This is a genomic window from Mucilaginibacter flavidus, assembly GCF_024055575.1.
GTDB classification, from domain to species: domain Bacteria; phylum Bacteroidota; class Bacteroidia; order Sphingobacteriales; family Sphingobacteriaceae; genus Mucilaginibacter; species Mucilaginibacter flavidus.
In genome coordinates this window covers 1-115,343 of the sequence record NZ_JAMXOE010000010.1, presented here as the reverse complement: position 1 = coordinate 115,343, position 115,343 = coordinate 1, and the positions used below count along the sequence as shown (strand labels likewise).

Sequence of the window (115,343 nt, the reverse complement as noted above, 5' to 3'; positions counted from 1 at the left end):
ACCGCCGTCGAAACCGTGGTTTATACAACCTGCCTGCTGGAGAACTGCGAACTGTTTAACGCTGGTACGGGCTCACAAATACAAAGTGATGGTAAGATACGCTTAAGCGCCTCGCTGATGGATGGCAAAACCATGCGTTTTTCGGGAGTGATAAATATCGAAGATGTAAAAAACCCTATCTGCATTGCCGAGAAACTTTTACCTTATGACGACCGCGTATTGAGCGGCAGGGGCGCCCTTAATTTCGCCCGCGAAAACGGCTTTAAATATTACAACCCCGAAACACCGCAGCGCCGTAAAGAATATGAAAAGAAACTAAGCGATTCCATCCGCCTTGGCACTGTGGGCTGTGTGGCGCTCGATGTTTACGGCAACCTGGCGGCCGCCACCTCAACCGGGGGCAAGGGCTTTGAAATACCCGGCCGCGTGAGCGATTCAGCAACTACGGCTGGTAATTATGCCAATGCTTTTGCAGCAATATCGTGTACTGGCGTAGGCGAGGATATTGTCAGCGGTGCAGTCGCATCAAATATAGTAACCCGCGTTACCGATGCCATGCCATTAGCCCTTGCAACCGAAAAAACCCTCAATGAACTCAAGCCTTACGATGGCTTTGCCGGCATCATCGGCATATCTGCCACCGGTGAGATTTACCACGCGGATACGCACCCTTATATGGTATGGGCGTTGTGTGATGATGGTGTGGAGGTTTTCTCGTAGAGACACAATACTTGCGTCTCCCGCTGACAGGTAACCCGCATTTATATTTCTCGATTTTTTATAGAGACGCAAAGTATTGCGTTTCTACTAAAAACCATTCATCCTATTCCCTATCTTTAAACCCATGAAACTTAAACTCACCTTAGCTTTCGTGCTGCTCGGCGGCTTTGCCTTTGCACAGCAAAACGATATGAAAAACATTGCGGCAACCAACCCGCCTGATGTTGCTTTAGCGCCCTTACGTTATTTAGCGTCCGACGAATTGAAAGGCCGCAACATTGAGCGCCCCGAGATAAACACCGCCGCCCAATATATTGCCGACCAATTTAAAGCGGCCGGCGCAAAGCCGGTAGACGGTGCTACCGGTTATTTTCAACTGTTCAGCCTGAGGTTTGTTACGCCCTCTGCAACCGGTACAGTATCTATTGGTTCGATGACTTTTAAAACGACCATCGACGCATTGCAGCCTGAAGCAAAAGATATTAAGCTTGACGCACCTCTTATTTATGCTGATAAAGATATAGCAGCCGGCCTGCCCGCTGCCGATGTAAAAGGCAAAATGGTACTGGTTGATATGGGAAAGGTTAATCAAAGCAACGGCTCGCAATATTTCCGCGGAATGGCGGCACTGCAGAAAACACTTACCGAAAAAGGCGCGGCTGCATTAATTGAACGCTGGAATACCGACGCAACATTTTGGGGCGAAGTATCAGGTTATCTCGGCGGCAGTAAACCAGCCGGCCCGGCAGATGAAAATCAATTGCCAACACTTATTATTAATGCAGCAAAGCTGGAGGATGGCGTAAAAACTGCCGGCGCCAAAGCCAGCATCAATATTTCGGGCACCGGGGTAAAAGACATCGCTCTGAAAAATGTAATGGCTTATATCCCTGGTACCGATGCGCAGCTTAGCAAACAATACCTGCTGTTGTCCTCGCATTATGACCATTTAGGTGTAGCCGCAGTGCCCAGGATGGAAGAAGGCAAATTGGACAGTATTTATAACGGCGCAAGGGATAATGCCTCGGGCACCACGGCAATAATAGCGGCGGCAAGATATTTCGGTAAACATCCGGCTAAACGTTCCGTTTTGTTTATTGCCTACACCGCTGAAGAAGAGGGCCTGCTGGGTAGCATCTACTACGCGGCACACCCGGTTACGCCTTTAAAACAAACGATTTATAATTTAAATATCGATAACGCCAGTTATAACGATACAACCTTAATATCGCTGGTTGGCATTGGCCGCACCAGCGCCGATCCGCTTATTGTTAAAGCTTGCCAGGCTTACGGGCTGCATGTTGGCGGCGACCCAACCGGTGGCCAGCTTTTTTCGGGCAGCGATAATTACCCGCTTGCCGGCAAAGGCATACCAGCCCCAACATTTAGCCTCGGCATGAAAACATTCGATGCGACCATTACCAACCGCTACCACCAGCTAAGCGACGAAGCCGGCAACATGGACATGAACTATATGATGAAATTCATCGGCTCCTACATCCTTGCCGCCAAATACATTGCTGATGACCCCATACAGCCGCAATGGACAGCGAAGGATGTGTATGAAGGGGCGTGGAAAACGTTGTATGGGAAGTGATTTGTAGACGCGATGCATCGCGTCTCCCGCAGGACAATCCATCAGAAGGGTTTGTGACCTGCATGGTTTGAGGCGCGAAGCATCGCGTCTCTGCGACGGTCAAAATATATATACACAAAAAAGCGCCTTTGCTAAATCAGCAACGGCGCTTTTTTCTTTTATCTTTCGGGCTTTACTGACTTTTCGGTCTTTCGGACTTACTTCAAATCAAAGCTTGTCTTACCCATGGTATATCCATCAGCATACATTAACACGGTGTATGAGCCTTTTTGGAAAGCAACCGGGCTTACCCAGTCAATGGTAAATCCGCTGCCATCATCTTTAAACTCAATTGATGTTTTATAGGTGTATTGCAAGTCCTGGCCATCGGCATTAAAAGTGCCCGCATCGGCGCCGGTTATCAGGTTGCCGGTCGGGTCAATTACGCGCACATAAACGTCGTGCATGTTTTTCTCAGCCACGGCGTTGCTGGCTATAGTAAAGTTTATTTTAATTTTCTTGGCAACGCTCGATCGTTTGGTGTCGACCTCTTTGCCGCTGCCCCTTATTTTGTAGGCAACAACATCCACAGTGGCCACTTTAAGGGCCGATGCTACTTTAACTTTTGTGCCTAAATCCTTGTTTTGTTTGGTAAGGTCACTGTCTTTTTTTGCAGCAGTAGCTAAATTGGTTTTTAGCGTATCCCTTTCTACAGCCAGTGTTGCATTTTGTTTTTTAAGCTCTTCAATTTGGGCTGTATAGCTGGTTACAAAATACCTTAGTTGTTTTACGTCTTCCTGTGCTTTAGCTAGTTCGGCAACAGTCATTTTGCCTTTTGCCAGTTCGGCCCTTAACACCTTTATCTTGGACTTTAGCGAATCATTTTTGGCCATCAGCGTTGACGACATGCGGGTTTTACCTGCATTTACCTGCTCAATTTGGGCCTCGAGGCTGTCGAGCTCGGTTTGCAGCCTGCTTTTTTCGTCGTTTTGGTAAACTATTTTAGTGTCCGATTTGTTTTTTTGCATGTACAAGTACACATCCGTAGCAAGCAAAGCCAATACAACCACTATCAGGAAGTAAATGACATTTGAATTTTTCTTTGGTTGCTGGCTTGTTTGGTTTTCCATAGCAGTTAGATTTTTTAAGTGTTCAATAATAATTAAAGTAAGCCGGTTTTATAATAATAAATGTTACAACTTATTTGTTTTGGCGCTTCAGCATTAATTCCCGGTATAATTATTGATTCTATCCCATTAAAATTTTGTAAATGTGTGAAAAATATAACGCAAATTTTGCCCTAAATGTTACAACACGTGTTTTACGGCTTGTTAAAAGTAAATACAATATGATTAAAACACAAAATACGGGCAATTATTATAAATATACTAAAACGGCTTGGCATTGAGTTTATATCTTTGCAGCTTTTAATAATTTGTTTGATGCGCATCTACCGGCTATTGATTTTCTTTTTGTTAATATTCACTGTTTGTTTAAAGGCACGCGCCCAGCCGGTACAAAATGTCGATTCTATAGTAAACGCAAAAAACGCGGATAACGACACTACCCCGCCAAAACGCGAGTTTAGGGGCGTTTGGATAGCCACCGTTGAAAACATTGACTGGCCAAGCAAACCGGGCCTGCCCGTTAGCGAACAGAAGCAGGAGATGATTGACAGGCTGAATGCCCACCAGCGCCAGGGCATAAATGAAATAATGTTCCAGATACGGCCCGCAGCCGATGCTTTTTACGCAAAAAGCCGCGAACCCTGGTCTAAATGGCTAACCGGCAAACAAGGTAAAGCCCCCGACCCTGCTTACGACCCACTTGAATTTGCTATAAATGAAGCCCATAAACGTGGGATGGAGTTACACGCCTGGTTTAACCCCTACCGGGCTACAAACGATGGCAAATTTTCGCTACTCGCCCCTTCGCACATCACACGGATAAAACCGGAATGGTTTTTTACTTACGGCGGCATTAAGCTGTTTAACCCCGGGATACCAGAGGTACGCGACTATATTGTTAAGGTATTTTTAGATGTGGTAGATAACTACGACATAGATGGCGTACACCTGGATGATTATTTTTACCCATACCAGATTGATGGCCAACACATTGACGACGCGCAGGCATTTGCCACTTATGGCGCTGGTTACCAGGACATAAAGGATTGGAGACGGCACAATGTAGATACGCTGATTGAAATGCTAAGCGACAGCATCCAGTCCCATAAACCGCGCGTAAAATTTGGCATTAGCCCCTTTGGTATTTGGGCGAACGCCCGTCAAAATCCCGATGGTTCGGCAACACATGGTGGTTCATCATATTACGAATTGTTCGCCGACTCGCGCAAATGGGTTAAAGAGGGCTGGGTCGACTATATTAATCCCCAGCTATACTGGCCGATGGACGACCGTAACGCAGCGTTTAACACGCTGCTCGACTGGTGGAGCAATAACACCTACGGCAGGCACTTATACATCGGGATGGCGGCGTACCGAATAAATGAGCGGAAAGTAAACAAGTTCAAAAACCCGGGCCAAATGCCTGATCAAATACGATACCTGCGCAAAAACCCCAGGGTGCAGGGCAGCGTTTATTTTAGTTCAAAATCATTGATAAACAACCCGCTTGGTATTGCCGATTCGTTAAGACAAAATTATTATAAATACCCGGCGCTGCCACCGGTTATGCTTTGGCTGGATTCTGTAGCACCAAAACCTCCGGTAAACTTCAATGCAACGCAAACACCACGGGGTGTTGAACTAAAATGGACCACACCTGAACTTGCACAGGACAAAGAACCGGTGTATGGTTATGTGGTTTACAAATTCGACGGCAATGAAAAGGTGAATTTAAACGACCCCAGGCATATCCTTCATATTCAATATAACAGCAATACTTATTTTATTGATAACGATGTGAAACGTGGCAAAACATATTTGTACGTAGTAACGGCGTTGGACAGGCTGAAGAACGAAAGTGAACCATCGCCAACCGTCGCAGCGGTTTTGAAATAGGGATTGACAGTTCTGAAGCTGGTTGCATGTTTGCTAAATCCCCCGCAACTACCTGCGTTCCCGCTTCGGGTTATACGCAATTACGTAGTTAAGGTGATCTTTTACAACAGTTTTTACGTCGAGGTTTTGTTCAATTGTATTTAATGGCTGGTGCAGCCTCGATTTGATGGTATAGTATACCGGCAAGGCTATTTCGGCAAAAATCTTTGCAGTAACCGCAGGATAATAATCTCTTTGAATTTTTGTTTTTTGGGCCTCGGTACCAAGTACCAGTTCCCAGTTATCATCGGCTTTGAAGCCATTTTCCAGCGCCGTATTTGTTAAATCGAACAAATACATCCTGGTTTCTTTTTCTATGGTTGGGTTTTTCATGTTATTTAATTGAGTTAATACCGGCCGGCTTGTAAAAAGGCCGGTAAGCAGTTGTGGTACTAAATTAATAAGCTTTGCGTAGCTTGATTATCCGCATCCAGTGCATCAGTTTCATAACCGGGTAAACCGGGTCAATTTCAAACCATCGTTTGCCAAAATTGGCGCTGTTGGGGTGTTTGTGGTGATTGTTCTGGAACAATTCGCCAAGCATCAGGAAATCAAACGGCGTGGTATTTTTTGATTTATCTTTATTATCAAAATTTGTGTAGCCATATTTATGTCCGCACCAGTTGACGATAACGCCATGGATAGGGCCCATCATAAAATGAATTGGCAGCAAAAGGAACATCCACCAGTGTGTAGCAAACGCAATATAAAAGCAAGTGTAAGCCACGCTAAAAAGCAGCCTCGAAAGCAATGATGAACCAATCCTGTCTATAAATGGCCATTCCGGGTAATTCCCGGCAAACCTGGCTTCAATATCTTTTGTTCTTTTTAAATGATCACCAAAAGTTAGTATGGTGGCTTTCATCATTTGAAAAATATCGGTAAAAAAATGCGGCGAATGCGGGTCTTTCGCGGTATCGCTATAAGCATGGTGCTCACGATGCATGGTGGCATAAGCCCGGGGGTTTAAAAACGAGGCCCCCTCAAAAAAATAGGCCATTAAATAAAATACCCGCTCCCAGCCCTTGCTTGTAGTAAACATGCGGTGTGAAGCATAACGATGCTGGAAAAAGGTTTGAAAAAACAACGACAAGAACCAGTGCGCGATAAAAAAGACAAGGATAATCATGCTAAACAGCTAAATATAAATGACGCACCTTTTCATCATCATTTTGATGAAGACACGGCCTATTGATCGGGAAAAGACAGAGGATAATGGATATTCTTTGAATTCTGCGAAGAGTATGCTATGGAGTGTTGCCCTTATATAACGACTGAAGGGCTATTTTGTTACGGGAGGCAGCAGTTTATTTAAAGCACGCGGTTACTTTCGGATTTAAAAACAAAAAAGCCCCGGATGTTAGTCCGAAGCTATTGCACGTGTAGTCCTCCCTAATGAACCTACATGCAAAGTTGATTAAAAAGTTCGTTTGCCGGTAACCGTAACCGTTGAGCCGTTTCCGTCAACAAAAGTTGCGGCCAGTACGTCGCCGGTAAGCTTGGCTAGTACTTTGCCGCCGTCAGCATCAACCAGTTCACTGTTCGCATTTATTGAACCGTGAAAAGAGTTGCTTTCTGACGAGCCTGTTTTGCGCGACGCTCCACCAAACAGTTTCAAGCTGCGCGATAACAGCAAATTAAATGTCCCTGTTTCCGGCTTTGTGGTGCTGTACGTTCCTTCAAAACACTCAATCAGCGCGTTTGACGTTTCTTTTGCAAGTGTAAACGTCGCGCTGGCATGGCCGGGAATATTAAACGCGGTAACGGTTGGATTTTGCCCGCCCGCCCCTACCGAAAAGGTAATACTTACCGGCTGACCGCTCCATGTCCCGGTAAATGCCGACACATAAGTATCACCGTTTTGCGTGGTTACGGATGCTGTTAGCGTGGCTGTAACCCCGTCTATCGCCAACGTGGCGGTTAAGGTTGTGCCGCTATTTGCCAGGTCGAACTTAATGGTACCGCTTGAGCCTATTATTATTCCTTTATAAATGCCTTTGTTACTGGCATCATTCGCGGCAACGGCATCGGGCGTGGCTTTGCAGGTAGTACAGGTATAGGCCGGTTTTTTGTTACTGTCCTTACTTTTGGAGCAGCTGAACGTTCCCGCGACAATCAGCGCCAGGGCAACAAAGTAGTAATGCACATTTTTCATTTTTATAGATTTTTGAGGGTTAAGATTTATATTATTTTTTACCGCCTACTGAAAAACATATTTGTTAACCCACAGCTTTTTGTAGTCTTCATCGCTGCCAACAAATACCAGGCTGTTCTCCTGCTTGTTCGATATAGGCTCAAAGTTTTTAGTCATATAAAACTTCTCCTTGCCCAGCACGGTAAAGCTGCCAACATTCGCATTTTGAACATCAAGTTTTGCAATTCGCGGAAAAAAGCGTGGGTAAAAGGTCGAGCGGCCATTAAGGGCATCAAGAAAATCGGCATAGCCTTTAAAGCCTTTAACCTCGAGTACAACCCAATAAAGTGATGAGCCATCTTTTGAGGGAATGAATGATTGCGATACCGGGAATATCTCGCTTTTCTTATCAGTATTCATTTTTTCGACACCGTATTGGGCTTTTAGCTGCCCGGCTTTATCGAAATGGAAGCACACAATATCCTCATAAGTTTTTACGGGATTACCCATGCCAAGGCTGGTTTTGCCATTAAGCTGCCCTGCTATTAAAAACTCGCCGTTAGGTGTAATTAAAAATTGCTGTACATTGAATTTTTTGCCCTTGTATGGGTCAGCCCCCTTATCTGTGGGAGATGTCCGGAATTTCGATTTAAACTCGCTGACCGGGGCGGTTGATGCAAAATCAAGATTGCCGTCAGTAAATTTCAGCAGGTGAAAGCTTTCCATCTTTTCATTAGCTTTTCTCTCCCAGTTACCATCGGTTTTATTGCGGGCATCGGTGTAGCAAGGGTTTGATATTGATGCTGTGTACTCTTCGAACACTGCATCATATGCTTCTTTTGATTTGGTAGATGTGGCGCAGAAAAATACTGACCCATCCTTCTCGGCCATATCAACAATCAGCATGTTGTTCGATGGACTCTTAAACGCTACCTTATTTTTCACCTCGCCGCCGGGTGAATACCGTAAATAAGTATAAGCAGACAAATCAGGCTCCCCCTTTCTAGGAGCAAACACCAATACGATATCACCATCATTCAGTTGTGCTGAGTATACCAGCGACTGCGATCCACTGACATCAACCGGCTTAGAGGTAATTTCCAAATCGGAATTAATCCCCATTATTAAAAAATCGGTGCCGTGTTTGTTAACCTTGCTATCCACGCCGGCCAGCACAAACAGGGTTTGGTCGCTGTTGGTAAATGCGGCGTATCCGTAATATTTGCCGTTCTCGTTTTTGGGTTTGATGGTCTCGGTCGATATGGTTTTTTTGGTTACATATCGTTGTTTTTTGTAATCCCATGCCTGTAGTTCGGTGTACTTGCTAAACTTCAGCTTCATGCTCAAAATCTCGAACGAACTGCAGCCGCCAACACTGGCATAAAAACCGCTAACTGTTCTGTCGGGTTTGTCCTCCTGGGTTTGTTTAGGCTCTGATATTTCCTCGTTCTTTAAAAATTTGATACTATTATCAAAAGTGTAGTTTTCGTAAAATATTTCGTTTGCTTTTTTGTCGCCGGGAATTTTGTAGGTGATGGTGTAGGTCCCGTCGGCGTTTGCTGCTTTGTACAAAAAGCCTTTGGCGGCTTTTTTCGAAAGGTCCTGGATGGTTTCCTGGGCGTGCGTGCCGGCGGCCAGCAGCAGTACAGCCGATAGTAGTAATACTCTTTTCATATACATTAGGGTTTGGGAGTAAAGCTATCCTGCCCCTGCTGTATAAAAAATATGAGATAAGTAGTAATTGGGGAAGAGAGTCAAGAGACAAGAACCAAGAGTCAAGATAAAAATAAGTGGCGGCTAACGATTGTACTCGCTGATACTCAAATAATATCTCGCGTGTTTCTTGGCTCTTGACTCTTGGTTCTTGGTTCTTAGCACACTATCTATACCCCGTTTTCCGCAATGCTTCCTTCTTATTGCGCACGTGTAGTTTTTCGTAGGTGTTGCGGATATGGGTGCGCACGGTATCTATCGATATAAAAAGCTTGTCGGCTATTTCCTGGTAGCTGAATCCTTTGCTTAACCAAAGCAGCACCTCGTTCTCGCGGCTGCTTAAAACATCCTTGGCATCAACATAAGGCGTTTGCTGCTGAAAGGCCATTACCACCTTGCGTGCAATCTGGCTGCTCATAGGGCTACCGCCCTTGCGCAGCTCAATTAACGATTCGATAAGCTTAGTGGCCGGCATATTTTTAAGTACATAGCCGGTGGCACCGGCCTGCAACGCTTTAAACACACGGTCGGCATCATCATAAACGCTTAGTACCATCAATTGCACGTCGGGGCGGTAAGGTTTTAGCCAGGCAATAAGCTCTATGCCCGATTTTCCGGGAAGCTGAATGTCGGTAAGCACCAATTCTATATCATCGCCCAGACCGCATTCAAAATAGTTTATAGCTTCCTCGGCACTTACAAAAGACGCGCGCAAATTGAACTCGCCCGACCCTGCCAGCAAGGCCGACAGGTAGTTGCGGATTTTTTCGTCGTCTTCTATAATTACAATAGGCGTCATAAGTTGTGAAAATAACCTTTTATTACCGGTTTATAAATGTGAAAAAAGTAGTAGGCTTTACCCGGCAGTAAACGTGTAAATTACCGTAACTCCCTGTTTATCACTTAGCCATTTTACATCACCGCCAATATCTTCCATCCTTTTTAGCATATTTTTCAAGCCGTTGCAAGTTACCTTTGCTGCCTTTTCAGGCAGACCTCCGCCGTTGTCTTTTACAGTGAATTCAATTTTGCCACCGTTAACCCTGCAGCCTAGTTCTGCGCTGGTTGCATTTGCGTGCTTCATCACATTATTTAATGCTTCCTTGGTAACCAGGTACAGGTTGCGGCGTTGCTCATTGGTAAGTTTTATGTACGGCACCTCATCAGGAAAGTCAATTTGCAGCTTAAGCGCAAATGGTTGAAAGTGCTGCTGCATTTGTTCGCGGGTGTAGGCAAGCAGGCTCTCCAGCGTATCGTTTTGCGGGTTAAGCGCCCAAATAATTTCATTTATGCTCTCCAGCAAGCGCCTGGCCGCTGCTGATATGCTGTTTACATCCGTTTTGATAGATAGCTCGGCCTCCTGGTGTGTTTGTATCAATTCACTTAACAGGGCAATGTGCGTTAGCCCGCTGCCTATTTCATCGTGCATATCGCGGCTTATCCGGTTGCGTTCCGCATCTATCGCTTGTATTTTTTCGAGCTCAACCAGCCGCCGCTTTATTTTCACCTGCGACAACATATAGGTAATATACACGATGATACCCAGCACCAGCACCACTCCGGCAACATAAAACCAGGCGCGCTGCCAATAAGGCGCCGTTATATGTATAAATACCTTTTCCTCATCACTCCAAACACCATAGGTATTGGCTGCCTTTAATTTAAAAACATAATTACCGGGCAGCAAATGTGAGTACCGTACCGATTTACCGTAGGTAATTACCGGTTTACTGTCCCAGTTCTGCAAAATATATTGAACCTTATTAGCCTCTGGCCGTGTATAATCAAGGGCCGCAAACTGTATGTTAAAATCGTTTTTACTATAGGGCACGGTAATTTCCTGGTTTTTAAAATGGGGGCTGGTTTTCAGGAATGCCTCGCCATTAATTTCGATACGCGTTATCGCGGCGCCAGGCTTCAATAAGTTTTTTAAGCTATTTACAGGCTTAAACCAGTTAAAGCCTTTTATCCCGCCAAAATAAAAAGTGCCCGTTTTGCTTTTGTAAAATGACTGTGTGTTAAACTCATTACTTTGCAGGCCATCCAGAAATGAATAGTTTTCAAAGGTATTATCAGTCCGATTGAAAAAACTCAACCCCTTGTTGGTGCTAATCCAAAGATTATGATTTTCATCTTCCAGCGAGCCGTATACATAAGTGTTTGGCAGCTTGCTTTTTTCGCCCCAAATCTGGTATTTGTTGGTGGCAGTGTTGAAATGTATTAAGCCCATCCCGCTACCGATCCAAAGCCAGCCGGCATCTTTTTCATCATGCCTGACACTCCGCAAGTCAATCCCGGGTAGCAGCGTTTCAAAAGGCCTATACATTTCGCCATCGGGTTTTGCGTGAAACAGCCCAATACTTGATATGGCCGCGTAAATACTTTTATCAGGCATTTCAACCACATCTATAATATTGCTCTGCAAATACGGGTACTTGTCAAGATACCTTGCCGTGAAATTGCCTTGCCCATCCTTGTGTAATCTTACTAAACCTAAAAGTGTAGCTGCCAAAATATCTCCGTCATGCAGTTGTATCAGTTTAAAAATAAAAACATTAAGCTTTGGGAATATTTTAGGCTGATGTATAATAGGTATGGTTCTAAAAGTTTGCTTTTTCATATCGAACAAGCTGATGCCTCCGCTGCTGCCCACCCACATGTTGCCATCTTTATCCTTTAAAAAACTGCTTACAATATTACCGGGCAAAGTGGTATCATCTCCGTCTTTATGCTGAAAGTTTTTTAGGGCACCTGTAAGCTGGTTATAAATGTTAAGACCGCTGTTGTGCGTGCCAAACCAAATATTGCCTGCATCGTCCTCAAAAAAGCATTTGGTAAAATAGTCCTTCAATATGGGGTAATCACCTTCAGACAACGGGAACAAATTAAACTTGGGCTCCTTTAAATCAAGCCGCGAAACCCCGCCACCGTCAATTCCTATCCACAGGTTATCGCCCCTATCAATATACAAACATGTTGATATATCAAATGGCAACGATTTCAGCTTCGAGTTATCGTGGTGGTAGTTATAAAACTGCCCGGTTTTTTCATTATAATAAAACAGGCCGTTGCCCCTTGATGTAAACCATTCCCGACCGTACTTGTCCCTGGTATTTTGAACTGAATAAAAAGGCGCAGGCTTTCCATCTATCGTTTTAAAAATGGTTGTATCGCGCCCGGTTTTTAAATCACGAAAAATTATGCGGTCATCAAAAGCTAAGATGTGGCGGTTTTTCTCAAAGAACACACTTTGTGGCGGATATTTTTGAAGCCGATAGGCATAGCGATGTGTTTTACGGTTAAAAAAAATATAAGGGTCGTTTTTGCCAACCAGCCGCACCCAAACATTCCCTTCATCATCGGCACTGTTTTGAGCAAATGACACCTGCGAAAAGTCTATTTTATAAGGAAGCGGGTACAGTTTTAGTTTATAGGTATGGGTGTCGAATTCAAAAACACCTTTAATTATATTTAATATGATAAGATTGTCGTGCTCATCCATAAACTGGCAAATGAAATTACTATTGCCAAAATCGTTCTTGCCGAAGGCCTTCACCCTGTCAACATTCTCGGTAAATACATTCCACTTAAAAATGCCGCTCTCGTTACTGTACCAAATGTTGCCTTGTTTGTCTTCAAAAAAACTGCCGCGGATAAAATTATTCACTGCATCGGTATCGCTTTTTGCCTGGTACCTAAAAGTGTGCAGTGAACTGCCATCGTAGCGGCAAAGGCCATCGGGCGTGCCAAACCACATAAAGCCTTTCTTATCCTGGCGAATCCCGTAAACCGAGCTATGAGGCAGGCCATCATTACTGCTAAGCGTTTCGAAACGGGGAATAGTACGCTGCGACCAGCCAGACTGACTGATCAACATGCAGATGAGTGCGAGTTTAAAACGCATTACTTTACAAGGATTATCATGCGTACCTGAATAGTTTAAATTAAAAGGTTGCTGCCGTGAGGGTTACGCCAACAAATTAGCTTACTTGCTAAAGGTAACAGAAAAGATACAGATTTACAAAGGGGATAATAGTTATTGGGAGGTAACGATTAAATTTTCGAAGCAAATGCTGTAACTTCGGGCAAAGCCTTATTAATGATTATTAAACATTGCCCGGAATGCAAAAGCGCTAACATCAAATTCAGCAGCAGGCGCAGGTATTTCTTTAAATCAGCCGGATGTTTATTGATCGTTGTGTTATTCTGCCTGATAATTTACGGATTAAAAGACGAAGACCCTGACAGGGTTGTGCTTTTAGGAGTGTGTTTAAGCATGGTTTTGATTTGCCTGTTTTTAAGCATGAGCATTTATTATTTAATAAAAGGCATATTGACTAAAGAGACGGGCTACCGGTGTAAATTCTGTAATAATAGCTTTCAAAATCCAATTTTGTCAGATAAAAGCACTACGCTCCTTTTAAAGGAAATTGCTCGTCGTGGGGATGGGTAATTCCCAACGGTCTATTTTACCGTTAGAATTTATAACGCGAGTTTTTTAATACTTATTACAACCTCGAAAGTTGCGGTTATTCCTTCACCCACTTACTCTTAAATCCTAACCGTTTCAGCCCCTTTTGTATATCCGGATTACTCATAAACAGCTTCCATATCAAACCGCTGCGGTAATTTTCAATCATGACTACAATCGGCCCCTGGTCAATCGCCAAATGGGTTTTGGCGTACCAGTTATGGGTTTCGCTAAAGCCATCGGCAAAACCGTATGGACCCCATATCTTATCTCCCAAATCATAATAAAAATGTTTAAGCGCTTTCATGGAGTATTCTGGCGTGTATGGAAACGATGATAGCGCGGCCGTAGGTTGTATTACGCCCCGGTCGTCTTGCGGACAATGGGCTACATAGCCCTTCCAGCTGTCGCCGGCTGTAAGTCCCCAGCAGTTTTCGCCGTAGCCTTTAAAATGTTTAGGGTTGGCTATACAATATGCTCTGTTGATAAGGGTATGATTTTTTGTTTGTTCGGCATAATCAATGCCGTTATCGTCAGTTAGTCCGGCAGGATCAATGCCCATGTAGGTGTATTGTTCAAAAAACAGCGGCCCGCCCATATCAAAATCACCCAGCGGTAGTTTGTAGCCAAAATACGATTTGCCATTTTTCCAGGGTGTGCTTTTTACCCAGCTGTTTTCATAAAGTTCCTTCGATATAGGGTGTACCGGCGATGATGCCGAAATAATATAGGTAATCAGTGCCTCATCATACCCGAATACCGGGAAATTCATGTCAAAATCGTTACGGGGGCTCCAATGCCAAAACAAAGTTTTATTGCCACCCGCGCTGTGCCAGTTCCAGTCGGCAGCGTCCCACATTTGCTGTACCCGTTTTTGGAAATATCTTTCGGGCAGCGTGTTGCCATTGAAGTAGGCCTTAGCAGTAAGCAGCCCCATCATCAGGTACGATGTTTCAACTATATCTGCGCCATCGTCCAGCCTGCCAAACGGGATCGTCTTGCCGGTTACACCATTCATAAAATGCGGGTAAATACCATGGTAACAATCGGCCTTTATTAAAAAGTCAACAATCTTTATCAATCGCCTTAAGGCGGTATCTCTGCCAATCCAACCACGATTTACGGCTACCACGGTTGATAGTACGCCCATCCCCGTACCGCCAATGGCGCAGGCTTCGGGGCCGAAGGTGTGTTTGCTCAGGTTCGGCTCATCGTCGGCTTCGTTAATATAATCCCAGTAGTATTCGGCTTTTACAGTATTGTCGCGCTCACGGGCCAGCCCGCTAACCGGGTGGGCAAAATGCCAGAAGTACCTGAAAGTTTGCCGTTGTACAATTTCAAGCAGCGCTGAATCGCTGATATTTTTGATGATTCCTACAGGCGCTATCGAGTTGCCGGGGTTTGGTTTATGCCCAACGGTATTTTTTTGTGCAGATGCCATGAAAGCAAATAACAAGGCGATAAGCATGCAGATTAATCCTTTTTTCATGAATGTTTTGTAACAGGAAAACCGATTTATAATTGACGGTCAAGTTAGGGTTTTTATAAGCTATGCAAAAGCAGTTCGCTTATTCTTTCTTTTTGACCTTTGTGCTTGGTTTAGGTTTTAATGTTGTTGCATAATCGTAGCTGTCAAAAAACCAGGTTTTCAATTCTTCAGTTTTCTGCAAAAGAGAATTGGGTACTTGCACGTACTCCTTTTGTACAATACCATACTGAAATACGAGGCCTGTATCGTATTTCAGTATGAATTCCCCGCGCTTTTGTGCCGGTAGCTTTAGTGCTAAATAGTCGTCTTTTGTAAAATAGCTGTACATATTGCCGTTTAGCGAAGTATAAGGCATGGTGTCTCCTTTTCTAACGGCATCGGGATGCATGGCAAATAATTTATCGTACAATACAATTTTCTCGCTTCTGCTATTAGGTGTTTCCATCTTTTTGTCGGCTTTATGTAATTGGTTAGTCCAAATTAATCATCGTTTAACGCGATTAAAATCCGTTTTATAAACTTGTAAAATAATAAACCAACATGAACTCAACACATTATATCTGTACCACCTGTGGTGTTCAATATGCTCCGTCAAATACACCGCCAGCCCATTGCAAAATTTGCGAAGACGACCGCCAATATGTAAATCCCGCCGGCCAAAGCTGGACAACACTTAGCGAATTACAACAAGAGCATAAAAATAAAATTGAGCAGGTTGCCCCTAATTTATACGCCATTTATACAGAGCCTACTTTTGGAATTGGTCAGCGCGCACACCTGTTAATAAGCCCTGGCGGTAACATTTTATGGGATTGTATCAGCCTGATTGACACCGAAACTATTGAAGCTATCAGTGCGTTAGGCGGCGTTCAGGCTATGGCAATTTCGCACCCTCATTATTTCTCCGCAATTGTGGTATGGGGCCGGGTTTTCGGCAATGTACCCATATACATAAACGCGTTTGACAAAAAATGGCTCGCACGCGCCGACGCCAATATTAAATTGTGGGACCAGGCCACGCTCAACTTATGGGACGACATACAACTGATTCGCTGCGGCGGACATTTTCCCGGAGCAAGTGTTTTATTTAGCCCGCAAAACAAAGGCATGTTGCTGGTTGGCGATACCATACAGGTTAGCCCCGACCAAAAAACAGTTTCGTTTATGTATAGCTACCCCAATTTGGTGCCACTGCCCAAAAAGGAGATATTGCAAATAAAGGCATCAGTAATTGATAAACCGTTTGATGCTATGTATGGCGCATTTGGGCGTTATATTTTAAATGATGCTAAAAAATGTATGGAATTTTCGGTGGAAAGGTATTTGAAAATATTTGAATAGGCCTTGTGCCTACTGCTAATACTACAGAATTTGTCCCGCAAGTTGCTCCCAGTTAACCACAGTTTCTTTTATACCCAACATTCCGGCAATCAGCACAAATATATCGGCCGGTTTTTTGCCCTGTGCGCGCAGGTAATTTATTGATGTCGAGCCTGCAGATTTCGATAGTTTTTTGCCCGGCGCCTCCATTAGCAACGGGTGATGATAAAAAGCAATTTCAGCAAATATCTCCTCTCCTAATGCAAGCGACAGTTGGTGTTGCGCAAGCGTGGACGGCCAGAGGTCTTCACCACGTACTACCAGGTCGACGCCATAAAAAAGGTCATCAATTACCGATGTGAGCTGGTAGGCGGGTAAGCCATCTTTGCGTTTTATCACAAAGTTTTCCATTTCTGCGGGCGAAGCCGCCGTTACTGTTTCCCCGTTATAGCTTTTTACCGATAGTGGCAGGTTGCCACTTGTATCCAAACGCCAGCTGGCATTAATTATATCGTCCGTTAATACCTTATTTTTGCAATTGCACACTGAAGTGTTCAGTTGACTGCGCGAACACGTGCAAGCGTACACAGCGCCGTTACCACGTAATCTTTCAAATGCTTCATTGTAAAGACCGAGGCGATGCACCTGCGAGTAACTATCCTCAAATTCTTTAACATTGCGAGGACCCTCGTCCCAGGGTATCTCTAAAAAATTAAGCGTATCAAAAATATCTTGTATGTATTGTTTGTTGGCCCGGGCCTGGTCAATATCATCAATCCGTAATAAAATTTTAGCCCCTGTTTTCCGGGCCACCGCTGCCGTAATGCTAAATGACAATATATTACCAACATGCAGAAAACCACTTGGTGTTGGTGCAATGCGGGCTTTGTTAAAATACTTGTCGTGGGTTATCATTTCTTGGCGCGACGGGATGTAATCAACCAAAATACAATATGTGTTTTAGCTTCTAAAATATAAGGTTGTTATTTTTTCAAATAGCCGCTTAATTATGTAAATCTTTCCCCAAATAATGTAACGGTCGCCGGTCATCGCCAGGCTACATTTGTATCATTAAATAATTAAAAAAATAAAATCATGAAAACATTATTCAAATTGATTAATACAATCAAAAACAAATCTCAAAAATGCAGCAACCCAAATTGTACCTGTCAAAACTGCACATGTGGCGACAATTGCACCTGCTCAAATTGCCTGTAATAATTCCATTTTTCAAAACAAGATAGCCATTTAATTTAAGTGGCTATCTTTGTTTGGTAAGCCGGGGGCTAATAATACCCCAAACCCGCTTTTAAATTCATCTTCATTATAATCACTTTGAAGTACTTCATAAAAAATATGGTTTGCATGCGCTGTGTTAAGGCAGTCGCGCTTTTGTTGGAAAACATGAATGCTGAGGTAGTTTATGTGCACCTGGGTGAAGTCGTATTGAAAAACCCACTCGCGGCAGAAGAAGTCGAACAATTTAAAACAGGTTTAAAAAGTGCTGGATTTGAATTGCTGGATGATCAGCGCGGACGGCAAATTGAGAAAATAAAAGCCATAATTATTGATCACATTCATTACAAGGAAGATGAGAAGTTCAATTTTTCGAAAGTACTTTCAAACGAACTTGCCAAAGAATACTCCCAGTTAAGCAAGTTATTTTCGGAAACAGAAGGCGTAACGATTGAACACTATGTAATCCAGCAAAAGATAGAACGGGTTAAGGAACTGCTTGCCTATAACGAAATGAACCTTAACGAGATTTCTTATAAGTTAGGCTACAGCAGTGTTGCACATCTATCGGCTCAATTTAAAAAAGTCACCGGGCTTACACCCACACAATTTAAAGCGCAGGACATCCATTTACGAAAACCGTTAGACGTTGTTTAGCTTTTGCGAAAGCTGAAATACATTACCCTCCGGATCTTCCCCATCGCAAAGCAAATAATTAAATCCAGGGAAAGATTTTATATCCCTTAACACCACGCCCTGCTGCATTAAACCGGCGCAAAATGCGGTCAAATCGCTGTCGACATTAAAAACTAATTTGGAGTTGCTGTCCACCCTGAACGGCTCATCGCTTTCTGTTATAAAGTCGCTGCCAATTTTATGAAATGCCATTTCTATTGCCCCGGCGTTTAGCACCACCCACTCGCCGCTAATTTCTTCAAGCAACTTAAAATTAAAATGCTGCATGTAAAAGTCCTTAAGTCCTTCTACGTCTTTGCCGAAAAGTATTATCCTGTTTAGCGAAATATTCATTTTCCCTATTTAAATAAATATCATTCATCTGCGAGCTCAATCCAAACCGGGCAATGATCGCTTGATTTTTCCCAGCCGCGTACGTTGTGGTCAACGGCTCCGGCTTTAAGTCGACCGGCAAGATTAGGGCTCAACAAAAAATGGTCAATACGCAACCCTGCGTTACGGCCATAAGCATCGCGGAAGTAATCGAAAAAAGTATAGATAACCTGGTTAGGGTATAAGGTGCGGATGGCGTCCGTCCAGCCCTGGTCCACCAGCGTTTTAAAAGCCAGCCGTGTTTCGGGGCGAAACAGCGCATCGTCAACCCAACGTTCCGCTTTGTAAGCGTCAATCTCAGTGGGCATAACATTGTAATCGCCTGTCAATACTACAGGCACACCCGATGCAAGTAATTCGGCCGCATGCAGCCTCAGCCTTTCAAACCAGCGCAGTTTATAGTCAAACTTAGGGCCGGGTGCCGGGTTGCCATTTGGCAGGTAAAGGCAGCCTATGGTAACACCATTTATAACAGCCTCAATATAGCGGCTATGCTCATCGTCAGGATCGCCGGGCAAAGCACGGCGGACTTCAGTAATATCCATCCCGCGCGCCAGTATGGCCACGCCGTTCCAGCTTTTTTGGCCATGCCATATAACATTGTAGCCGGCGTCAAGGATAGCCTGCTCCGGGAATTTTTCCTGCGGCGCTTTCAGTTCCTGCAGACAAACAACATCAGGCGTTGTTTCTTCCAGCCAGCGCAGTAATACAGGCAAGCGCCCGTTTACACCATTTACGTTATAGGTTGCTATTTTCATAACATTGCTTTATTAGTTATTACCCGAAAGATTTAAGACTATTGAATCGCCGGACGGTGAAATCCTGAACACCGCGCCGTCTGCCGGTTTCGTAAATCTTCCCTTAACAGCTTTTACGGCATAGTTCATTCCTTCAAATTTACAATTGATACGGTTATTATTTACACTGATAAATGGCAATTTTATACCGTCCGCGGTTGTCAAATCAAGGTACCAGCTACCGGGGATATCACCATTTATTTTGATTTTTAAGGTTCGCTCGTCCATATCCATCACAAGGGTTCCCCGTGTGGTTGTCAGAGGCCAGGTTATGTGTAACTTCCCCGGGGCCGGATTTGATATGCTGGGTTTGCCGCCTGCTAAGCTAACCGATTTTCCGTCGACAGCAGTCATAAACCTTAAGCCTGCCAGTTTTTGGGCTTTGCTCCAAATGTAACCATCAACAACAGGCAATGTGAAAAACGTACACTCGTTCGATGTTGCCACTTTTGTTTCGTAAACCGAAGGCAGCTTCTCATTAAATAAATGAATATCGCGGAAACGTAGCGTGCTATTTTCCCACAACAGGTTCACCCGGTAAAAGCGGCTATTGAACCAAACGGTTTTGAGGTCACTACCAGGTATATCTTCATTAACGGTAACCGATGTCGCTGGCGTAACCTTGTATTTCGCCTTAAACCACGCGCCCGATTCGGCCAGGGTTTCCACCTTTATTTTGTGCTCGTTACGCAGTTTTGCTATCAACGGCATTTGTATATCAAATCCTTTGGCCATGGCATCCCAGGTAAATGAGTTTTCCTGCCCGGCCTGTGTGTAGGCAAATTCCATGTCCTGCCCTTCAACAAACTGCTTAAAATACCAGTTTACCCAGGTAGAATCGCCGCCGCCAAATTTATAAACAGGCTCAAGGGTTACAACGCCCTGCCTGTTTGTGCCGAGGCCGTTGTCATACTGCCTTACCGGGTCGCTGCCCAGCATCCTGAAAATGGGTACGGGCACCTGGTTTGCTTCGTGCTGCGCGGGCATGTATGAGTTTATTTTGCTGGGATAATAAGCCTGGTTCCAATAGCCTCCCCAAAGCGTATAACCATCGGTGCCATATTGATCTTTACAATTAGCCGATGCCACAATGTGGTACTTTTGGTACATATAATTTAGCGTATGCGCATCAATAAACCACGATGCAACCGACTTTGGATAGTAGCCGAATATCTTCTTAAAATCCTTCATGTAAACATCGGTTAACAACTCACGTTCATGAGGCGTATACCCGGTTGCGAAGCCTATGTTTGCCCGCCAGTCCCAGGGATAACGGCCACGCCATTTTAACCCTGCCTTTTCAACCAGCGGCTGCGGTATTTCCCACCAGCCCCCAATTTCGAACGAGTTGCGCGGCAGATTTTTGAGCAACATTTGATAGCGAGCATCCATCAGGGCATCATACTGTAATAAAAAAGTGCCGGCCAGCTTATATTTTTTCATTATTTCCACCTGTTTTACCACGGTCTGGTAAAGCACATCTTCGGTAATTGCAGGGTCACGCGGTTCCAGCAGGCGGATAAAATTTACAATATTTACAATTTTGGGGTGACTGCTTTTTATTATCGGTACAATAGGTTTACTACCGTAATTGAACGAACAAAGCAAACTTGTAACCGCAATTCCAAATGCTGCAAGGGCCAACAGCTTTTTATTCATGGCGTTTTATTAAGTAGTGTTGAATGATATGACGTTGGGCAAATTACAAATATTTTGGTGCTTGTGGATGAGAATTATATCAGTTAACCGCCGCGTTCAGTAATGGCCGCTCCACAAACTTCCGACTGGAATACGCGGTAAATTTAACCTGGCAGAATTAAATCTTTAAAACAAAACAAACTGATTAGTCCTATGTTTTTATATATATTATTGTCTTCAGTCTGCTGTTGTCAAATACTTCATCCACATATCTATTGAACTAACACTTACTTACCAACCCAATGTTAACAGATACCTCGTTCCACGTAAAAGTTATAAACGATGAAATAATAACTTATTACGAGGCAGTGCCTGGTGATGCGTGTTTCAATTTGGCCTATAATAGCGTTATTTTTGCCAGTGTAATGCTGCAGGGCCACTGGCAACAAACATCCGGAATAAAGTTACCCGCTCAGCAACTTTTAACAATAGGAAAACAAATCAGCAGAATAACACGCCGCCAGACATTTACCAACACAAAAACACCACAGGCAACAGCGTTGTAAACACGCGCCAACATTTCAATAACACAACGGTTGGGGTTGTGGAAATGGTAACGTTATTTTTTAGATTTTTTGTTTAAGTCGTCAGCTACCCATTGCACCCAGTCCTTTTCTTGCGCAGGAATATAGATATCAGGCTTTATACCGGTAGGATTAATGGGTTTTGTTTTTATATCTGTCGAGAAAAATACAGGGTACCCCCAGTAATACCATTTACAACTTTTGTCCCCAATTGGCAGCGCATTAACACTGCTGTAGTCAATCATCCCATAAGTGTTATCCCCGTACAAAGTAACTTTCGAGCTGGTTTCCTTTAAGCCATTAATAAATGCTTCGCCGGCGCTTGCCACTGCTTTGTCGGTAATAACAGCAATATGTGCGGGGTATTTGTATACCACCCTTTTGCCGGTATCTGGCCACGCGCGATAAAACGAGAATCCGATTATTTTACCTGGATTGGCCCTGATTTTGCCGATAATATCATCGTAATATTTGATTGCCAGGCTATCTTTCTTTTGCCGGTAATACGTGCTCTGGTTGTACAGGTAAGCGGCATCGTCTTCAGAAGCCATCAGCAGCAGGTCGTCGGTGCCCGGCTTTTTCGGCTCGGGGTGTACAATAGTATTGGCTATTTTGTAAATACTGCCCCATATGTAATTGCCGCCGCCATTGCCGCGTACATCAATTATCAAGTTAGGGGTTGATGTAATCAGTGCCTCGTTTTTTTTCAGCACGCTATCCAGGTAGCGGCCATCAATTAATGCCGAGGGGACTGTAAGCAGCACATTATTTTTATCAATAACCTTTAATATTGGCAGCTGTGGGTCAACTGAATTTATGTAGCTATACTCGGCATTTATCGGCCACGATTTTGCGAAACGATAAAACCCCATCGCAAAAAAAACATTTTTAAAAATATGCACGTTCTCGAAACGCAACCGGGCAAAATCGCCCCGGTAAATGGCTACTTTATAGGTGTTTTTTGCTGTTTTTTCAATTTCCATTTTCACCATACCCGGCGCCCATTTAGGGGTCGATGTTTGCTGTACCACCCCCGAAAAGGTATTTTTCCCTGTTTTTACAATGCCTAATTGCAGGTTTCCGGCCGCCCGCCAAATACCCTCTATCGAATCCCTGTCGGTTTTTTTAGCAATTAGTTCTTTGTAATTTGCCGGCAGGGGATGTGTTTTAACAGTGGCTGCTAAACTGTCGGGTTGTTTTGGTGGCGACTCAAAAATATCCAGGTGCCCATCGTGAAAAAAGCCGACATATTGCTGCAGCACGCCATAGCAATCTATAAACGAGGTTTTAACCGCCTTTTCCATTAGCATTCCTTTTAACTTCACATATTGCGAGCTATCCTTTTCCTTCACCTTATGGATATAGCCGGCATAATTGCTTTCGGTTTTTGTAATAACCTGGTTTAAAAGGGATGAACAGGAGCACGTTTGTGCAAACATGTTGTAGCCGCTGACAAGGCCACACATTAATAAAAATAGTTTCTTCATCATCAAATATTTCCCGCCAAATAAAAGCAATCGGACTTTAAAATTTCCCGGCGTATACATTAAACAGCTATTGGTATACCAACTGCATGTTTATGCATCTAAATAAAGCTTTTTGTCGTAAAGATTATATGCGGCGAACAGTATTTGATTGATTAAAAACTTATGAATCCCAACCGACATATATCGTATGAATTATTAATCGCCAAACGTTTGTTGCCACATCGTTGGTTTTACGTCCTGATAGTTAGATATTTGTTTATTAAACCATTCCAACTATGTATACAACTCAATTCCTCCTTCGCCTTACTAAAACAATTTCGGTAGCGGCAATTGGTTTAATGGCTTTGCTGGTAGTTATCGGCAATACAACCGACTATTTTACAAACTACCATTTTGTTGAGCATGTACTAAAGATGGATACAACTTTTCCTGATAGCAACATCCATTACCGCAGTGTCCATAGCACATTCCTGTATCATACAGGTTATATTTTCATCATAGCAATGGAAGCCTTTATGGCGTTTTGCTGCAATAAAGGCAGCTGGCTTTTATTTAACAACTTAAAAAGCAGCGGTGCTGTGTTTCATGCGTCAAAAAACTGGGGCGTAGCTGGCATACTTACCGGTATAATAATCTGGTTTCTTGGCTTTGAAGTAATTGGCGGCGAATGGTTTGCCATGTGGCAGAGCCGCATTTGGAACGGGCTGGGCAGCGCCGAACGGATTGTCACCTTTTTAGTTATGGTGCTTATATTATTGCAGTTTAAAGAGGAGGATTAACCATAAAAGTGGGTTTACATGGTTTACACTTTTTAATGTAAATACATAACTAAGTATATGTAAATCAATTATTTATGTATATTTTTTAAAATAAACGGATTTACATTTTTAGTCGTCCCTGCAGACAAAGGCTTAATGATAGTTTATAGGTGGCAATACATCAACAATAAACCTTCAGTTTAATAGCAGCAAACTTGTGCTTAAAAATTATTTTTTTAAGCACAGAGGTAATATTTATAAATATATATTTTTATATTTATAACATAATAAGCCTTCCCCGGGCAATTACGCAGCTAACCTCCACCGCACATCTTATGGAAGTACAATCACATGATCAGGAACCTTTTTTCATTCGGCCGTAACCGGGGTGTAATTTTTGCAACTCTTTTGGTAATAATAACGCTTGGCGCAGCGTATTTTTTTGTTTACGTACCCAACAATCAACGGGCGCTGGAAGAAAAGCAATTCAGGTGCCTGCAAAACGCAGCGCAAAACATATCTGATAAAATCGACAATTCGTTGGCCACACTCAATAATTTAATGAGCAATTATCAGCCATTCTCAAAAGCTCATAACAATGCCAAATTGCTGGCCTACATCAAAAATTATCCCACCAAAAACTTTACCTTAACCATCGATACCAATTATGTGCGGGTAAAAACCAACCCCGAACCGGCTCCCGGAACAATCAGTGATACATCCATCATTTTTAATGAGCGCACCCTCTCCATCCACATCGTCAAAAAAAATGCGTGTATAGGAATTACCTATACATTCAAACAGTTCATTGAGCCTTTACTGCCACAAAAAACTTTTGATGAATACATTGTGTTTCGCGAATCTGATTTGATTTACCAGAGTTTTTAAAGCGGCATCACGCAATTAGTATCCGACTCGCTGAAAAAAGACAAAAGCGCTTTTAATGCCGAACAGGTAAAAGACATTTCGCTTAGCGGCACTACCTATAAGTTTTTTTCGCAACAGCTGAACCTTAAGGCTGCAGCACCGATTACAATAGTTGGTTTGCTTACTAAAGACCATTATGGCGAAGAAAAGAACAAATTACCGGAGCAGGCGGTATTGTTTTTATTGATGTTGGCCATCGCGGGTATACTGGCACTGCCATGGATTAAACTATACCAAATGGGAAGCAACGACCGGATGACTGCTGCCGACGGCCTGTTCTCGCTCACGGTGCCCATGCTATTGATGTCTATCCTCTTCTTTGCGTTCTTTTCATATAATGCATCGTTCCGGTCGGGCACGCCGGCTTCTGAATTTATGACCAGGAACCTGGCAGACAGTATCAAAAGCAGGTTCAGTTCTGAAATAGAAAACACCTACCGGGTACTTACCCGCGCAGCGGCAGCCTGTAGTCAGCAAAACATCCCGGCAAAGCCATTGTCACGCAGAGCGGCCAACCCCGGCAAAACAGTCAGCGGCTGGGATACTACCAAACTAAAGTCAATAACAAACGGGCTTAGCGTAAACCAGGTATACCAACTTGACGAAAAAGGCTGGGAGATTGAAAACTGGACGCCGGGTGCAGAACCACCGCCCCGGGGCAATTACCATACCCGCGATTATTTTACCCGGTTAAAAACCCAAAAACCATTTTATATGCACGGCGACCGCGGGCAGCCTTTTTACCTTGAGCCCGTAACTTCGCGTACAACCAACACATTTACTACCGTGTTGTCCATACCATCTGCCAGTAGGGGTGCACCTTATACCGCTATATCATTTAATATTAAAGCTTTATATCACCCTATACTTACACCCGGCTTTTTATACAGCATTATTGACGGGCAGGGAAGAGTGCTTTATCATTCTGATACTACGAAACAACTGAACGAAAACCTTTTTGTTGAATTTTCGGAAAGCGAAACGCTTAAAGCCGCTATTGATGCCCATACCGATCAGCTTTTTGAAACCAACTACTCAGGTAAAAAATATACCGCCTTTGTATCTCCGTTTTCAATTTTGCCATACCAGGTTCTGATAATGGAGGATGAATCCTTTACCAGCGCGCGGGCAATCAACAATTTCGTTTTTAGCTTCTCCATGCTTTTTGCATTTTTTGTTGCACTTGCTATCGAGTTATTGATTGTTTTTATGGTGTCGATAAAAAGGCAATCGTATAAAAAACATTATTTTGATCTTTCGTGGATAGGGCCGAATAAAAAATTCAATAATGAATATAACCTGGCGCTGTTTGCCAACCTGGTAACAATATTACTGCTCAGCCTGTTCCTGGGTTTTGGCAGTTTATCGTTCTTCGAGGCATTGTTTATGCTTTTTGCAGCATCAAGCCTGTCGTACCTGCTGCTTAATTTGCTGTATGCAAGGGCCTATAAAAACGCAAACAGCGATCAATACATCCCTAAGCGCAATGCCATTATAGCTTTAGGCGTAATTGTTATTGTTATAAATATTGTAGCGGCTGTTGTAACAAGTGCGCTTCGGCTCGGGCTTTTCCAGGTAATTTTAGTTATTCTTATCGGAATATTGTGGAGCTGTTATGAGCGGCGCATCTTGTTTAAAGAATGGATAGACCGACGCTGCGCCAGCGAATTTTGCACGAGTTTTTCAATAATGACATTTACCCGGCTAATTATTACCAGCGGCTTGCCGGTGCTCCTGTTTTATATATCCAGTTTTAACTACGAGGCAAGGCTGGGCGCCCGTTACCGGCATTCGTTATTTACTAAAGCTATCAAACAGCAATATGCGCTCACTCCTGATAGCATTAATGCAGCAAATATTTACCGCGATGGCGTTTGAGTTAACCGGTATTCCTTTATTTCGGCGAAACCTAAAATCACACTGGGTGGGGATGAACACCGTGCCACAGTTTTATTTGGTTTGCTAACGGTAGACAACAACAAACGCCTTACCGGCATTAACGAACTTGACCATACACCGAAGGATGAAACGTGGCTATACAGCAGTTTGTTTAATTCCGGGGGTACATCAGACAGCCCTGGGGTAACTTATCACCGGCTGGCAGATCAACAATATTTCAAAGTGCAATCATTACCGCTTAGGTATAACCTGCCGGTTTTTACTACAGATAGCAACTGGTACAAAGGCGTGGCCTATTGGGGGCTATTTATTGGGGCTCTTGTCGGTTTTTGGTACTTACTGCAAAATGTATTAAGGCGACTTTTTGCCTTAAACCTGCCATCTGACAGCTATTGGGAAAAAATTGACGAATTGCTGCTCCGCAACGGCAAACTGAACAAGCTTGTTTTTTTGATTGGCCCCCCGGGCTCGGGTAAATTAACCAAGGTGATTGACCTTGTGGAGCATAGTAAAATTAAAGGCATAAACGAGACCGATCTTATTTCATATCAAAGTCCGCCGGATGCACCCAATTATTTTGTTGCCGATATGATTCTTATCCCGAACGAGCCTTCAGACGTCAATAGTAAAACCGATTGGGATAACATGAAAAGCGAGGCCCAAAAAGACAAATACAAGCTTGTTATTGTTAACCATTTTGAGTACGACATAAAGAACCCGGCATCCAACCGTTTAAAGCTTACATTCCTGGAAGATATGTTGCAGAAAAATTTAAGCAAGGTTATCATTATATCGACAGTACATCCTATAAATTTCCTCGACTCGCTTAATCAGCTGCAAGCAGCTCAGGCCGCGGCCACGTCAGACCGTTCGCCTGAGCACGATTTGGAACGGTGGCATGTTTTGCTTGGCCACTTTAAAATAGCCGTCGAAAAACTTGACAGCAGTAACCCGCCGGTTAATATAGATACTCCCGACTGGGAAAAAACACTGCTGTATGAAACCCGGAACGGGCATTTCCTGAAGGATATGAAGGAGCCGCTGGAAAACCGCCTTAAACAACCGGATGTGGATCAATCTACAATTGGCCCGGACGGATTAGCGCTAAAATTAGGCATCACGTCGCATTACTTTTATATGTACATGTGGCAATCATTAACCAAAGAAGAAAAATTCCTGCTATACGACCTTGCTGAAGACGGGCTTGTAAACCCTTTCGACGACTATAACCTTATCCTGCTGATCAGCAAAGGGCTGGTGATACGTGAAGACGGCATATTGAAAATATTTAATAACGGGTTCAGAAATTTTATTCTAACCGCAATAGGCAGTTCGGAAGCTAACCAGATACAGCAACAGATAAAGGATAACGGCAACTGGAGCAAATTAAAAATGCCGCTTATTATATTAATTATTGCATTGCTGGCCTTTCTTTTCACCTCGCAGAAGGAAGCCTATACCACGCTTATTAAATATTTAACAGTTATTACGGTTGGCGTACCGATGGTCTTAAAGCTCTCGACGTTTTTTGGGAGCGAAGGCGGTAAGGCGACTTAAAACATTATACTGTGCAGCCGGGTGTGCCCACTTATTGCACAATGCGGCAAACCTGGCTGATAGTATTTTACCCTGCAGTTATTTGGTCAAAAACTCTTCAACAAGCGTCGCGGTTACACCGGTTAACTTATCACCCTTTTTTGCCCCCGATTCTAACGCGCCAAAGAAACCACCATGCACACCTGGCAAAACTATTAGCTGCCCGGTCTGCACCAGGCGCGACATTTGCTGGGTATGTTCAACGGTTAATGAAAATGCTGACCCTCTCCGCAACGAGTACATCAGGATGGGGCTTACGGTCGACTCCGTGGCAAAAGACTCTGCGTATGCGCTTTCTGCAAAGTTTGATTATGTAAGATGGAAGAACGGCGGAATGATGGCCAGCGACCAGTTTTCGTCAGACCAGGACGAAGCAGAGATGAGCCCATCGGAACGGAGGATTAATCAGGTTGTAAAACCGGTACTTGATTCCACCTTTAAATTGGCTTTCAATAACAGGGGACAACTGGTTAAACCATTTTCATATAAAAGCGGCCGCAAAATCCCCACAATGTTTTCTCCGGTCAACTGGGAAGTCTATCAAATCGTTTTTCCTGTGGAAAAGGTTTCTATCGGCGACGAATGGACTAATGAAAGGGAAATTCCGATCGTAGGAGGTAAGCGGGTATCTACATATTATATCGAGAGCATTTTTAATTCTATGATAAAAATAAAAGTTGACGGCAAATTAATTATCAATCCGCAAGTCACTAAGAAATTTTCGGGACGTTATAAAATCGACGAAAAAACAAAGCGGCTCATATCAGCAAAAATTGAAATGGAAGAGAATAGCTTTTTGCAGGGTAGCTTAAAAGCGGTGGTCGATATCCAATCCCAATAAATTTATTCCAACCCATACTCCGCCACGTTGACAACGTAGCTCAAATCAATAGTGTTATCATCCACCCAAATCTGAACAAAACCCGAGCCGGGCGCCTGACTGTATTTTTTCACCCAGGCCGATGCAAGCCCATTCTCATCTTTGCCTAACACAACGTCAACCTGTTTAAAATCAAGGCTTAGCGCGCTGGCCCAGGATATCTTCAACCCCCATAGTTCACCGGTTTTACTGGGGAATGCCGGCTGGTTGCCTTTGTAGGAACGCAGGTCCTCCGGCCCGTATTTTATTCCCAATACAGTATCCGCATAAAAGAAACTGCGGATATCCAGCTGACCATCTTTGTCCTTTTTGAAGATAACCGGGTTATTGGTGGTTACCACAACCTTGCCGCCCTCGTTAAGGTATTTGCGCAGCAGGCTGTTTGCACCATTATCGATAATTTCGGCCGGGAAAACGCTGGTGGCAATAACTACTACCGAGTTAGCCTTAGCGTCACCGTCATTTATCAATTTTACAAATTTGTCTTTATTTAAGAGCGTGTAGCCGTTATCTACCAGAAACGATTTTACCCTCAAATCGGCGCCATACCTCGAACCTGTATTGCCAGGTTCCCAGTAAACGTATTTCCTGGCTTTCTCATGCAATTCGTGGGCCTTACCCGAAGACCGCAATGCATAAAGGGTTCCCTCATCATTACCAAAAAACAACAGGTTACCGGTAATAACCGGCGACGAAAAAATTATACTATAGGTTTGATAAGCGTTTATTTTTCTGCCTGTTTTTAGGTCCAGGCAAAGCAATGCACCCTGGTGGCTGCCTACGTAAATTTTGTCACCGTCAATTACCGGCGACGACCACACCAGCGAGGTATGAAATTTCCATATCTGCTCGCCTGTATTCAGGTTTACTGCCTGCACAAATCGCCCGTCAGAAGTGCCGGTTACTACAAACGAATCTTTAACTGCCACGTGCGATATCACCCACGATACTTCATGATCAACCACCCAAAGCTGCTTACCTGTTTGCTTATCAACTCCGTATAAAAAGCCATCCCGCGCACCTACAATAATTTTGTTGCCTGCAACAACTGGCGCAGCAATAATTGCCCGCCTGTCGAACCCGAAATTTTCATTTTTTAATGCATGACCTTTTATATAAAAGTGCCATAGCTCGGTACCGGTTTGCAGGTTAATGGCAAATAGTGTGCCGTCAGTATCGCCAACATAAACTACCGAACCCGATATCGCCGGCGAACTGCGCACCACCCCACCTGTTTTAAATTTCCAGTTTATGTTACCATTGGTTTTATTGACGTTGTAAACATATCCGTCATTACTGCCTACTACTACCTGGTTGTTTAAAACAGCCGGCGATGAATAGTAATAATCAAAAGCCCAATCGTAAGCCTTTCTTTGCCCCAATGAAGTTTTCCAGGCTAATTTGCCTGTCGTGCCCGCAAGGCAGTACAGGTTTTGACCGTTATCACTAAAAAACACTTGCCCGTTATTATAAACGGCAGATGAATTAATAGCAGCACCTGCCTTAAATGTCCAGTTTGTTTTCCCGGTTTTTTTATCGAGGCTATAAAATATGCCCTTGCTACTGCCGAAATAGACCGCCTGCGGCGAATAAGTGATACTCGACCGGATTGGCGCATTGGCCGAAAACTTCCATGCTAATTCATCAAAAACGTTTGTGGCAGGTGTGCTGGCACGGCAGGCAAAATTATTAAACAGGCAGCCCAGGCATAGCAGCATGAACGCAGACGAAAATTTATTACGCATATCTGGTTGTGATTAATACAAGCCAAGTTATGCTTTAAGTTAGTGGTATGTATCACCCTTGAAGGGGGGATTTTTTAATAGAATTATTCTACCTTTAGCGATACAGTTATACTTTGTCCGAAAACTATCTTTTGATTCGGATCCGCTGGCATAGTATTCCACAAGCACTCACGTACAGTAATATTTTGCGCTTGCGGGTCGAGTGTTATCAATTGAAAAGAAAGTTGCTTTTCATCCTTTGCAGAGAATTTGCCCTTCATTGGGGAGTCTACCCGAAAAACAGGTAATTTAACGTCTTTATCCGGCCCTGTGTAAGTGTAGTATTCGTTCCAGTTGCTGTTGCCATGAAAATACGCTTTTATGTTTGGGTAAATTTTTAAAAACGCCGCAAATCCACGCTGCTCCATGTCGGTAGCGCCATCATCCTTTGCAGCAGTGTACCCATCCTTATAATGTTCTGATACAAGGTCTTCGAATGTATTGTCAGCAGTTATTTTGTATGGCAATTTTGGGTTGGTAAAGTGTTTGGCTTCGCTCGTTGGCTGGTCGTGCGTAAAGACGATTACCGGAGTTTTTCCATTTACCGAATCCAGGTCTTTTGTCATCCAAATGCGCTCCGCAGAGTCGGGCCAAAGCGTGATAAACATTATATGTATGCCTTTTAAATTAAAGGAGTAGTTTACCTTATCCCTGGCATAATCAAAAGTCTGGTTGGTTAGCAGGACAGCCGGCTTCATCATCAGGTTGTATATACTAACCATTGAAGTAGGATCAGTTAGTGGCTGCATTGGCCGTGGAAAACCTATAGCATTTGATATATCATGATTGCCCGGAGCGAGCAATAATTTTGCCGGCAAACCATTATGTCCTTTAACTTTTAGACCTCTGATATAATCATTTTCAAATTGCGTCCATGATGCCGTTGCGGATTGAACCGGTGGCTCCATGCGGTTTGCTATATCACCGGTTTGAACCATAAAATCAATCGGGCCCACAGTGTTTCCGCCATTAACGCCGCCATCTTTCGGAACTTGAACATTAGGCAGGCTGTTAACTTCCTTAATCATAGCTGCATTAACAACAGTACCGGTAACATTGCTATCGCCCCTAAAGGTTTTGCGGCTTATGCCGTAATGGGCGTCGGACGAGAAGACCATATTGATTACTTCCGGTGCAGCAGTTTGGCTGTAACCTGTTTGCAGAGATAAAAAGAAGTTAATACTTATAACTAAACAACATACTATCCTGTGCTTATACATAACCGGGCTTATTAATTATTTTCTTTTATAAAATGAAATCGTAGTCGGGTTTCCGGGGTAGTCTCTTACCTCAGTGGTTGTAAAATAACCGGAACCATCGGCAGCAAAGCCAATACCTTCGCCCTGCGGCTCATTGTTAGCGTAAGGTGCGTGATGTGGCTTCGTTAATAGCCCGGCACTAATGCTTGTTCCGGCCGAAAGTTTCCAGTACCATACAATTTCTTTACTTCTCAGCAGTATTTCCGTCCCATCCGGCGAAATATCCCCACCGGTGGCTTTATTGAATAGTAGTTTCACAACTGGCGTCATTACTGTAACTGCGGAGGTATTTTGTGGGTAACTGGCCACATATATTTTTGATGTGTTGCTTTCTTTACTCGCGATATAAATATCCTTAGTCTGCGGGTCAACCATCAGGGTTTCGGCATTGCGCGGCCCCTCCGGATATTTTAGTTCAATTTTATCAACGGTATCAATGTTTACCACAGGCTTTATCTTACCAGCCAGATCAGGTTCCACGAAACGGTAAATAAATATTGATTTGTATTTTGAATCATTATCGCCGATATCAGCCACGTATACATAACTTTTGCCGGCAACAGGGCCGGGGCCTACAGCAATGTCTTCCCAATCGCGGTTGCTTACCGGTGTTAAGTTTAATGTGCCTTTGTCGGCGCCTGTAACGTCGGTAAGGTAAACCTGGTTTAGGTTGCCACTATCGTTATGAATATACAATATACCGGGATTAAGACGGCTTGCCGCAACACCCGAAATTTCTACAAGGTCAGTACGTGACAGGTTCTTAACTGCCGGTGTACTATTAAATACCGTTATTGTATCAAGCGATAAAGGATCGTAGGTGGGGGTTAAAAATACTACAGGCTGCGTTTTCGCAGGAATGGTATCGGAAGCGTTGTTGCCGACAATACTGCCCTTTTTGCATGAAAATAAGAATAATAGCAAAAAACACAACAACCCGCTTTTAATAAAACTTGCGGTGATATTTTTATAAAAACGGGTTGTCATGTTAATTATGTTTGATTATTGATTAGTGGTGATTACCGGTACCATCTAATTGGAAGCAACCGATGTCTTTTCCCGGAGGGGTTATACCGCTTGAACCGAAGTTATCGCTGAGCGGAATCCCGCTGGTAATAGGTAAAAAGGCGGTAGTTGTACCTTTACCCGCTGCAGGCGAACCTGGTTGCAGGTGAAAATTAAAGCCATCAACAGATGCCTGGTTTGCAAAATTCAGGTTTGGAAGCGGGTAATTAACAAACATAGGATTGTTTTTGCCCACCAGCGAGGTACCGTCATATTTAAAACCAAAAGTATAAGTTGCGCCCAGGAACGATGCCATATTAGGGATATCGGTTGATTGCGGATGAGTAACAACAGCTTGGGCTACGTTAGTCGGCACGATCTGGTTAGCCTGCGCCGTGTTGTCAGCATAAAAGAAATTGTAACCGTACGAAGTTTTGTTGATAGGGCCGTCGGCATGGTTTAATGTGTCAGCAAGGTATACCTTAGCTGTTACGTTATTACCACCGGCTATCCTTACACCAAAGTTACAGTCAACAATAAGGTTATTGTACGCATAAGCGCGTGAGTTGTTTTCTACCTCGATAGAGCCGCTGCGTGCGCCATAAGTACCGGTGTTCCTGAAACCGTCATTCACATAGGTATTATTGTACATGGCTATCTGGGTTTGAATTGAGCCTTTAGCACCATCGTTTGCTGATTTAGTTCCATTGGTTGCGCCACCAATAATTAGGTTGTAAGCCATGTTGCCCTGGGTTCCGCCTTTAGCGTTAAAACCATCACCACCTGTGCCGCCACATTTCTCAAGTGTGTTCCTCATCATATTGATATGGCCACCGTAGAAACGTACGGCATCATCCGGTGAGCCGTATAACCATGAATCCTCAAGAACAAACACGCCGTTAGGATTTTGCCAGTACACAATATACTGATCGCCGGTTGATGGGCCGGTAAAGGGCGGAGCAGCAAGTCCGGCGCCGCCAAAATCAAGATGCGTCCACTTAATTACCAGCAGCGGGCAGGTTACATCGCAATAAATTCCACCCCATCCACCTACGTAAGCAGGGTCGGTAGCGGCCGAAGAATTGCCGGTGGTTTTTGTTTTAGTAGGATCGGAAATTGTTATCGGCGCATCTTTTGTCCCAAGGCTTATAAGCGTTCCTTTAACGATAAAATTTGCAGCATTGGTCATATTAACCTTTACACCTTTTTGTATTAAAAGTGTATCGCCTGCATTGATAATTACGTCGCCCGATACCGTATAAGTTTGGCTGGCAAGCATTGTGCCTTTAATGGCGCCCGATAGTGGCGCAGCGTTACTAACCGGCTTGCCTACTTGCAAAAGGGGCACCGAAATTACTGCTTTATCTTTCTTGCTGCATGACGCAAATGCAAGCAAAGAAAGCAGATAAAAAGCATTTCTTAAGTTTTTCATGTTTAGTGGGGTTGTTAAATTTTAATTGATGTATTATTTGTTGTTTATTGATTGTTTATTAGAACTTGAACCTGAAGCCAAGCAGGTACCTTGAGTAAAATTTATCGTTTTCGATAGTTGCATAGTTAGGGCTATCCTGGATGGGCAGTTTATTATCGCCGCTATAGGCTTTATTTTGTTGCTTTACAACTAACCGGTAGGGTGTATTCAGCAGGTTGTTTACTTTTATGTAGATGATATAATGCTGGCTAAACTCTTTTTGGGCCGAAAGGTCGAGATTGAGTGTGGGGCGTTCCCAGTTATCGAGGTCTTTATAAAGCGAAAGTGTGTTGATCCGTTCACCAGTATAAACAAAGGCAAGTTGGGCATCCAATCCGTTTTTGGTGTTTTTATATAAAAGCGATACGTTGCCTATATGGGCAGCCTGCCCTTGCAGCGGCCTGGGCTGGTTCACAAACGTTTTGTGAAATGTGTTATCTGCCGGGTCGTTGTAATCAAATTCTTTGGTCGAATTGATGAGCGAATGGGTGTAGGTATAATTACCGGATACACCAACGTCGCCAAAAAATTTCCTGAAAACCATTTCCACCCCATAATTATGCGCGGTACCAAAATTGTATGGGCTAAGCGTCAAATCGGCCGAAAAATTTGTCTGCACCAGGGCGTACTCGATAGGGTTCGCTATGTTTTTGTAAAATGCCCCAACCATAAATTGATCAAGCCCACTCGGGAATACCTCGTACCTGAAATCAAAATTGTCGATCACCGAATGCTGCAGCGCGGGGTTACCTTGGGTAGGGAAATTATCCTGCCCAAAGCCGGTGTTATCAAGATAAGGTATCAGATCAGAAAACCCCGGGCGCAGTATCGACCGGAAATAAGACAGGCGCAGCGCCTGGTTTTTGCTCAAACCATATTTAGCATTCAGGCTCGGTAAAAAATCCAGGTAACTGATGTTCGCTGTTTTTCCTGCAATGGTAGCCGGCAGCGACGAATCGTAAACCTGGCTGGTACTCTCTGCCCTCAGGCCAAACAATACATCAAACCTGTCGTTAACAAAATACTTTGCGCCCGCATAACCAGCTTCCACATTTTCGGTAAACGTGTATACGCCAGCGTTGCTCGCTGCATTACCCACAGCATCCGAAGTTGGAATAAATGCAAATTTTGAAGCGGGTATCGAAATATATTTCTGGTAGGTCGAATCCTGGTCGGGCGGAGCGTTCAAATGATAGGTATTGTCAAAATTGTCGCGCGTTTTATGCCTGATCATTCCCCCTAAAAGAAATAAGGTTTTATGGTCGTTTATTTTAGTATCATATTTCAGATTCAGGTAGCCTGATATATCCTTATCTGTATTGTGCGACCATTGGCGACTTTCCGGCCTTACTGCCAGGGGGCCATAAGTAAGCGAGGTAGCTGTTCCTGATGTATTGGGGCTAATTTGCTGCGTAGTTTCAAAAGTTGCCATGTCGGGCAACTCCTGTTTAGCCTGCGAAAAAGCCACCGACCAATTTGCAGTAAATGAATCAGCCAGCTTATTATCGCCATGTAGTATGGCACTATAAATGCTTTGCAGTTGCTTCCTGGTTTGTGTTTGGTAACTTTCCTGGAAGCCCCCGGTATATCCATGGTACGAATAATTGCCTAAAAGCAAATCATCGGTAATCCTCACCCTGTTTTCGTTCAGTTGGGCGTATATACCAAACAAGCTTATCGAGTTATCCTTATTAAATTTATAGTCGATATTTGAAACCAGCCCCAGCCTGTTAGTTAACGACGAGTACTGCCGGTTCAGATAATCCGGAAAAACCTGTGTCATTTCCGCATCCGGGCCATGTGCAGGGCCCAACGTTGCGTTTTCAACCAGCCGGGATGTGTTGTTCCCGGCATAAGTATTTTGATAGCTGCCCGAGAAAATAACACCAAGCTTTTTATTTAAAAACCTGTCGCCTACTGTTAAACTAAAATTGCTGTTGACTGGCGTTTTTGTTGATGAAGTGATCAGGTTTTGATACGGAAAATCGCTAATTGCAGCCGGTACACCGATCCCCAATATCTCCGCAGGAGATTTCGAGTTAACCGTTGAGTTGTTAAAACCCTGGAACGGCCGCATTGAAAACAGCTGGCTGTAACCGGCACCCAAATTTCCCTCAATACGTAATTGGTCGGGCGCGGTTTTCATTACCATATTTATTACCCCGCCCGAAGCATCACCTTCCATATCCGGTGTCAGTGATTTTGATACCTCAATACGCTCTATTAAATCCGAAGGGAATATATCCAGGGGCACATACCGTTGCTTGTTATCCGGGCTCGGTATTTTTACTCCATTTATCAGGGTGGTATTATAGCGTGGGTCCATGCCCCGTATAATGGCAAATTGCCCATCGCCGGTATTGCCGCGTTCCACAGAAACACCCGAAACACGGGCCATTACATTAGCTACTGTAATATCAGGCGAAATAGCAATTGAGTTGGCCGAAACAATGTTCATCACATTATTTGCGCGCTGCTCCGCCCGTTTTGAATACTGGTCAGATTCCTTATTGCTTTTTGCCGTTACCACAACTTCGTTCAAGCTTGAATTTGCAGAAACCATGTAAAAGTTAAGCCTGATATCTGAGCCGGCGCTAACCACCAATGTGGTATCAATAGTCCGGTAACCTATAAAAGAAACCTTAATTCTATAGCTGCCGGGCGTAACATTATTTACCTGGTATTTGCCATTAAGCATGGATGATGCTTTGAAGTTGCCAGGCGACAGGGTTACTGTAGCCCCCACCAGTTGTTCATTAGCGTTTTTATCAAAAATATAGCCTGAAATGGTAGATGCGAAAGAAAAAGAAACGGAAAAGAGGACGAATAAGCAAGTATACGTTAGTTTCATTAAGGGTATTTTCCCCAAAGAAACCGCCCTAATTCTGTGTAAATTCTGAATTAGCGCGCCCCCAATAATTCCTTAACGCAATAATAATCTACCGATAATATTTAGTGGGGACAGGTCTTTAATTGTTAATACCGGCCCATTTAATATTAACATTAAATTAATGGCGATACGGCGAAAAGCACCAAAGTTGACAGCCGATTAATTTTTTAAATTTTCTCTTGCATTTTAAAAAACTATTGGTAAGTTTTCACTAACGGTAAGTTTATACTTACTTTAATTTTTAGTATATGAATAACAGTGAGAGCGCATTTAACGCACTGGGCGACCCTACCCGGAGAATGATTTTTGAAAAACTTCGCGACCGGCCGCTGGCAGTGGTACATATAGCCGAAGGATTACAAGTTAGCCGGCCTGCGGTGTCACAACATTTAAAAGTGTTGCGCGAGGCAAAGCTGATAAGCATAAATCAACAAGGCACAAAAAACATTTATCAAATTAACCAGGAAGGGATTTTAGCCATGCGTAACTATTTAAACAAGTTTTGGGATACAGCGCTGGCCGCATTCAAATTAGCAGCAGAACAAACTGAAAAAGAAAATGAATAATGTAGAAATCGCAACAATAAAAAAGGAGGTTATTGTTGAAGCCTCGCAAGCCACGGCTTTTAAAGTTTTTAGCGAAAAGATGGATTTATGGTGGCCGCGCACACATCATATCGGCAAAGCACCGATGATTGAAATGGTGGTGGAGTCCGGCTTGAACGGTCGCTGGTACACCGGCCATGAAGACGGTAGCGAAGCCAATATTGGCTATGTGTTGAGCTGGGACCCGAATAGCTTTCTCGGTTTGGCCTGGCAAATAAATAGTGAATTTCAGTTCGACCCGGAACTAATGACCGAAGTTGAGGTAAATTTCATTGCTGACGGCCCTAAAAAGACGACGGTAAAATTTGAGCACAGAAACCTCGACAGGCTCGGCAGCGGCGGCAAAACTTTCGAGAGTATGGACGAGGGCTGGGGACTAATTATAAATCTGTATAAAAACGTTACTGAACAAGCCAACACTTTGTAAAATGAAACCAAAAATATTATTGCGTATTGCATCAATACTAATGCTTTTACATACCGCAGGGCACACAATGGGTGCACTTACCTGGAACGATACCCCCAACGCGGCCGTTGCACAAGTTGTTAAAGGAATGGAAACGGTGCATTTTGCATTTATGGGCAGGCAGGTAACGCTGGCTTTGTTTTTTAATGGTTATGGCTTTATAATGATTGGTGTACTATTGCTGATTAGCGCATTGCTATGGTTTTTGTCCGGGGATGCCGCGAACAACTTATTTGGCAGATTTGCAGGGTTACTGAGCGTGTTTTTACTGGCAATGGCCGTTTTAGAATATGTTTACTTTTTTGCGTTTGCTGCGGCATTTTCTGCCCTTGCGGGGGTGTGTACGTTGGCGGCATTATATTTTAGGGACAAGATTTAGTCTCCCGCGCATAGGTTATCATTATTCCCAGTAAACAATTGTTAATTACATATCTGTGGGAGACGAAAAATATTGCGTCTCTACATTGAAAAATTTGTCAATACCACGGCTCCAACCGTTTCAAATCGCGGCTGCTTATCTCCAAAACATCGCGGTCGACATACAACGGTATCCGGGTTATACAACTTATGTTGGTTTCGAGGCTGTTTGAAGAAATATCAAAATCAAACCTGGGATGAACAGCCGACAAAAATTTCACCTCTTTGATATTTTCTGCAAAGCTGAACAAAATGTTTACCATACCGCCAATGCGGTTAGTAACAATATAACGCAGCAGCACCGGGGTGGCGTCATATACATAATTGTACCCACGCGGATCAGTCATATCACGCCCCAATTCCTTTTTCGCTACTTCAATATCATAGTTTTTAATTTGTTCTATTGAGTCGAACTGCCTAAAATCAAGATATGTTTCCGTATCAAAACCCGGGTAAACCGATTTGTTTTCATCTTCCTCATCATCGTTATAAAGCCTGCGGTATTGTGTATAGTGCACTTTGGCCTGCCGTGGGTGTTCGTAAATAAACACAAACTCGGCAAAAAGATGGTCGGTTTTGGTGTAGATCTTTAGGGTTCTGTCCATTGGTAAGGTTTAGAATTGGGTAATTAAATTATGCCCTAAGGTAACAATTGGCAACGTAATTGCAAACGACCAGGCTCCATCAAAACATCTCAATAAACCGGCCCAGCTCTGTCTCGCGTTCCTTTAACCAGAAAAGAATCATCTCCGCCTTTTGCGGCACGTTTCTTAATTCGATCAGTCTTACATTCATATCCATACCTTTCACCGAAGATAAAGGCTCAATAGAAATACCAAGACCGGCCTCAACCAACCGCAATACTCCTGTTGAGTGCGCCGACTCGTGCGCCACATTTGGCTTGAAGCCAAAACCCTGGCACAACTGCAATATGGTAGCCATATAGTTAACACAGGTGGTTGCCTGCGGTAAAATAAACGGTTCGTCTCTTAATATGGATAAGTCTGTTAACTCCTTACCAGCCAGCGGGTGGTTAACAGGCAAAATCAATGCAAAATTTTCGCGGTATAAAACCCTGGAGTTTACCTCAGCCGGGAGGCCGATATTTGGCGCTACACCCATGTCTGATTTCCGTGCCAGCAACATCTCCATTTGCTGGTGGTTAGAGGTTTCCTGGGCAATGGTTTTAAGTTGCGGCCATTTTTGTTTCACCTTAACCAAAAATCCGGGTACCACGGTGTTCATAGCTGAGCTTGAATGTGTAACCCTCACCTCGCCCGCCTCGCCATTATGTAGCCGTGCAGTATGCGTAATTGTTTTGTTCAAATCCTGCAAAATCCTGTCGGCTTCCTTTTTGAAAAACACACCGGCATCTGTTAAAGTAACCGCCCGGTTACTACGGTTAAACAACAGGGCGCCAATCTCGATCTCCAGCAGTTGTATTTGCCTGCTCAGTGCGGGCTGTACAATATTTATTTGTTCAGCAGCTTTCCTGTAATTGAGGGTATCACACAAAATAAGAAAATTTTTCAGCTGCTGAATATCCATATTCAAATCAAAATAAGTTATTAATCAATCAAAATTAAGTATTTTATTTTATCAATAAAAGGGTGTTGCTTTGTTTAAACAAACGGCGAAAGAAATCTATGGCAAATCGGGATAATTTCATTTGGACTTTCGAACGCCGCCCTTAATAACGTTACAAAGAATGGAAAATACAGATAGCAATAAACCAAAAGAATCAACCATCATAACTAAAGCAGCCCGCCCGGCATTAATCCTCGTCGACATTCAACAGGCATTTGACGATATTGAATACTGGGGCGGTCAGCGAAACAACCCGGACGCTGTGTTACGCGCAAGTGAACTTCTACAATTATGGCGGGAGCATGGGCTGCCACTCTTTCACATACAGCACTGCTCATCAACATTAACTTCTCCGCTGCATGAAACAAATCCCGGCAACCGGTTTAATGAAATGGTTACTCCAGCCGAAGGCGAGCCGGTAATACAAAAAAATGTAAACAGTGCCTTCATCGGCACCGATTTAAAAGCCAGGCTTGATGATGCTAAAATAACGACGCTGGTAATTGTTGGGCTAACTACCGACCATTGCGTTTCAACAACTACACGCATGGCAGGCAATTTAGGTTATAAGACCTTTTTGGTCGCCGATGCTACTGCCACCTTCAATAAAAAAGGAATAAACGGGCAAAACTACTCCGCCGAACTCATCCACGAAACTGCACTGGCAAGCCTTAACGATGAGTTTGCCACTGTGGTAAGCAGCGATTTTATAAAACAAAGCATACTGGCAACCTGATAATGAATCATTTAAAATTACTTTTTTAAACCAGACAGACCAACATAAAAGCAATGAACGAAATAAAACAAAAAATGGCTATTGCCGAGCAAAAGGCAAAGGAACTGTTTGCCACGCTCCAGGAACGCGGCCTGATCAGACCGGGAAAACGCGAAGGCGAATTGATTGAGGACGTGGTTAAACTGGCAAAGGAGCTTTTCGGAACTGAAAGCTTTTGGCATAAGAAAATTGTGCGGGCCGGCATCAACACAATGCAGCCTTACAGCGGCAACCCACCCGACCTGGTTATACAGGAAGATGACCTGGTTATAGTTGACTTCGGCCCTATATTTGAAGGTTATGAGGCCGACCTGGGCCGCACCTACATTATGGGTAGCGACCCTTTGAAGCTGAAGTTGCTAAGGGATATTGAAGACGCCTGGTACGAAGCCAAAGCCTGGCATGATGCGCAAAGCTCCCTTACCGGCGCAGAGTTCTTTATTTATTTACACGACCTGGCCCGCAAATACGGCTGGGAATATGTAGGCGACATTGGCGGACATATTGTAGGCCCCTACCCCCACGAGCAATTGGGCGACGGCAACCTTGGCCTGGATATCCATCCCAACAATCACGCCGACATTCTCGGTAAAGACCCGCAGGGCAACGACCGCCACTGGATTTTGGAAATACACTTTGTAGATAAGGCAAAGGGTATCGGCGGATTTTTTGAGCAAATGATAGGATATCGATAGGTTGCTTTATTTGAAATAAAGAACGGCGCTTTGCTTTCACACAGCGTTCTTTACAGCGCTATTACTATAAAATAAGCCCGGCTTGCATTTGCAAACCGGGCTTTATTCTACCTCACTTATCTATCCGGATATTTTTGGGCTTATACAACAGTATCCCGCCTCAAAAATCCCAGGATTAGCGCAATCACTGCTATAACTAATAAAATGTGGATTAAACCGCCTGCTGCATAAGCAAAAGTGCCGATAGCCCATCCTATTATAAGGATGACAGCTACGATGTAAAGTAATGATCTCATAGTTGATGTTTTTAAATGTTTAATAGATGCAATTGGTGATATACAAATGCAATACCAAACAGCATTCTCAACGGTTTTAACCACAGTATAGGTCAAATGCTGTCTCAATTAACAGGAATGAGAACACAATTCTGGACAGATAATTTTATAAACAAAAGTACTCCCCCCGAAGTTATAGGTAAAAAACTAAAAGCTTGAAAAATAAACAGCGTATTGCCATACTGGGTGGGGGGCCCGGCGGCTTGTTCATGTTTAAACGATTGGTAGAATCCGGGAGGACGGAGATCACCATCGACATATTTGAAAAAAAACAACGCCTTGGAGCTGGTATGCCATACAGTGCCGAAGGTGCCAACGACGAGCACATCACCAATGTATCTGGCAACGAAATTCCGTCGCTGGTTACCCCACTGGCCGACTGGATAAAAACCGCACCTAAGGACACGCTCGACAAATTCCATATGGACGGCGGGCGATTTAACGAATATAAAGTTTTACCGCGGCTGTTATTCGGTCAATACCTTACTGCGCAGTTTGATGTGCTGCAAAAGCAGGCAAAAGAGGCCGGAATTGAATTCACGGTGCATTACAAAAGCGAGGTAACTGATATTATCGATTACCCGGCCCAGGAAGTCACTTATGTAGAAATTGGCGAAAAAGACCGGTTTGAGTTTGACAAGGTAATAATCTGTACTGGCCATAATTGGCCGGTTAAACACGAAGGCACGGTGCCCAACTATTTCGATTCGCCATACCCGCCGGTTAAACTTGCGCTAAAGCTTAATCATCCGGTTGCAATTAAGGGGTCATCACTCACCGCTGTAGATGCCATCCGCACACTGGCCCGCCATAACGGAATATTTGACAAGGATAAAAACGGCCGGCTCTTTTATAAGCTTGCTGAAGATAGCCAAAATTTTAAAATGGTATTGCACACCCGTAACGGTATGCTCCCTGCAGTGCGCTTTCATCTGGAAGATTCGCATTTGTCGAACGATAAGTTGCTTACCCGGGAAGAGATAGCAGCACACATAGCCGGTAACAACGGTTTTTTATCATTAGATTATATCTTTGAAAACGACTTTAAGGCGATATTCCGCAATAAAGACCCTGAGTTTTATCAACAGATAAAAGATATGCGGGTTGAGGAGTTTGTAGATTCCATGATGGAACTGCGCGAACGACTGGATGCTTTCCAATTATTAAAGGCAGAATATGCTGAAGCGGAAAAATCAATCAGGCGACGGGAGTCAGTCTACTGGAAAGAAATGCTGGGTGTGTTGAGTTTCGCTTTAAATTACCCGGCGAAACACTTATCTGCTGAGGATATGCAGCGGCTGCAAAAATCATTAATTCCATTAATTTCTATAGTGATCGCCTATATCCCCCAAAGCTCCAGCGAGGAATTAATGGCCCTGCACCAGGAGGGGGTACTTGAGCTTATTCAGGTGGGCGAGGATAGCAGCGTAACGGCTGAAGAAAAAGGCGGCGCCACTTATCATTATTCAGACGAAACCGGGCAAAATCAATCTGTTTACTTTAATACCTTTGTTGATTGCGTGGGGCAGCCTCATCTGTCGTTCGAAGAGTTCCCGTTTAAAGGGCTTATCAGCAAAGATACCGTTAGCCCGGCGCGCCTGAAATTTAAATCGGCCGATGAAGGCCGTAAAGCCATGGCCGATGGAAAGGATGTGTTATTGGTTATCGACGGGGCATATTATTTAAACGTACCCGGTATAACCATCAATGACAACTTCCAGGTTGTCGACAGGTACGGCGCTTTTAACAACCGTGTGTACATAATGGCCGTGCCATACATAGGGGGTTACAACCCTGATTATTCGGGTCTTGATTTTTGCGAAGAAGCATCGGCTACCATTGCTAAAACACTATTACCACTTAATGAATCATCAACAGCCGCCTGAATATAAATTGTACATGTTGTTGCTGGGCTCAAAAGCACCAAACAGGAATGTAGAGCAACATGATTATTTTTTTGGTATTGCCGGGAGTTTAAAAGACCTTGTACCCTCAATACGCGCTTTCTGGCCTGAAGCAGGAAACAGCATTCACCTGGATGGGTGGCGCGAAATAACCCAGGTAGGTGGCTACTCGGTTAAAGTAGTTTTGAAGCAGGAGAACCTCGCAGTATCGCAGAAAAAGCTATTCTTTATCAACCTGGGCGGGTACCAATCGGGCAAACTGGAGGAACAGCACTATACTGTTTTGAGCGTTCACGAAGACCGGGCCCATGCAATTCAGCATGCAAAGAAAACGGTATTCTTTAAAACTAACACTATTAAAGGTGCCGGCTCACATATCGATGAGAAGTACGGCATTGATGTTGACGACATTTACCGTGTGGAAGATATACTGGCACCTGGTTTAAAAGAAAATTACAATATTTTGCTAACACCCGCTATGGGTTTGGAGGAAGACCGGATTCATCTTGGTTATTTTAAACTGGATAAAATTGAAAACGCCGGTTAAATATTAAAAAAGATATGACCAATCGCACAAAAGAACCGGCTGAGCTACTCACGCAGTGGGTTGCAAAAAAACATAATGGGCAAACGAAGAAATATACCGGTGACCCTTATTTTATTCACCTGGAGACTGTGGCAGTAATGGCGAGGCCAGCCACCCTTATGGGCTACGAAATCGGCCTCTGCCATGATATTTTAGAGGACACTGCGGTTACCCATAATGAACTATTCGAGGCCCTGCTGGGGTTTGGGTACAACGATATGGAGGCAAATTATATTACAGTACGCGTTGTTGAACTTACCGATATTTTCAAATCGTCCGCATATCCAGGTTTAAGCCGGATAGAACGTAAAGAAAAAGAAGCACGTCGATTGATGACCATTAGCCCCGGCGCACAAACGGTTAAATATTGCGACCTGATTGATAACATGCCATTGGTGATAAAGTACGACCAGGAGCACGCAATAGAATATCTTAGAAAAAAGAAATTACTGCTTAAAGGAATGGTTGACGGAGATAAGAGTTTGTGGAAAATGGCGATAGAGATTATTGAGAAAGGCTTGTTATAGGTAAGCTGTTTAGTTGTTTTAGTAGCACACTTATTTTTAGCTGCGTTCCGTCAACTCAGGTTAGTGCCTAAACCACCCCTTTAACTCATTTGCTATCTCCATAGGCGCATCTATGTCAGGCCCGCTATGCCTGGCGCCTTCAATTTGTATTATTTTGCTATTGGGCAGTTCACCTGCAAGCATAGCTGTTTGTATCGCAAGCTGCGGGGGGCTTTTACTGCCATTTAAGAACAATGTGGGGACTTTGATGGCGCTGTATTTAGGATAACTATTGTCGGCATTGTGTACAGCAATAATTTCAGCGGGAGCTGTTTCAAGCAGCAAGCACAGGTAGGACCATATTGGGTAACGGCTCATGGCAAGCGCAAAATCAGGCAACTGATTTTCGGGGATGGTGCCGTTACTCACAACATTCATTATACCGGCAAATGCTTTTTTATAGTCCTGAACCATCAAAGCCGCTTCGATTTCGGGCAATGTATTTATTGGGATAGAGTTTTTGATCGATATTGCGGGTTCATAAACCGCCAGCTTTTGCAGGGTGTAATTATTTAAAGCAACTTCCAATGCCACAGTGCCGCCATAGCTATGCCCAAATAATAATGATGAACCTGTCTCTTTTAATACGGCGGTAACATCGGCAACTTCCTTTTCAAAAGAGTAATCATTACCCTGCGGCCCGCTGTTGCCCCTACCACGCCGGTTAACAATATTAACCGTAAACGTATCTGCTAAACATTCGCCAAGCACTTCGTAATCAGCAGCTGAGCGTAATGATCCATGAACTACAACCAACCCGGGACCACTGCCAAGGCTATAATACCCAATTTCCGCCCCGTCGACCGACTTTACACTACCTTTTCGAAACTTTAAATTTTCCATTCGCTTTCAGCGCCAAAAGTTAGCATAAAAAAGCATCATCGTTATATATATAAATTTCCTTTTCTTTATGTATTCATATATGTAAATGCCGATGACGACACCCGACAATTTTTACCAGGATTTTGCCAGCGAATGGGTGGCTGCATGGAACAGCCATAACCTTAATGTGATTATGAGCCACTATGCCGATGTGATAGAATTTTATTCGCCGCTTATTGTGAAGCTAAATATCAACCCGGAAGGCCGGATAACCGATAAGCAAACTTTAAAGGAATATTTCACCAAAGGACTGGCTGCCTACCCGGATCTGGAGTTTAAATTACACCACGTGCTGGTGGGGCACGGTTCGATTGTTTTGTATTATGAAAGCGTGAACAATACCATGAGCGCCGAATTCATGCAGTTTAACGCCGACGGTAAAATCACCGCTGTCAGAGCCCACTATTCCGGCAAATAGTCAAACGATAACAAGGAGTCTTTTTGCACGATAAATAATTCATTATCGCAATTTTATACTTTACTGAATTTCGCCAAGGGGTTTGGATAATTATCACTCTGGTCCTCTGCTACCTCGTCCAAACATTTAAAATCCTTTTCAACTAATAGATTCAGCCCGTTGGCGTTCCATTCGAAGCCTACCCTATCAGTTACATACCATTCCTGCGCCATCGTTTTAGGCATAAATACCGTTATTTTATTGCCTTCAAAAATCGCTGATAAATTATTAAGCCGGTTTTGCTGAAGCGCATATTCAAGCGTTTGCATTCCAAAATCGGTTGTTTCTGCGATATATCCGTCTGTTAAAAATTTGTCCACATCACTCCTCGTGAGCCTGTACCGCAGCGAGTTTCCTTTTATCCTGATTTTCATTGTTCTGTTTTTAATTCGTATAAGTTGGTTACTTCTCCTATTATAATAATTGCAGGGTAGGTTAAATGCTTACTTTCAGCCATTTCCGGCAAATCTTTAACAAGCCCCCGCACCGATTTTTGGTTTGGAAGCGAAGCGTGTTGAATAATTGCGGCAGGGAAATTGCCGTTTCCGGACTCAATATAAGTTTGTGCTATATCCTGCAATTTTTTCATTCCCATATAAATCACAACGGTTGCTTTACTTTGTATGGCCAGCTTCAGGTCGGCCGACAAGGCGCCGTCTTTTTTTGTCCCTGTAACTATCCATATCCCTTCACTAACCGAGCGGTGTGTAAGCGGTATATCTTCCAACCCAACTGCCTGCATACTGCTGATACCGGGGATAAACTGTGTTTTAATGCCTAAACTCCGTGCATAAATAATCTCCTCATATCCCCGCCCAAATATAAAAGGGTCGCCACCCTTCAACCTCACTACCCTGCCTTTTGCAAAAGCGTAATGAGCTATCATTTCGTGTATAGCTTCTTGCGTAGTATACTCGCCGTAAGGCTGCTTACCTACATATATCGTTTCGCAGTCGGCTTTGGTGAGGCTTAATAGCTCTTTATTGGCCAGGTTGTCGTAAAGCACCACATCGGCCTGCCGTAATATGCGCTGACCTTTAACAGTTATCAATTCCGGATCACCGGGACCTGCGCCCATTACAATCAACTCAGGAACTATGGGATTATCGGCCATTTTTTTAGTTAAAAGTCAAAAATTAAATAAATAAAGCTTTTGTATTAATTATATAAAGCTATTTTTTATAGTTGATATCAAATTTCGGATTAATAACTGATTTTTTTAATAAAAATTTGATAAAAATTGCGTTTTATATTGATAAAATATTGTCAAAATCATAAAAATTAAGAAAAAAATCAAAATTTAACAGTAACTATTGTTATTTCAATCAGATAAATGGTTATAATTGTTACTATAAATGCATTTGGTCGCAAATTAGATGTGTTTATGTTAGAAAATTGCTTTAACATTTAAAAGATCTGTTATGTCAAAACCAACCATTATAGTTGTTGGCAACGGTATGGTGGGATACAAGTTTTGCGAGAAACTGGTAGCTAAATCGTCAGCCTTTAATATTATTGTTTTTGGCGAAGAACCGCGCCGCGCCTATGATCGTGTTCACCTGAGCGAATATTTTGCCGGTAAATCCGCAGACGACTTATCCATGTCATCCGCATCATGGTATACCGACAACAACATTCAACTGCACCTCGACGATCCCATCCAGGAAATAAATCGAGTCAATAAAACTATCCACTCTTTAAAAGGTGTGACCCTTGGATATGATTACCTGGTACTGGCCACCGGCTCGTCGGCCTTTGTGCCCGACATTCCGGGCATCGAAAAAGGAGGCGTATTTGTTTATCGCACCATCGAAGATCTCGAGCTAATAAAAGCTTATGCTATCAATGCTAAAAATGGAGCGGTAATGGGTGGCGGACTTTTGGGCCTCGAAGCAGCTAAGGCATTAATTGACCTTGGCATCAAACAAACACACGTAATTGAATTCGCTCCTCGCTTAATGCCCCGGCAAATTGACGCTGCGGGCAGCGCAATGCTGCAGTCGAAGTTGAGCGCCCTGGGCTTAAACATCCACTTAAATAAAAGCACTGCCTGCATTGCCGGCGACCATAAAATAGAAGCGCTCCAATTTAATGACGATACGCTATTGGCTGTAGACATGCTGGTGATATCGGCGGGCATCCGCCCTCGTGATGAACTGGCAAAGCTGGCCGGCCTACAGGTAGGCACCCGTGGCGGCATTATGGTGAACGGACGCATGCAAACCAGCGACAACTCCATTTTTGCAATAGGCGAATGCGCGCTGTTTGACAATGTGATTTATGGACTTGTTGCCCCCGGCTATGAAATGGCCGAAGTGGTAGTCGCGCAATTAATGGGCGCCGACAAGACCTTCCATAGCTTCGACATGAGTACCAAGCTAAAGCTGATAGGTGTAGATGTGGCCAGTCTTGGCGATGCCTTTATTACCGAACCGGCTTGCCGCACTATTGTATTTGAGGATACACATAAGGGTGTTTACAAACGGATCAATATCAGCAATGATGGCAAACTGCTTTTGGGCGGCATCCTGGTTGGCGATGCCGATGCCTATAACATGCTGCTGCAAACAGTAAATAATAAAATCGCCCTGCCGCCTAACCCCGAAGATATGATACTGGGATTGCGCGGTGGCGAACAAAGCGAGGGTGCCGGCGTGATGAGTTTGCCCGATGATGCATTAATATGCTCGTGCGAGGCAGTGAGCAAAGGCACTATCTGTGGCGTGGTTAACGATGGCGCAACGAGTTTGGATACCATAAAGAAATGCACAAAAGCCGGCACAGGCTGCGGTGGCTGCATGCCGATGGTGAAAGATTTGCTGGCTGGCACCATGAAAGCCAACGGCCAGTACATTAAAAACGTGGTGTGCGAGCACTTCGATTACGCGCGACAGGAATTGTATGACCTGGTGAAGATCAACAAACTAAAAAACTACGACCTTGTGCTCGATCATTTCGGCAAGGGTGATGGCTGCGAAACGTGCAAACCATTGGTGGCCAGCATCCTCTCCAGCTTATGGAACGACCTGATTGTTAAGCAGGATACCATCCAGGATAGCAATGACCGCTACCTGGCCAATATTCAAAAGGGTGGCACTTATTCAGTAGTGCCGCGGATACCAGGCGGCGAAATTACACCTGAAAAATTAATAACAATAGGCCAGGTAGCCCAGAAATACGGGCTTTACACTAAAATAACCGGCGGCCAGCGTATCGACCTGTTCGGCGCACACGTAAGCGACCTGCCGCTGATTTGGGAAGAGCTGATTGATGCCGGCTTTGAAAGCGGCCATGCTTATGGCAAGGCCCTGCGTACGGTTAAAAGCTGCGTGGGCAGTACCTGGTGCAGGTTCGGCCTGCATGATAGCGTATCATTTGCAATTGAGATAGAGGAACGATATAAGGGACTGCGATCTCCGCATAAACTAAAAGGCGGGGTAAGTGGCTGCATCCGCGAATGCGCCGAAGCCCAAAGTAAGGATTTTGGCATTATAGCTACAGAAAAAGGCTGGAACCTTTACATATGCGGCAACGGCGGCTCTAAGCCACAGCACGCACAACTATTAGCAGCCGACATAGACAATAAAATACTGATCAAATACCTCGACCGCTTCCTGATGTTTTATATTAAAACCGCCGACCCGCTTACACGTACTGCTACGTGGTTAAATAAAATGGAAGGCGGCATGAGCTACCTGAAAAATGTAATAATAAATGACAGCTTGGGCATAGCGGAGCAGTTGGAAGAAGAAATGCAATTGCTGGTTGACAGCTTCCATTGTGAATGGAAAGAAGTTGTAAACAATCCGGCACTACGCAGCCGTTTTACCCACTTCGTAAACGCACCCGGCGAAAAAGACCCTACAGTAAAGTTTGAGGGAATGCGCGAACAGGTAAAAGCCGTGTGGTAAGAGGAGTCCGGAAGTTGAATTTATGTAACAGTTATAAAAAGCTAAATCTTCCGAATTTCCCGACCTATGCGGACTTTCGGACTAAAAATAAAAAATTATGGAAACAATAATAGATATAGAATGGGTACTGGCGTGTTACGTTGATGATGTACCCGAAAATGGCGGCGTTTGCATGAAGCATGGCCACGAGCAAATTGCGATATACAATTTCAGCAGGCGCGGTGAATGGTATGCCACGCAAAACCTATGCCCGCATAAACAACAAATGTCGTTATCGCGTGGAATGATAGGAAGCGCCGGCGATGCTTGCGAACCCAAGGTAGCCTGTCCGTTTCATAAAAAAACGTTCTCACTGCTAAGCGGCGAGTGCCTAAGCGGCGATGATTACAAAATAAAAACATACCCGGTTAGGGTTACTGATGGAATGGTGTACGTTGGCGTGGCATAAGTTAAGATCACTTATTATGTTGCCGCAAAGCAGCAAGGGCATCGGGATTATTAATAGCAATACTTTTTCCCGATAGCCTGATACTCTGCTCCTGCACCAATTCATTGATAACCCTGAAAACGGTTTCGTAAGTAGCACCGGCGAATGATGCCAGGTCCTGGCGACTCAGGGTAATATTAATAAAACCGTCGGTGGTTGTTCCGAATTGCTTCTGTAGTTTTATCAATGCGCCGGCAACCCGGCCCTTAACAGACATGTGCGCGAGGTCGCGCATGCGGCGTTCAGATTTACGCAGTTCGCTGGCAAAGAAATTAACCAGTTGGTAGGTAAGTTCACCATTTACCTTTAATGTACTTTCAAAAAATTTCATGCTCACGTAGCAGACCACTGACGGCTCAAGCGCCGCTGCCGAAATAGGATAATTAAGATTTGGCCCTATGCCGCGATGACCTAAAATGGCGCCGTTTTCGGCAAAGCGGATTATCAGCTCCTTATCATCGTCCCATTGTTTGTATACTTTAATAACGCCGCTATACACAAAATAGATACCACTAACCGGATCTCCTTCATTAAATAACACCTCCCCTTTTTTTAATTTGATATTGATTTTATTGGCGCAAATAGCAGGATGCCATTCTTCCATGCAATTTTTACACATAAAACACGTGCGGGCATCGCAAAGGGGACTATTTTTCTTAATATTTTTAACTTCTTTCAATTTTTTATATCACTTATAGAATAAAAGTAATTTTTACAGGAACAAAATCAAATAACGCACCGTTATTTTCAAACAAATATGGAATAAATCATCAAATAATTGAATTTAATCTTTAAGTTTTTAAAAATAAATGATTTAAATAAGACTATTTAGATTAAAAAAATTATTAAAATGGAATTATTGAGTGTTTTAAATAATTTATTGTTAATTTTTTATTAAAAAAACACTACTATCTAATATTAATCATAAAAAAACTCGAAATTTGATTTTTATTTCGATGTTTTTATTAAAATGGCTATATTTATGGAAATAAAACATGTATTAGTTACCTAATTAATAAAATAACTAACAATGACAGAGAAATAAGAATTATCACTCAAAAAAAAGCCCCGCCGGGAGGTCGCATTCCCGGGCAGGGTTATCAGTTTTCAATTGCTTTAACAAATTAAAAAACCTTACCAAATGTACAAAAATGTATTTAAACAATGCAGGGTTGTTCTTTTTGTGTCGTGCTTCAGCCTGGCCGCGCTTACGGCCAGGGCGCAATTAACAATCACCGGGCAGCTACGCCCCCGGGGCGAATTGCGCGACGGTTACGTCACACTGCAAACCCTCGGTAACAAAGATGCCGCCTTTATTTCCCAGCGAACGCGGCTGACGCTCAACTATAAGTGGAGCCACCTTATTTTTCAAACTTCTATCCAGGATGTGCGGCTTTGGGGGCAGGATGCTTCCACTATAACTGTAAACGATGGCAGCCGTTTAAGTTTGCACGAAGCCTGGGCCGAAATTATCCTCTCTAACAAAAAAGACACTTCCTTTAAAAAATCGCCGTTCGATTATTTCGCCATTAAAATAGGCCGCCAGGAAATTACCTACGACGATGAGCACCTGCTGGGCCCGTCGGACTGGCTGCAGCAAGCCCGCCGCCATGATGCCATTGTACTAAAACTTATTCAAAGCGGCTGGCTAGTTGATTTAGGCGGCGCTTTTAATCAAAATAGCGACGCAATAAATTACAACGGCACCTATTATACACCAGCCAATGTGCCTGCTACAGTAAAAGATAGTAAAGGCAATTTGGTCAACACGCCGGCCGGGATGATTCCATTGATCAATGGATCAGGCATTAGTGTTAAAAACGGCAACCTGGCGTTGTTAAACCCACCCGGTACAAACGGGCTGAACCAGGATTATAAAGCATTACAGTATTTATACTTTGCAAAAAAATTCAACAAAACTAAAATATCTGGCCTGTTCCTAACCGATCAGTTTGGCAAACACGCGCTCGATTCAGTTAAAAATACCGCCGGCGCCGATGTTGGCTATGTATATGGCTATCGCTATAACCAACCGGGTGTAAATCTGCGTTACACAACAGGGCTGCTCGTTAACCCCGTATTTGGCGATAAAAACCAGTTTGCCTTAACCGGCGGTTACTACTACCAGGGCGGACATGATAAGGATGGCCTGGCGCTTGATGCTTCCATGCTCACCTTCTCGGCTGCTTATAGCCCAGGTAGCCTCGCGTACACAATAGGTTGGGACTACCTATCCGGCAACGATGCCTTTTCTTCATCCAAAACCAGTCATCGTTTCGATCCGCTGTATGGCACGCCGCACAAATTTTGGGGCTTGATGGATTACTTTTATGCAGGCAGCGGGTCGCCAACTGGCGGACTGAGTAACCCTTATCTTAAAATAAAATACACATCGAACAACAAACGGTTCAGTACCGAACTGTCTAACCACTATTTTATGCTGGCTAACAATCAAAAAGATTTGACCGGCAACGCAGTTAGCAAATACCTCGGCACCGAATTCGACCTAACTACAGGCTATAAGCTTAACAAGTTTACACAGGCTACGTTGGGTCTGTCGTACATGTCGGCTACACAAAGTATGGAGTATGCGAAAAATATAAGTCCGGGCACTGCACATCTTAACCCTGTTTGGGCATATCTCCAACTCAATATCACCCCAGAATTTCTAAATAAATAATCATCCTCAAAAAAGAAAGATCATGGAAAAGCAACTCACCAAACTCAATATATTTTCAGCAAAGGGCATACAAATGCGCACATTTCACATCACGTGGCTTATGTTCTTTGTTTGTTTCTTCGGCTGGTTCGGCCTGGCGCCGTTAATGCCGACTATCCGTGCCGAACTGCATTTAACCAAGGCACAAATAGGTAACATCATCATCGCTTCGGTAGGCTCCACTATTATTGCCCGCCTTATTATTGGTAAGCTGTGCGATACCTGGGGGCCACGTAAAACAGCAGTACGGCTGTTGCTCATCGGTTCGCTGCCGGTATTTTTTGTAGGGCTGGCGCATAGCTATACTACTTTTTTAATGTTCAGGCTGGCAATCGGGGTTATCGGGGCATCGTTCGTAATTACCCAGTTTCACACTTCCATGATGTTTGCACCCAATATAAAAGGCACAGCAAACGCGGTTACCGGCGGCTGGGGCAACCTGGGCGGCGGGGTTACCAATATGGTGATGCCTTTAATATTTGCCGCCATTGTTGGTTTTGGCTACACATCTGCCGAAGCATGGCGCTACGCCATGATTGTTCCCGGCACAATGATGCTGGTAATTGCATGGCTATATTATAAATATACTAAAGATACCCCCAATGGCAACTACGACGAGATAGGCTACAAAACCAAATCAACCAAAACAGACTGGTCCGTATTGGCCGACTGGCGCATTTGGGCCCTGACCATGGCCTACGCCATGTGCTTCGGCATGGAAGTTACTTTTGATAACGTGGCTTCACTGCATTTTGTAGACAATTTCCATTTGTCGCAAAGTTCAGCTGGCTTTTGGGCCGGGATATTCGGTTTCATGAACATTTTCGCCCGGGCATTGGGTGGTATCGTATCAGACAAGGTTGGCAAAAAACATGGATTGCGCGGTAAAGGCTTATTGCTGGCTGGTGTACTACTTTTAGAAGGCTGCGGATTGGTACTGTTTGCACAATCGGGCACTTTGTTAATTGCCATTATTTCCATGCTGTCGTTCGCGCTTTTCCTTAAAATGTCAAACGGGGCAACCTATGGCATTGTCCCTTTTGTTAACGAGAAGAATGTTGGCCTTGTAAGTGGCATAGTTGGGGCTGGCGGTAACCTGGGCGGGATGCTTTTTGGCTTCCTGTTCAAATCATCGGCTATTACCTATGTGCAGGCTTTTACCTATATCGGTTACACAGTAATGGTGGTAGCGGCAATTGTATTTGTTACCCGTTTCTACAAGCAAACAGCCAACGAAGAACAACCGGCATCGGGCATAGCAGCGGCGGTATAATTTAAGATATAACACATGCAATCACCCGGAAAAAATATCCAATCGCTCACCTCAACCTGCTGTTATTGCGGGGTTGGCTGCGGCGTGGTGGTTAATAAAGAAAAGAACGGAGATATTTCCGTTACCGGGAATAAAGAATACCCGGTTAACAAGGGTATGCTGTGCAGCAAGGGCATCAACCTGCACTATACCGTAAATGATAAAAGCGACCGGCTGCTGTACCCGCAAATGCGCTACAACAAAAGCATGCCCCTGCAAAGGGTAAGTTGGGACGATGCGCTCGACCGTACAGTGGCCGTTTTTAAAACGTTTATCGAAAAATACGGGCCTGATTCAGTCGCGTTTTATGCCTCCGGGCAATGCTTAACCGAGGAGTATTACGTGGTAAATAAGCTGATGAAGGGTTTTATCGGCAGTAATAATATCGATACTAATTCGCGCCTGTGTATGAGTAGCGCAGTAGCTGCTTACAAAATGGCGCTGGGTGAGGATAGTGTACCGCTTTGTTATGACGATATTGAACTGGCCGACTGTTTTTATGTAACCGGCGCTAACCCAGCCTGGTGCCACCCGATATTATGGCGCAGGGTTGAGGCGCATAAGGCGGCTAACCCGAATATTAAAGTCATAGTGGTCGACCCAAGGGTGACGGACACCTGCAGCCTGGCTGATTTGCACTTACAAATCAATCCCGGTACAGATATCACGCTGAACCATGCCATCGGCCGCTTGCTGATCGAGAACGGAGATATTGATATCGACTTTATCCGTAACCATGCGGAAGGGTTTGAGCAATACAGTGCGCTGGTATTTAAGCGTACCCTTGCAGAATCGGCAAAAATATGCGGTGTCAGCGAGCGTGATATGCAGCTTGCCGCCAAATACATCGGCGAAGCCAAAGGCTTTATCTCTATGTGGACCATGGGACTAAACCAAAGCAGTGTTGGTGTAAACAAAAATCTGAGCCTTATAAACTTGAATTTGATAACCGGCCACGTGGGCAAGCCCGGGTCAGGGCCTTTATCCCTGACCGGGCAGCCCAATGCCATGGGTGGCCGCGAAGTTGGCGGGCTGGCAAACCTGCTGCCAGCACACCGCGACTTGAAAAACCCGCTGCACCGCGAAGAGGTACAGAAGTTTTGGAAGGGCACGAGCATTAATCCCGAACCGGGCCTAACCGCTACCGAGATGTTTGAGGCTTTGAATGATGGCAGGTTAAAAGCAATCTGGATAATGTGCACCAACCCGCTCACCAGTTTACCTAATGTGCGCTTGGCTGAGCAGGCCTTGAAGAAAGCCAAGTTTGTATTGGTTCAAGAAGTAAGCAATAAGCCCGAAACTTTAGCTTATGCCGATGTGATACTGCCTGCCGCCGCCTGGGCTGAAAAAGAGGGCACCATGACCAATTCAGAAAGGCGCATCAGTTATCTCAATAAAATTATTGAGCCGCCCGGCGAGGCCCTGCCCGATGCCGAAATTATTTGCCGCTTTGCCCGTAAAATGGGCTACCAGGGATTTAATTTTAAAAACAACGCAGAGATTTATGCTGAGCATGTTAAGCTAACCGCAAAAACAAATATCGACATCAGCGGACTTAGTTACGAAGTACTGAAAGAGCAATCTTCGGTACAATGGCCTTATAAAAAGAAAAGCAAACCCGGCGGTACAGAGCGCCTTTTTGCTGATAAAAAATTCTTCACCCCATCGCAAAATGCGATAATACATCCCGTGCCTGATGCTTTTACCAGTGAAAGACCGGACAACGACTATCCGTTTATATTAACCACCGGCCGTATCCGCGATCAGTGGCATACTATGAGCAAGACCGGTAAGGTAAATAAGCTGAACCAGCACCTGAAGGAATCTTTTATAGAAATAAACCCGCATGACGCTGCCGGCCTGCACTTAAAAGATGGTGACGTTACAGTAATAACTTCGCGCCGCGGCGAGGTGCGGGTGAAAGCAAAAGTAACAACTCAAATTAAGCCGGGCGTAGTTTTCTTACCGATGCACTGGGGGAAAATATTAGGTAACGACCTGCACCGGGTGAATAATATCACCAATGATGCGGTCGACCCAATCTCGAAAGAACCCGACTTTAAATACTGCGCCGTTAACATTGAGAAATATAAAAAGCCCTTTCAACGTGTTGTAATTATTGGAGCGGGTGCCGGTGCTTATGGTTTTGTAAAATCGTACCGGGAACTGAACCCTGCCGACCGTATTACCATTTTCAGCAAGGAAAATTTTCCGTTTTACAACCGGGTGATGCTGCCCGACTATATCAGCGGCGAACAGCAATGGGAGCAGTTAGTTAAGATGAAGGATTCGGAAGAACCTGGATACCGCATTAATTTACTGCGGGGTGTAAGTGTCGAAAAAATAGACCGCGAAACAAAATATGTTATCGATGCGAGGGGTATTAAAACACCATATGACGTGCTGATTATGGCCACCGGCAGCCGGGCAGCCATCCCTAAAAATGTGCCCTCACTGCCCGGTATATTCACGATGCGTAGCCGTACCGATGCTGATAATTTTAAAAAACATATCAAAAAAAACGGGCATGTAGTAATTGTTGGTGGTGGCTTACTCGGGCTTGAAATGGCGGCATCATTGCGCGAAATGGGAATCAGGATAACTATTATTCAACGGACTTCCAGTTTTTTAAACCGACAGTTAGATGCCCTGGGGAGTAAATTGCTGCACGAAGAAATGGTTGACCAGGAATGCGATATTTATTATGATGACGAGGTGCAGCTGTATTATGGCCGATCAAAACTAACCGGTATTGCCTTGCGCAGCGGACGTAAAATTGACTGCGACGCGATGATTCTTGCCATAGGAACCACGCCCAATCTTGAGCTTGCCCGCGACTGCGGGCTGGAATGCAAACGCGGTGTGGTTGTAAATGAGCGCCTGCAAACCAGTGACCCGGATATTTACGCTATAGGCGAGATTGCCGAATTTGAAGGCATCTTATATGGCATTACCGCTGCCGCCGAACAGCAGGCCTCTGTTGTTGCCGGTTACATGAACGGCGACATTGCCAGCTATTACAAAGGCAGCCTATTCATGAATATTATAAAAATACACGGTTTCGACCTTTGCAGTATTGGCCTGCCCGAATGCCCTGATGAACCAGGTTATGAAGAAGTAGTTTTTATCGATAAGGCTAAGCGCTATTATAAAAAATGCATCATCCACCAGGACAAGCTGGTAGGCGCCATATTAATTGGCGATAAAAGTGAGTTCCTGGAGTTTAAGGAATTGATTGCCAACAAAACTGAACTAAGTGAAAAGCGCCTGCAACTACTACGTAGCGGCAACAAAGCCGACCCGGTATTAGGTAAACTGGTATGCAGCTGCAACAACGTAGGCAGCGAAAACATCAACATAAAAATTGCAGGAGGCTGCGATAATATAAAAGACCTCTGTTCTGCCACCGGCGCCGGTACCGGGTGCGGTTCATGCCGGCCGGAGGTGAAGCGCCTCCTGGCAGAAGGATTGAAAAACCTGGTTCCGCAAAATGTAGCCTGATGGAGTACCTAATTAAAATAAACTTATCTGGGGGCGTTGTATCGGCCGGTGACCTTTACGAGATATTGGTAATTGCCGAAAACGCAGGCGCACAGCACATCCGTTTCGGCAACCGGCAACAATTATTTTTTTCCATTCCGGGTAATGAACTGGAAGACATGGAGATGGAAATGTTGCAGGCCGGTATTGTTTATGAGATCGATGCCGATAAGTATCCCAATATCATCAGTTCCTATGTTTGCGATACTATTTTTAGCCAGGAAGGTTGGTTAAGAGAGGGCGTTTATAAAGACATTTTTGACCTCTTCAGTTACCAGCCCCGGCTAAAAATAAACCTGGTAGACCGGCATCAAACTTTTGTACCGTTTTTTGGCGGCAACTTTAATTTTATCAGCTCAGATGTAAGCAACTACTGGTATTTGCATGTCCGGTTCCCTAAGACTAGCCAGTTTTACTGCTGGCCTTCGCTTATTTATTCAAATGATATACCTGTTATCAGTAAAAAGGCCGAAGAAGTTATCCTGAAAAACAGGGCCCTGTTTTACGACATGCCGGATATCGATGAGCAGCTTTTTTTTGATATGGTGACCAAAGGGACAGCTACACATATGCAGCCGATGACTGTACCCTTACAATTGCCCGATTTTTACTTGCCTTATTACGAAGGTTTTAATAAATACGATAACAAATACTGGCTGGGTGTTTATCGCCGCAATGAACTTTTCGAAATTTCGTTTTTAAAAGAAGTATGCAGCCTTTGTCTTGAAACAAGGATAGGGCAACTATATACCACGCCCTGGAAATCAATTTTGATAAAAGGCATAAATCCCGGCGACCGCAACGACTGGGGTTTTATCCTGGATAGATACCGTCTAAACGTAAGGCATGCCTCGAACGAGTTAAACTGGCAAATAGAAGATATGTGCGAAGAAGGGCTTACGTTGAAGCAGCACCTGGTACGCGAATTTGAAAAGGCCGATTTGCGAACCTACCGTTTAAGCTTTGCCATTAAAACGCAATCCAAAACCGGTTTGCTGGGGTCGATCATTATAAAAACACAACCATCGGGTAATTTCGAGGTGTTACATACGGCAGATTTTAACCCGAACTCAAAAAATTACATTTCCTATAAAAAGAGGGTTAAAGCGCAAAACCTGGTGGAGCAGTTAATTGATTTATGCAATAGCTATTATCAATTGTCGCAAAGCAAAACAAAAATTGTAGCCCCTTTGGTTAAAGAGGCTGAAGACTTGCCTGCAAACGTAGACGTGCTTTACCAATGCAGGCACTGTTTAACCGTTTATGATAAAGCTTACGGCGATGAACTAAACACCATACCAGCCGGCACTGCTTTTGCAGATATTGACACTTATACATGCCCGGTTTGCGATGCCGATAAAGATAGTTTTGAGTTGATGGAGAAAAGATAGTAATTTAAGGCGATGAATAAATTAGACGCCGCGTTCCAGCTTTTTGATGCTTATAATATGCAAGATCCGCGCAATTTTGAGTGGGATGGGACCAACTACCCGCAGGAATATTTCTTCGCTATTAAATTGCATGACTGGATATTAAAGCTGGATCCTGCAGCCAGCGAAGAACTGCTACTGGCATCACGAAGTCAGCATATTGGCCGTTGGGAAATACCACGTGAAAGCTACCCCGAAGGGCGGGATCCTTATTTGAAATGGCGAAAAGACCTTGCACAGCACCATGCAACCATAACGGGCAGTTTAATGGAACAAGCTGGTTATGAAACTGCGGAGATAGAACGGGTGAGCCAAATCATCCTAAAAAAACGCATTAAGGTAGACGCTGATGTTCAGACCATGGAAAACGCGCTTTGCTTGGTGTTTCTGCAATACCAGTACGAGGATTTTAGGAAGAAATACCGGAATGAACCGGATAAAATGATCAATATACTTCGTAAATCGCTGTTAAAAATGGATAGCCATGGGCATAGTTTTGCCTTAGGTTTAAATTTTACGCCACAGGGCCTCGACTTAATTAAGCAGGCAATGAACGCGGAGTGAAGACGCCAGGGAAATATGTTCGAACCGTCTTTTACGTATAAAGAAATTTTTATTTCATCGAAATATAAAATAGCTAAATCAATTTAGCTATTTTAGCTCCACTTATTATCGATTTAGCAAATAAAATCAAAAAAATCGATTTAGCAAATAAAATTATGCTGATGCTATATATATTTTACATATAGAGAATAGAGCTGCATTATCGTTAGCATTGATGGCAGCGGGTTGTGAGGTGAAGGGCTGCAACCTGTATGATGCTTTCCTAAAAGAATCATTTTACCAATTGCATCCCTTTACCTGCAACCAGCAGTTCCTGCGTAATTGTGCAGGTATAAGCTTTGATCTCCTCCTGGAAGCCGGTCACCGAGGCGCCGGAGCGGATCTCCTCCAGCCTCTTTTCCCAGTTGCCGGTCAGTTCCGCCTGTGCGATGCGGTAATCTTTTACAACGTTGTAAACGGCAAGGCCGGTTGGGGTAGGTACCAGGTTCTTTTTTTCGCGCACAATGTAGTCGCGTTTAATCAATGTTTCAATAATGGCGGCGCGGGTTGCAGGCGTGCCCAAACCGCTATCTTTCATGGCATAGCGCAATTCTTCATCGTCAATTTCCTTGCCGGCTGTTTCAAGTGCTTTTAACAGGCTGGCCTCGTTATATAGAGGACGAGGCTTGGTCTGTTTTTCCAACAGGGTCTTTTCAACAATAGGCAAGTCTTCTCCTTGTTTAACTTTTGGAAGACTGGCGTTTTCCTCGTCCTTTTTTTCTTCGTCGGGTTCGTTAAACACGGCACGCCAGCCGGCTGTACTAATTACTGTGCCGCTGGCAATAAACTTATGACCGGATTCTACGATAATTTTGGTAATTTCCTTGATGCAATCCTGGTGAAAGGCTTCGAGCATGCGGCCCGCTACCAGGTCATAAATCGCTTGTTGATCATTCGAAAGTTGGCGGGGCTCTTCACCGGTTGTCAGGATGGCGTGGTGATCAGTTACTTTTTTGGCATTTACACTGCGTTTGCTAAGTTTGGCGCCCATAAGTACAGCTGCTTGTTTACCCAACTCCGGATGCCCGCTTAGCTTTTCTATCAATTGGGGTACAGTAGCAAATACATCATCGCCGATGTAGCGACTGCCCGTTCTTGGGTAAGTAACCAGCTTACTCTCATAAAGGTTCTGTAAAAGAGTCAACGTCTGATCGGCCGTAAAACCTTTCTTTTTATTAGCTTCCTGCTGCAGGCTGCTCAGGTCGTGCAGTAAAGGAGGAGGTTCTTTTCTTGGTTTGGCTTCTACACTTAATATATTGCCGGTTTCTTTTACCTGGTCAACAATCAATTGTGCAGCGTCCTTCGTTTTGTATTTCTCTTCGGTTATTGCGCGGAAAACCTGCCCGTCCTTATCCAGCATGATACTCACCTGGTAAAATGGCTCGGGGACAAAGTTTTTGTTCTCGTTATAGCGGGAGCAGATCATGGCCAGCGTAGGCGTTTGCACCCTGCCTAGTGATAGTACGGAACGTGAGCCTGCCGATAAACTAAGCGCCTGCGTGGCGTTCATCCCCACCAGCCAATCTGATTGTGAGCGGCAATGCGCAGAATTAAAAAGCGTATCATAGTCGGAACCGGGTTTTAAGTTCCGGAAGCCTTCCTTAATGGCTTCATCAGTTTGGGAAGAAATCCACAATCGTTTGAAGGGCTTTTTGCACTTCAGGTAATAATAAATATAACGGAAGATCAACTCTCCCTCCCGCCCGGCATCCGTCGCCACTATAATTTCAGTCGCCTCGTCAAACAGTGATTTAATGATATCCAGCTGTTTCCTAACGCCGGGATCTTCAATCATGCCATCCTTAGATTTTACTTTACGAATCGCCAGCTTAAATTTTTGCGGGAGCATCGGCAGGTTCTGTACATTCCAGCCATAAAACCCGTACTCTTGTGGCGCTGCCAATTGCAGCAGATGGCCGAACGCCCAGGTAAACGTATAGCCTTTGCCTTCTATATAACCATCTTTCTTCGTCGTTGCCCCGAACACTTTGGCAATCTCGCGCCCCACAGACGGCTTTTCAGCAATGATCACTTTCATACCTGCCGAAAGTAGCTAATTTGGACTGACCTCACCAAACTGTAATTTTCAACAATCCACATGTGAGCGGTCCAAATAAATTATTAATCCACAAAGTCAAGCGGCCTATAGCGAACTACCAGGCGGGGTAAAAAACCAAATTGTTTAATGAATATTTATTACAAATAAAAAAGCAAATACTTTCAAATGGCAAATAATTAATGTTAATTTGACATATATACCCAATTACATTAGCTAAATGTCAATCGCAGTAGCAAATTGTACAACAATAAAATAAATTACAGTTCAACTTCCCCGGCGTTTTGTAGTGGTATTTGAACTTTTATCCAGTTATGATAGCAACTTCTACCCTTAAAAAAGTCATACCGGCATTAGCATTGCTACTGCACTACGGTATTTTAGTTAAAGGCCAACAGAGCGCTATTTCAGTAAATATCGATCTGTCAAAAACTTACCAGCAAATTGACAATTTTGGCGCATCGGATGCCTGGGCATGTCAATTCATTGGCAAATGGCCTAACGAAAAAAAAGAAAAGATTGCCGACTTACTATTTAGTACTGACACGCTTACCGATGGCTCACCCCGGGGGATTGCGCTGTCGTTGTGGCGGTTCAATATAGGTGCGGGCAGTGCCGCTCAGGCCGAAAAAAGCGGCATCAAAGACGAATGGCGGCGGGCCGAATCATTTTTAAATGCCGATGGCTCTTATAACTGGCAAAGCCAGGCCGGGCAATTGTGGTTTTTGTCGGCTGCAAAAAAACGCGGTGTTAATCAGTTCCTCGGTTTCGTAAATAGCCCCCCGGTAAACTTAACCGTTAATGGTAAGGCATTTGCAACTGCTGGTAAATCAAACATTGCCGCTGAAAAGTACGGTGCATTTGCTAATTATCTTTCCGCTGTCGAAATAGGCATCAAAAAGCAAACAGGTATCAACCTGGATTATATAAGCCCGGTGAATGAACCACAATGGGACTGGAGCGATGGCGGCCAGGAAGGATGTCCCTATTCAAACAGCGAAATTGCCGGCCTTTTGAGGGCAATTGATACAAGTTTTTATAAAAACCATGTACCATCAAAAATCATAATGGCCGAAGCCGGTAGCCTGGCTTACCTCTTACCCGCGAGCGATAAACCAAGCAAGGGCAACCAGGTTGATGACTTTTTTAAGCCAGGGTCTGTTAACTATATCGGTGATTTAAAACATCTGAAAAGAGCCCTCGCAGCGCACAGTTATTTTACCACTTCGCCCGACTCAACAGCCAGAAAACTGCGCCGGTCACTTGCTGATCAATTGAATAAATACCCAGGGTTATCGTTTTGGCAATCGGAATATTGCATACTTGGTGATAATGCAGGTGAAATTAACGGCAGCAAACGCTCCCTGGGTATCGACGCCGCCTTATACCTTGCCAGGGTTATTCATACCGATCTTAGCGTGGCCAACGCTTCGGCTTGGCAATGGTGGACAGCCGTTTCGCGATACGATTATAAAGACGGGCTTATTTATGTGGATAACAATAAAACCGACGGCAATTATTATGACAGCAAGATGCTCTGGGCATTGGGCAATTACAGCAGGTTCATCAGGCCGGGTGCTGTAAGAGTTGATACACAGGTAAGCGGCGATCAGCGTTTACAAAGCCCGTTATTAATTTCCGCCTTTAAAAAGGGTAATCAACTGGCGGTTGTCGTTATCAATAACAACACAGAACATGTACCGCTCAATATAATTGCAGGCAATGCTAAAATTTCTAAAGTCAAGGTGTTTACAACGTCGTCAGCAGCAAATCTCCAGGCGGGTACTGCTGATAACAGAACAGTAGCGATCACCCCCCGGTCGGTAACCACGATAACGGCCACTATTAATTAATCTATGCAATTAACCAATAAATATAGTAAACTCTCAATTTTACAGCTAACCATTTCAAAAACCCTTTAAATATACCACCGATGACCCTTAAAAAAGCACTAATGCTATCGTTTATCCTGCTTTGGCATATTAGCCTCAATGCTCAAAAAATAACTCATTCCTTTGCTTTGAGCGATTCGTCTTTTATGCTTGATGGTAAACCCTTCCTGATGATTTCGGGCGAAATACACTACCCCCGCGTACCCCGCGAGGCCTGGCGTGCACGTATGAAGATGGCAAAAGCTATGGGACTTAACACTATTGGCACATATGTTTTTTGGAACCTGCACGAACCGCAAAAGGGTAAGTTTGATTTTAGCGGGAATAATAACGTAGCCGAATTTGTTAAAATAGCAAAGGAAGAAGGATTGTGGGTGATACTACGGCCAAGCCCGTATGTATGTGCCGAATGGGAGTTTGGAGGGTATCCGTATTGGCTGCAAAATGAAAAAGGATTGATAGTGCGAAGCAAGGAGGAAAAATACCTTAAAGAATATGAAACCTATATTAAAGAAATAGGCAAGCAATTGGCGCCATTACAAGTAAATCACGGAGGGAATATATTAATGGTGCAAATTGAGAACGAATATGGCTCATACGGTAACGATAAAGAATACCTTGCAATTAACCAGCGACTATTTAAAGAAGCCGGCTTTGATGGACTGCTTTATACTTGCGACCCAACAGACGCGATAGCAGATGGCCATTTACCGGGCTTGCTTCCGGCAATTAACGGTATTGATAACCCTGTGAAAGTAAAAAAGTTAATCAGCGAAAATCATGGTGGCAAAGGCCCCTTTTATATTGCTGAATGGTATCCTGCCTGGTTTGACTGGTGGGGCACGGCGCATCATACTGTACCTGCTGAAAATTATACCGCCAGGTTAGACGGCGCTTTATCAGCGGGGATTTCTATTAACATGTACATGTTTCACGGCGGCACCACCAGGGGTTTTATGAACGGCGCTAATTACGATGACAAGCACCCCTACGAGCCGCAAATAAGCAGTTACGATTATGACGCACCGCTGGACGAAGCAGGCAATGCCACAAACAAGTTCATGTTGTTCAGGCAGGTCATTGCCAAACATTTGCCTGCGGGGCAAACCCTGCCACCGGTGCCGGCAGCCAAACCAACCATAGCTATTGACAATATTCAGTTAAATGAATCGGCCGGGATCCTTGATATTTTACCAAAACCTGTTCTTAACAAAACCCCTTTAACTTTTGAGGATTTAAAGCAGGACTATGGTTTTGTATTATACCGCACTACAATAAAGGGCGGCAAAACAGGCGTAATTAAACTCAATGAATTACGCGATTACGCAGTCATAATGATAAACGGCAAAAATGTTGGCTTGCTTGACCGCAGGCATAAACAGGACAGCATTAAACTTACTTTACCGGCGGGCAGGGTTAAGTTAGATATCCTGGTTGAAAATTCAGGCAGGGTAAATTTTGGTCCATACCTGCTTAAGAATAAAAAAGGCATAACAGAAAGCGTGAAGTTTAATGGGGCTGAAGTTTATAACTGGGCAATGTATAGTTTACCGTTTAAACATGTTAACAATATTGTTTACGGCAATAAAAAAGCAACACACATACCGGTAGTACGCAAAGGCGAATTTAATCTTTCAAAAGTAGCTGACACCTATTTAAATATGGAGTCCTGGGGCAAAGGAGTGGTTTGGGTAAATGGTCACAATTTGGGTAGATACTGGTCGGTAGGCCCGCAACAAACGCTTTATTTGCCGGCCGAATGGCTAAAGAAGGGAAAGAATGACATTGTTGTATTTGAAATGTTAAAAGGCGAAATGAGCCGCTTAAATGGCAGTGCAACCCCAATATTAAATAAGTTACAATAAAGAGGATAACGTATTATTAAATATCGGAATGTATTTGTTGATATTTATATTGGAATATTTTAATAGGGTATTCCATTGATAGAAAGACGAACGACTAATTGTCGTATTGAAGAACAGCTATTGGCCTCAAAGCCACTCACAATGGCTTAGGTTGCTATGAGTGATTTAGTTTCAGCATTGCGTTTGCGATAGGCAGATGGCGAAATGCCCATCAGGCGGCTAAACATTCGGGAGAAATAATATTGGTCATCAATGCCTATGCAATACGCGAGTTCTTTGACGGTCATAGTAGTAAATACAAGGTACTGACAGGCTTTTTGTATTTTAAGGTGATTGAAATATTCAATAGGGGAATATCCTGTTTTCTTTTTGAACAGCGATGAAAAGTGTGTAACCGAAAGACTGGAAAAGTCCGCCATTTGTCTGAGTGAGATGGTTTGCTGGATCTTATCCTGCATCAGTTTGATCACGGTATCGACCATGTCGGTTTTGACTGTTTTTTTAATCCGGTTGAATTTGTCTTCATAGATCATGGAAGACAAGAAATGATAAAATATCATGTTTACGTAACGCAGCGTATCATCGCCGTAACCGTTCTCCAGGTTATAATAGATGTCGTCAAAAAGCCCGATGCGGTCTTCGTTGAAAGTTAACTGTGGCCTGTAATTGTCTGAGTTTTTGACGATCAGGTCCGCAATAAATGCCGAGCTTTCTCCCTTAAAATGTGCCCAGTAAATCGACCAGGGATTTTGTTCGTCAGCCCCATATCGATGAGGCGTATGGGCGGGAATAGTGATAAACTGCGAGGGCGAAATGCGGACGCGTTTCTTGTTGATCTCGATCCATCCATAGCCTTCGATGCAATAAATAATAATGTGCTGGCTTATTCCGTGTGCCCTTTCCGCATAATGAAACATGGCTTTCGGATAAAAACCAATATCGGTAATGTATATCTGTCTCGTTACCGGATCCTTGACGAGAAACTCGGACACAATTTTTTTGGGGATGACGATCAGGCGCTGCCCGTCAAATCCCTCTCTTTTTCTCGGTGATTTTTCCTTTGACATTAATTTACCCTGAATTCATTTGTAGAAGTGTATAAAAATCCATCATTTTCACAATATTAGTCATTCCAACTCGCTGATAATCATATTAGGTTTGTTATCATAAACCAATTATAGTATTTATTTAGCCGGGAAATGATTTAATTGACAATATTTTTTTTCAAAAAACAAATATTGTGTAGTTCCTGAAAAATAGCCATTAAATCTTAACAGGAGTTTTATTGTCCATCCTGCCACTAAAATAAAAATAGCATAAATTAGTATAATATATGGACGTAAAAGCCTGGATAGAACAAGTCAGTATTCCTACTTACGGAACCGGAAAACCTGAAAAGAATCCAATGTTCCTCGAGAAAAGAGTGTATCAGGGCAGCAGTGGTGTAGTTTATCCCCACCCCGTAATTGAAAAGATAGAAGATGAAAAACATGACCGGACATATACCGCTGTGTTTTTAGAAAATGAATACCTGAAAATAATGATACTGCCCGAACTTGGCGGCAGGATACAGTGGGCTTATGACAAAGTAAAAAACCGCGACTTTGTGTATTATAACCAGGTGATAAAGCCTGCGTTGGTGGGCCTCGCCGGTCCCTGGATATCCGGCGGTATTGAATTTAACTGGCCGCAGCACCACCGCCCCAGCACTTTTTTGCCGGTTGACTTTAAAATTCAGGAAAACGCTGATGGCAGTAAAACAGTCTGGGTTAACGAACTGGAAGTAATGTTTCGCACAAAAGGGATGGCAGGTTTTACGTTATATCCGGGCAAAGCTTACCTTGAAATTAGCGGCAAACTTTTTAACCCTACCCCTTTCCCGCAAACTTTTTTGTGGTGGGCAAACCCGGCTGTGAAGGTGAACGATGACTATCAATCAGTATTCCCGCCCGATGTTTACGCGGTCTTTGATCATGGCAAACGCGATGTATCAGACTTCCCTATAGCAACCGGAACTTACTATAAAGTTGATTATGCACCGGGTACCGATATTTCCCGGTATAAAAACATCCCTGTGCCAACATCATATATGGCCATACAATCAAAATACGATTTTATGGGATGTTATGAGCATGACACCCGGGGAGGCATGTTGCACGTGGCCGATCACCATATATCACCCGGCAAAAAGCAATGGACATGGGGGAATGGTGATTTCGGTTTTGCGTGGGACCGTAACCTCACCGATGAGGACGGACCCTACATTGAACTGATGACCGGCGTATTCACCGATAATCAGCCCGATTTTTCCTGGCTGCAACCCAACGAGGGAAAAACGTTCGAACAGTACTTTATGCCTTATTCGCAGATAGGCCTTGTAAAAAACGCTACTAAAGAGGCTATGATCAGTGCGGGAAAGGTTGACAGTAATTATTTTGTAAAAGTTTATGCCACGGCCGTATATGAGCATGCGGTAATTAAGATATTGCACAACGGAGAGGAGATGAAGCGTTTTACTGCAAACATATCCCCCGAGGCTGTATTTGAGACGGCCTTTGATATACAGGACGACCTAGACGAAACTGAACTGCAAATAGTGGTTACAGATAATAAGGGTATCACCCTGGTTAGCTATCAGCCCGAAAAAAATACGGAGCATGATATTCCTGCAGCAGCAGTAGCCGCAAAACAACCCGCGGAAATTGAACAAATCGAAGACCTGTTTTTGAACGGGTTGCACCTGGAGCAATACAGGCACGCTACCTATAACCCATTGGATTATTATGAGGAAGCATTGCGGAGAAGCCCCGGAGACATCCGTTGTAACAATGCCATAGGCTTATTATTGCTTAAAAGGGGCCAGTTTGCAAAGGCTGAACCATATTTCAGAACAGCCATCAAAACAATCACCAAAAGGAACCCCAATCCTTATGATGGTGAGCCTTACTTTAACCTGGGGCTGAGCCTTAAGTTGCAAGGAAAACCCGATGAGGCTTTTGATGCATTTTATAAGGCAGCATGGAACGATGCCATGCAACACAGCGCCTACCTGGAGCTGGCGCGGATAGCAACTGCACAAGGAAAATTGGACCAGGCCCTTTCCCTGGTTCAAAAATCATTGATACGCAATTATCACAGTTCGCCTGCACGCCACCTGAAAACATCGTTGTTGCGCCTCAATGCCAGGTCAGGTGAAGCATTGATTTTTATCAATGAATCATTAATTATAGACCCGTTCAATTATGGTTGCATGTTTGAAGAATATTTGCTTGCAGGTGAACAGGAAGACAGCGCCACAAAATTGAAGAACATCACCGGCCTGATACGCAGCGAGCCTAACAATTACCTGGAACTTTCATTAGGCTATGCCCAGGCAGGTTTATTCGGGGAAGCGCTGCAGGTTTTGGACGGATACGAAAAACACCACCCGGTAACAAGCCCGATGGTGTTTTATTATAAATGCTGGTTCGCTGCAAAAACCGGCGATGTAGAATCAGCAAAGCGGCATGCGGTACAGGCTGCGGCAAAAATCGATGGTATTTGTTTCCCGAATAAAGTAGAAGAAATATTGATCCTGCAAAATGTGGCTACCATCAATCCTGCTGACGCAAGGGCGTACTATTACCTTGGGAATATTTGGTATGATAAACGCCAGTACAGCGAAGCAATTCATTGCTGGGAAACATCGGTAACTTTAGATAAGTCATTCCCAACAGCGCACCGCAACCTCTCGCTGGCCTACTACAATAAACTAAACCAAAAAGAAAGCTCACTTGCTGAAATGGAACTGGCATTTGAGTTGGATACTACCGATGCTCGCGTGCTGATGGAGCTTGATCAATTATACAAGATCAGCGGCAGTCCTTTTGAAGAACGGCTTAAACTGCTTGACAAATACCCGGAACTTGTAAACGAACGTGATGATCTTTACCTTGAGCGGATTGTATTGTTAAACAATCTACGCCAATATAAATCAGCCCGGGAATTACTGGCCGCTCGCAAATTCCATCCATGGGAAGGCGGCGAAGGCAAAGTTGTTGGGCAATTTTTACTTTGTTATATAGAACTCGCCAAAGAAGCTATCAAAAACGGCGATTATGAACAGGCTATAACACTTTTAACGGCCCTGGAAAAATACCCGGAAAACCTGGGCGAAGGCAAGCTTTATAATACACCGGAAAATGATATCAATTACCTAATGGGTTGCGCGTATGAAGGCCTCCGGCTTGGCGATGCTGCTACAGCCCGGTTTAAAGCCGCAACAGCCGGCAATAGCGAACCGGTACAGGCCATTTATTATAACGATCCTCAGCCGGATAAGATATTGTACCAGGCACTTGCCTGGCAAAAATTGGGTGACCATCAAAAAGCCAGGGACATATTTCAGCGCTTTATCAACTTCGGGATACAGCACATGAACGATGAGATACGTATTGATTATTTTGCTGTTTCGTTGCCGGATATGCTGGTATTTGATATTGATATCAACCGCAGGAACTATATCTTTTGCCACTACCTGGTAGGCCTGGGCAAAATGGGACTCGGCGAAATTGAAGAGGGCAGGGCATGTCTCGAAGAGGTTTTAAATATGGACATTAACCACCAGGGGGCTACGGTCCATTTGAGAATGACAGATTTTTTTCATCAAATAAACAAGGCTGATGTTAGATAGCAATAAAGCACAATTGCAAGTGTTAAGTGAGTCTTGTGGGTTCAGCAATGGCGAGCAACTTTACCTGGTTACGATCAGTAATGATGATACTATTGTAAAACTGACGAACCTTGGGGCCGCAATAACCGCCATATTTACCGCCGACCGCAACAGTGTCCACCATAATATCGTGGCCGGATATGAGGATATTAGCCGGTACCGGGACAATCCCCATTACTTCGGTTGTATTTTGGGGCGATACGCCGGCCGTATAGCAGGGGCAAAATTTGAGTTGGATGGCGAGGTTTTTTCCCTTTCAGAAAACGATGGGGTAAATCAACTGCATGGGGGGATTGAGGGGCTCAATAAAAAAGTGTGGAAGATCAAATCGTTCATCAGGGAAGATAATGAAGCAGGGGTCATTATGGAATATTTGAGCCCGGACGGAGACGAAGGATATCCCGGAAATTTATGGGTGACCATAAAGTACATTTTGGACAAGGATAATAAATTAAAGATTATTTATGATGCTGTGACAGACAAAAGTACCCCGGTAAACCTGTCCAACCATTCCTATTTTAACCTGACCGGGTTTGTGTCGGGCGATGTATTGAAACATACGTTGCAGATAAATGCCGACGCCTATACAGAGAATGACGAGCATAGTTTACCGACGGGCAGAATTATACCGGTTGATGGAACCCCTTTAAATTTTTTAAGCCCCAAAGAGATCGGAGCTGACATCACGGACGTAACGGCATCGGACGGCTTTAACCACAATTTTGTTTTAAACGATTACTTTCCGGGCAAAATGAGATTGGCGGCCACACTTTCAGATGCGGCCTCGGGAAGGGTACTAAACGTTTATACAGACCGACCCGGGTTACAGTTATATACCGCCAACGATTGGACAGGCCATATCATAGGCCCTCAAGGGTTAGCCTACAACAAACATGCCGCCGTAGCTTTGGAAACACAGTTTTTTCCCGATTCGCCAAACCATCCCGGATTTCCTGACACTATTTTGAGGCCCGGCCAACGTTTAATCAGTGAAACTATTTATGAATTCTTTGTTTGCAAATAACAATTACCAACAATTTAAGTTTAAAAAATGCAGCAATCAAATACTAAGAACCGGTACATTTTAGGCATCTCCTTTATCTCGGCATTGGGCGGCTATTTATTCGGATTTGATTTTGCGGTGATAGCAGGCGCTTTACCATTTTTGCAAAAGCAATTTGTTTTCGATGCCTACTGGGAAGGATTCGCCACCGGCATATTAGCCATCGGGGCAATAGCAGGTTGCATACTCGCCGGACAGGTAGCAGATAAATATGGCCGGCGGCCGGGCCTCATGCTCGCGGCAGCGTTATTTGCTATTTCGTCGCTTGCTATGGCAATTGCGCCAAACCGCGACCTTTTCCTGGTAGCAAGGTTTGCTGCAGGCGCCGGCGTTGGCATGGCGTCTATGTTATCGCCCATGTATATTTCCGAAATAGCTCCCGCAGCAATAAGGGGGCGGCTGGTGGCCATGAACCAGCTTACCATTGTTTTGGGTATCCTCATCACAAACCTCGTCAATTATGCATTGCGGAATAATGGGGCCGATGCATGGCGCCTTATGTTTGGCCTTGGTATGATACCATCGGGATTGTTTTTAATAGGGGCATACTTTTTACCGGAGAGCCCGCGGTGGCTTATCCGTAATAACAAAGAGCAGGCCGCCGAAACAATCCTGCGTAAAATGGGAGATAGCGCATACGTCGCTGAATCCTTGTCGATGATCAAAAAATCAATGAACGGCGCCGCCAGGATAAATTATGCCGCAGTATTTAAGCGTGCAGTATTACCTGCGCTGTTAACCGGGATCGGCCTCGCAGTATTTCAGCAATTTTGCGGTATAAATACCGTATTTAACTATGCGCCGAAAATATTTGAAAGCATCGGTGCGTCAAAAGACGATCAGCTTCTGCAAACCGTTTTCATTGGCGCTGTAAACCTGGTATTTACAATTCTGGCTATGGCCCTGGTTGATAAACTGGGCCGGAAGCCGCTGATGCTGATAGGGGCCGGTGGCCTATGCCTGTTATATGTACTTATTGTTCATGCATTGCAGTCGGGATCAGGCATGTTGTCGGGATTGCTTTTAGCGGCGATCGGAACATACGCCATGACTTTAGCACCGGTGATATGGGTGCTTATCTCAGAAATTTTTCCCGTAGGCGTGCGTGCTGCCGCTATTACTGTAGCGGTAGTAAGTCTTTGGCTTGCATATTTCATATTGGTGTTCACTTTCCCTGTTTTGTTTGAACATTTGAAGGAGTACACCTTTTACATCTACGCGGGAATATGCGCAGCCGGGTTCTTATTTACTTTATTGCGGATAAAAGAGACGAAGGGGAAAAACCTGGAGGAGGTGGAGCAAGCAGTCTCAATGCATTAATTGCTAAAATACACATCAGTCACTAAAGTAAAAATGAGCCGTGCGTTCAGTAGAGGTGCCGAACTCATGAATCCCCCTTTATTTGATGTTGGCTCAATTTTTCAGAAATCTGGCTATCTGAGAGAATATCGAAACGTTTTTTTACTGCTTAGGAAAATCACGGTGCTATCATGGCTTTCGCATCGATCCTTATCTAAGAAGCCGCTCTGCTTTCGCAAAGCGGCTTCTTAGCCTGTGAAGGAATATGTTCCAGCCGTTTTTCTCCTATTTAATACTTATAACATAACTAAACTTCTGCGATGAGGACATCGGCGTGCATGTTGCAAGCGGCCTCGGTCCACACGAATTGGAGCCGACACCCAGCGTGCGGGCATCCACACATAAAACTGTTGCCTGGCTTTGCGGCAGATCAATACGGTACTCCACATTCTCCATCTCTTCATCACTATAAGGCAACGCTGAAACCTGCAGAAGGGCTGTGTCCTTTTTAATTGTCAACGATGAACCCGTTGTGTTGCTTAGCTTCGCCCAGCGTATATCTTCGTGATTACCGGCCTCCATCGGCTTTTCGTACGGTGTTAATTGCTGTTTAACCGTACTTTTATACAGGCCCACATCAAAGCCTTGCTTACGGTCGATGTAATTCTCCATCGGCCCTCTGCCGAAATAATCAAACTGGTCATAGCTTTTGTTCAACATAAATCTTACGCCTACTCTTGCCAGTGGAACGGCTTCATCACTGAACGACAGATCGTTGTTTGCCTTTATGGTGCCATCTCCGTTTATTTGGTATTTAACCTTATGCGTTACAGAGAAGCCATTCCTGCCCTTGCCATCCAATTCTGCGTTGATTTCTACATTGTCATCGCCTTTTTGTTTGTAGGATACCTTTGCTACCGTCCATATTAATTTTTTAAGGCCGTATTTATTCCATAAGTCATCAGCCCACATATCATCATTACGGTGGGGTGCACGCCACAAATGCAGCATCGGCCCGCCCTGGTTAGTGAGCATATCGTTTCCATGGCTTTTAATTTCGGTGAAAATGCCTTTGGTTTTGCTAAAAACCAGGCTAAAATCCTTTGCTGTTATAAAAATATTTTTGTCATCATCTGATGCTTTAACCTGCTCTTGGCTATTGGACCTGCTTTCGACAGCAACTGCGTTTTCATTGGGCAGAGCAAGCTGTTGTGAAGCTATTTCGTATCCTTTTTTTGCCCAAAGCTCATCCTTAGTTGTGGTGAATGCAACCCTTAAAAAGTATTCTGCACCGGGTTTCGGTGTAAACTGGTTTGGAATTTTAACATCTTCTGATTTACCCGGGGCAATATGCGCGGTCGACAAAGCCCCTTTACTTATCTCCACGCCGTTTTCGGTGAGGCTCCAGCTTGCGGCGAAATCGTCGAGGCTGATAAACTGGTAGCGGTTATGGATATTTATAACTCCTTTCGCCAGGTCAACAGGAACAATACTGATCCATTGATAAGCGTGCTTTAATTCCGGAAAATGCGGCTTTGGGGTACGGTCGGAAAATACCACGCCCTTATGTATAAAATAATGATCGTTGGGTGTTTCACCAAAACCGCCGCCAAATGCTATGATCGGGTGTTTGGGGTCAAATTTATTGTAGATGCCCTGATCCTGCCATTCCCATATACAGCCACCCAATAAATTGGGATATTTATCAAACAGATCGTTATAGTCGGCCACGCTTCCCATAGAGTTAAACATGGCATGTGCATATTCGCATAAGTAAAATGGCTTAGTCAGTTTAGGATCGGTGGCATATTTTTCAACGTTTCCAAGGCCTGTATACATTTCGCTGTCCATATCGGCTGGATTTTCATCGCCGATGCCGAAACCCTGGTAGTGAGTTGGCCGTCCAGGGTCGATATTTTTAATAATATTTAATGCAGCCCTGAAATTCGAGCCTCCGCTGCCGCATTCATTTCCAAGCGACCAAATAATTACTGAGCTGTGGTTCTTAAAATTCTCCACGTTGGCCACATTCCGGTCGATTATTGCGGCTTTTATCCTTGGGTCTTCGTTAAATTCGTCCCAGGCGCCGTGGCACTCCAAGTTTGCCTCTGCTACCAGGTAAATACCATATTCGTCGCACAGCTCGTACCATCTCGGGTCATCGGAGTAGTGGCAGGTTCTTACATGGTTGCAATTTGCCTGCTTTATAAGGACAATGTCCTTTATCATCTGGTCTTCAGTAATAGCGTGGCCAACATCCGGCCAGTTCTCATGCCTGTTAACGCCTTTCAACTTCACCGGCACACCGTTTACCAGGAATAACCTTCCCTTTATTTCTATTTTACGGAAACCGGTGCGGGTCGACACCGTTTCAACCGTTTGATCTTTGTCTTTTATGGAAATAACGGTGGTATAAAGTGCAGGGGTTTCAGCGGTCCATTTACGCGGATGCGCCACCGGAATGCGCACCGTTAAGGCAATTTCCTCTCCCGGCTTCAAAGCGGGAATTTTTGCCATCGCTTTGGCGTTATCCACCAGCTTAGCGCCATCATACAAATCCACAACCAGGTTGCGTGGTTTTGTAGATGTAGTGCCGAAATTTTTTACTTTACCCGTAACTTCAACCGTTGCATTATCATAGCCGGCATCAAAATCTGTCTTAACAAAAAAATCGCGAATATGCTGCTGTGGCGAGCTCCATAGTGTTACGTTTCTGAATATTCCGCTTAACCGCCACATGTCCTGGTCTTCAAGGTAGGTGCCGGTGGTAAAACGGTACACTTCAACAGCAATCATATTGTTGCCGGGCTTCACAAAATTGGTAATATCAAAATCGGCGGCATTTCGGCTGTTTACGCTATAGCCCACTTTTTTACCGTTAACCCAAACAAAAAATCCGGCGTCAACGCCGTCAAAGGTCACAAAAATGCGGCGTCCGTTCCAGTTGGCAGGCACCTGGAAATTACGCCTGTAGCTGCCTACCGGGTTCCTCTCTTTGTAAGCAGTAAAGCTAACCGGCGGCGTAGTCATCACGTGCGGAAAATCCTTTTGGAAAATGTAGTTGTAATTACTGTAGTATGGTGTACCATAACCTTCAATCTGCCAGTTCGAAGGCACTTTTATTTCAGCCCATTTATCAACTTTGTAGCTTGTTTTGTAGAAATTAACGGGGCGCTGCTGCGGCCAGCCAACCCAATTGAACTTCCATTGGCCATTAAGCGTTTTTGCATAAGTTGATGCATGGCGGTTTGCCTTTAACGCTTCGGTTAAATTAGCATAAGGCATTAATGTAGCATGAGCCGGCTGTTTATTTATGCCGATGCATTCAGGGTCTTCTATTTCCTTAGGGATAAATGCGGTGTCTGTTTTCGACAACCAACTCGCCGATTTCATTTGAGCCGGGCTTATTTTATAGCAAAGCGTAAAAAATAAGATCAACGCCAGCTTCGATATTTGTTTTTTAAACATGCCTTTATCTTGTTTTCATTGGTGGTGAGCAATATGATCAATGTGTGTGCCGCCGGAATCCCGGCTTTACAATGTTTTTGGGGGTGCGCCTGTTTTATCTACTATCCAGTTGCCAATTTTCACTCCCTGGGCAACGCCATTATCGATAGCGTCCATAAAGTGGATGCCCCCCCAAAACCTGGAGATGGCCGCCTCCTTTGCAGCCTGCATAAAGGAGCTGAAATGCCGGGGTGGAACGCCATAGCTTACTTCTATGTTATCCGAATATTGGAAATTATCGCCAAAATAATGCGTCAGGATAACAGCGGATGTAGCAGAAACAATTGAATGGCCACTGATGTATTCGGGAAACGGCGGAGTTTGCAGTAATGGTTTCCAGTTTATGTCGATATACCTGCGGATGGCGGTTTCAGGCCGGATCCGGTTAGTGCGGTATTTATCTTCCCAGCAGGATATAAAAGCATCAAGCAGGCCTGCCGCAACTACGGTATGGATTTCCATAGCTTTTGAGAAACTTGTTTTAGCCTGCGCGCATGCTATGCCGGTAATACCCAGCCAGTGCGCCCCTGGCGAGATCTTTTTCAATCCTATCAGCATGTGCCCGTTATCCTGTAAAGCGAACGGGTTGCAATCCCAAAAATTGGCAATATTCTTCTGTTCCGGGGTTAAATCGTTTGCACCTGCCTTATAATTCATCAGCAAAAATTTATAAAAAGCAGAATTTTTATCAGTGGAAAAAGGAATTGGCGGCCCGGGTAAAAACTGGGTTGACGAATTGATAAACAATGGTCTTACTGTATTAAAATATGGCTCAACTGCGGCCATATAGGCTGGCGGCGTAGGGTCCCAGGTACTGTCTGCGCGGGCAGGTGTGTAGCGCTTATAATTACTGATGCGGTTATATTTATCTTTTTTTGCGTAGGCCAGTATTTGCTTGCTTACAGCAGCAGCATAATGTCTTGAACTATCAATAACCTCGTCGGTAAAACCAATTTTCCTGCATGAGTCTAACAGGTCCTCCTCATATTTTATCATTAAGCTGCCTGTAGGCTGCATCTTACCTGCGGTTTCCATCATGGCTATCAACGCACTAAGCTGGTAATTGTAGCCTTTTGCAAAAGCAGGTTTTTTGATATCAGGATATTCGTTTAAAACGCCGTTCATGCTTCTTATGCTTTTGTCATTCTCTGCCACTACCTCGTAACCGGCAAGACAAGTGTATGCAAAAAAACGGGCAGCCAATGGCGGATTGGTTACGTCATGTACCATTCCGAGTGTTACCCTGTCTATTACTTTGGTGATATCCGCACTGGTTAATACAGGTTGTTTTTTTTTATTGCAACTATTAAATAACCCGCCAACTGTAAACAGGATTATTATTAAAAATGCTTTAAATCTCATTTGCTTAGTTTTCTTTGTAGGCTTTTACCCCAACCTGGTTAATCCCGAACAACAGGGTATTATTTACCTGCGTCACGCTCCTCACATCGCCCCATAGCTTAAATCCCGACTTTAACTGCGGAATATATTTAAAATGCCCTTTCCCATCGCCTTTTAGCAGCAGACCGTAGCTGGCATCGTATTTTCCGATCCGGAGCCTTGCCCGGTTTATATTGCCGCACAAAAGCAGGTCGGCATTGCCGTCGTGGTCATAATCTAAAGTCGTTATGGTATAAACCGGCGACGACTGTACCTCCAAAGGCAGTGCGGCAGCCTTTAACTTACCTTTTGAATCGCTCAAAAAACAAGTAGTGGAAAGATTATTTGCGTATAAATGGTTTGCGCCCTTTAATTCCACAGGGGTAAATATGTCTGTAAGTGTCGCATCTGCGTAACTCTTATAGTCCGGGAAACGATTACGCATGATGCTCATTTGGTCAAATAATTCATCGCGGGTTAAATAAGGGTAACTTTTGCCCTGGATATAAAAGCAAAAAATCGGGTCGACCGCGCCATTGTCGTCAAAGTCCTTATAATACATCTCCGCAGGTTCCGCATCCGAAACTTTACATTGTGTGTTAAGCCCAAGGTTGCCGGCAATAAAGTCCGGGTGTCCGTCGTGGTTAAAGTCCTCAACGAGTATCTTGTTCCAGAATCCGCTTTGCGGCTTATCGAAATAAGTGCTGGTGCTATTTACCAACTGGTTACCTGTATTAGTTAATACAGTAATAGGCATCCATTCACCAACTAAAACCAGGTCGGGCTTTTTATCACCGTTTATATCTACCCATACAGCATCGGTTACCATACCTATGTGCTGCAGTTGCGGGTTGTATTTATTTGTTTCGTCGCTAAAATGCCCCTTCCCGTCATTCAAAAGGATATAGCTTTGCGGTGCTTCCGGATACCTTCCCGGTACTACTCTTCCTCCCACAAATAAGTCGGGGTATCCATCGCCGTTGATGTCGGCAGCTGTTACACAGCTTTTGCTGCCCAACATTTTAGGCAGGCCATTTTTTTCTTTGGTGAAATTACCTTTCCCATCGTTAATATAAAGCCTGTCCTGCAACGCCGGGTCTCCGGGCACAATGTCGCCATAGCCACCCGAGGCAACATACAAATCAGGTTTACCATCGCCATTGGCATCAAAAAACAGCGCTGCTGCATCGTTGCATTTTTTATCAGCGTCAAATGCTGGTACAGATTTTAAAACGAATGTTTGATTTGCCTGTTGCAAGTATAAGGCTCCTGATTTACCATCTTCTCCGCCAACGTAAACATCCTCCAACCCATCACCGTTTACATCACCTTTAACAATGCACGGCCCCGAAAACGACATCGGGTTTATCATCAGCGGCTGCCGCTTAAAGTCGTTAATGATGTTTTTTTCTTGTTTGTTATTTACGGGGGATGCGATCTCGGTAAAAATGGACTTTTCAGGCTGGGGTTTTAGATATTTGCCTGCGGCATTTTTTTCATTAAGTACTAACTGCTGGTCGGCATTAATGTGCTGTATAAGCTGCGAATCTCCCGTTTGCCATATTATCCGCAACGAATCCACTTGTTTATCCTTGCCCAAGCCAAAATGCAGTACCGGCGACACGCTGGACTGAAATCCGCGGCTCGGCATTTGCTCAAGGTACTGCAACTTGTTTTTTATATAAATAGTGACCCTGGCCCCTATTCCCTGGGTGTTTTTACCGGCACCTTCCAATTTAAGCTGCAGGTAATGGTTGCCGGATTGTTTGTCGGATTCGTTTTGATAGATAAAAGCAGGCTGATTAATATTATTAACCACAAGGTCAAGGTCGCCATCGTTGTCCAGGTCGGCATAGGCAGCGCCGTTGCTGTTTGATGATTGGGTGATGCCCCACGCCGTGCTGGTATTGGTGAATGTCAGGTTCCCGTTATTTTTAAAAAAATAACTACTCACCTGCGACGACGGCATTTGCTGCACCAGGTTGTAAATATCCTTGCGCATCAACCTCCTGTCCTTCAAATAATCACCCATATATTTCATGAAATCCATGTTTGTAAAATCGCGGGTGTATCCGTTTGTTACAAAAAGGTCTTTCCAGCCATCGTTGTCATAATCGGCGAATAAAGGAGCCCAGCTCCAGTCGGTATTGGAGATACCCGACAACTGGCCAACCTCGCTAAAAGTGCCGTTTCCATTGTTGATTTGCAGCATATTACGCATATATTGGTAGTAGAAGCCCGTGCGAAGCGTCAAGTCGAATTTTTCGTAATTATCCGGCGCGAATAATAACTTTTGCCGGCGGTTCCCCTCGGGAAGCATGTCGAGCGTAAAAATATCGGGCAAGCCATCGTTGTTTATATCCGAAATATTATTCCCCATTGAGAACTGGGAAGTATGGCCCAACGACGATTGCAGCTTATTGGTGAAGGTGCCGTTCCCGTTGTTGATGTACATAAAATCGGGAATGGTATAATCATTTGATATGTAAATATCAGGAAGGCCATCGCCATTAATATCATCTATGGCGGCACCTAGCCCATAAGTGAGGTCAGAGCTGCTTATCCCTGCCTGTTCGGTTACATTTTTAAAAACTCCATTGTCATTCCTGTATAGCCTTACTCCATTAAACGAGTTCGATTTTTTTAAAGCTGCTACGGTATTAACCTCATCCAATACAGGTAATTGGGTGGGGCTATGATTGAGCAAAAACATATCGAGGTCGCCGTCAAGGTCATAATCAAAAAAAACTGCCTGCGTGCTGTAGCCTGCATCGGCCAGCCCATATTGGCGGGCTTCTTCGGTAAATTGTGGATTTCCCTCCTTGTCGTTACCCTGGTTAATAAACAGTTGGTTTTCGCGATGTTCTTCGCGCACATTTCCCGAGTAACAAACGTAAATATCCAATTTACCGTCGCCATTTATATCCACCATGGTTACGCCTGTCTTCCAGGGGCCAGGCCGGCCGGCCACACCAGCGGTGGCGGTTATGTCAGCAAACTGCATATGTCCTTTATTGATATAAAGTTTATTATCAGTCATATTGCCGGTAAAATATAGATCCTGCAGGCCGTCGCCGTTAAGGTCGCCAACGGCTACGCCGCCGCCATTATAAAAATATTCATACATCAGCACGTTGGTGTTCAGCCCTTCGGTTAATGTATTGCTAAAATCCACATGGGTTTGTTCAGGCGACAGCAGGGTGAAAAGAGGTTTGCCGTTTTCGGTGGCAGCATCACTATCGGCAGTTTTATGGGTACAACCGGTTACTATCACAATTCCGCTAAAAAGCAATTGAAAAAATGTTTTTCTGTAAATATTCACCAAATTTTTCGTTTAAGTAAGGGGTTAAAAGTAAAAGAATGCCGGTATTTTCTTCCCGGCATTCTTTAGATTAAATATACAGAATTTGTTTCTCTTTAATTAGTATAACCTGGGTTCTGAATTAACTTATTGTTTTTATTCATCTCATCCCTGTAAATAGGCGGGAAATAAACTTTGTCATTCCAGCTGCGGTTTTCCACTCCCGGGTCAAGTTCCTGTACCGTATAGGTATAATTGTAATTATCGGTATTGTACCTGTAAACGCTTACCGTTTTGCCAGCCTTTAGTGTACCCGTAATCTTCATTATTTTCGCTTTATTTCCAAGCGTTTGCGGTGCAATCATCCAGCGGCGGGCGTCGTAAAACCGTTGCTCTTCAAACATCATTTCCACGTTGCGTTCGTTCCGGTAGCGTTGCACCAGGGCATCCCCTGCATCGGTAATAGCCGGCATTCCCGAGCGGAAGCGGATCCTGTTGAGCCAGGTCTTCGCCTCGCCTTCCTGGCCTAAGGCCAGGCATGTTTCTATGTAATTAAACACAACCTCGGTGTATCTTATCATAGGCGATGGCACTTCCTGGCGTGTGTTATTATCAACAATAGCCGGGTTAGGGTCCATAAACTTCCTGATGGCATAACCGGTACGAGTGCCGTTCCAGTTTTCGATAGGCCCGTTTCTTGTGTCCAAACCAAAGTAAGTTACTGCGCTGCCTGCGCTGCCTGTTTGATAAGTGCCCATCTGTATCTCATTGTAAGGGTCAATACCAGCGCCGTCTGGTGTACGAGGTTTCCATGGGGCACCGTCATACAATACAGAAGCATAAAAGCGGGGATCCCTGTTTTGATAAGGAGCTGCAGCTTCTTCTGGTTTAGTCCAGTCAAACTTGGTACCATCCATCATCTCATAATCATCAACCATGTTTTGCGTCGGTTCGCTCGATGTCCAGCCGTGGTAACCGTTAGTACAGTTGTTACGGGCATACCATGCACCCCACTCGTCTTTGGCGTTAGCAAAATAACGGGCGAACAAAAGCTCAGCCTCGCCGCCATTTCTCGATAAATAGGAGTTTTGATAATTTGTAAAACCATTAGCGTCAGGAGCACTTAAATCAAGTTTAAAACCGTATTTACCTAAAGCCATAACCGCTTTTGCTGCGTCCTGTGCTTTTTGCCAGCGGGCGGCACGGTCACCGTCTACGTAGCCTAACAATTCAGGGTGCGCAAATTGAGAAATAAGGGTCGATTTTGCTTTTGCGGTTGGCATGTCGTGCAAATCGCTGGCGGCATATAATAACACCCTGGCCTTTAAAGCCAATGCTGCATCACTTGTGGCGCGCCCTTTATCCTGGGACTTACCTTGCAACAGGGTGCTGGCCTTGTCCAGGTCACCAACTATAAAATCAACACAATCCGAATAGCTGCTCCTGGCAATAGTAAAGTCAGTTGCGCTGGCCGAATAAGACGATTTCACAAGTGGAATCCCCCCGTAATAACGCAGTAATTGATTATAATAATATGCACGCATAAACAAAGCTTCGCCTGTTAACTTGTCGGCCAGTGATTTATCAATTGGAGACTTAGCCAATTGCTCTAAAGCAATGTTAGCCGACCGTATCCGGGCGTACATGTTTCCCCATTCGTACGTATGCGGTACGTTGCCAGTGTTAGCCGGGCTTATGTTCCCTTCGTTTATGTTCTCTTTTCCAAAATTGTAGAGCGCATTATCGGTCTGGCAATCGAGGTTTTCCTGGTTAAGTTCACCTTCATACAGACCATTGTACAACTCAGTTACAAAAGCCTGCGAAAGGTTGGGATCTGCCCAGGTGGTTGCCGACGATGCCTGGTTTAATGGCGTTGTATTCAAAAACTCCTTCTTACACGATGTAAGCAGTGCTCCCGATACAACGGTGATCATTGAGATACTTCTTAAAAATGTTTTCATATCGTTCAAATTAAAATTTTACACTTGCGCCCAAATTGATGACCCTTGACTGTAGGTAATAGTGCCCGTCTGAACTTGTTGATTCGGGGTCATATATATGCTGCTTTGCGAATGTTGCCAGGTTAAGCCCGTTTGCATAGAAGCGTAAATTACTCAAGCCAATTTTTCTGTTGATTGTGGATGGGATGGTGTAACCAAGCTCAACGTTTTTAAGCCTGATATAATTCATATTCAACAGCCAGTAGGTATTACCATTTGAGAAATATTGGTTATTCCGGTCGACGGTGCGGGGGTAAACTGTGCTTGGGTTATCAACCGTCCAACGATGGTCGTAACTGTACTGCGTGTAGTTACCAATAGTTCCTGACTCTGTTTGAAAATAAAGCTGTGCACCAGCTGCACCCTGGAATAAAACCGTTAAATCGAAGTTTTTATATTGTGCACCAATACTTAAACCTCCCTGGAAAGTAGGGGTGTTATTTTTATCATTCCTCACCTGGTCATCGCCGGTAATTTTACCGTCACCGTTTACGTCTTCGTAAATCATATCGCCGGGACGCAAGGTGCTTGCGCCAACGCCACTGTAGTCAATTTTATTGGCATCAATTTGAGCCTGTGTAGCAAATATACCTTTGTAAACATAATACAGGCTGCTTCCGATAGGGTGTCCGGTAGATTTTTGCCACGCAGGTGCTCCGGGAGCTTCATTCCACAGATCGATCCTGTTTTTAGCATAGCTGCCGGTAACTCCTACATTATATCGAAACTGGCCAACATTGTCATGATAGGTTAATTGAAACTCCCATCCCTTATTGGTTACCTTTGCATAATTTACAGGAGGTAGCAGGTTACCGGGTATGCCGGTGGCAGGAATGGTACCCGACTTAGGCCATAATATGGCGGTACGTTTATTTAAAAAAGCCTCCAGCACAAAATCAAGTTTTCCATTCAACGTGGTACCCTCTAATGCAACATCGCTGTTATTGGCAACTTCCCATGTAAAATTCGGATTTGGTGCTATGCCTTCGGCTAATGTTTGTACCGGCACGCCACCAATTATGTAAGAACCAATGTTATATAAGGAAAGGAACGCGTATTCATCCAACTGTCCGTTGGCAGGGTTAACCACATTGTCGTTCCCCAATTGGCCCCATGACCCGCGAAGCTTTAAGTTTTGGATAAACTTCACATTGTTTTTAAAGAAATTCTCCTCCGAAACTCTCCAGCCGGCTGATATGCCGGGGAAGAAGCCAAAGCGATGATTTTCGGGGAAGATGTATGAACCATCCACCCGCCATAAAAACTCGGCCAGGTATTTCTCTTTATAGTTATACCCAACCCTGCCGAAGTAACTTAAACGGGCCTTTTCCCAGGCTCCGCCGTAGTTGCCGATTTCTGCGTTACCGCCTGCAGATAATTGATCGATTGCTGTTGAGTTATAATACCTGCGGTTGGCGCCGAAATAGCTATCATTTGATTTTTCCTTGGTTACACCTGCCAGCACCACAATGTTATGGCTGCCAAAACTATGGGTATAACTTGCTATACCTTCCAGCATACTGCTAAACTGGTCATCAGAACCCTGGCTAAGATTTGCCTGGGCCGGACCGCGCGCTACCTTAGTCAGCACCGGGGTTTTGCCATCAGCTTCATAATGCACATTATCCCAGCTGTAAACAAACCATGGCTTTTGCCAGTTTTTAGTTTGCTGCATATATTTATCCAGGGCTACGTTTCCGGTAAATTTCAATCCAGCTACTCCTGGTACGGTGATCTCGATTTTGCCATTAGTCTGCACATAATAGCGTGTATCTTTCGCGTACCCGGTTTGATTGGTGGTGATCAGTACGGGTTGCTGGCCGTTTTCAATATCCGGTCCCGGTAACCCATTTGGCCAGTACGCCGGCTTGTTAGGATAGCCGCGCATCAGCATCCTGAATATATCGCCCGCACCACCACCGTCAGGGAAGGATCGGTTTTCCTGGCGACCTGATACGCCAAACGAAGTGCTTACATATTTATTTACCTTGGCATCAAGGTTCAAACGAAAATCATACTGCTTATAGCCGGTAGCTGAATTTTTATAATATCCGTCCTGGCTTTCATATCCAATAGAGGCTAAATACTTCACACTTTCCGAACCACCAGCTAACTGGATGTTTTGACGCGACTGGGGCGACCAGGTTTTTAAAGTGGCCTTAAACCAATCGGTATTAGGGTGTCCCCATGGATCAGATCCGTCGGCGAATTTTTTAAAGTCGGAAGGCTGGAATGACGCTGAAGACGTAGCACCATTATCGGGCCTGGTAAAGCTTCCGGTTGATTTAAATGCAGCAGATGCAGCACTCCAGTATTGCGATGGCAGGTTGTATAAGTCAATTTCATTCACCAAAGTAGCATACTCTGTTGAATTAGCCATTTTAGGAATAACAGTTGGCTGCGACCATCCGTGGTTGTAAGTATAAGAAATTTCCGGCTTACCCATTTTACCATGCTTAGTGGTAACCAGGATAACGCCGTTAGCTGCCCTGGAACCATAAATAGCTGCAGATGCGTCCTTTAAAACGGAGATACTTTCAACATCTGCCGGGTTTATACGGTCAATCGAGTTTTGGCCGGCAGGCGACGGAACCCCGTCAATTACCACCAATGGGTCGCTATTTCCCAGCGTATTAGTACCGCGGATGCGAATGGTTGAACCATCATAACCAGGTTCACCGCTCGAATTGGTGGCAGTAACGCCAGCCATACGCCCGGCAATTGAGTTGGAGAGGTTCGTTGCGGGTGACTTTATTAGTTCATCGCCCTTAACCGCTACTACTGCACCGGTAAGTGTGGCTTTCTTTTGTACACCGTAGCCTACAACCACAACTTCATTAAGGCCTTTTGCCGAAGCCTGTAATTTAATATCGAGTGTTGTTTGACCATTCACCGGCACCTCCAATGTGCTATAACCGATGTAAGATACCACTAAAGTTGCATTATCAGGTGCGGTAAGTGCGAAATTACCGTTTACGTCGGTAAGCGTCCCGGTATTGGTGTTCTTGATTTTTACCGAAACACCGATGAGGGTTTCGCCAGTGGCCTGGTCGGTTACTTTTCCTTTAATGTTAATTGGTGCGGCAATAGTGTTATTATAACCAGACGCCCTTTTTTCAGGCATCAATAATTTAGTTTTACTGCTCACAGCTGCATTCGCAATATCGGTAAGCAGCAGAAATACCAGCAGGAAAGCTGATATCACCTTTGAGCGCTTCGATAAAATGCGTGTTTGTTTAGATAAAAAATGTTGCATAGTTGATTTTTAAGATGAGAAATTGACAGGTTCTAATTAGCGGCAATTGAATAATCGCCATACAATCACTTTTAGGGTTAAGGGCATTTTTTTTCTTCCATTTTGTTGTTTTTTTAGGTTAATAATAATTGGGTTTATGAATCGCATATTGGTATTTGCTTTTCTTTTGGCCTATAACCGTATAAAATACATTTATAGTTAAACCGCCTATTTTACCAGCCTGGTTTATTCCTCCGGGTGGTATAAATGCTTATTAAATTAATTAATGTAAAAGATACAGGTATTATTGGCAACGCTAATCTGGTGATAATAGCGAACTAAAAAGGGGGGGTAAATCGTAATTATAGGGGGGCTATTTAATAAAATGCGCTAGATAAACTACTTTTTGAATAAAATAATCCGGAAAAGCTGATTTTAATTCTAAAGTTTTGTAACAAAACGTTTACCTGCCGGGTTGAATTGCCCCCGGTGTTTCTTTATATATTCTGAAGGATTAATACCAAACAGCTTGCTGAATTGCTCCCTGAAATATTTGGCATTGTTGATACCAACTTTATAAGCAGCTTCAGCTACGGTAACGTCAGAATTTAACATCAGTTCGGCAGCCTTGCGCAACCGGATATACCTGATAAACTCATTTGCCGACCTACCTGATATAGCTTTGATTTTTTTGTAAAGATTAGAATGGCTCATGCCTATTTCATCAGACAGGTTTTTAATACTGAATTGCTCGTCTTCCAGGTGGTTTTCAACAATCGCTATACATCTTTCCAAAAACTCCTTGTATTCCGCAGGTATCTTGTGACCATTTGACTTTAGCGTAATAGCATTATAAAAATATTTATGCAGGTTTTCATGGCTTTTTATCAGCCCGTTAACCCTCGCCACCAGCACATCCTTTTCAAACGGCTTTGTTATGTAGTCGTCAGCGCCGCATTCTATCCCCTTTAGCTTTATTTCGGGTAGTGCATTTGCAGTTAATAAAATAAAGGGAATGTGGCTTAAAGCCGAATCTTCTTTTACACGGCTGCAAAGTTCAATTCCGCTAAAGCCATTCATCATTACATCGCTTATTACTAAACTTGGCATAAGCTCACAAATCATATTATAGCCGTCTCTTGCATTATCTGCCTCAAAAACGTGGTATTCGTAACTGAATATCTGCACAATGTATTGCCTAACCTCGGGGTTATCTTCAATTATAAGCAATACCTTTTTCGAGCTTACCAATGCATTATAAGCATCTGCCGGTACCTGGTTTAGGTATTCGCTTTCTGTTACCAACCCCTCGTCATCCATCAGCTCGTCGAGGAAGATAGAGGGTTCAGTCGTATCTTCAAAAATTAAATTGTCTCCAAAATGTTTCTTGCCTTTTAAAAGGGTAACGCTGAAGGTGCTGCCGTTAGCTTCCTCGCTTTCATAACCTATGCGGCCCTGGTGATTGTCGATAAATGTTTTCACGAGATAAAGGCCAATTCCAAACCCGCCGCCGTGCGACTGGCTGATGTTTTGAATCTGGAAGAACCTGTCAAAAAGCTTCTCACCTATTTCCTTACTTATGCCATATCCCGAATCCTTTATCCGGATAGTTACACTGTCGCTATCCTCAATAATCCCACAGCTTATTTTACCGTTATCCGGGGTGAATTTTATGGCATTCGAGATTAGATTAAAAATCACGATTTCAATTTTTCCCCGATCAGCATATACTTCAATTACTGCATTGTCGCTATTAAACCCGATTTGCAGATTTTTTGTTTTTACCTGGTAATCAAAGTATAAGATTACTTCTTTACATAACTCAACAATATTAAGCTTTACTATGGTCAGCTTATCTCCGCCGCTGTCTGCTTTCCTAAAAAGTAGCAATTGGTCGGTAAGGCTTAACAAACGTTTTGCATTACGGTAAACTACTTTCAATGCGTTTGTATCGCCGGGACTATTTTCCTTATCTGCAAGCAATTGCTTTAGCGGATTTATAATTAAAGTAAGCGGCGTGCGGTATTCGTGCGAGATGTTTGTGAAAAATGAAAGCTTTTTCTCATTTAGTTCTTTTTCCTGTTCGGCTGTTATCTTTGCCAGCCTGATGTCGTACTTTAGCTTCGACTGGTTATTTTTATAGCGCAGGTAATAATAAACCATCGCTATGGCAAATAACACATAAAATAACCATGCATACCATGTTTTGTACCATGGCGGTAAAATGCGAATGTTTATTGCAGCATAATCATCAAACCAAACACCGTCCTGGTTGGATGCTTTAACCTTAAACACATAAGTGCCGGGTTCCAGGTAACGATAGGTGGCCGACTTTTGCGTTTTCACGTAATTCCAATTCTTATCTAACCCTACCAAACGGTATGCAAATTCACTTTTGTCTGAATATGGGTAGTTTAACGCTACATATTGAACAGAGAATACTGATTGATCGGGTTTTAAAACAATTTCATCTGCCTTGTTAATCGTCTTGCTTAAAATGTGGTCTTTTTCGCCAACCTCTACATCTTTGTTAAATAATTGCAGGCCGGTTATCAGCACCTTTGGCTTAAAATTGCTTCTTTTTACATCATCCGGAAAGAAAATATTGTAGCCCTCGGTACCACCAAAGCAAATAAAGTTATCCCAGGCGCTATACATAGACGAACCTGGGCTAAAATGCCCTGCCTGCAAACCGTTGGAAACATCATAATTTAAAATGCTGCCCATTTTATTTTCAATTTTCGACAGCCCCTTATTAGTGCTTACCCATATATTGCCCTTGCTGTCCCGCTGTATAGCGTTTATGGTATTATTTGCCAGCCCATCACTTTCCATAAACCGTTTTATGCTTTTGCTTTCTAAATCATAAATAATAAGGCCGTTGCTTTCCGTTCCTATCATCAATTTACTGCCGAAGCATTTAAGTGAATAAATAACCTTGCTTGGCAAAAATTCTGCTAACTGGCTACTACTGAAGCAAGCGGAAAATTTATGTTGCTGTTTATCAAAACAAAGCAAGCCATTGCCATAAGTGCCTATGTATATTTTTCCGGTATTGTCCTCGCAAATTACCCTGATATCGTTGCCGGGTAAAGTGTTGTTGGCAGTAGAATAGTTAATAAATTTTTTGCCGTTTTTTGGCAGCACACTTATGCCTCCTTTATTTGTACCCAGCCAAATGTTGTTGTCCAAATCTTCAAAAATAGTTCTTACATCATTCCTGCACAAGCTCGATGGGTCACTGGCGTTATGCATCCAGTTGGTAAAATTGCCGGTCTTTTTATCGTACTTAAATAAACCGTGCGCGTACGAGCCGAACCATAAATCATTGTTGCGTGACTTGTATGCGGCTAAAATAGCCACGTTCTTTAGTGGCGCACCCGGAACATCAGCAAAATAATGCTGAATAACCTCGCCATTAAGTTTCTTTTTGTATATCCCGTCTCCATCGGTGCCAAGCCACAAATAGCCTTCATCGTCCATACACATGCCATAGTACCGTAAATAGCCCGTGCTATTGGCGTCCCGCAATTTATTCTGAAACTTCTTGAATATACCCGGCACATTACCTAATAAATATACACCGTCGCCATAAGTGCCGGCCCATACGTTTTTATCCTTATCCATGTAAAGCCTGAATACGGTACGTTCAGTTACGGTAAAATTGTCGTCGGTTTTTACCGGCTGGATGGATACGTTTTCAAAATCCGTCAGGTTTGCTTTTTGCAGGTCGAGCCGGTAAAGGCCTCCATCCTGCAGGCCGATAAGCAAATTATGGCTATTATCCTGGAGCAGGGATGAAAAATTGTTACTGCGCATTTGGTAACGAGGGCCTTCAAATACCAATATTTTGTTTTGAGCTCTTCTATAAACTGCAAGGCCCTTATTTGTTGCTATCCAAATGTTCGAATATTCATCTTCAGTAATTGCATTCACCCGCCCAGCCGGAACCTGGTTTAATGGCATTTGGCTGTTCAGACTTTTTTTAACTTGTCCATCTGCCGTATTAAAAACAGACGTGGTCGTCTCGGCGCCAACCCACAATAATCCCTTCGAATCCTGGTACACATAGGTAGATGAATTAAGTATTGCCGGCTCAATATTTTTGAGATTAAAATTTTTAAAACTGCCGGTCGTTTTATTGTACGAAAAGACACCCTTGGTGTAAGTTGAAAACCATACTGTATTTTTCACGGCAGTAATGCTGGTCAAATCGTTTACCTGTATGTTTGCCGCCTGTTTAAACTTTACATACTTTTCGGTATTGGTGTCAAACTGGTAAATACCCTGCCGCGTAGATAGCCAGATGTCGCCCTCTACATCCTTATAAAGGAAATCTAAATAATTACTGGGTAAACTGTTAGGGTTAGACGCATTATGCTTAAAAACCTTGAAATTTATGCCATCAAACCTGTTCAGCCCATCCTCGGTAGCAAACCATATGAAACCATTGTCATCCTGTACAATACCTGTTACGAAACCGTAGGAAAGGCCATCTTTAGAGGAGTATTTTAAAATCTTCCTGTTATATGATTGCTGGGCATACGCAATTGTCTCACAAATTATACAAAGTATAATTAAGCAGGCCTTTCTCATAAATTAGTTAATTGGTAAAACAGCGCTGTCTTTAACAACACTTTAACCAAAACTAATAATTAAATTATTTTAACATCCAGAAACTATTAAAAATTTTAGAATTGATATTAAATAAGGGTGATTTTTTATGAAAAATAAGCAAGCATGATCCTAATAATTCGGATTGGCCAGGGGATAAGGGGATAAGGCCGACGGGGCCGTTGGAAAGGTCATCTATCACAATTAGTCATGATTTTAATAAAAGGCTTCCTTTAAGGGACAATAAAAAAGCCGGCATACATAGCTTGTTATTCTGTCTTCAAACTTTTTATCGGGTTTGCCAATGCGGCTTTTATGGCCTGGAAGCTTACCGTTATTAACGTGATGAGTATAGCGCCAATAGCTGTAACGATAAATATCCACCAGGCGACATCGGTGTGATACTGATAGTTACGCAGCCAGTTGTGCATAAAATAATAAGCCACAGGCGAGGCTATAATTATTGACAAAAACACCAGTATGGCAAAGTCTTTCGATAGCAATTGCCACAGGGCGAACACTGATGCGCCAAGCACCTTGCGTACACCTATTTCTTTAACGCGCTGTTCGGCCATGAATGATGCCATACCAAACAAACCGAGACAGCTGATAAATATTGCCAGCCCGGCGAAAACAGTAGCCAGCTTACCCAGGCGTTCCTCATCACCGAATTCTTTAGCATATTCCTGGTCAACGAAGTGATATTCAAATGGCTGTTCCGGGTTTTCGGTTTTTAAAACAGCAGCGATGTTGTGAATAGCTTTACCGGCGCTCATTTTCGGACTTATCTTTAGCAGTAAACAACCTCCCGCCCATTTCGCTAAAAAATAAACCATAGGTTGCACCTGTTCATAAGGTGATCGGTTAATGATGTTGTTAGCTACGCCTATGATCTTAAACTTCTGGCCATAAAAGGTTATGTAGTTTTCTGTCGGTTTCTTCATGGTCATAAAATCAGCTGCCGCCTGGTTGATGATCACCGCTGATGAATCGGAAGGGAATGACGGTGAGAAATCGCGGCCTGCGCTAAATTCCCAACCAATGGTTTTGCCATAATCGTATGAAATATCCTCCTGTCCGAAATTGCCATCCAGGTTAGGGTCTTCTCCAGGCCATCCGATGCCGCCAGTAGTACCAGCACGCTTGTTAGGTGGAGCATCTGCTTCGGCCATTTCAGTTATCGTACCGTTACTTGCAAGGGCCTGTTTTATCGCCTCAAAATGTTGGTGGAGTTCAATAGTCCGGACGGGTATTGCAACCAATCTGTCCTGGCTGTAGCCTACAGGGCGGTCTTTTGCGTAAAGGATCTGCCGGATAACTACAATGGTACCGATGATCAGGACAATAGAAACTGTAAACTGAAGTACCACCAGCACTTTACGCGGTGCCGAAGCCAGCCGCCCGACGCGGAACACGCCCTTCAATACTTTTACGGGCTTAAATGACGACAGGTAGAGTGCCGGGTAACTGCCGGTGATAATAGCGGTGATAAAGCTTAGACCAATTCCGGCGAGCCAAAACGCAGGGCTGTTCCACGGAATAACTATATGTTTACCGGCCAGTTGATCGAAGGCTGAAAGACTTAATGCTACTAATAGTATTGAGACCAAAAAAGCCAGCAATACGCAAAGTAACGATTCACCGTAAAACTGGTATATCAATTGGCTGCGGGATGAACCAACTGCCTTGCGAATACCTACTTCGCGAGCGCGTTTCTCAGACCGGGCTGTGCTTAAGTTCATGAAGTTAATACAGGCCAGCAGCAGTACAAACACCCCTACAATACCAAACAGCCACACATATTGTATTTTGCCACCGATATTTTTTCCGTCCTTAAACTGGCTGTACAAATGCCATTTACTCATCGGCTGCAGAAACAGCGCCGGTTTCGCTTTAGCTGAAACCGGTTTTAAATGCCGCAGCTGTTCATCCCTGATTTTTAAAGATACTTTCCCGAGGTCGGCATGGTCATTCAATTGAACATATAAATTAACTTTGCCTGGCCCCCATGGCTCGCGCATTTCGCTCAGTCTATAATCTGTATAATAACGGTCCCAGCAACCAATAAAAGCCATACCGGCAAGCGTGGTATTTTCAGGCAGATCTGCATAAACGCCTTCCACTTTCAGGTTCTCCAGGTTGTTCAACTTCAGTACTTTTCCCATCGGGTCCTCATTCCCGAAAAGCGCCTCAGCTGTCGACGCCGATATGAGCACTGACGTTGGGTCCTTTATGGCATCGCGCCTGCCCCGGAGCATATTTAGTGTGAACAGGTCCGGTCCGCCGCTTTCCATAAAGACCCCTCGCTCAGTTAGTTTTTTGTCGCTTGATCCCAGTATATAATCTCTCGGGAGCGTCGACATTGCTACAGATTTAAAATCACTGCCGTAGTTTTTGCGCAGCGCGGCTGCCAGGGGATAGGGCACCTGGAACGAGGTTTTCACTTCGCCATTATTGGTCACATTTTGTGCCACCTCCGCTATATGATGATAATTATCGTGATACTTATCAAATGATACTTCATCCAAAACCCACAAACTGATCAGCATTACTACTGCCATACCCACTGCAAGACCACCTATATTAATCAGCGACAATGCCTTGTTCTTAATAAGGTTGCGCCAGGCAATTGTTAAATAATTTTTGATCATAGGATTTCGGAATTGACTAATATAACTAATTTGTTAAACTCTTCTTTACACAGTTCCTGAAACTAAGCATGGGGATATAAATTTACCTTTAATACAACGCTTTCCGCCCGGTTAAGCGTCCAAAACCTAAAATTAAGTGATTTACGCCTATCGTGAATTAATAAGTAAGTTTATATTGTGCATGCTGTAAATCCCGGATAAGAAAATTATAGCATAGAAATCTAATGAATTTAACCCGCCGTAAATTCTTACAATCCCTGTCCATTGGCGTCGTGCTAACAACAAAAAAAGGTTGGGCAAACAAATTGCCCGCTAAAGCAATTGAGCGCAGGGACCTTTTTCCACAAGGTGTAGCATCAGGCGACCCAACAGCTGACACAGTCATCTTGTGGACCAGGCGACCACCGGTAAACGGAAATTTCGCCAGCAAGCTGATCGTTGAAATATCGGCCAGCCCGCAATTCAATAAAATCATGGCAGGCGGTACTGCAAATATTAGTGCTGATTCAGATTGGACATGCCGTTTCATGGCTACAGATCTCAAACCCGATCGCGAGTACTGGTACCGCTTCATTGATGATCATGGTTTCGCAAGCCGGATAGGCCGCACCATTACAGCGCCCGGCGATGATTCGGATACCCCTGTTCGTTTTACCTTTGTATGTTGTCAATGCCCTAACGAAGCTGCCATGAACGCTTACCGGAAGATGATCTTTGAAGATGAGGCGCGTCCGAAAGAGCAACGACTTAATTTTGTGTTGCACCTGGGCGATTTTATTTACGAGGTAACCTGGTATGCCGAAGATAATCCGAACGGAAACCGTGGCCGTCGCATCAGGAACCTGTATAAGTTTCCGCAAGGCCGAAAGGTTAGCAATTTTCATCTCCCTGCTACCCTGGAAGATTATCGTACACTCTACCGCGCCTATCTCGAGGATCCCGACTTACAGGACGCCCGCGCCCGCTGGCCATTTGTATGTATTTGGGATAATCACGAATTTGCCTGGGCAGGATACCAGAGCCAGTATGTGGCAGGTGGCGGCTACAGCGCCCCTGCACAAAACCAAAAAATCTCGGCCAACCAGGCCTGGTGGGAGTTCATGCCGGCAATGGTTAAACAGCCCGGTAACCCAAAACTGGAACATTTTAATGCTCCCGCAGTGGTGGATACACCCATGGAAAAGTTCAACGAAGAAGGACTCTCAGAAGAGCCTAATAACCTGAAGGCGATCCACAGCCTGAAGATACAACGTGTATTGCGTTGGGGCAGGAATGTAGACCTACTGCTGACCGATAACTGGTCATTCCGCTCTCCTGATATGTCGACTGATGATTTTAATGTGCCGGAATACCTAAGGGTAGACGCGCAGATACCTTTTGAAATAATGAATTATGGCCGTCATTACAATGGGGATAACCCACCGGAAACCATACAATTCAATGGCAAAGCTATCCCTAATCCTACAAAAAATGTCCATGCCCAAACTTACCTCGGCAGCGAACAGAGAAACTGGTTTTTAGAACAACTCGGAGCGTCTAATGCGCGCTGGAAAATATGGGGACACGGTTTTGGCACCATGGAAGTACGCAGCGATTATCAAAATTTACCCGGCGAATTGGGCGCCAAGTGGCCTAAAGATGTAGGATATGCCGTAATAGATAACCGGTTCCTTCGTGACAAAGACATCATATTTGATTTTATAAAAGACCATAAAGTCACAGGTTTTTGTGTTGTTGGGGGCGATCGCCATGCGTTTCATGCCGGCTTAGCCTCTAAAGAGCTGCCGCCGAAGAAATACGAACCACTGGGCGTGGAATTCATTACCGGTTCCGTATCGCAGCAGACGCTCTTCGAAGTATTGGAAGTAACCATGGCCAAAAACCATCCGAAACGCGTACTGCACCTGATCGATCAGCCGGATGGCACCGTGATCCCTTCTATGAACGTTACCGCTTTGCATGGGGTGCTGTCGACACTAAAGTTAAAAGAGACCGGGGATATGGAGCAAGCCCGTGCAGTGCGCAACCCGGACGTGGCGCCGCATCTGTCATTGCTCGATTTCGGTGGCCATGGTTATGTAATGATGACTGCCACTGCCGAGCAACTTTCGGCGGAGTTTGTATGCATCCCGCGTCCCTTGGAACCCAGCGGGCGTCCTGATGGTGGCCCTTTGACCTATCGTGTCGTGCATCGCACAAATTTGTGGAAGGCAGGAGAGGCGCCGAGGCTTGAACAGGAGGTACTTGAAGGGGATCCGCGGTATTGTATTTGAGGGATTGGCCTCCGGTTAATCGTGAACGCTTAATTGAAAACAATTGTGAGTGTTCATACTCTTAAATTACAAAGCCGCCCTACTTTCGTAACGCGGCTTTGTAGCCCACGCTATAGGTAACGGAAACACTTTTGAGAGCGATTGCTGCTGATTTCGACAATGAATGAAGAATATGGCCCACCCAAATACCATTTAAAGCCCGGTTTTAAAAAGGCCGGGCCTTTATGGTGTTGCCAATTAGATAGTTTATGGTTATTTAAGTTCAAATTATTGCTACCTGACCGAACTCTAATGTGCCGGTTTGGGGTTCTGCGTTATCGGCGTGTAGTGTCCAGCTTAGTACGTCCCCATCTGCAATATTTTCGATGTAAACAGGGAAAGATTTCAAGGGCATCTGCATACCGGGCAATAGTGGCTCATTTCTTGGTGGCCCATATTGTTTGGGCTTGTCCGTGTGCTCTATAGCAAAAAACATCGGTCGGTTAGCGTCCTGTATTTCGATCTCATCTCTAACCTTGTTATCAAGAGAAATTTGTATAGTCCTTTTATCTCCTTCATCGCACATTAAATCGATTATTCGCTCCGGCAGGGTTAGTACGATGTTAATATAGGTGGCATACATTTTCCCCACGTTTTCGATATAAACATTTAAAGAAAATAGCATTGGCCTTTGCTGGTGAAGCATGGGTCTATCATTCGGCGCAATCAGTATGTTGGGCTTTTTTGTAACGTCAAAATGAACTTTGATCTGAGGCGCTTTTTGCCTGGCCATGACATCGCGTATCTCGGAATCAAACATAGATTCGACACTGAAGTTGTGCCGCCTGTAATATAGTTTATCATTAGCTTGATGGGCTGTCTCACCTTTAGGTATTTTTAAAATGTAAACCACTTTATCATCTGCAATTGTCACCACATGGATTTTTATGCCATGTATGCGGGGTCTTATCCTGGCGTTTAAAATCTGTTCGAGCCATTCTTTAGTAATGGCCTTGCGGTCTACCGGGTCGATGTTGCCCGGCAAATGTCTATTGGTTCGGTCTTCGCTGATACCGTAAATCAATATACCGCCATTGGAGTTGGCAAATGCGGAAACGTCTTTAGTTGCCTCGGTGATTTTCTTATCATCCCGTTGCAATGCGGCGGCGGCTTTGTACTCTAACTCGCTATCTTCTTCTACGCCATTGGCGATTAGTTTCTTTAGATAGTCAATATCAAATGTTGCCATCAAGTTGTTAGTCTTTATTGCTAAATTGCTGTTTAGCATGATAAATATAAGCGACTTCTTTACCTGGAATTTTCGCCTCATCAGCAGCAAGATTTGCTTGCGACAAGTTCATTTGAAGTAAGTTTTTGACAACAGGAATGTATGCACCCGTTTGAAATGCAGAAAATACAGCTACTCCTGCGTTCACAATAAGTTCCAGCACAGTATTGTTGTATTTGAGTTTATGCAATTTAAAGTGCTTTATATAATCATGGTATAAATACTCATATTCATCTTTCAGATCACTTAAAGAAGTTTCGCTCTGGCTTACTTTATTTGTCCAGTTAATTAATGCTAAATATTTAATCTTAGTGTCTTCATCACTTTTAAACTCTATGATTTGTTCCCATGATGTATTAAAATCGGGTTCGGGAATATCATTCAGAAGAAATTGAATAACACTACTTTTTTTTGCCTGGCCCTTCGGTTCAAATGATCCGTTAGTTCTGACGATAGGATAAAATTCATCATCAAACTGATTACGGAGTTGAAGCGTATCAAGCCTGATCATGACGTCATGACTAAGAAAATGATGTAAATAGAATTGTTGTCTTAATTGCTCCTTTTCTTTTTCGGTCATTTCGTCGATGTTAGCCTTTGCTGCGTTTGATTGCGGCATAAGGCTTTTGAACAATTCTACTAAAAAGCTTTCCTCTCCTTCAGTCGGAGCGTCGAATTTTCCCGAAAAAAAAGGATATGTTTTTACAACATTCTTATCTAAAAGATATTGCCATGTAGCCTTTTCGTAATTATTGGATTCAGCATACTCGCTTGTCTGTTTGGGAGTAAAATTTACAATTTGACCAAGACTATTTTCATTAACATAAATATGGTCAAAAAATAGACAAAGCTTTTTTAAGGTCGGTTCGTCAACAAACTTTGTGAAAAGCATGTAAGGAAATACTGCGTGTTTAGGCATTTCAGGAGAAAAATAAGATTTAGGATAAATTTAGCACAATTGTTTAATAAAAGAAAGGCCCGCTTTCGCGGGCTGGTATTAAACAAATTTATGAAGCCGGGTATCCGGACTGGGATGTAAACGGCCGTGTACCTTGCCCGGTTAAGCAGCTCATGCTTAACTGAAAATAATTGCGGGTATTCGCGCCCGCGATGCAACAGTAAACAAAAAAAGCCGCCTTACTTTTGCAAAGTGGCTGTGTAGCCTTTAAGGGAAGAATATCGAACTGCTTTTAGAAGACTAAAAAAGGTTGGCAGTATAGCAAAAATTGTGAGTCCTGCTCAGGCTGGCAATGATGACATTATTACAGTCAGTCTAATAGCCGTGACTAAATTATCAACCCCAACTGCTTTCCTATATCATGATATAATTTTGCCAGAGGTCTTTTATGTAGCTCTATTTCTGAAACATAATTACCCATGATCATCCTGTCGATTTCATTATCGCTGAATTTTAAACCTTTCTCTTTATACGATCTTAAATATTCACGGTAGGTTTCAACATATTTTGATTTACTCAGAACAATAAGTTCTACTACATGATCCTTATGTTTATCGTATAATTCCTGGAGTTTGAACATTTTGAGATTACCATTTATTTTTTTTGAAAAAGAAAGAGCGATGCTTTGGGAATCAGTCAGTGTATTTAGAACATTTCCAGTTTTGATTTCATAACGGAATTTAAAATCCGAGTTTTTAATATCATAAGGATTCCGCACACCATAATCTATGGGATCGTTCTGGTTTTTCGCATCCAGTCCGTTGCAAATCTGGCAACTAGGAATTAGATTGTAATAGGATACGCCTAGGAAAGGATATTTACTCTTAGGCATGAAATGATCAATTTCTGGCTTTATTTTTTTCTTCTTCTCCAAAGAAAAAGTATAGGTTCGATTACAATAAACACAGGTATCCATTCCAATTCTTTCAATGAAATCCAGTTTTTTGAAGCTTTCATCATCGTACCCGCTTTTAATGAATAGATTATACAAAACTCTATTTGAATCGGAAGTGCTATCCAGAATATTTGGGATTCTCCTCCGTAATGTTTTGATGATGCCGCGGAACTTTTCAGGCCTTGCCGTTATAAGGGCTTTTAGATTTGACTCTGTCTGAAGTGTCTTTAAATACACAAGTAACACGTTATCGACATAATATTTTACGGAGTTAATCGTAACCTTTCTAGACTTAATAATATTACCTAACCTTGTCTGCAGTTGATCAGCTAATGCCAAATAGTGTATTTCGGCATTATTATCGTTATAAGATATATTAATCATTTTTTAATCTCTTTAATTCTTCCTCAAGCTCTAAAATTCTGTTTTCCTTGGAAAATTTTGAATAAAATAAGTCAAAAACTTTCATTCGGATAAAAGGTTCACCGATTATTTCAATTACACTTAGTAACTGATCTTTTACTTTCTTTGCTGCATTTTTATCTAGCTTATTTATATCCTCAATGACTTTGTTAATGACTTCATGAGAAAAAGAACCAATTGTTCCTTCCTTAAGAAAAAAGCTATCTGCTAGCAAATCATGAATGTTTCCTCCAAATGTTTTGGGACATTTTGATTTTTCGAGCATGTTGCCATTATCCGTCAGAAAAAGAATATTTGAATTAGGGATATCGGTAAGTATAAAAGGAGAATGTGTAAGAAAACTGATGTTTATACCACGAATTTTCTTTAGCCCAAGATTTTTTATCCCACTGAGAATGGTAGAGACGTATTTTCTCTGCATATCCGGGTGAGCATAAAGCTCCACCTCCTCTAAAAAAATATTGACATTTCTATAAGCGGTTCTTTTTGACGTATTTGAATAGACCGATTCGATATTTAATAAGTGGTATAACAATGAATTTGTTGAATAGGTAAGCTGCTTTTCTCCGGAACTCAATGAACTGAAAGGAATGATTTTCTTTCCATGAGTGGTTTTAAGGAAAATCTCAACATCAAAAATGGGAGGTGGAATTAAGTCTATAACTTCAATTTTTTTCTTTCGGTTTTCATTTATCCCCGATATACTTTTATCAAGGGCTATTAAATCTAAATCCCGATCTTCATATTTGAAATGTTCTTGATTCAGAAAGTTTATTGTTTGACGGAGTTTTAGGGTGATATGGCTCGGTTCCTTTAATAAATTACTAATCCATTTATCCAGTTTAACCGAATCAAATTTTTTGCCTTTTTCAAAGAATATCAGATCTTCCCTGAAATATTTGATCGCAATTCGGACCGTCTTGTAAATTAAATAATCATAAACTTCTTTATATTTCGCTTCAGGATCGTCATCATATGGAAACTTATAAACTATCGCAAGCCTTCTCAAAAACGTAACTCTCTCTTGTAATGAAAAAATATCCCCGACGGTAACGTTTACATCTACCAATTCTATTTTTCCGTCCTTATCTATCCTATCCTCTGTAATACTGTAAATTGGTGTCTTGTCAATCCCCGTCCTTTTTTTTAGCCGGATGAATTGTACCTCAGCCCCGTCCGAAAGTTTTTTCATTTCGATATTCTTATTCTGCATTGCAAGGGCTAAGTTTACGATAAGACGCGATTTGACTAAATGTTTTTCGTTATCAATCGCAATATCATTCGCTTCCCTAAACGGATTGAGTACGAGTGGTGTCTGGTAGCCATCATTTTTATGAAAAACCCCGGTCAGCCAACCACCCTCGCCAGCGAAATCGCCCAAATTATAGGCATAGTGAGAATAATTGACGGCAATCGTGTAAAAAAAATTTCTAAGATCAAAATCCTTAACGGCGTCCTTGATCATCTTAGTCTCTTTATTTCTTTTATAAAAACTTATCTGTTTCCCTTTAAGCTGACACTTATAAAATTCGCTGTCAACCTCAAAAAAAAGGTCAAGGTTTACTTTGGGAATAAAGATGAGCTTATGGCTAGGTTTCATATACACAAAAGCAATGTTATTAATCGCCCTCATAATGAGTTCAATCAAACTGCTTTTCCCGGATCCATTTTTTCCTACAATTGCTGAAATATTAACAGTCAACTGTTCAGAGGTTTTTTCATTGAAAAAAACGTCTTCAGCTAATTCATTTTCGACAGTTAATTTATCTTGAGGGTCAATTTCGTAATCGGTATAAAATCTATAAAGTTTATTGCTTTTTAATACTTTAAGGAAATTGGGATTGCAACCAATATGTGGCCGGACAGCAATAATTTTCATTGAGCGGTGATAATTGAGTGGTTTTGAATCCGAAAAATACGGATATAATTCCAATATTTTATTTATACAGTTACAGGGGATACAAAAAGGGAAAAAGTTCCCCCGCCCGGTTAAGCGTCCTCCCCCCACCTGGTCGAAGTTTAGCGCAGCGTAACTCCGACCTAAAATGTAGCAAGCATTCTGCTTGCGAAACAAATTCCATTTGGACACAAAGTCAATTGATCCAAAACGGAATACGCTTATTATAAGCTAAAACAGAAAATAAAAGGATAATATTGAATAGCTGATCATCAGCATGTTTCCTTACTTTTCGCGTGTTCCAGGTTTTCCGCTGCCCATTCACTATAATCCAGGGGCGGCGCGGGGGCTTAGCGAACCGATTATTTCGAAATAGAGGCGGGCGGCTTTTATGTCGCCGGTGCAGGCGAGCTCATAAATTTTTGACAGCACGGTCGGGGCCATATTTTTTAACTGTTCCACCCCGGACCGTAAGGCGGGTTGACTTCCACATTCCTTCAGGTGCTTGATAATGGTTTGGCGGCTCAGGCCGGTTTCGCGGGCCAGGGCGCTATGGGAGGGCATAGCGCCGGTTTCACCAACCAGCTTTTCAATGGCGCCGTTGATTTGCGAATGATTGTGTTCCCATGCTTCCTTGTTTGACCTGCCGGACAGCAGCGGCTGTATCTTGCGGGTGAACAGGTCCCGCTTTTCGCCCTCCAGGCTGTAATAGGTTTGGCTGATTTGCTCATACAGGTAGTCGGTTTCCACCTGGGTGAGGTTTTCCAGATCTTTTTTACTGATACGCGGTAAGGCCAAAACATCGTCGGCTTTTTTCTTGCCGGCGATGTAATCGTCCAGGAGGTCAAGGCTTAAGTTCGCATTCATATCTCTTTATTGTTTATGTAAAATTAAAGAAATAAATTGATGCATACAATTTATTCCGTAAATTTGAGTGGGTTTACAGGTGTAAAGCCTGTTATTTTATAATATTTTGGATATCAGTAAGTTACTACTGTGCCGGGCTATACTGTAAACCCAGCCTGTAAACCCTGAATTAAATCTCTGATTATCAGGTAATTTCAAAAGCAGCAAATTAAAAATGCTTGATAATCAGCGTGTTCCGCTATATCCAGGGTGTTCCGTGCGGAAAAATGGAACGCTTAGTGATCTGGATGTCCACACTCGCGATACACGCGTAAAAAAAAGCCGCTGTTCGTAGTTTCCTACTACGAACTACTATGCCCGGAGACTGCGTATCCTTTGCCCGTCAGAGCTGAAAACTAACGCGATAATAATTTTAACTTTCCAGATTTTTAATCATCGCAAACAGCATTTTCGAAATTTCCTCTGCCTGCTTATAAAGTGTTGTAAAAAGATCAGGGGCTAGCACACCGTCATCCTTTAATATGTCTAAAACAGCAACACATTCAAATGCCGAACATCTTGCTACAACACAAAAATTTTTCCTGTCGGCCTTACTGAACCTGCTTGTCCCTTCTGCTATGTTCAATACGATACTTAACGAGGCTCGCCTCAATTGATTTTTGGTTGTTCCATCCAATGAAGGATTGGTCAAAATCATCTTACCAACAACAGAATTAAAGGCTTTAGCTTTTTTGTAGACTTCCAGGTTTTCGAAATCGAACATGACGATAAGGCTTTGAGTGTGAACGTGAGTATAGAGATAGTTTGAGTGTGAAAGTGAGCAATGAAGAAAAGGCAGTGTGAGTGTCCCGCTCTCGCTCCCACACTCACACTGCCTTTGTAGCCCGTAGGGGAATCCAACACGATTAAAACCCTATTGACTTACAATACTTTATATGGTCCTCGATGAACTACGCACCGAATTACTAACCATTTTTTGATGCAGACTATTTACAAATCTTACGATATAAAGATACAAAACATCAGGTTTGGAAGCAAATTTATAGAAGGACTATTTTTCCATTTTAACGCTCTATTTGCCTGGTGATAGTAACATCTTTAATTTTATCATCGTCAGCTAGCAAAAGGGCTTTACTGATAATTACCGAAAGCCCGTTATCTCCCTCGAACGGCAGAAACAGATTTTCAGTTACATTTTTGGGGTTACGATCTGGCACTATGCACAGGTACTGATCGTTTGGCTCCATTAAGATATTGGTACTTCCCAAATGGATTTTATAGGTTCTTTTCTTCCCTTGAACTACTAGAAATTTATCCCTGATTTCTGCTACCTTGGCAATTTTCAAACGTGGCAGCAATCGTGTTAAAATCTCTTTACGACTTTTGGCAACCTCTGTCAAATCACCGAACGAATAGTTCTGCCAGTAATCGCCGTAGGCAGGCAAACCGCCGTTGTCGCGCCAATTAGGATCATTGCCCACACTGGCGACGCCGACAAACAGATCAACGTCACGCATTACTTCCGAAAATACTACCACTGGTATATCAATTAAGTGGACCGGGCCAGACAGTTGTGTGGAAATAAACCTTACCTGGTCCGTAGCTACATAATTGAAGATACCGCTGCTGTTAATTGCATTTTCCGCATCAACGGCGTTGGTCCAGTATTCCGCCACAAGATGAAATTCTGGTAATTTAAGACTTGCTATTCCATTGGCACCATTATCAAATTGGCCCTGTATGGTATATTTCCAACCGCGGATACTCGCCAATGAATTGAACTGATATTGCTTAAGTAAATGTCCGGCCATTCGATTACTGTATGTACGGGTATTAACCTCGGCATCGGTCAGCAGGTAAATTTCCCTGAAAGCCTGTTTAATAGGTTGCTGAATTTGCTTCACCAGGAAGAATGTTCGCCATGCCCTTACATTTTCAACTGTGGAAGTGGCCGGATGCCAAAGGAATATACTTTTTACTTCAGTTGCTTCTATTATTTGTTGCTCCTGATTTATCCATTGCCCATCTATCCAATAAGCATCAATTGTCTCGGACTTGGTCTCCATTTTCCAGATCAGCTTACGGCTGAGATAAGCTAGCAAACCGTGATTAAAATAGTATGTTTCAAAGTGTAACCATGACATCTTGCGGCCCTGTTTAAAGCTACCCTCAATTCTGTCGCGCTGGGCGCTTAAATTCACTTCAATCTGTTTAGCTATAAGTTTTATCTCTTTTAACTCACCGGCATGCTTCTCTTTAATGGCAACTGGTTCTGATTTTTGTATCGAACCATCGGCCTTTAACCAGTTGATGCTTATCTTCCCAACTTTCTCTATTCTTAAAATGGCCTTATAGTCACCAATATCAAATGCCCTTTCGCCATCAATTAATCCAAAATCATCAACGGCTAAATCCTCTATATTACCAACAGGGATGTCCCTTTCTTCAGCAGCTTGCACTAGGTATTTTTCTATGAGGTTTAAAGTACTGGCTAGTTTGATCCGAACCTTGAGTCGCGACAAATGGCTTATTCCTTCCAGCCCTTCTATTTTATATAATGTGAACAAACAGGCATTGCCAATTGCTGTGGAGGTTTGGCCTTGACCGGGAATTTTACGATAAGATCTGTCAGCCAATAGCGCAATACGATTGATCAACGAAGCGTCTTTTGATAGCGCACAGAGCCAAATCAAACCCTTTAGACACTCTGTCGCTGGCGGCGATATGAACTCGTATGATATTACAATATAAGTATGATTGCCAACCGTTTGCGGATTGCGTTTCTCCCGCTCTTTCAAGCTAATTAAATAATCAAGCCACGGTACCAATGTTCGCTTAAACCGATCTCCAAGTTGGGTTATGATGGCGTCACCTTCGTCAAGGTATCTTTTGGATGGCTTTGCACCACTCGCCTTTTTGCATATGGTAAAAAGCTGGTACCAGAGAGCTTTTTCGTCAGCGGGTAATAAGGCGATGCTTGTGTTTGCTAAAATGGGGAAATCATCATCGCCTGGAAAAAGGACTGTCCTTAGCGACTCACTATTTTGCGGAGGGAATAATATATGGTTAACTTGTTCCTTAAGCTTGGCACGCTCCAACTCTGCACAAAAGTCATCTGAACTCTTCAGTTTACTAAGTAATGCGGCTAAAACAACTTGCAGGCTTTCGGGCAGCGGCAGCACGTCATGTTTCTTTTGTAATTGATTTAATATAGCTTTTAAAGGGACCTTTACGTAGCTGTTTTTCTTGCTATATAAGATGGCAGTATTGATGATGATCTCAAAATCGTCATCTTCCATATCAATTCTTGTTTTAAACAAATGGTTTAGAAATGCCTGGCAGACATTTACACGCTGGTAATCACGGTCAGCCGATGACATCGATCTATGCGAAACATAGAAGTTATGAATTCTTTTAACCAGGTAAACGATAAATGAAACCTTTACTTTATCATTAAGACTAAGGACATCATCTTTAAAGGCTATGGATTCAGCTGCCTTAAAATCCCACCACCATTTATTTACTCCAAATTCAGCCCAAGAGTTATATACAAGTTTATCAAAAAGTTTGTCGTTAGAGGTGTCTTCTACCAGAGCAACACTTGAAGCGCTTTTGGTTAGGAACTGTTTCAGAAAATTGACTATACCCATGATCAGCCTCCTACAAGAGGTGTTAATTTTACAAAACTTACAACACTTTTTTTGTCCACAATAGCCTCCTCGTCCAATGACTCGGCTTGCTTATTGTCAATCAGCACAAAAAAACCATTTTTCTGAAAAGCATCAAGTGCAGTGTAAAGCTGTTTTTCCGCATCCACTTTTTTTGCCGGTTTCAACCGAAAGCCATTTAAAGCAATTTCGGCATCCTTTGGTTGAACCAGCCCATTGAATACCTGGGGCATCCGATTGTTATAATCTTCCACTTCGGCATAAACCCTGGCTGCAATAATATCTTTCACGGTTAAACGCTCACTGGAAACCACTATGCTGATCTCATTTAATATTTTTCCTGCAAAAGTTTCGTCGGTTATTTTGAGACTAATTGTATTCATTAGGTTTAGATTTTTAAATATTTGAATTTATACTATTTCTTTTTTAATTCAATGGCATATCGTAAATTATTAATGAATTGATCGAATATTTACAATAGTTCGAAAATTCGCAATTTAGGATTTAACAGGCAGGTACAAAGCATAAAAAAAAGGGAAAAGTTATCTTTTGATAGCCTTTCCCCTTTAGTGGTCGCCGACGAGAATCGAACTGCATTCCCAAATCGCTGACTTTCAATATTTTACTACGGCTTAAATTCTGTACTCACCGAATTACTCACCGCTTTTTTGATACAGATTAATTGCAAATCTTAGGATATAAAGATAGGTGATTCATGTGATTTTCACAACGAAAAAAGGTCCAAAAATCAATCATTTGTGAATTGAAACACGATAAACGATGCTTTATTAATTACTATATTGGCACTTTTAATAGTAAGGTGAACTTACTTGACGGACAGCTTACTGGTTCGGCGTTCACAACGACCTTAAAGTGAGTGATATAAAATCCGAATATTAACTTTTATATAAACTGAAAATTAATACAATGGTTAAAGCCTCTGCCCTGTATATCGTTATCATTATCACGCTGGTTATCGCGTTGCTTTGCTCGGCAATTATAGTATCAGCCTATTTTTACAAATTAGAGTATCAAAAAAAATTCAGGTATAGCCAACTCCATAGTAACTTAAATTCAGGAATTAATATCCTGCTTGCCAGCACAGATGCATCATTTACCAGTCAAAAAACGGTTAGTCTTTTTAGCAGCGATGCTGACTCCGTTTCATTACAAAAGATCGACTGGGGAATATATGAAGCCGGTGTTGTAAAAGCCTTTATTCAAAAAGATACACTCTACAAATCGTTTTCATTTGCCTCTAAAATCGACTCAGCCAAGTGGACCGCGCTTTATTTGATTGACCAGGACAGACCGTTTTCATTAAGTGGCAAAACTACCATCCGCGGCGATGCCTATATCCCTAAAGCCGGCGTCCAGGCCGCATATATTGATGGCAAGGCATATGAGGGTGATAAACGATTTATAATTGGTAAAAAACACGATAGTAAGCGATTGCTGCCATTACTTGATGAAAGCAAGTTAAAGTCATTCGAAGAATATTTCACCAATACTGTCGGGGGTGATACTGTTTTAATGGCAAAAGACTCGCTGCAAAACTCATTTTTACGCCCTACACATGTAGTCAATTTTAAAAAGACTCCCAAAATCATAAGTAACCTGCGCATCAATGGAAATATCGTACTATTTTCTGACACGACAATAACTGTTGATAGTACTGTTGTCCTGAAAAATGTGCAGATTTACGCAAGGGCTATAATTGTTAAGTCCGGTTTTCATGGCACATGTCAACTTTTTGCCACTGACTCAATAAGAGTTGAGGCCCGCTGTGCGTTTGGTTACCCTTCCAGTCTTGGTGTTTTGCGTTTTCATTCATCAGCGACAAGCTCGCCGATTAGAATTAACGTGGGGCAAAACACGAGCTTTTGGGGTGCTATTTTCACATACGACAAAACGGGATCTCAAATGGCTCCATTTATCACTTTACAAAAAAACACAAAAATTACAGGTCAAGTTTATTCGCAGGGGATACTTGAGTTGCAGGATAATACCGAAATAGATGGAAGCGTATTTACAAGCCGGTTTATTTATAGGAATACAACTACTTTATTTGAGAATTACCTGATAAACTGCACTATCGACTCCCGGGCATTGTCGCCTTATTATTTAACGGGTTCTCTTTTTCCGGTGAGTAGTAAAAGGAAAGAGGTTTTGCAGTGGTTGGAGGGGAATTGAATATAGGGTGCGGGCACCCTGACTTAGCTAGACACTAATGTTCCTTCCTTTAGGCTAGCGCTAGAAACACCTTAGGAAAAAAGGAAGCAGTTTGTGGTTAAAACGGTCAATGAAGATATGTACCCGCATAGATTGAGCGTTGCAGACTTTTTATGTATAGTAGTGATTGAGCGCTCAGATTGTAAAAAAACGGCTTCTATATAGTCGATCCGCAGGTAGAATATCCACGGATCGACCGGATTTAAAATCTATTTCGAACTTCCAATTGTCCACCGGCAAAATCAAAACTATAGATTATTAAGTTTCTTCATAGGCGGTTATTCATTAGCTTATAATATTACGGCGCGGCCTCGTATCCGAATGCTTTATTTTTAGTATCCCAATTAAATAATTATTATCATCTGAAAATGATTTGCCTTTGCTGTCTACAAACTCAATGGTAAACCAATCTTCATTAGCCGTTGGTTTCTTTCCTAATTTAAACCCATAATAACCTTTGGGTTCATTTTTAAGTTCCAACTTACCCTTTGAATTAAAACGTCCCCTGGAGTTGATTCGGTAAAGTGTGTCTAATTTTAAAATTGCGATTCGCCGGAGGCACTGATCCTTGCACAATAAGAACTTCAAATCATCCTTATATTACCAAGTATGCAAAAATTGCTACCCCGCAAAAAACGATAATATTAAGAAAAAAACAATAGTGAGACTTCTTACAATTTCGCGATCCTCATACATAAACGACTCGTATTGCAATTCATTAAATGCCAAAAAAGGAATCGCGCATTTGCAAATGAATTTGAAGAAACGAAACTTAACCTCGCTCATCTTCCTGAAGGAAATCTCCTGCTCGATCATCCTTTTTTGAACGATATCGGTGGAACATAAATATTCTAAGATCAACTCCAAATTCGTATGAACTGAAATGTTTTCTTTTCCCATTTTTTTAATTATTTCAATACGTCCCCTGAACCGATGCAATAACCAATTGGTCCCCCAATAAGCCTTCCGAGTAGAACAGATAAAGGCGCAAAAGGTCTGCCTAACAATCCCTTTTCACGTCCTAAAAAAGTTCACACTTAATACTTTACACTGTTCCAAATGCTAAATATATGTAATAGCTGATGATAAAAGGCTGTGTAATTGATGTTTTTAGAATTGACGACATAATTAATTTAATCAACGTGTGCCAGTTTTTGATTTGATTAAAATTAGTGCTCTTACCTGTTTACTGAATAATGTGGCAGCACTTTATAAACAACTTAGCCCGGCGATTAGCGATTCCATGCGGTATTTAGCAGATTTCTCTGTTACACCATGATCCGACGCTTTTTTAGTTTAGTCACCAGCGCGAGGCCAGGTCTTGAATAAAATAAGCCCGCTTCGTAGTAAAGCGCGCTATCAATCATCAAACCACAAGGCTAGAGCTTTGCCGTAGCGAAAAAATCATTTGCAGTAGCGGCCTATTCTGAAATTTAAAAATTAAGGCGTTAATAATTTTTGAATTGTATCTGGTGAATGGATTTCGACTGTTTTAAATGAATCTGACTTTAAAACATTTCGCGTTCCGGGTTCTTTAAAGGATATATACACTAAAGAATAGTTGCCTCGTGTTAGGAAATCCATAATATCTTGATTAGAATATTTCTCATCGCGATTATTCTTTAATATCGACCGCAGCTTGTCTACCGACAAAAACAATAAGAGATTAGTAGATTGACCGCTCTTAATTTTTTTCCCTTCGTCTCCTCCGCTCGCTTTAAGTTTAACGGCTTCGGAATAAAATTCGTTGCTGATTAAAAAAAAACCAGAATCCTCCAGCGTTCCTCCATTACTTTTTTTATTCAGTACTATATCTTTGTCGGTTCCATTAACTACCTGGAGATAAAAAAGAATAGTTTCTTCGTCAACAGGATATTTATAGTTTTGAATAAAAACATTTTTAAATGTTATGGATAAATGATTTTTATTACACCCAAAATAGGGGATTGCAATGAAAAGATAGAATAATAAAAATGACTTTTTATCTCTTAATTTCATTTTTTTATCTCTTAATTTCATTATAGTGATCCAGTATAAAATTTTTAAATGCGTAGGTGGTTCCGGCCATGAACTGGCTCTAAGTTGAGCCTCGAATATCCCCAGATGGTCGGCATTTCGCAGGTTTTTTATTCCATGATATTGAAGTTCATGCCCCCCAATCCATTCTGAAGATTTTCAACAGTAATATAAAGTATTGTCAATTGTTCCTTACCTGCCGCATCTTTTAAATTATCCGATCTTCTTTAAGGCTATCTGCGCTTCCTTTTTTATTAATGCATTTGAATCATTGAAAAGCATACTAATTTTTTCTTTTGCTTTCTTTGATTTAGGTTTCCCTAATGCCTCCAAGGCATACACGGCTACCTCTTCGTCACTGAGCAGCTTTATTAAAACATTTTTCGCTTTTTTTTGATTTTATCTTTCCTAAAGCTAAAACAAACCGATGCCTTGACATCCCATTTTTCTTATCTTCAACTATTGGTAAAATACTTTCAATATCGTTTGGGGTTATTATAAACCAAATTGCATTGCCGATTGCCCAACGTAAACTGTCATTCTCTTTATCTTTTGGAACTTTATTATATTCTGCAATTAAAGTAGCGTTTGCTTTGCCTCTGGCCTCTTTTACCGTTAATGCTCGCACAATCCCTTGCTTATTTCTATAATGATATTGTTTTGACAGATGTGTTATTAATATGTTTATAGCGTCCGGATAGGGTTCTGATGCGTTAACCAAATCCCAAGGGTCAGTATATTTTACCTCTGCCTCTTTTAACTCTTTAGATAAATCTTTTATTTCTCTTTTTAACTCTTCCGTAAAAAGATTTCTTAATTTTTCTTTCTCTTCTATTTCTACATTTGATTTTATAGGTTTTCTTAACAGCTTAAGAAATTTTAATTCTAGTTCAGATTTCATTTTTTTGGGGTTTTATAAGCCTGGAATTGTTTTTTGAATTATGCTTCCATTATTTATCATTTGTTGTAATGGCCCTGAAAAGTTTTATTAGATTTTGTATGTAAAATCATACCCCAACCACTGCCTTGCGAATATTGGTAAAAATCTCTCAATTGCTCTGTAAAACTTTGATGGGCAACATTTTTAACTTCTTCTATAGCTGTTAGTCTATCTGGAAACCTTCTTCAGCCTGCTACTTGAATAGCTGTTTTAGGCCCAGCTATTCCTACAGCGTCTTCTCCTGCTATCCCTGCGGTTCTTACTGCAGCCATTCCTTCTCAGCTTCCACGCTACCACCGCTGTGGCCACTGCCAAAGCAGCATCATACTCAATATAAACAGGTTCAAAGGCCCCGGACCCTTTAGTATAACCCGTATACTTATCATAGTCGCCCATATGCAAATGACTTTCATATTCGTACCTTACGGCTTTATCTAGGCCGTTATTTATCCATTGATTTAATTGAGATCCCTTACCATAATTAACTACTGCGGCAACCCCAATCGTTCACCTTTATATTCTGCATCCCTAGTATAATAATATTGTTTGTAATTAATATTATCGGGATTATCATTTTGACGTATTTGTCCTCCGCCGTGCCATATGCCGCCCAAAAAGCTCCGAACCACGTGTCATATCCACCTGTCGGATCACTACTGCTAATCGGGTTATTCCCCCATCCCTTAATATGGTGATGCGTGCTGACCTGCAGGGTCAGTTGATAACCACCTTCCAATCTTACTATCATACATCTTCAACTGGAATTTGTTCAGGCCGGGTACCGGGTCCTTTTCAGAGTAGGCTCCCTGGTAATCATACCGGTAAGTAGTTCCGCCGCTTCGGGCGATGCTGCCATATGGATGGTAGTCATTATAGGTATATACATCCGCCTGAGCGCTTACCTTGGTGCGGTTCAGCGCTACCCGCACGCTGCCAACATTATCCCTTATGTCGGATACGTAACTACCGCTAGATTTCATATAAGTGCCCAGCCTTTCACTGGCATACACCGGTACTTCCGCCAGCGCCGGCGTGCAAACTCACCCACATGACACTGCCTGATCTGCTTCCTGTTCGTCAGGCCAGAGATTTACCGCCGGCTTCCTTCAGATTTCTCCTCGCGAAGGACACCCTTGCCTTGCCTTATCGCTTCCACTATCAAAGCGCGTTCGGGACTTCAACCCTATAGTTTGCCCCCATGCCGAGCGCACATAAAATAGCCCGCTTTGTTAGTAAAGCGGGCTATTGGAATGTTGTTAAGAACTCTGGCTACCTATCAGCGGACCACAAGGCTGGAGCCTGCGGCAGCGAAAAACGTTTGGAGCAGCATGGGGCGGAATACTCGCGCCTGAGGAGGCATTTCATCTTCATTGAATACTAAACGCTATTTCACGAGCTGCTCATCAAAGCAGTCGACTTTGAAATTTGCATCCTTAATTCCTTGGTACTTGAAGAAATCTTTGTTATTCACAGAATCGTTGACATATATAAGCTTATAGTCATTTGAGGTTAAAAAGTCCTTGATTAATGCACGGGGTGGCTTGTCGTGCTTATCAAATTGTTTTATTATGGATCCAACGGTGGCTATTAAAGAAATGTAGCCGGCTTTATTTTTTGGAACGTTAACCAACTTATACATTTCAGAGGCCTGCAGCCTAACAGCACCTGAATCGAACCGATTGCTAAGTAAATAAAAGCCAGTATAACCATAATTTGGAAAATCATTGCTTATAAATTGCACCGTATCGCTTGTTTCGTTTGTTAAACGGATATGAAAGACAATATAGCCATCTAGTTGGTCCGTATGGCAATTGATATCAACGCTCCGCAGATCCATAGTTACTACGCTCTTGTTTTTACAGCTCGAAATAAAACACAAAATAATAAAAACCGCGATTAAACATAGCTTCGTTTTAACATAATTCTTTGAAGCCGACAATTTTATAAAAAAATTATTTTGACTCATTATAGGCATTTCTTAAATATTTTTGAAACTCTGGAGTTGTACTGTGAAAATATATACTATGAAAAATTTGTTGTCTAAAAATCTCCTCATGATGACTGTTATCTAATCTGAGTACGCCATGCCAATGGTATTCATGTTCCCCAAGGCCGCTTTGAACGTTTTCAACGGTATTGAAATAGAAGTTCACTGCGTTGTCTAAATGTACAGTTATATTTTCTTTTCCACTTTCATTATAATTATTCGCTGAACTCGCGATAGCCAATTGCATAATCGGATCGTTATAACTTCCAACATCAATATTATTTTCATTTTTTTCATAGCGATATCTGATTGAGATTGCAGCATTATAAATGCGGCTTTTGTCGAAACCGCTTTTTTGAAGGATGTCGGTGAATGAGTTGCTGAGTGCCTGTAAGGTTATTCCTGAGAATGAAAATATTGACGGATTATTATTTATTGAATTAACAGAAGGCTTTTCCGCCATGGTTTCGGCAAAAGCGTGTGCAATTTTAATTCCTCCGTTATTTGATAATATATTGTAGGCACTCTTATCCATATATAAAAGATCGCCTGTAAATCCTTGATCATCAACGCCCAAAAATTCACCTGTAACCCGATCGTAAATCGGACTGTTAACGTCCTCGCCGCCACTAGGATCACTCTTAACAACCGGGTTATTGCCCATACCTTCATAAGGTGATGCGTGCTGACCTGCGGGATCAGTTGATAACCACCTTCCAATCTTACTGTCATACATGCGCAATTGGAAGTTGTTCAGGCCGGTTACAGGATCTTTTTCCGCATAAGCACCCTGGTAATCATACCGGTAAGTAGCTCCGCCGCTTCGGGCGATGCTGCCATATGGATAGTAGTCATTGTAGGTATATACATCCGCCTGCCCGCTTACCTTGGTCCGGTTCAGTGCAACCCTTACGCTGCCGACATTGTCACGGATCTCGTATATGTAACTACCGCCAGGTTTCATATAAGTGCCCAGCCTTTCACTGGCATACACTGGAACTTCCGCCTGCGCCGGCGTAGGCGCTGCCGTCGTGGCTGTATAAATAGCCAGGACATTGCCTGAGCCGTCGTATAAGTAATAAGTGGTACCGTTTGCATTTACCATCTTTATCCGGTTACCATATTCATCATAAGTATAGGACGTAATTAAATTTGGCGCTGTCATTGCCGCATCGCTGTACATTGCCGTTACCTTGCCCGTTACATCATATTGCAGGTAATACTTCGGTGCGGTTGTGCCGGTCTGCAGTTCGCTTTTCAACCGGCCGATCTCGTCATAAGAATAGCTGGCATAGGCGGTCGGCG

88 protein-coding genes (1 of these 88 running past the window's edge) are annotated in these 115,343 nt (G+C 43.2%); 36 read left to right on the top strand and 52 right to left on the bottom strand.

Going from position 1 to position 115,343, the window contains the following annotated elements; all coding sequences use genetic code 11:
* Positions 1–720, top strand: the 3' portion of a protein-coding gene (locus tag NAF19_RS16010; protein WP_252791080.1) for an isoaspartyl peptidase/L-asparaginase. 123 nt of this gene lie to the left of the window's left edge; the window shows 720 of its 843 coding nt (coding positions 124–843); its start codon lies beyond the left edge, outside the window; it ends in the stop codon at positions 718–720.
* 124 nt (positions 721–844) lie between these two features.
* Complete coding sequence (locus NAF19_RS16005) at positions 845–2,317, top strand: M28 family peptidase (RefSeq protein WP_252791079.1); 1,473 nt, start codon at positions 845–847, stop codon at positions 2,315–2,317.
* Between the two features lie 197 nt (positions 2,318–2,514).
* Here the strand turns inward: NAF19_RS16005 and NAF19_RS16000 are convergent, their stop codons facing one another.
* A complete protein-coding gene (locus NAF19_RS16000; protein WP_252791078.1) occupies positions 2,515–3,426 on the bottom strand; it encodes a DUF8428 domain-containing protein in 912 nt (303 codons plus the stop codon).
* 312 nt (positions 3,427–3,738) lie between these two features.
* Here NAF19_RS16000 and NAF19_RS15995 point away from each other — a divergent pair, with 312 nt between their 5' ends.
* A complete protein-coding gene (locus NAF19_RS15995; RefSeq protein ID WP_252791077.1) occupies positions 3,739–5,319 on the top strand; it encodes a glycoside hydrolase family 10-like protein in 1,581 nt (526 codons plus the stop codon).
* A 48-nt stretch (positions 5,320–5,367) separates the two neighbouring features.
* Here the strand turns inward: NAF19_RS15995 and NAF19_RS15990 are convergent, their stop codons facing one another.
* From NAF19_RS15990 to NAF19_RS15965, 6 genes are all read right to left on the bottom strand, one after another.
* Positions 5,368–5,691, bottom strand: a complete 324-nt coding sequence (locus NAF19_RS15990) for a hypothetical protein (protein WP_252791076.1) — start codon at positions 5,689–5,691, stop codon at positions 5,368–5,370.
* Between the two features lie 64 nt (positions 5,692–5,755).
* Entirely contained in the window at positions 5,756–6,487 is a 732-nt protein-coding gene (locus NAF19_RS15985) for an acyl-CoA desaturase (protein ID WP_252791075.1), read from the bottom strand.
* A 288-nt stretch (positions 6,488–6,775) separates the two neighbouring features.
* Complete coding sequence (locus NAF19_RS15980; RefSeq protein ID WP_252791074.1) at positions 6,776–7,513, bottom strand: hypothetical protein; 738 nt, start codon at positions 7,511–7,513, stop codon at positions 6,776–6,778.
* Between the two features lie 45 nt (positions 7,514–7,558).
* Complete coding sequence (locus tag NAF19_RS15975) at positions 7,559–9,166, bottom strand: hypothetical protein (protein WP_252791073.1); 1,608 nt, start codon at positions 9,164–9,166, stop codon at positions 7,559–7,561.
* 205 nt (positions 9,167–9,371) lie between these two features.
* A complete protein-coding gene (locus NAF19_RS15970; protein WP_252791072.1) occupies positions 9,372–10,004 on the bottom strand; it encodes a response regulator transcription factor in 633 nt (210 codons plus the stop codon).
* A gap of 57 nt (positions 10,005–10,061) precedes the next feature.
* Positions 10,062–13,109, bottom strand: coding sequence for a ligand-binding sensor domain-containing protein (locus tag NAF19_RS15965; protein ID WP_252791071.1), 3,048 nt, complete (start codon positions 13,107–13,109; stop codon positions 10,062–10,064).
* A gap of 195 nt (positions 13,110–13,304) precedes the next feature.
* Between NAF19_RS15965 and NAF19_RS15960 the strand changes: the two genes are divergently transcribed.
* Positions 13,305–13,658 (top strand): hypothetical protein, encoded by a 354-nt coding sequence (locus NAF19_RS15960; protein WP_252791070.1) that lies wholly within the window; start codon positions 13,305–13,307, stop codon positions 13,656–13,658.
* Positions 13,659–13,734: 76 nt separating this feature from the next.
* Here NAF19_RS15960 and NAF19_RS15955 read toward each other — a convergent pair whose 3' ends face one another.
* Both NAF19_RS15955 and NAF19_RS15950 read right to left on the bottom strand, forming a co-directional pair.
* The gene (locus tag NAF19_RS15955; RefSeq protein ID WP_252791069.1) at positions 13,735–15,165 is read right to left on the bottom strand and encodes a glucoamylase family protein; all 1,431 of its coding nucleotides are present in this window, start codon (positions 15,163–15,165) and stop codon (positions 13,735–13,737) included.
* Positions 15,166–15,244: 79 nt separating this feature from the next.
* On the bottom strand, positions 15,245–15,610 hold the full coding sequence (locus NAF19_RS15950) for a hypothetical protein (protein WP_252791068.1): 366 nt from the start codon (positions 15,608–15,610) through the stop codon (positions 15,245–15,247).
* A gap of 95 nt (positions 15,611–15,705) precedes the next feature.
* On the opposite strand from NAF19_RS15950, the gene NAF19_RS15945 reads away from it, so the two are divergent.
* Positions 15,706–16,506, top strand: a complete 801-nt coding sequence (locus NAF19_RS15945) for an MBL fold metallo-hydrolase (RefSeq protein WP_252791067.1) — start codon at positions 15,706–15,708, stop codon at positions 16,504–16,506.
* A gap of 21 nt (positions 16,507–16,527) precedes the next feature.
* On the opposite strand, the gene NAF19_RS15940 is transcribed toward NAF19_RS15945, so the two are convergent.
* Complete coding sequence (locus NAF19_RS15940) at positions 16,528–17,430, bottom strand: glutamate--tRNA ligase family protein (RefSeq protein ID WP_252791066.1); 903 nt, start codon at positions 17,428–17,430, stop codon at positions 16,528–16,530.
* Positions 17,431–17,820: 390 nt separating this feature from the next.
* Here NAF19_RS15940 and NAF19_RS15935 point away from each other — a divergent pair, with 390 nt between their 5' ends.
* Positions 17,821–18,378, top strand: a complete 558-nt coding sequence (locus NAF19_RS15935) for an AraC family transcriptional regulator (RefSeq protein WP_256484318.1) — start codon at positions 17,821–17,823, stop codon at positions 18,376–18,378.
* Here the strand turns inward: NAF19_RS15935 and NAF19_RS15930 are convergent.
* From NAF19_RS15930 to NAF19_RS15920, 3 genes are read right to left on the bottom strand one after another with little or no spacing between them, the layout of a single operon-like run.
* Positions 18,364–18,750 (bottom strand): VOC family protein, encoded by a 387-nt coding sequence (locus NAF19_RS15930; protein WP_252791065.1) that lies wholly within the window; start codon positions 18,748–18,750, stop codon positions 18,364–18,366. The genes NAF19_RS15935 and NAF19_RS15930 overlap by 15 nt on opposite strands.
* Before the next feature lie 20 nt (positions 18,751–18,770).
* Positions 18,771–19,547 (bottom strand): exodeoxyribonuclease III, encoded by a 777-nt coding sequence (gene xth / locus NAF19_RS15925; RefSeq protein WP_252791064.1) that lies wholly within the window; start codon positions 19,545–19,547, stop codon positions 18,771–18,773.
* 12 nt (positions 19,548–19,559) lie between these two features.
* Positions 19,560–21,245, bottom strand: a complete 1,686-nt coding sequence (locus NAF19_RS15920) for a DUF3863 domain-containing protein (RefSeq protein ID WP_252791063.1) — start codon at positions 21,243–21,245, stop codon at positions 19,560–19,562.
* A gap of 281 nt (positions 21,246–21,526) precedes the next feature.
* On the opposite strand from NAF19_RS15920, the gene NAF19_RS15915 reads away from it, so the two are divergent.
* A complete protein-coding gene (locus NAF19_RS15915) occupies positions 21,527–21,790 on the top strand; it encodes a hypothetical protein (RefSeq protein ID WP_252791062.1) in 264 nt (87 codons plus the stop codon).
* Positions 21,791–21,843: 53 nt separating this feature from the next.
* Here NAF19_RS15915 and NAF19_RS15910 read toward each other — a convergent pair whose 3' ends face one another.
* On the bottom strand, positions 21,844–23,295 hold the full coding sequence (locus NAF19_RS15910) for a S41 family peptidase (protein ID WP_252791061.1): 1,452 nt from the start codon (positions 23,293–23,295) through the stop codon (positions 21,844–21,846).
* Positions 23,296–23,570: 275 nt separating this feature from the next.
* Here NAF19_RS15910 and NAF19_RS15905 point away from each other — a divergent pair, with 275 nt between their 5' ends.
* The 4 genes from NAF19_RS15905 (at position 23,571) to NAF19_RS15890 (ending at position 28,436) form a co-directional block, all read left to right on the top strand.
* Complete coding sequence (locus tag NAF19_RS15905; protein ID WP_252791060.1) at positions 23,571–24,074, top strand: DUF2165 family protein; 504 nt, start codon at positions 23,571–23,573, stop codon at positions 24,072–24,074.
* Positions 24,075–24,404: 330 nt separating this feature from the next.
* Positions 24,405–24,941 carry a hypothetical protein gene (locus NAF19_RS15900; RefSeq protein ID WP_252791059.1) on the top strand — a complete coding sequence of 179 codons (537 nt, stop codon included), beginning with the start codon at positions 24,405–24,407 and terminating at the stop codon, positions 24,939–24,941.
* Positions 24,942–25,097: 156 nt separating this feature from the next.
* Positions 25,098–26,858 carry a PDC sensor domain-containing protein gene (locus NAF19_RS15895; protein ID WP_252791058.1) on the top strand — a complete coding sequence of 587 codons (1,761 nt, stop codon included), beginning with the start codon at positions 25,098–25,100 and terminating at the stop codon, positions 26,856–26,858.
* Between the two features lie 81 nt (positions 26,859–26,939).
* A complete protein-coding gene (locus NAF19_RS15890; protein ID WP_252791057.1) occupies positions 26,940–28,436 on the top strand; it encodes a hypothetical protein in 1,497 nt (498 codons plus the stop codon).
* A gap of 78 nt (positions 28,437–28,514) precedes the next feature.
* Here the strand turns inward: NAF19_RS15890 and NAF19_RS15885 are convergent, their stop codons facing one another.
* Positions 28,515–28,718 (bottom strand): hypothetical protein, encoded by a 204-nt coding sequence (locus tag NAF19_RS15885; protein WP_252791056.1) that lies wholly within the window; start codon positions 28,716–28,718, stop codon positions 28,515–28,517.
* A gap of 25 nt (positions 28,719–28,743) precedes the next feature.
* Here NAF19_RS15885 and NAF19_RS15880 point away from each other — a divergent pair, with 25 nt between their 5' ends.
* The gene (locus NAF19_RS15880; RefSeq protein ID WP_252791055.1) at positions 28,744–29,316 is read left to right on the top strand and encodes a hypothetical protein; all 573 of its coding nucleotides are present in this window, start codon (positions 28,744–28,746) and stop codon (positions 29,314–29,316) included.
* A gap of 2 nt (positions 29,317–29,318) precedes the next feature.
* Here NAF19_RS15880 and NAF19_RS15875 read toward each other — a convergent pair whose 3' ends face one another.
* The 5 genes from NAF19_RS15875 to NAF19_RS15855 all read right to left on the bottom strand — a co-directional run bounded on the left by NAF19_RS15875 (position 29,319) and on the right by NAF19_RS15855 (position 37,725).
* Positions 29,319–31,100, bottom strand: coding sequence for an outer membrane protein assembly factor BamB family protein (locus tag NAF19_RS15875; RefSeq protein ID WP_252791054.1), 1,782 nt, complete (start codon positions 31,098–31,100; stop codon positions 29,319–29,321).
* Between the two features lie 83 nt (positions 31,101–31,183).
* Positions 31,184–32,359, bottom strand: a complete 1,176-nt coding sequence (locus tag NAF19_RS15870) for a metallophosphoesterase family protein (RefSeq protein ID WP_252791053.1) — start codon at positions 32,357–32,359, stop codon at positions 31,184–31,186.
* A gap of 15 nt (positions 32,360–32,374) precedes the next feature.
* Positions 32,375–33,385: a hypothetical protein gene (locus NAF19_RS15865; protein ID WP_252791052.1), complete on the bottom strand. Its 1,011-nt coding sequence runs from the start codon at positions 33,383–33,385 to the stop codon at positions 32,375–32,377.
* A gap of 22 nt (positions 33,386–33,407) precedes the next feature.
* Entirely contained in the window at positions 33,408–34,835 is a 1,428-nt protein-coding gene (locus NAF19_RS15860) for a hypothetical protein (protein ID WP_252791051.1), read from the bottom strand.
* Positions 34,836–34,893: 58 nt separating this feature from the next.
* Positions 34,894–37,725, bottom strand: coding sequence for a TonB-dependent receptor (locus tag NAF19_RS15855; RefSeq protein WP_252791050.1), 2,832 nt, complete (start codon positions 37,723–37,725; stop codon positions 34,894–34,896).
* A 287-nt stretch (positions 37,726–38,012) separates the two neighbouring features.
* Between NAF19_RS15855 and NAF19_RS15850 the strand changes: the two genes are divergently transcribed.
* The 3 genes from NAF19_RS15850 to NAF19_RS15840 are packed head-to-tail and all read left to right on the top strand — an operon-like array spanning position 38,013 to position 39,214.
* Entirely contained in the window at positions 38,013–38,330 is a 318-nt protein-coding gene (locus NAF19_RS15850; RefSeq protein WP_252791049.1) for an ArsR/SmtB family transcription factor, read from the top strand.
* Positions 38,323–38,796, top strand: a complete 474-nt coding sequence (locus NAF19_RS15845) for an SRPBCC family protein (protein ID WP_252791048.1) — start codon at positions 38,323–38,325, stop codon at positions 38,794–38,796. The genes NAF19_RS15850 and NAF19_RS15845 overlap by 8 nt, the downstream gene beginning before the upstream one ends.
* A 1-nt stretch (position 38,797) precedes the next feature.
* Complete coding sequence (locus NAF19_RS15840) at positions 38,798–39,214, top strand: LIC_13387 family protein (protein ID WP_252791047.1); 417 nt, start codon at positions 38,798–38,800, stop codon at positions 39,212–39,214.
* Between the two features lie 97 nt (positions 39,215–39,311).
* Here NAF19_RS15840 and NAF19_RS15835 read toward each other — a convergent pair whose 3' ends face one another.
* Positions 39,312–39,857, bottom strand: a complete 546-nt coding sequence (locus NAF19_RS15835) for a hypothetical protein (RefSeq protein ID WP_252791046.1) — start codon at positions 39,855–39,857, stop codon at positions 39,312–39,314.
* A 79-nt stretch (positions 39,858–39,936) separates the two neighbouring features.
* The gene (locus tag NAF19_RS15830) at positions 39,937–40,800 is read right to left on the bottom strand and encodes a LysR family transcriptional regulator (protein WP_252791045.1); all 864 of its coding nucleotides are present in this window, start codon (positions 40,798–40,800) and stop codon (positions 39,937–39,939) included.
* A gap of 160 nt (positions 40,801–40,960) precedes the next feature.
* Between NAF19_RS15830 and NAF19_RS15825 the strand changes: the two genes are divergently transcribed.
* Positions 40,961–41,575: a cysteine hydrolase family protein gene (locus NAF19_RS15825; RefSeq protein WP_252791044.1), complete on the top strand. Its 615-nt coding sequence runs from the start codon at positions 40,961–40,963 to the stop codon at positions 41,573–41,575.
* Positions 41,576–41,628: 53 nt separating this feature from the next.
* Positions 41,629–42,309, top strand: a complete 681-nt coding sequence (locus NAF19_RS15820; protein ID WP_252791043.1) for a M24 family metallopeptidase — start codon at positions 41,629–41,631, stop codon at positions 42,307–42,309.
* A gap of 140 nt (positions 42,310–42,449) precedes the next feature.
* Here NAF19_RS15820 and NAF19_RS15815 read toward each other — a convergent pair whose 3' ends face one another.
* Complete coding sequence (locus NAF19_RS15815; protein ID WP_252791042.1) at positions 42,450–42,605, bottom strand: lmo0937 family membrane protein; 156 nt, start codon at positions 42,603–42,605, stop codon at positions 42,450–42,452.
* A gap of 194 nt (positions 42,606–42,799) precedes the next feature.
* Between NAF19_RS15815 and NAF19_RS15810 the strand changes: the two genes are divergently transcribed.
* Genes NAF19_RS15810 through NAF19_RS15800 form a run of 3 tightly spaced genes read left to right on the top strand, consistent with a single transcriptional unit; the run spans position 42,800 to position 45,661 of the window.
* Entirely contained in the window at positions 42,800–44,530 is a 1,731-nt protein-coding gene (locus tag NAF19_RS15810; protein ID WP_252791041.1) for an FAD/NAD(P)-binding protein, read from the top strand.
* Complete coding sequence (locus tag NAF19_RS15805) at positions 44,508–45,095, top strand: DUF1543 domain-containing protein (protein ID WP_252791040.1); 588 nt, start codon at positions 44,508–44,510, stop codon at positions 45,093–45,095. Before NAF19_RS15810 ends, NAF19_RS15805 begins: the two co-directional genes overlap by 23 nt.
* 14 nt (positions 45,096–45,109) lie before the next feature.
* A complete protein-coding gene (locus NAF19_RS15800) occupies positions 45,110–45,661 on the top strand; it encodes a hypothetical protein (protein WP_252791039.1) in 552 nt (183 codons plus the stop codon).
* A gap of 60 nt (positions 45,662–45,721) precedes the next feature.
* Here NAF19_RS15800 and NAF19_RS15795 read toward each other — a convergent pair whose 3' ends face one another.
* Positions 45,722–46,543 carry an alpha/beta fold hydrolase gene (locus NAF19_RS15795; RefSeq protein WP_252791038.1) on the bottom strand — a complete coding sequence of 274 codons (822 nt, stop codon included), beginning with the start codon at positions 46,541–46,543 and terminating at the stop codon, positions 45,722–45,724.
* A 91-nt stretch (positions 46,544–46,634) separates the two neighbouring features.
* Here NAF19_RS15795 and NAF19_RS15790 point away from each other — a divergent pair, with 91 nt between their 5' ends.
* Entirely contained in the window at positions 46,635–47,000 is a 366-nt protein-coding gene (locus tag NAF19_RS15790) for a nuclear transport factor 2 family protein (RefSeq protein ID WP_252791037.1), read from the top strand.
* Between the two features lie 53 nt (positions 47,001–47,053).
* On the opposite strand, the gene NAF19_RS15785 is transcribed toward NAF19_RS15790, so the two are convergent.
* The gene (locus NAF19_RS15785) at positions 47,054–47,413 is read right to left on the bottom strand and encodes a DUF7009 family protein (RefSeq protein WP_252791036.1); all 360 of its coding nucleotides are present in this window, start codon (positions 47,411–47,413) and stop codon (positions 47,054–47,056) included.
* Positions 47,410–48,153, bottom strand: coding sequence for a uroporphyrinogen-III C-methyltransferase (cobA, locus tag NAF19_RS15780; protein ID WP_252791035.1), 744 nt, complete (start codon positions 48,151–48,153; stop codon positions 47,410–47,412). The genes NAF19_RS15785 and cobA overlap by 4 nt, the downstream gene beginning before the upstream one ends.
* Before the next feature lie 307 nt (positions 48,154–48,460).
* On the opposite strand from cobA, the gene nirB reads away from it, so the two are divergent.
* Both nirB and nirD read left to right on the top strand, forming a co-directional pair.
* A complete protein-coding gene (nirB, locus tag NAF19_RS15775) occupies positions 48,461–50,950 on the top strand; it encodes a nitrite reductase large subunit NirB (RefSeq protein WP_252791034.1) in 2,490 nt (829 codons plus the stop codon).
* Positions 50,951–51,047: 97 nt separating this feature from the next.
* Complete coding sequence (gene nirD / locus NAF19_RS15770; RefSeq protein WP_252791033.1) at positions 51,048–51,398, top strand: nitrite reductase small subunit NirD; 351 nt, start codon at positions 51,048–51,050, stop codon at positions 51,396–51,398.
* A gap of 7 nt (positions 51,399–51,405) precedes the next feature.
* Here nirD and NAF19_RS15765 read toward each other — a convergent pair whose 3' ends face one another.
* A complete protein-coding gene (locus tag NAF19_RS15765) occupies positions 51,406–52,041 on the bottom strand; it encodes a Crp/Fnr family transcriptional regulator (RefSeq protein ID WP_252791032.1) in 636 nt (211 codons plus the stop codon).
* A 537-nt stretch (positions 52,042–52,578) separates the two neighbouring features.
* On the opposite strand from NAF19_RS15765, the gene NAF19_RS15760 reads away from it, so the two are divergent.
* From NAF19_RS15760 to NAF19_RS15740, 5 genes are read left to right on the top strand one after another with little or no spacing between them, the layout of a single operon-like run.
* The gene (locus NAF19_RS15760) at positions 52,579–54,117 is read left to right on the top strand and encodes an alginate export family protein (protein WP_252791031.1); all 1,539 of its coding nucleotides are present in this window, start codon (positions 52,579–52,581) and stop codon (positions 54,115–54,117) included.
* A 22-nt stretch (positions 54,118–54,139) separates the two neighbouring features.
* On the top strand, positions 54,140–55,429 hold the full coding sequence (locus NAF19_RS15755) for an MFS transporter (RefSeq protein WP_252791030.1): 1,290 nt from the start codon (positions 54,140–54,142) through the stop codon (positions 55,427–55,429).
* A 15-nt stretch (positions 55,430–55,444) separates the two neighbouring features.
* Complete coding sequence (locus tag NAF19_RS15750; RefSeq protein ID WP_252791029.1) at positions 55,445–58,969, top strand: nitrate reductase; 3,525 nt, start codon at positions 55,445–55,447, stop codon at positions 58,967–58,969.
* Positions 58,969–60,399: a rubredoxin gene (locus tag NAF19_RS15745; protein ID WP_252791028.1), complete on the top strand. Its 1,431-nt coding sequence runs from the start codon at positions 58,969–58,971 to the stop codon at positions 60,397–60,399. The genes NAF19_RS15750 and NAF19_RS15745 overlap by 1 nt, the downstream gene beginning before the upstream one ends.
* 12 nt (positions 60,400–60,411) lie before the next feature.
* Positions 60,412–61,002, top strand: a complete 591-nt coding sequence (locus NAF19_RS15740; protein ID WP_252791027.1) for a DUF4202 domain-containing protein — start codon at positions 60,412–60,414, stop codon at positions 61,000–61,002.
* Between the two features lie 271 nt (positions 61,003–61,273).
* Here NAF19_RS15740 and NAF19_RS15735 read toward each other — a convergent pair whose 3' ends face one another.
* Positions 61,274–63,079: a DNA topoisomerase 3 gene (locus NAF19_RS15735; protein WP_252791026.1), complete on the bottom strand. Its 1,806-nt coding sequence runs from the start codon at positions 63,077–63,079 to the stop codon at positions 61,274–61,276.
* 332 nt (positions 63,080–63,411) lie between these two features.
* On the opposite strand from NAF19_RS15735, the gene NAF19_RS15730 reads away from it, so the two are divergent.
* Together NAF19_RS15730 and NAF19_RS15725 are read left to right on the top strand one after the other, a co-directional pair.
* Positions 63,412–64,950 (top strand): glycoside hydrolase, encoded by a 1,539-nt coding sequence (locus NAF19_RS15730; protein ID WP_252791025.1) that lies wholly within the window; start codon positions 63,412–63,414, stop codon positions 64,948–64,950.
* 80 nt (positions 64,951–65,030) lie between these two features.
* Positions 65,031–66,854 (top strand): glycoside hydrolase family 35 protein, encoded by a 1,824-nt coding sequence (locus tag NAF19_RS15725; RefSeq protein ID WP_252791024.1) that lies wholly within the window; start codon positions 65,031–65,033, stop codon positions 66,852–66,854.
* Between the two features lie 146 nt (positions 66,855–67,000).
* Here NAF19_RS15725 and NAF19_RS15720 read toward each other — a convergent pair whose 3' ends face one another.
* Positions 67,001–67,921 (bottom strand): AraC family transcriptional regulator, encoded by a 921-nt coding sequence (locus NAF19_RS15720; protein ID WP_252791023.1) that lies wholly within the window; start codon positions 67,919–67,921, stop codon positions 67,001–67,003.
* Positions 67,922–68,187: 266 nt separating this feature from the next.
* Here NAF19_RS15720 and NAF19_RS15715 point away from each other — a divergent pair, with 266 nt between their 5' ends.
* From NAF19_RS15715 to NAF19_RS15705, 3 genes are read left to right on the top strand one after another with little or no spacing between them, the layout of a single operon-like run.
* Complete coding sequence (locus NAF19_RS15715) at positions 68,188–71,526, top strand: DUF5107 domain-containing protein (RefSeq protein WP_252791022.1); 3,339 nt, start codon at positions 68,188–68,190, stop codon at positions 71,524–71,526.
* A complete protein-coding gene (locus NAF19_RS15710) occupies positions 71,516–72,589 on the top strand; it encodes an aldose epimerase family protein (RefSeq protein ID WP_252791021.1) in 1,074 nt (357 codons plus the stop codon). The genes NAF19_RS15715 and NAF19_RS15710 overlap by 11 nt, the downstream gene beginning before the upstream one ends.
* A 27-nt stretch (positions 72,590–72,616) precedes the next feature.
* Positions 72,617–73,948, top strand: a complete 1,332-nt coding sequence (locus NAF19_RS15705) for a sugar porter family MFS transporter (RefSeq protein WP_252791020.1) — start codon at positions 72,617–72,619, stop codon at positions 73,946–73,948.
* 264 nt (positions 73,949–74,212) lie between these two features.
* Here the strand turns inward: NAF19_RS15705 and NAF19_RS15700 are convergent, their stop codons facing one another.
* From NAF19_RS15700 to NAF19_RS15670, 7 genes are all read right to left on the bottom strand, one after another.
* Complete coding sequence (locus tag NAF19_RS15700; protein ID WP_252791019.1) at positions 74,213–77,395, bottom strand: glycoside hydrolase family 2 TIM barrel-domain containing protein; 3,183 nt, start codon at positions 77,393–77,395, stop codon at positions 74,213–74,215.
* 66 nt (positions 77,396–77,461) lie between these two features.
* The gene (locus NAF19_RS15695) at positions 77,462–78,796 is read right to left on the bottom strand and encodes a vanadium-dependent haloperoxidase (protein ID WP_252791018.1); all 1,335 of its coding nucleotides are present in this window, start codon (positions 78,794–78,796) and stop codon (positions 77,462–77,464) included.
* 4 nt (positions 78,797–78,800) lie between these two features.
* Positions 78,801–82,136, bottom strand: coding sequence for a VCBS repeat-containing protein (locus NAF19_RS15690; protein ID WP_252791017.1), 3,336 nt, complete (start codon positions 82,134–82,136; stop codon positions 78,801–78,803).
* A gap of 95 nt (positions 82,137–82,231) precedes the next feature.
* Positions 82,232–84,076, bottom strand: a complete 1,845-nt coding sequence (locus tag NAF19_RS15685) for a RagB/SusD family nutrient uptake outer membrane protein (RefSeq protein WP_252791016.1) — start codon at positions 84,074–84,076, stop codon at positions 82,232–82,234.
* Positions 84,077–84,086: 10 nt separating this feature from the next.
* Positions 84,087–87,371, bottom strand: coding sequence for a SusC/RagA family TonB-linked outer membrane protein (locus NAF19_RS15680; RefSeq protein ID WP_252791015.1), 3,285 nt, complete (start codon positions 87,369–87,371; stop codon positions 84,087–84,089).
* 420 nt (positions 87,372–87,791) lie between these two features.
* On the bottom strand, positions 87,792–91,946 hold the full coding sequence (locus NAF19_RS15675; protein ID WP_252791014.1) for a hybrid sensor histidine kinase/response regulator transcription factor: 4,155 nt from the start codon (positions 91,944–91,946) through the stop codon (positions 87,792–87,794).
* Between the two features lie 287 nt (positions 91,947–92,233).
* Positions 92,234–94,615, bottom strand: coding sequence for an ABC transporter permease (locus NAF19_RS15670; protein WP_252791013.1), 2,382 nt, complete (start codon positions 94,613–94,615; stop codon positions 92,234–92,236).
* A 224-nt stretch (positions 94,616–94,839) separates the two neighbouring features.
* Between NAF19_RS15670 and NAF19_RS15665 the strand changes: the two genes are divergently transcribed.
* Entirely contained in the window at positions 94,840–96,888 is a 2,049-nt protein-coding gene (locus NAF19_RS15665) for an alkaline phosphatase D family protein (protein ID WP_252791012.1), read from the top strand.
* Positions 96,889–97,150: 262 nt separating this feature from the next.
* Here NAF19_RS15665 and NAF19_RS15660 read toward each other — a convergent pair whose 3' ends face one another.
* The 8 genes from NAF19_RS15660 to NAF19_RS15625 all read right to left on the bottom strand — a co-directional run bounded on the left by NAF19_RS15660 (position 97,151) and on the right by NAF19_RS15625 (position 107,246).
* Positions 97,151–98,116 (bottom strand): AlbA family DNA-binding domain-containing protein, encoded by a 966-nt coding sequence (locus tag NAF19_RS15660; protein WP_252791011.1) that lies wholly within the window; start codon positions 98,114–98,116, stop codon positions 97,151–97,153.
* Between the two features lie 7 nt (positions 98,117–98,123).
* Positions 98,124–99,074, bottom strand: coding sequence for a hypothetical protein (locus tag NAF19_RS15655; protein WP_252791010.1), 951 nt, complete (start codon positions 99,072–99,074; stop codon positions 98,124–98,126).
* Positions 99,075–99,441: 367 nt separating this feature from the next.
* Entirely contained in the window at positions 99,442–100,392 is a 951-nt protein-coding gene (locus tag NAF19_RS15650; protein ID WP_252791009.1) for an HNH endonuclease, read from the bottom strand.
* Complete coding sequence (locus NAF19_RS15645) at positions 100,385–102,310, bottom strand: AAA family ATPase (RefSeq protein ID WP_252791008.1); 1,926 nt, start codon at positions 102,308–102,310, stop codon at positions 100,385–100,387. The genes NAF19_RS15650 and NAF19_RS15645 overlap by 8 nt, the downstream gene beginning before the upstream one ends.
* Before the next feature lie 342 nt (positions 102,311–102,652).
* On the bottom strand, positions 102,653–103,195 hold the full coding sequence (locus tag NAF19_RS15640; protein WP_252791007.1) for a hypothetical protein: 543 nt from the start codon (positions 103,193–103,195) through the stop codon (positions 102,653–102,655).
* A 412-nt stretch (positions 103,196–103,607) separates the two neighbouring features.
* Entirely contained in the window at positions 103,608–103,958 is a 351-nt protein-coding gene (locus NAF19_RS15635) for a four helix bundle protein (RefSeq protein WP_252791006.1), read from the bottom strand.
* Positions 103,959–104,259: 301 nt separating this feature from the next.
* Entirely contained in the window at positions 104,260–106,845 is a 2,586-nt protein-coding gene (locus NAF19_RS15630) for a DUF4132 domain-containing protein (protein ID WP_252791005.1), read from the bottom strand.
* A gap of 2 nt (positions 106,846–106,847) precedes the next feature.
* Positions 106,848–107,246 carry a hypothetical protein gene (locus NAF19_RS15625; RefSeq protein WP_252791004.1) on the bottom strand — a complete coding sequence of 133 codons (399 nt, stop codon included), beginning with the start codon at positions 107,244–107,246 and terminating at the stop codon, positions 106,848–106,850.
* A gap of 544 nt (positions 107,247–107,790) precedes the next feature.
* Between NAF19_RS15625 and NAF19_RS15620 the strand changes: the two genes are divergently transcribed.
* Complete coding sequence (locus NAF19_RS15620; RefSeq protein WP_252791003.1) at positions 107,791–109,056, top strand: hypothetical protein; 1,266 nt, start codon at positions 107,791–107,793, stop codon at positions 109,054–109,056.
* Positions 109,057–109,380: 324 nt separating this feature from the next.
* Here the strand turns inward: NAF19_RS15620 and NAF19_RS15615 are convergent, their stop codons facing one another.
* The 6 genes from NAF19_RS15615 to NAF19_RS15595 form a co-directional block, all read right to left on the bottom strand.
* On the bottom strand, positions 109,381–109,575 hold the full coding sequence (locus NAF19_RS15615; RefSeq protein WP_252791002.1) for a hypothetical protein: 195 nt from the start codon (positions 109,573–109,575) through the stop codon (positions 109,381–109,383).
* A 960-nt stretch (positions 109,576–110,535) separates the two neighbouring features.
* Entirely contained in the window at positions 110,536–111,093 is a 558-nt protein-coding gene (locus NAF19_RS15610; RefSeq protein WP_252791001.1) for a hypothetical protein, read from the bottom strand.
* A 373-nt stretch (positions 111,094–111,466) separates the two neighbouring features.
* Positions 111,467–112,012, bottom strand: a complete 546-nt coding sequence (locus NAF19_RS15605; RefSeq protein ID WP_252791000.1) for a hypothetical protein — start codon at positions 112,010–112,012, stop codon at positions 111,467–111,469.
* Between the two features lie 56 nt (positions 112,013–112,068).
* On the bottom strand, positions 112,069–112,209 hold the full coding sequence (locus NAF19_RS30800) for a putative toxin (protein ID WP_502213790.1): 141 nt from the start codon (positions 112,207–112,209) through the stop codon (positions 112,069–112,071).
* 52 nt (positions 112,210–112,261) lie between these two features.
* On the bottom strand, positions 112,262–112,447 hold the full coding sequence (locus NAF19_RS15600; RefSeq protein ID WP_252790999.1) for a hypothetical protein: 186 nt from the start codon (positions 112,445–112,447) through the stop codon (positions 112,262–112,264).
* A 287-nt stretch (positions 112,448–112,734) separates the two neighbouring features.
* The gene (locus NAF19_RS15595) at positions 112,735–113,031 is read right to left on the bottom strand and encodes an RHS repeat-associated core domain-containing protein (protein WP_252790998.1); all 297 of its coding nucleotides are present in this window, start codon (positions 113,029–113,031) and stop codon (positions 112,735–112,737) included.
* A gap of 218 nt (positions 113,032–113,249) precedes the next feature.
* Between NAF19_RS15595 and NAF19_RS15590 the strand changes: the two genes are divergently transcribed.
* On the top strand, positions 113,250–113,432 hold the full coding sequence (locus tag NAF19_RS15590; RefSeq protein WP_252790997.1) for a hypothetical protein: 183 nt from the start codon (positions 113,250–113,252) through the stop codon (positions 113,430–113,432).
* A gap of 3 nt (positions 113,433–113,435) precedes the next feature.
* Here the strand turns inward: NAF19_RS15590 and NAF19_RS15585 are convergent, their stop codons facing one another.
* Both NAF19_RS15585 and NAF19_RS15580 read right to left on the bottom strand, forming a co-directional pair.
* Positions 113,436–113,888 (bottom strand): hypothetical protein, encoded by a 453-nt coding sequence (locus NAF19_RS15585; RefSeq protein ID WP_252790996.1) that lies wholly within the window; start codon positions 113,886–113,888, stop codon positions 113,436–113,438.
* A gap of 115 nt (positions 113,889–114,003) precedes the next feature.
* The coding region (locus NAF19_RS15580; RefSeq protein ID WP_252790995.1) for an RHS repeat domain-containing protein at positions 114,004–115,343 on the bottom strand (1,340 nt) is incomplete at its 5' end.

Excerpts from the sequence above, each read along its gene's own strand:
- NAF19_RS15765 (WP_252791032.1), bottom strand. The coding sequence starts at position 52,041 with ATGGAAGAATGGCATCCTGCTATTTGCGCCAATAAAATCAATATCAAA.
- NAF19_RS15715 (WP_252791022.1), top strand. The coding sequence starts at position 68,188 with ATGGACGTAAAAGCCTGGATAGAACAAGTCAGTATTCCTACTTACGGA.
- NAF19_RS15785 (WP_252791036.1), bottom strand. The coding sequence starts at position 47,413 with ATGAAAATCAGGATAAAAGGAAACTCGCTGCGGTACAGGCTCACGAGG.
- NAF19_RS15980 (WP_252791074.1), bottom strand. The coding sequence starts at position 7,513 with ATGAAAAATGTGCATTACTACTTTGTTGCCCTGGCGCTGATTGTCGCG.
- cobA (WP_252791035.1), bottom strand. The coding sequence starts at position 48,153 with ATGGCCGATAATCCCATAGTTCCTGAGTTGATTGTAATGGGCGCAGGT.
- NAF19_RS15960 (WP_252791070.1), top strand. The coding sequence starts at position 13,305 with ATGATTATTAAACATTGCCCGGAATGCAAAAGCGCTAACATCAAATTC.
- xth (WP_252791064.1), bottom strand. The coding sequence starts at position 19,547 with ATGAAAATAGCAACCTATAACGTAAATGGTGTAAACGGGCGCTTGCCT.
- NAF19_RS15905 (WP_252791060.1), top strand. The coding sequence starts at position 23,571 with ATGTATACAACTCAATTCCTCCTTCGCCTTACTAAAACAATTTCGGTA.
- NAF19_RS15920 (WP_252791063.1), bottom strand. The coding sequence starts at position 21,245 with ATGAATAAAAAGCTGTTGGCCCTTGCAGCATTTGGAATTGCGGTTACA.
- NAF19_RS15840 (WP_252791047.1), top strand. The coding sequence starts at position 38,798 with ATGAAACCAAAAATATTATTGCGTATTGCATCAATACTAATGCTTTTA.
- NAF19_RS15710 (WP_252791021.1), top strand. The coding sequence starts at position 71,516 with ATGTTAGATAGCAATAAAGCACAATTGCAAGTGTTAAGTGAGTCTTGT.
- NAF19_RS16000 (WP_252791078.1), bottom strand. The coding sequence starts at position 3,426 with ATGGAAAACCAAACAAGCCAGCAACCAAAGAAAAATTCAAATGTCATT.
- NAF19_RS15975 (WP_252791073.1), bottom strand. The coding sequence starts at position 9,166 with ATGAAAAGAGTATTACTACTATCGGCTGTACTGCTGCTGGCCGCCGGC.
- NAF19_RS15685 (WP_252791016.1), bottom strand. The coding sequence starts at position 84,076 with ATGAAAACATTTTTAAGAAGTATCTCAATGATCACCGTTGTATCGGGA.
- NAF19_RS15950 (WP_252791068.1), bottom strand. The coding sequence starts at position 15,610 with ATGGAAACACCTAATAGCAGAAGCGAGAAAATTGTATTGTACGATAAA.
- NAF19_RS15620 (WP_252791003.1), top strand. The coding sequence starts at position 107,791 with ATGGTTAAAGCCTCTGCCCTGTATATCGTTATCATTATCACGCTGGTT.
- NAF19_RS15585 (WP_252790996.1), bottom strand. The coding sequence starts at position 113,888 with ATGGATCTGCGGAGCGTTGATATCAATTGCCATACGGACCAACTAGAT.
- NAF19_RS15945 (WP_252791067.1), top strand. The coding sequence starts at position 15,706 with ATGAACTCAACACATTATATCTGTACCACCTGTGGTGTTCAATATGCT.
- NAF19_RS15910 (WP_252791061.1), bottom strand. The coding sequence starts at position 23,295 with ATGAAGAAACTATTTTTATTAATGTGTGGCCTTGTCAGCGGCTACAAC.
- NAF19_RS15665 (WP_252791012.1), top strand. The coding sequence starts at position 94,840 with ATGAATTTAACCCGCCGTAAATTCTTACAATCCCTGTCCATTGGCGTC.
- NAF19_RS15870 (WP_252791053.1), bottom strand. The coding sequence starts at position 32,359 with ATGTATAAGCACAGGATAGTATGTTGTTTAGTTATAAGTATTAACTTC.
- nirB (WP_252791034.1), top strand. The coding sequence starts at position 48,461 with ATGTCAAAACCAACCATTATAGTTGTTGGCAACGGTATGGTGGGATAC.
- NAF19_RS15970 (WP_252791072.1), bottom strand. The coding sequence starts at position 10,004 with ATGACGCCTATTGTAATTATAGAAGACGACGAAAAAATCCGCAACTAC.
- NAF19_RS15795 (WP_252791038.1), bottom strand. The coding sequence starts at position 46,543 with ATGGAAAATTTAAAGTTTCGAAAAGGTAGTGTAAAGTCGGTCGACGGG.
- NAF19_RS15675 (WP_252791014.1), bottom strand. The coding sequence starts at position 91,946 with ATGAGAAAGGCCTGCTTAATTATACTTTGTATAATTTGTGAGACAATT.
- NAF19_RS15855 (WP_252791050.1), bottom strand. The coding sequence starts at position 37,725 with ATGAAACTAACGTATACTTGCTTATTCGTCCTCTTTTCCGTTTCTTTT.
- NAF19_RS15865 (WP_252791052.1), bottom strand. The coding sequence starts at position 33,385 with ATGACAACCCGTTTTTATAAAAATATCACCGCAAGTTTTATTAAAAGC.
- NAF19_RS15995 (WP_252791077.1), top strand. The coding sequence starts at position 3,739 with ATGCGCATCTACCGGCTATTGATTTTCTTTTTGTTAATATTCACTGTT.
- NAF19_RS15930 (WP_252791065.1), bottom strand. The coding sequence starts at position 18,750 with ATGAATATTTCGCTAAACAGGATAATACTTTTCGGCAAAGACGTAGAA.
- NAF19_RS15590 (WP_252790997.1), top strand. The coding sequence starts at position 113,250 with ATGCCGAGCGCACATAAAATAGCCCGCTTTGTTAGTAAAGCGGGCTAT.
- NAF19_RS15740 (WP_252791027.1), top strand. The coding sequence starts at position 60,412 with ATGAATAAATTAGACGCCGCGTTCCAGCTTTTTGATGCTTATAATATG.
- NAF19_RS15695 (WP_252791018.1), bottom strand. The coding sequence starts at position 78,796 with ATGAGATTTAAAGCATTTTTAATAATAATCCTGTTTACAGTTGGCGGG.
- NAF19_RS15885 (WP_252791056.1), bottom strand. The coding sequence starts at position 28,718 with ATGTACTCGTTGCGGAGAGGGTCAGCATTTTCATTAACCGTTGAACAT.
- NAF19_RS15965 (WP_252791071.1), bottom strand. The coding sequence starts at position 13,109 with ATGCGTTTTAAACTCGCACTCATCTGCATGTTGATCAGTCAGTCTGGC.
- NAF19_RS15650 (WP_252791009.1), bottom strand. The coding sequence starts at position 100,392 with ATGATTAATATATCTTATAACGATAATAATGCCGAAATACACTATTTG.
- NAF19_RS15790 (WP_252791037.1), top strand. The coding sequence starts at position 46,635 with ATGACGACACCCGACAATTTTTACCAGGATTTTGCCAGCGAATGGGTG.
- NAF19_RS15815 (WP_252791042.1), bottom strand. The coding sequence starts at position 42,605 with ATGAGATCATTACTTTACATCGTAGCTGTCATCCTTATAATAGGATGG.
- NAF19_RS15750 (WP_252791029.1), top strand. The coding sequence starts at position 55,445 with ATGCAATCACCCGGAAAAAATATCCAATCGCTCACCTCAACCTGCTGT.
- NAF19_RS15600 (WP_252790999.1), bottom strand. The coding sequence starts at position 112,447 with ATGGGCGACTATGATAAGTATACGGGTTATACTAAAGGGTCCGGGGCC.
- NAF19_RS15760 (WP_252791031.1), top strand. The coding sequence starts at position 52,579 with ATGTACAAAAATGTATTTAAACAATGCAGGGTTGTTCTTTTTGTGTCG.
- NAF19_RS15860 (WP_252791051.1), bottom strand. The coding sequence starts at position 34,835 with ATGAAAAACTTAAGAAATGCTTTTTATCTGCTTTCTTTGCTTGCATTT.
- NAF19_RS15610 (WP_252791001.1), bottom strand. The coding sequence starts at position 111,093 with ATGAAATTAAGAGATAAAAAGTCATTTTTATTATTCTATCTTTTCATT.
- NAF19_RS15825 (WP_252791044.1), top strand. The coding sequence starts at position 40,961 with ATGGAAAATACAGATAGCAATAAACCAAAAGAATCAACCATCATAACT.
- NAF19_RS15800 (WP_252791039.1), top strand. The coding sequence starts at position 45,110 with ATGACCAATCGCACAAAAGAACCGGCTGAGCTACTCACGCAGTGGGTT.
- NAF19_RS15655 (WP_252791010.1), bottom strand. The coding sequence starts at position 99,074 with ATGCCTAAACACGCAGTATTTCCTTACATGCTTTTCACAAAGTTTGTT.
- NAF19_RS15635 (WP_252791006.1), bottom strand. The coding sequence starts at position 103,958 with ATGTTCGATTTCGAAAACCTGGAAGTCTACAAAAAAGCTAAAGCCTTT.
- NAF19_RS15720 (WP_252791023.1), bottom strand. The coding sequence starts at position 67,921 with ATGTCAAAGGAAAAATCACCGAGAAAAAGAGAGGGATTTGACGGGCAG.
- NAF19_RS15755 (WP_252791030.1), top strand. The coding sequence starts at position 54,140 with ATGGAAAAGCAACTCACCAAACTCAATATATTTTCAGCAAAGGGCATA.
- NAF19_RS15670 (WP_252791013.1), bottom strand. The coding sequence starts at position 94,615 with ATGATCAAAAATTATTTAACAATTGCCTGGCGCAACCTTATTAAGAAC.
- NAF19_RS15850 (WP_252791049.1), top strand. The coding sequence starts at position 38,013 with ATGAATAACAGTGAGAGCGCATTTAACGCACTGGGCGACCCTACCCGG.
- NAF19_RS15595 (WP_252790998.1), bottom strand. The coding sequence starts at position 113,031 with ATGAAATCTAGCGGTAGTTACGTATCCGACATAAGGGATAATGTTGGC.
- NAF19_RS15705 (WP_252791020.1), top strand. The coding sequence starts at position 72,617 with ATGCAGCAATCAAATACTAAGAACCGGTACATTTTAGGCATCTCCTTT.
- NAF19_RS15625 (WP_252791004.1), bottom strand. The coding sequence starts at position 107,246 with ATGAATACAATTAGTCTCAAAATAACCGACGAAACTTTTGCAGGAAAA.
- NAF19_RS15900 (WP_252791059.1), top strand. The coding sequence starts at position 24,405 with ATGATCAGGAACCTTTTTTCATTCGGCCGTAACCGGGGTGTAATTTTT.
- NAF19_RS15725 (WP_252791024.1), top strand. The coding sequence starts at position 65,031 with ATGACCCTTAAAAAAGCACTAATGCTATCGTTTATCCTGCTTTGGCAT.
- NAF19_RS15875 (WP_252791054.1), bottom strand. The coding sequence starts at position 31,100 with ATGCGTAATAAATTTTCGTCTGCGTTCATGCTGCTATGCCTGGGCTGC.
- NAF19_RS15835 (WP_252791046.1), bottom strand. The coding sequence starts at position 39,857 with ATGGACAGAACCCTAAAGATCTACACCAAAACCGACCATCTTTTTGCC.
- NAF19_RS15700 (WP_252791019.1), bottom strand. The coding sequence starts at position 77,395 with ATGTTTAAAAAACAAATATCGAAGCTGGCGTTGATCTTATTTTTTACG.
- NAF19_RS15680 (WP_252791015.1), bottom strand. The coding sequence starts at position 87,371 with ATGCAACATTTTTTATCTAAACAAACACGCATTTTATCGAAGCGCTCA.
- NAF19_RS15735 (WP_252791026.1), bottom strand. The coding sequence starts at position 63,079 with ATGAAAGTGATCATTGCTGAAAAGCCGTCTGTGGGGCGCGAGATTGCC.
- NAF19_RS15985 (WP_252791075.1), bottom strand. The coding sequence starts at position 6,487 with ATGATTATCCTTGTCTTTTTTATCGCGCACTGGTTCTTGTCGTTGTTT.
- NAF19_RS15820 (WP_252791043.1), top strand. The coding sequence starts at position 41,629 with ATGAACGAAATAAAACAAAAAATGGCTATTGCCGAGCAAAAGGCAAAG.
- NAF19_RS15660 (WP_252791011.1), bottom strand. The coding sequence starts at position 98,116 with ATGGCAACATTTGATATTGACTATCTAAAGAAACTAATCGCCAATGGC.
- nirD (WP_252791033.1), top strand. The coding sequence starts at position 51,048 with ATGGAAACAATAATAGATATAGAATGGGTACTGGCGTGTTACGTTGAT.
- NAF19_RS15730 (WP_252791025.1), top strand. The coding sequence starts at position 63,412 with ATGATAGCAACTTCTACCCTTAAAAAAGTCATACCGGCATTAGCATTG.
- NAF19_RS15640 (WP_252791007.1), bottom strand. The coding sequence starts at position 103,195 with ATGAATGCGAACTTAAGCCTTGACCTCCTGGACGATTACATCGCCGGC.
- NAF19_RS15955 (WP_252791069.1), bottom strand. The coding sequence starts at position 15,165 with ATGAAAAAAGGATTAATCTGCATGCTTATCGCCTTGTTATTTGCTTTC.
- NAF19_RS15830 (WP_252791045.1), bottom strand. The coding sequence starts at position 40,800 with ATGGATATTCAGCAGCTGAAAAATTTTCTTATTTTGTGTGATACCCTC.
- NAF19_RS15915 (WP_252791062.1), top strand. The coding sequence starts at position 21,527 with ATGTTAACAGATACCTCGTTCCACGTAAAAGTTATAAACGATGAAATA.
- NAF19_RS15630 (WP_252791005.1), bottom strand. The coding sequence starts at position 106,845 with ATGGGTATAGTCAATTTTCTGAAACAGTTCCTAACCAAAAGCGCTTCA.
- NAF19_RS15745 (WP_252791028.1), top strand. The coding sequence starts at position 58,969 with ATGGAGTACCTAATTAAAATAAACTTATCTGGGGGCGTTGTATCGGCC.
- NAF19_RS15990 (WP_252791076.1), bottom strand. The coding sequence starts at position 5,691 with ATGAAAAACCCAACCATAGAAAAAGAAACCAGGATGTATTTGTTCGAT.
- NAF19_RS15605 (WP_252791000.1), bottom strand. The coding sequence starts at position 112,012 with ATGAAATCTGAACTAGAATTAAAATTTCTTAAGCTGTTAAGAAAACCT.
- NAF19_RS15645 (WP_252791008.1), bottom strand. The coding sequence starts at position 102,310 with ATGAAAATTATTGCTGTCCGGCCACATATTGGTTGCAATCCCAATTTC.
- NAF19_RS15845 (WP_252791048.1), top strand. The coding sequence starts at position 38,323 with ATGAATAATGTAGAAATCGCAACAATAAAAAAGGAGGTTATTGTTGAA.
- NAF19_RS16005 (WP_252791079.1), top strand. The coding sequence starts at position 845 with ATGAAACTTAAACTCACCTTAGCTTTCGTGCTGCTCGGCGGCTTTGCC.
- NAF19_RS15805 (WP_252791040.1), top strand. The coding sequence starts at position 44,508 with ATGAATCATCAACAGCCGCCTGAATATAAATTGTACATGTTGTTGCTG.